The following is a 115,343-nucleotide window of genomic DNA, read 5'->3' on the forward strand; positions in this document are numbered from 1 at the left end:
TAGAGTCTGTTGATTGATAAATTCATTAGTAGCGAATTTAAAGTTAATGGTATTCCACCATGTATTTTTAAATTTTTTATAAAATATAAAAATACAGAATTTATCAGCAATTGTTAGATTTTCTTCATTTATACCATTAGATATTAAATTATTATCTATATGTTCTATTAGAAATAGTGAAGAGTATTGACTATCTTCACTATGCAAAGCAACTAATCTTCTAAAAAATGTCTTACTAATTTTTCTGAAATAAAATAATCCCATATAAGGAATAAAGTTTTTAACTACTGAGTCTAATTTATTATCATTGACTGAATGAACCATCATAAATTCCATAATACTCCATAATGTCATAAAAGCAGTTCTTTTATCAGTAGATTGATTAAGAATTTGCATCCATTCGTTTAATCTTAGCATTTCGCTATAAATATAATCATTTACGTTTGTAAAATTAGTATTTTTCCAAAGATTTTCAAAATGCTTTATCTTGACAGTTGTATTAGCTCTTTTGGAATTAGTTTGATACAATTTGTTTTCTTTTTTTATCAAAAAATTAAATTGAGTTTTAGAAATTTCTTTATACATCACTATTTTATCAGAAAGATCATTTAAGACTCTATCTACGTATAAACCATCTAGTTTAATTAATTCAAAATAAAACCACTTTTTAGAAGCTGCTTTTCTGTTTTTTCTACTTTTAATTTTATTTTCAAGCTCGTATTGTGTAATTATTTTTTCAATAAAACTGTGTATATTAGACTCCGTACTAATATCAGTTTCAACCATTATAGAGCATTTTGTTGAATTATGCTTGTGAAGGTGAGGCCTTACTAAACCTTTTAAGTGCGAAAAAATTTTAGTAGAAACTATCTCACAACTTAAAAAATCTTGTCTAAACCAGTTATTACATATGGCATACAATTCTGAAATGGTATTTCCTTGTTGTTCTAAATATTCAATTATTAGAGATATAAGCTCGTCTATTAGAGAATATTCTTCTTGTTTTACAGAAGTATTTCTTTTTAATACATGTTGTAAAGTTCTTATAAAACCCAAATAACAGTTTTGATCTGATAGATTATTGTATAGTTGAGGGATATATGTTGTATTTTTAAGTTCTTTTATTAAAGTCATTGAAATGAAAAGGCTCTTAACTTCTTTAATAGGAATTTCAGCTTTAGTTTTATACAATATACTAGAGTCTATTATTTGAGTGATTGAATTTTTTATATATTCTGCGGATAATTCGCGTATCCCTGTTGGCATGGAAACAAACTGTCTAGATAGTTCTAAAAGACCACATATCGGAAAGCTATTGAATTCAATTTCTCCGTTAGATTTTAACATTTGAAGAAATCGTTCTATAAAATATTTTGTTCTTTGAGTTTGATTATCATTATACATAGTAGCTCCTATTATTTTTATAAGTGATCAACGTTTTTTCGGCGTATATTCCAGATCGCGGAATAAGCGATTGAGTTCATCGGTGGTAAGATCACGCCATTTGCCTGTTGGTAAATTGCCAAGACGAATATTCATAATGCGAGTACGACGTAGCGCACGTACTTCATAACCAAGTGCAGAGCACATACGACGAATCTGACGATTCAATCCTTGAGTCAAAATAATTTTGAATACATATTTCGATTGTTGAACGACCTGACAAGGCAGTGTAACCGTATCTAGAATTTCTACACCGGACGCCATTTGTTTGAGAAAAGAAGGCGTAATCGGTTGATCGACAGTGACGATATATTCTTTTTCATGCTTGTTTTCAGCACGCAAAATCTCGTTGACGATATCGCCATCATTGGTCAGCATAATCAATCCGTCTGAATCTTTATCCAATCGTCCGACATGGAAAATACGCAAGGGATGATTAACAAAATCTACGATATTGCCCCGAATATGACGTTCGGTTGTACTGGTAATGCCTACCGGCTTGTTAAGCACAATATACACATTTTCTTGTTCGACTTTGATCGGTTTGCCTTTGACCCGTACATCATCGCCTTCTTCGACCTGACTGCCTAGCTCGGCAACGACACCATTGATCGTGACAATGCCTTCATTGATCCATTTATCGGCACCCCTGCGGGATGTAATTCCAGATTCACTAATATATTTATTAATTCGCACGTCTAAGCACACCTTTAACTCTAATTTTTGAGTCAGCTATTCCGTTATGACTCAAGTCTATCTCTACGATACCCTTTTTTGCTGTATTTTAAAAGTAATGTTCGTCGGTTCTGTATTTGATTATGACTTTGTATGCAAAATATGTTGAAGTGCTTGTTCCAAGCGTCCGTATTTGAACATAAATCCTTCTTTGATCAGACGATTAGGGATCACCCAACGGCTTTTAAGCACTAATTCCGGTTCTGTCCGAATCACTCTAGCTCCGAGATTAAGCATCCACGTAGACGCAGGCAGACCACCTTTACGATGCATCACTTTGCGCATGGTTGCCATCAGTTCTCGATTGGTGACCGGATTCGGAGACGTGCAGTTGAACACGCCTTCAAGGGATTCCCACTCTTGAATAAATAAAATAATCTGGAATAAATCTTCGACATGAATCCAGCTAAACATCTGCTTACCTGATCCTTGATGACCCCCTAATCCAAAGCGAACCAGATTTTTGAAAGGGGTCATCACACCGCCACCCGGTCCTAATACAATAGCGATACGTAGTGCAGCTTGACGGGTATGGGGAAGGCTAAAAGAGAAAAAAGCGTCTTCCCATGCTTTGGCAACGTCTACCGAAAAACCACTACCAATCTCGCCTTTCGTCTCGGTCATCGGGCGATCTTCGGCATGACGATAAATTGTAGCTGTACTGGAATTGATCCAAAGCGCAGGCGGATGTTCACAAGCAAGGATAGCGTTTCCAAGAATCTGTGTGGTTTCGATTCGAGAGTTCATGATTTCACGTTTATTTTGTTCGTTATAACGACAATTGACCGATTTACCTGCTAGATTAATGACCATTTCTGCTCCATCCAGAGCTTGAACAATTGCTTGGTGATCATCCCATGCGATATGTGGAGATTGTCTGGAAATGATCTTCACTTCAATACCCAATGCTGTCAATCTTTTTTCCACATACTGCCCGATAAATCCTGTGCCACCTGCCAGTACTACTTTACGTGTCATCAAGATCAACTCAATTCTATTTAGATATTTAAATCTATTCACTATTCCTTAGTTATACGTATATTTTACACTATTTTATAACCATATAACTGTAAAAAAAGGAAAGATTACTGCGATAATAGCAGTTGACAGTCTGTTCAATCGTGTGTACAGTAAGATGCAAATGAATCGAATGACCACTAGGGGAGCCTTTGTGTAGGCTGAGACGGGAAAATCCCGGACCCTTGGAACCTGATCTAGTTCATACTAGCGTAGGAAAGTGGAGACTGTGCAAGGGTACCTGTACATATACGTACACCTATTCTGCCGCTCCATAACGGAGCGGCTTTTTTGCATCTATTTGTCCATATATTCCAGTAGTGGTCCTTCTTTATTAACCAAGCGTCAGCGTCGCTATCGATGCTTCTATTCTAAGGAGGATACAGTTATGAGTTTTTCACAGGAAATTAGACAGGCCGCAGACCCGATTTTTGAAGCGATTTTTAATCATCCATTTGTACAGGGGATTGCCAAAGGTGATCTGCGTAGTGAGCAGTTGATCCATTATGTAAAGCAAGATTTCGAGTATCTGAATTCTTTTATGCGTATCTATGGAACCGCTATTGCGAAATGTCCAACACGCGAAGATATGGCGATGTTTAACGAGCAGATTTCATTTGTGCTTCATAGCGAAATTCATCCTCATAATAACTTTTGCGAAGTAGCAGGGGTGAAGTATGAAGATTTACAAGGATATGCACTGTCTCCTTCGTCTCATCATTATATTCGGCATATGTTAACCGTTGCTCATGAAGGTGATCTGGGTGATATTTTGGCGGTATTGTTGCCTTGTCCGTGGACGTATTGGGAAATTGGTGTGAAATTATTGGAAAAAGTGAAGCCGGATGCATCCCATCCTTTTTATGATTGGATCAGCTTCTATGGTAATCGTACCGATACAATCACTCATCAATTCTGTGCTCGGTTGGATGAATGGGCAGAGCAGACTACACCTGCACATCGGGCGCGTATGAAAGAGCATTTTCTTCTGAGTTGTCAGTTTGAATATATGTTCTGGGATATGGCGTACACACTGGAAGATTGGCCTGTACCGATGGAGGTTGCGCGCGTATGAGTTCCCCATCGATCTCTATGACATGGAAAATGAAAGAAGTGGTATTAACCGTTATTCTGGCGGTTGCTTGCGGTGTTATTTATCTGGGATGGTCAACGTTATGGATACCGATCTCTGCTTTAGTCGGCCCGGTTGGTGCAGGATTTATGTTCGGCATCTGGATTATTGCAAGCCCGATCGTTGCTTATATTATTCGTAAGCCAGGGGCGGCATTGATCGCTGAAGTAGCGGCTGCGGCTGTAGAACTTTTAACCGGTAGCCATTTCGGATTATCAGCGTTATTGATTGGTGTATTTCAAGGGATTGGAGCAGAGATCGCTTTCGCTCTATTTGGCTACAAACGCTATAACTTGATGACTTTAATGTTATCAGGCGCTCTAGCGGCAGTAGGTGGAGTGTTGTATAACCTGATCGCTAATGGATTCGGCTATTATACACTGCAAGTATTGATGACTACGCTGGTGATTCAGGTGATCAGCGGAATGATTTTAGGTGGATGGTTAGCCAAAATAATTGTAGAAGCTTTGTGCAAAACAGGTGTGCTAGATCAATACGAAATTATGAAAGTACGGCGGAAGAAGGGGAATGCGAATGGAATCGCTTCTAGGGTGTAAAGACCTGTCGGTACGTTTTTATCATCGAGAAGAATATGTATTACATGGCATTCATTTATCGATTGCACGCGGAGAAAAAGTACTGATACTTGGGCCAAGTGGTAGTGGCAAATCGACGCTATTGTCTGCGCTGTCCGGTATTATCCCTGAACATGTAGAAGCCGAAGTGGAAGGCGAGATTCAGTTAGCTCCTCAATGTGGCGTGATGTTTCAAGACCCGGATTCCCAGTTCTGTATGCTTCATGTAGATGAAGAGATTGCGTTTAGCTTAGAAAATCGCTCTATTCCTCATGCTCAGATGGACAAGATGATAGATACGGTAATGAAGCAAGTCGGTCTGAATATAGATCGTCATACCCCTATTGAGACATTATCCGGTGGCATGAAGCAACGGTTAGCATTAGCATGTCTGTTAGCGCTTGAACCAGAAGTGCTTTTTTTCGATGAACCGACAGCTCAACTTGATCCTATTAGTCGCAAAGAAATCTTTCAATTGTTACGTGACTTAGCTTATCAGTACGGTCAGACAATGGTCTTTGTAGAGCATACATTAGATGGTTGTATTGAATGGATGGATAAGGTCATTCTTATGAATGCGCAAGGGCATATTATAGCTCAAGGCAAGCCAGCAGAGATGATCGAGCAGTATCGTACAGAGATGGAAGAAGCCGGAATATGGCAACCGCAATTATTCCCGTATACATGGGAAGAGGTACAAAACCATCCGTCTCATCCATTAGCAAAGCAGTTGCAACAGACATTACAACAACGCCGCACAGCTACATTACATGCAAACGCAATAGACAATCATCCGTCTAATATTATGATCACCGAGCAACTGGACATCGGGTATCGCCAACAATCTGTGATGAGCAATATGAATATCTCTATCCCAACAGGGGAATGGGTAGCGATTGTTGGGGCGAATGGGAGTGGCAAAAGTACATTTCTCAAAAGCTTAATGCGGTTGGAACGTATTCGTAGCGGACAGCTTTACTTTCAAAATATCCTTTTGAAAAAATGGAGTGATCGTGATCTATATGAGCAAGCCGGATTTGTTTTCCAAAATCCAGAACTGCAATTTGTGACTGATACTGTATTTGACGAGATTGCTTTTGGCGGACGGCAACGGAATTGGTCTGAACAAGAAGTAAACACCAAAACCATACAGTTGCTACAAGAATTTGGCTTAGAAGCATATCAAGATCAACATCCATTTACACTTAGTCTGGGGCAAAAAAGACGCTTGAGTGTCGCAACAATGCTACTCTTCGACCAATCGTTACTGCTACTGGATGAACCTACATTCGGGCAGGATGCGCATACATCCGCGGAATTAATCAAGCGACTGCAACAACGGCAAGCACAAGGAACTACAATTGTAATGGTAACACACGATATGGATCTGGTTGATGAATACGCCAATAGAGTTATTTTGTTTGATCAAGGCAAAGTGGTCTACAATGGGGCACCTTATCATCTGTTTGCTCATCCAGAACCAATCGGCCATCATGCGATTATCCCTCCGCTTCATTATCGGTTGCTAGAGCCACAGAAGGAGCGGAGTATTGTATGAAAAGCAATGATTCGTGGTTATCCACCTTGAATCCGACGATCAAGTTGGTAACTCATTTGTTAGTGATGTGTGTATTGATGGCAGTGACTGATCCTCGTATTACGTTATCGATCTGGTTAGTAGCAATAGTGATCGGACTGACTTTGGGCGGTTGGCGGATTCCATATTTGCTCAAACGGTTATTGCCGTATACGATCTTTTTTGTGATGATCTTCTGGATGATGGCGGCTTTTGGTAAAGGGGAGCATACTCTCTGGCAATGGGGATGGTTCCATATAACAGAAGAAAGTCTGAACAATGGTCTCATGATCGCACTGCGGATGCTTGGCTTTGTCACGTATGGATTACTATTTACATCAACCACTGATCTTACTGCTATGATTATGAGTCTGGTGCATCAATGTAGATTATCGCCAAAGTGGGCTTATGGACTGTTAGCTGGATTTCGCTTTATCCCTTTGTTCCAGACAGAACTGGCTCAAATGAAATCAGCGCATAAAATTAGAGGATACAAGCAAAAAAATAGCTGGAAATCCTTTATCCGTTATGCACTACCGCTATTCACTCAAGGTATTCGCAAGTCTGAACGAATAGCGATAGCAATGGAAGCACGCGGATTCACAGGCACACATCAGCGCATGTATTATCTAACTCCGCAATTAACGGGCAGAGATGGTTGGTATATGGGGTTATTGTTAGTAGGGATTCTAGCAATAACTTTTATTTTGAAAAAGTAGATCAACAGAAGGAGCATCTTGTTAACTAAGATGCTCCTTTGCTTGTCTATATGCTGGTTCATTTGCATGATGATGGTCGCTTATGTACACTTGTTATTATTACCAATAAAATCCAACTGTAAACGAGGTGAATGATATGCATATCGTATGGAGCAGTTTGTTAATTACGATGGGAATACTGATCGCTATCGTAGCGGTACTTACATGGATTACGGTTACAGCAGTCAGATCCTATCGCAATAAACATAGAACATAATCTACATAGTTATGATCAATACTTGCTAAAAGCGTTTTGATTTTCCTGTACATTTTCCAAAAATACAATCTTACCTTCTTCATTGACACGAGCAATATCAATCCCTGTTTTGGCATAGACAGTGCCTTCGCTCGACATACCACATACTGCCCAGCGGGATTCATACGTTCCGTTGGTTTGCAGTTCCCAGGGTTCGTGCATATGTTTGATATCGATATTGTATTGATAAAATGTATCCATAAAGGTTTTGAACCCGTTACGTGTAGCTCCGTTAAGAACAATCTCTACATCGGGAATAAATAAATCCAACAATTGTTCCATCGCTTGTGGATCGGTACGTGAAGCATCGAATAAGCGGAAATAGTCATTTAATGTTTGTATCGCTGTTGTCATTGGATAAGGCTCCTTTTTGATAGAAAAACACAATCTTAACATCATTGTATTTAATAGTTTGATGAAATTCGAACTGTTAAAGTGTATCATATATCTAACATAATAAATAGTTCGACCAAAATCGTACTTTTCAATTGATAGTTGCTCCAATAAATGATAAGTTGAAGAGTATGAAAATATTAGAAGCTGCTAGACCGACCCCGATCAAGCTGGTAGATGTATTCAGTGCACTCAGTGATCCGGTGCGATTGAAAATACTGCTCTGTCTTGCACATCATGGAGAAAAAAGTTGTGCAGGTTTTCAGATGAGTCATATTTCCAAATCTACCTTGTCTCATCATGTTAAAATATTACGCGAAACGGGATTAATCCAATTACGCATCGATGGCAGACAACATTTTTATCGTATTTGCCAAAGTGAACTAGACACTCAATTTCCTGGATTGTTAGCATCTATTCTTCAAGCGGAAGAACAAGATCTATTCTAATCTGTATTTCCTCAAATTTAATAGCTTTGAAAGAAGGTATACCATGAATAAACCATCCATTTACGGATTAACATTAGATCAATTATCGTCATGGCTTGGTGAGCGTGGACACAAGAAATTCCGCGCAGGTCAGGTCTGGGATTATTTGTATCGTCAGCGTGTGACAGAATTTAATGAAATGACTGAAGTCAATCCAGCTTGTATTTCTTTGCTTGCGGAGCATTTTGCGATTCAGACATTAACTGAACATGTAAAGCAAGAATCAGCCGATGGTACAGTGAAATTTTTGTTCCGTTTGGAAGATGGGAATTTGATCGAAACGGTATTGATGCGTCAAAAGTATGGTCAATCGGTATGTGTGACCACACAAGTAGGCTGTAATATCGGTTGTAGCTTTTGTGCCAGTGGTCTGATTAAGAAAAGTCGTGATCTAACCGCAGGTGAGATTGTAGAACAGATTATGAAAGTACAATTTCATCTGGATGCCGCCGCGCAAGACCAATTGGTGACGCATATTGTAGTGATGGGAATCGGTGAACCATTTGATAACTTTGAAAATATGGTCGATTTCTTAAATATTGTGAAAGACCGCAAAGGTCTGGTGATTGCTCCAAAACGGATCACTGTCTCTACAAGTGGTCTGCCTGACAAAATCAGAGAATTTGCAGATAGCGATCTACAGGTGAATCTCGCGCTCTCGTTACATGCACCGAATAATGAATTGCGTACACGCATTATGAAAATTAATCGTGCTTATCCATTAGAGCAATTGATGTCTGCTGTAGAGTATTATCTGACCAAAACAAATCGCCGTATCATGCTAGAATACATTTTGCTACGTGACGTAAATGACCATCAAGAACATGCACAGCAATTGGCTGATCTGATTGCTCATATGAACAAGTCAGCCAGTGTGAATCTTATTCCATACAATCCGGTCGATGAGCATAGCCAGTATCAACGTAGTTCGCAAGAATCGATTATTACATTCTACGATACGTTGAAAAAGAATGGTGTGAATTGTACAGTTCGTTTAGAGCATGGAACAGATATTGATGCTGCTTGCGGACAATTACGCAGTAAACAGATTAAAAAAGCAGCACAAGCTGAAAAGCAAGACAATCCAGTCATTGTCGGTTCATAATATACTGGAATGAATCTCATATACAGATACAATAAAGGAGGCTGTCGGCGTATGTCGGCAGTCTTTTTTGTGACATATGCTATTGATGTGATCTTGCAAGCGTTCTGATTTCTGCTATTATAGTATGAAAAATGACGCAAGAAGGTGTTCTGCTATGCCCTCTACTGCCAAATTGAAATGGTTCAAAAAATCCTCATTTTTACTTCGCCATCTTTCGATCAAACATCGTCTACTTATCGCCTTTCTTATTACGTCTCTTTTACCTGTTGTCATTGTTGCCTTTTATTCTAATCAAATCTATGAGACATCGACTACGACTAAGATCAGTGAGACGTCTACACAGACACTGGATGAATTAGCCCGCAATATTTCTAGAGAATTGGAGCAATACGAGACGCTTAGTGAAAATATTATTATCAATCCTTCGATTCAGACAGGGTTAGCCCGTTATAGTCAATTGACCGATTTAGACAAAAATGTTCTTCAAACACTGATTCGCAAACAACTGGATCAGCAGATTTTTAGCTTTAGTAACCTTTCCAATGTTGTAATTATGACCAATACAGGCGCCGCTTTTTTTGATTTGGGATATCAATGGTATCCAGGTGATCAATTGAGTCAGGTGATTACTCAAACAGACGATGTTCCTCGTAATGCGTACTGGTCTTATCTTCGTTCTAATCGTGGTACGCCAACCTTAGCACTTACCCGCAAAATCTATTCCGAAAATGATCTAAATGTACCTCTAGGATATGTTGTTCTTTGCTTTGATGAAAAAGGATTCGCTCGTAATCTGTATCAATCTGTCAATTTAGGCAAAGGTAGTAGCATCTATATTACAGATGATAACGGACTGGTGATTTCTTCATTGAATTCAGCTATTGTGCAAGGGACGATTTTTCGCAAAGATATGATATCCAAAATGATTAGTTCGCAACATCAAGAAAAATCAGAAGCATTTGAATCAACGATTTTGAATACCAAAATGTTAGTAACCCATTCAGCAATTCAGATGGCAAATTGGCATATTATAGGTTTGATTCCCCATTCTTTTATCGTGTCTGAACTTAACGGATTACGAAATCATATTATTGTATTATGTTTATTAACGTTACTATTGTCGGCTATTTTATCGATGTGGATCTATTTTAGTATCAGTTCGCCGATGCGCTCGCTTTTATTATTTGCCAAACGGGTAGATCGCGGAAAGTTAGATGGGATGCCTCAGCAAGGCCCTTATCCAGATGAAATGCAGCAATTAACATCAACGATCTATATCATGGTAGACCGACTCAAACATTTGATTGTACAGATTCAGACCGAACAGCAAGCTAAGCGGGAAGCCGAACTAAAAATGCTCCAAGCGCAGATTAATCCCCACTTTTTATTCAATACATTAAATTCGCTAAAATGGAGTGCAATGCTTAGTGGAAATGCTTCGTTAACACAGGGGATTGGCTCATTATCTGAACTGCTTCACAATACGATTCTGGTCAAAGAAGAAATGATCTCACTCGCCAAAGAAGTCGAAAATGTACAACATTACGCCAATATTCAGCGTATTCGTTATGGAGATTCATTTAGCCTGGAAGTGCAATTGCCTGAAGATACAGCAACATGGATTGTACCCAAATTTATTCTACAGCCAATTGTCGAAAATTCGATTTTACATGCAGGATCAGATGAGCATGATAAAGTAAATATCCGAGTAGAAGCTTATCTGTGTGATCAGGGAATACAAATCATAATCAGCGATAACGGTAAAGGATTTGATCAGACTACAAATGTTCAACAGACAGAGCTACATAGTCCATTATCTGGAATAGGCATCACAAATGTACATGAACGAATTAGACTTCATTATGGAGAACCTTATGGTCTAATTACGCATAGTCAGATTAATTATGGAACAACTACTAAAATTATATTACCTAAGCTTGATCGTACAAAGGAGGACAAAAGCGATGTATAAAGTGTTAATAATCGATGATGAATTGATTGTTCGTCACGCTGTAAAAACGCTTATTCATTGGGAAGGCAGTCGATTTGAATATGCAGGTTCATGTGCCAATGGACGTACCGCGCTTGAAGTGATCAATCAGACTGATATCGATATTGTGATCACCGATATCAAAATGCCTGATATGGATGGAATTGCGTTAATTAAGCAATTACAAGCTGATCGGTATCAAGGAGAAATATTAGTATTGAGCAATTACAATGATTTTGACTTGGTACGGGAAGCGCTCAAGTATAATGCACATGATTATATGCTCAAATTAACGTTGCAGACAGATCACTTTATGCAAGTGCTTGAAGAAATGGCTGACAAAATAGCGCTAAAAAAGCCGCTACCCTCCCCAAATACATTTTCCGCGATAAAGGATTCAATTCCAGTAGAATATATCGATTTTCAGCAACAAGTAGTAGACATATGCGGTATAGATCGATCAGCTATCCAATTACTTCAGCGTGCAGAAAGTCATCTAGCATCATCCATATATACAGATCCATCTCGTAATCTAGTGGATACAGAGCATCAACGTATCTTTTTGTTTTTAGTGCATATCGAACAAGCTACCGATAACAATATGCTACCCGATACAGCTCAGCGCTTAAAATCAGCTTTATCTGGATTATCAGATGAACTTTTTTCTAATAGTCATACAGTGATGTTAGCTGAACTGACAACTCATCAATTTATGATAGGTGTCACTGGTGAAAATGATTTTTTATCGATGGCGATTGATCCATCATCATGGAGTGACAAAATAGCAAAGCGACTTATTAGTCTATCTCAAATGTATTACAATATTGCTTTACAGGTCAGGTATACTACTGGAGCATATGATAGTGATGAACTTAGAGAGCATATCCAGTATTGTCTAAATATCAAAGAATCTTCGCCAGCTTTGCAACAAAAGTCAACACCACATCCCTCACTCTCAACACATTCTCGTCGTGCAGACTCTTCGGCGATAATCCGACCAGAAGTACAAAAAGTTATCGATTATTTGCAGACGCATTATGCAGATCGTATTCATCTATCTGAAATTGCTGCTTATGTTAATCTGTCTGAACCGTACCTGTGTCAGATATTCAAAATCGAAACAAGGCAAAGTATCTTAACGTACTTGAACGATATTCGAATGAGTCATGCGTATCAACTGTTATCGTCAGGACAATGGTTGGTTAAACAGGTAGCACTGGAAGTAGGTATTCATGATCCTTTTTATTTCAATCGTTTGTTTAAAAAGCGTTATGGAATATCACCTAAACAAATCAAACCTGTCTTATCATGATAGATAAAATCTAAAAAACCAGACAATTTTATGTACAATCATAAAATTGTCTGGTTTTTTGTTAACTGTATATTAAAAAACTAAAAATCGTCCATAAGGTTTACCTGTATTGTGCATTTTACTATCATAAGCATCCTTCTATACTAAACATATGCAGAGTTGCTTCTATCGTGGAGAAGCTCATTATACAAATGGGGTGAATGTATGAAGGGGATCAAAACATTACATGTATTAGGCGCAGTCGTATTGTCATTTTCGTTGTTGGTTGGATGTGGTGGTAATGCAGGTAGTACCAATGTCACCAATCAAGCAGGAGGAAGCCAATTTGCTGATCCAGACCTTAATATCGCTGTTTTTCAAGGAGGCTATGGACGCGAATACTGGGATACGATCGCAGAAGACTTTATGAAAGACTATCCAGGAACCAAGATTAATATTACCGCCAGTCCCAAAATTGCTGAATTGATTCGCCCCAAAATTGTAGCCGGTAATCCGCCAGATTTGATGTATATTGCAGGCAGTGATAATACGCCTTTGTTAGATGGTCTGGTCAAAGACCATGCCTTGCTAGACTTGACCGATGTGTTTGCTAGCACCCCTAAAGGAGAAACAAAGCCGCTCAAAGATAAGATTATACTCGGTGCTTTGGAATCTAGAGCCATGGCTCCTTACGGAGATGGCAACGTTTATGCTGCCCCGTTTAATTTTGGGGTGATGGGATTGTGGTACAACAAAACCTTATTTGAACAAAAAGGAATTAAAGTTCCAAAAACATGGGATGAATTGTTAGCTCTCAATACAACAGCACAGCAAAATAATAGAGCACTATTTACGTATCAAGGACTATATCCAGGGTATCTGGAAGAAATGATTGTGCCTTCTATCTATAGCGTGAGTAAGCAGAAAGGATTAACTGATTTTTTTGATTACAATCTGACATTCTGGACAAGTGATACATTCCGTCAGGTATGGGGTGTGTTAGAACAGATTGCGACCGAAGATAACGGATTGATGAAAGGCACAGTCGCTTTGAATCATACGCAAGCACAGACTGAATTTATGCAAGGACATGCGATGTTTATTCCGAACGGTACATGGTTTGAAGATGAAATGAAAGACGCTCCACGTGAAGAAGGATTTGAATTTGGATTTCTAGGTGTGCCAGCGTTCAAAGAAGGTGATCCTGTTACAGCGATGACCAGTGTAGAGCAGATCGTTATTCCAGCCAAAGCCAAAAATCCAGAATTAGCTAAAGCCTTTTTAACATATCTGTATTCGGATAAAAGTGTAAAACTCAATGCAGAGAAATCGAAAGGAATTATTGCTGTTAAAGGAGCACCGGAGCTTGTTAAAAATTATATTTCTGATACGACGTATAATGTCTACAAAACAGTGGATAGCGGGATTGTAGCGATTAACGGTTCATTCAAATCGGTAGCTAAAGGTAGCAAATACAATCCAAGTGAAGAGGTATATAATCCTATTTCTTCATTGATGAATAAACAGATGACACTGGATGAATACAGTGCGCAAATGACCAAATTATACACTGAACTCAATCAAGAGTTAATGAATAATACACCATAAGTAAAAGCTAAAGAGGGCGATAGCATCGTCCTCTTTGATCGAAAGGAGTCTTCGCATCCTATGAAAATGAAGACAAGACGGCGTTGGTTTTTATTATTCTGTTTGTTACCGGGACTGTTGTTGCTTACATTATTTAAGCTGTATCCTACGATCGAAGTATTCCAGAAATCTTTTTACTTATGGACAGGGATCGGAGATGAACCGAAATGGGTAGGGCTCCAAAACTTTATCGATTTATTCCATGATGATGTTTTTTTGTTATCGTTACGGAATACTGGATTTTTGATGTTAATCGTACCTGTATTGACGTTATTTATCGCACTGATTAATGCTTCGATTCTGACACGTTCCAAATTGAAAGAGCGTGGACTGTATCGCACTTTATTTTTCTTTCCAAGCATTTTATCTTTTGTCGTGATTGCTATTCTATGGTCGTTTATTTATCACCCGACTATTGGATTTCTGAATTCCGGGCTTGATGTGATCGGGTTAGGTAGCCTGGCGCTTCCGTGGTTAGGCGATGAGCGGACAGTCTTGTGGGCGTTAGCAATCACAATGATCTGGCAAGCTGTTGGTTATTACATGGTGATGTATATGGCAGGAATCGATAGTATATCTCCTGATTTGTATGAAGCATCCGGTATTGATGGAGCTACAGCGATTCAGCAATTTATCCATATTACGATTCCGATGTTATGGGAAATTATTCGGATAACAATTATTTTCAGTATTAACGGTGTGCTTACGATTAGCTTTATTATCGTATCGATTATGACAGGCGGAGGGCCTAACCGTCATTCTGAAGTGATTATGACGTATCTATACAGTCAGGCTTTTTCCAATTCTAATTTTGGGTATGCGATGGCGATTGGGGTATTTGTGTTTGTCGTGTCGTTTGTATTAGCTATGTTAAGCAACCGTTTAACTCGAAGGGAGGCATCTTGAGATGTCGATGACAGCCAAGTTAGAAAGCGGAGGCAACACCAAGCCAAATGTCAGTGTATCCAAACAACCGCTACGATGGTTAGGGCATATTGTACTCCGTATTTTTTTGATCATACAGGCGTTAATCGTAGTCTACCCTTTGATCTGGAATGTATTAGCTTCGTTTAAAACCAATACAGAAGTGATGGAAAGTCCGTGGAGTTTGCCCAAGACATTGAATTGGGAAAATTATGTGAGTGCTTTTACTACTGCTCGTATCGGTGAATATATGCTAAATTCGGTATTGGTCGTTGCGATGTCGATGATAATTCTGTTAGCGGTGGCTTTACCGACTGCATATGCGTTAGGTAGAATGCAATTTAGAGGCAGAGGATTGATTACGAATCTGTATATGGCAGGGTTATTTATTGGAGGCGCGTATATTATTGTGCCGTTATTTATTCTGATGAATAATCTACATATGCTGGATAATCGCTTCTGGTTAAGTGCAGTGTATGCGACAGGTAGTCTTTCTTTTTCCGTCTATCTGATGATTGGATTTATGAAGTCGATTCCGCAAGATTTTGAAGAAGCGGCGTTGATTGATGGAGCCGGGTATATGAATATTTTGTTTCGCATTATTTTACCGATTACACGTCCTGCAATTGTGACTCTGGTTGTATTTGGTTTTTTTGACTTCTGGAATGAATATGTACTGGCATTAACACTGGTGACAAGTGATGAGAAAAAAACGATTCCGATCGGGTTGGCTAATCTGATGCAGATTCAACAATATGCGACAGACTGGGGTTCTCTTTTTGCAGGTTTAGTGATTGTATTGATCCCTACCGTAATCGTATATGCATTATTGCAGAAAAGATTAACCGAAGGCATGATGATGGGCGGGGTTAAAGGCTGATCACAGCCAATCATATCATTAGGGAGGAAGCGCTGTTGAACACGTTTGAAGTTGTTGGCAATGCCTTTGTCTATAACGGTCAGCCGATTCGTCTGCTGTCTGGGGCAGTACATTATTTTCGTATTGTACCTGAATACTGGGAAGATCGGTTGCTCAAGTTAAAAGCGTTTGGCTTGAATACAATTGAGACGTATATTCCGTGGAATCTGCATGAACCACAAGAAGGTGTTTTTGAGTTTGCAGGTATTGCAGATGTTGTGTCCTTTATTCAGTTAGCAGGATCATTGGGATTGCATGTGATTGTTAGACCCAGCCCTTATATTTGTGCAGAATGGGAATTTGGAGGATTGCCTGCATGGTTGCTTGCCGATCAGAATATGCGACTGCGTAGTTATGATACAGCATATCTGGATAAAGTAGATGCTTATTATGATGTGTTACTACCATTTCTTCAACCTTTGCTATGTACACAAGGTGGGCCGATTATAGCGATGCAGATCGAAAATGAATATGGAAGTTATGGCAATGATACAGCCTATCTTCAATATATTCAGGAAGCAATGGTTATACGAGGAATGGATGTATTGTTGTTCACATCAGACGGGCCTGAAGACTTTATGTTGCAAGGGGGAATGGTTCCAGGTGTACTGGCAACCGTTAATTTTGGATCGAATGCGACCTCTGCTTTTGACAAACTCAAGCAATATCAACCGGATGCTCCACTGATGGTGATGGAGTTCTGGGATGGTTGGTTTGATCATTGGATGGAACCTCATCAGACGCGCTCGGCACAAGATACAGCAGATGCTGTGGCTGAGATTATGCGTTATGAGCAAGCTTCAATCAACTTTTATATGTTTCATGGAGGAACGAACTTTGGGTTTTACAATGGAGCGAATCATATTAAGCAGTATGAGCCAACCGTAGGAAGTTATGATTACGGTGCTTTATTAAACGAGCAAGGACAGCCGACAGATAAATTTTTTGCGATTCGAGAAGTGCTTGGTCAATATATCGATTTACCAGAATTGGAATTGCCTGCACCGATCCCGACTGCTAATTATGGAACAGTCACTTTACATGAATACAGTCCTTTATTTCAAAATGTAGATGTGCTAACAACAGCGATTACTTCTTCTTCCCCTGAACCGATGGAAAAGCTAGGGCAAGCGTATGGTTTTATTTTATATTCCACTATCGTCAAAGGCCCACGCGCCGAAATGGAACTTGTTCTTCAACAGGTAAGTGATCGGGCTATCATCTATATAGATGAACAATATCAAGGTGTTGTTGAGCGCTGGTCGCCGTCTACTATTCCTTTAGCTATACCGGAACAAGGAATACGTTTAGATATTCTGGTAGAAAATATGGGACGTATTAATTACGGACCTTACCTGCGCGATCCTAAAGGAATTACCGAAGGGGTACGGCATGGCAATGCGTTTCTATATGATTGGACAATCTATCCATTACCGCTTGATTCACTCCACGATCTTGTCTATACAGAGGCAGATACCCTATCAGCGCCACTTCATCAACCTGCTTTTTACCGTGGAATCTTTCATATACAATCTGTAGCGGATACATTTCTGAGAGTAGATGGTTGGGTCAAAGGGGTTGTATTTCTGAATGGATTTAATCTAGGTCGATACTGGGAAAGAGGGCCACAGCAAACATTATATATTCCTGCGCCGTTGTTGAAGCAAGGTGATAATGAGTTAATCCTTTTTGAATTACATGGATACCAGCAATTGCAAGTACAGTTGGTTGATACGGCTGATCTAGGCTAGTAGAAAGAAAACATAATCGCTAGAGCATACTGACGATACGAAAGGAAGAACCACTTATGGTGATTTCGATTCAACAAGCAGCTCATATTCATCCATCAGCCCGACAATTACACTGGCAAAAGTTAGAGTTTTATAGCTTTATCCATTTTTCGATCAATACGTTTACTGATCGGGAATGGGGAATGGGCGATGAGTCACCTACTTTATTTGCTCCAGAGCAATTGGATGCAGAACAATGGGTACGTGCTTGTCAGGCAGCAGGGATGAGAGGACTTATACTGACATGTAAGCATCATGATGGATTTTGCCTGTGGCCCAGTCAATATACAGATCATTCTGTACAAAATAGTCCGTGGCGCAATGGACAAGGAGACCTGGTCAAAGAAGTATCCGATGCTTGTCGCAAAGCAGGTTTGAAATTTGGTATTTACCTTTCGCCATGGGATCGACATGAACCTACATATGGCGATTCTGAAGCCTACAATGATTATTTTGTTCATCAGCTTGAAGAATTGTTAACCGGGTATGGTGAATTATTTAGTGTATGGTTTGACGGGGCTTGTGGAGAAGGTAAGCAAGGGAAAAAGCAGGTCTACGACTGGGATAGATATTATGCTGTTATTCGCAGACTTCAACCGCAAGCTGTTATTTCGGTATGTGGCCCTGATGTACGCTGGTGTGGCAATGAAGCAGGTCATACCCGTTCTTCCGAATGGAGTGTTGTACCGGAAAGTATGCAAGATAATGAAAAGATACAAGCCAACTCTCAAACTGAAGATAATGGAGAATTTGCTACATTGGTGCGTTCTGCTGAAGACGATCTAGGCAGTCGTCATGTGATTGCAGAAGCGCAAAATCTGATCTGGTATCCTGCTGAAGTCAATACGTCGATTCGTCCAGGTTGGTTTTATCATCCGGCTGAAGATCATCAAGTCAAAACATCGACAGAACTGATGGAGTTGTATGAACGAATTGTAGGGGGGAACGCTTGCTTTTTGTTAAATATACCGCCTGATCGTAGAGGATTAATTCATGAACAAGATGTAGAGCAATTACAGCTATTGGGGCAAAAGATAAAGCAGTATTATCAGCATAATATCGCTGAAAATGCATTAATTCAGGCTTCTTTATCCGATCAACAGCATCCTGCTGATCATGCTATCGATCAATCTGAAGATACATTTTGGTGCACTCCTTATGGAGTCGAGCAAGCTGAAATTGAATTGGATTTAGGCAGTGTTCAAAATATGAATCGAGTTGTATTGATGGAGCATATTCAATCAGGTCAGCGTATTGAAGCTTTTGCTATTTCATATCAGAATAAACATCAACAGTGGGTACCTTGTTATCAAGGTTCGATTGTAGGATATAAGCATATTTGTCGTTTTTCAGCGATTACTGCACAGCATATTCGAATTTCTATTATCGAATCACGATATTGTCCAACATTACAATCGATAGAAGTGTATGAAGTATCTATACAACAATCCAACTAGATTATATGATAAAACCAGAGATTTCGCAGAATGTACTTGTGGAATATCTGGTTTTTTGCTTTGTTCTACATTTAAGACATGCAAATTGTCGAATTTTGTGAAAAAAAGTAATTATCCTGAAAAGAATAGCCGATAAATAAAGTAGAACACGTATATTTCCAAAACAGAAGTGTACGCCATAGGAGAAAGATATGAAAAGAGAGAAACCTCATTTTCTAAAGAAATGGATGTTTATAATGTTAGCATGTATGATCGTGATCGGAATCGTATGGGGAATTTATACATATCGCTCTCAACCTCAGATTTCCCCTACAGCAACATTTATTACGTCACATATGGTTAACGAAAATGGAACGTTAGCCAGTCGCCTTTTGCCCGCCCCTTCAACCAATCCTGATATTGTAGCAGGGAAAGAAGCATTGTCTGAATCGTTAGGATTATGGATGCAATATGCGTTAATGACTGATGATGCCCAAAGCTTTGAACACAGTTATACGTTGTTAAATCAGTATTTTTTGAATCCAGACAAGCATTATATTTATTGGAAATTAGAACCGGATGGGCAATCAAAAGTGAATACGAATGCACTCGGGGATGATTTTCGAATTGTAGGAGCGTTACTTCAAGCTTCTACTAAGTGGAAACAGCAGAATTATTATACCACTGCCAAGCAAATTGTAGATACACTGCTTGCTTCGGGTCAGCAAAACGGTTATCTGGTGGACTATCATGATTTCAAACATGGCTATTCTGCGGATGTACTCAGCTTAACGTATATTGATGTGCCTGCTTTGGAGCAGATGAAGCAGACCAGTATGATCACCGCTCAAGAGTATACAAAGTACACTGATCTACTTCGTAACACCCCGAACGATGGAGTTTTTTACCCTAGAACCTATAGTGTCGCTACCGGTAAATACAATTATGACGATACGATTAATCTGATTGATCAATTGATTCTAGCTCTGCATCGTAGTGAGTTAGGACAGCCTTCTACAGAATTGATTACATTTATGAAAAAAGAATTTGCACAGCATCATCAATTAGCCGGTCGGTACAAGCGTGCAGATCAGACAGCAGATGTGGCCTACGAATCGCCAGCCGTTTATGGACTTGCCATTTTGTTAGCACTTCAAGACAAAGATCAAGCATGGGCAGAACAATTATATGCTCAAATGATCACGATGCGAGGGTGGGATCAAGCTTATCCTGGAGGCTATGTATTTGATGGAGATACGCATATTTTTGATGATTTATTTCCTCTTTTAGCGGAGACACTTTTGCAGAAGGGCAGTGAACCGAAGTAAATGAGAACGAGTCGGAAACGTAAAGAATTAAGCACCAATACCAGTTTGATTAGCCAGATGACATGGGGCTATATTATTTTGATTTTGCTTGCAATGGCGCAAGAAATCCTTGTTTTTTTCAATATTTATGCCAGTCATACGTATAGTTTATTAGAAATATCGCTCAATATAGTAGCTATGTTCGCTTTATTATTTGGCTTTATTGTTTCGATAGGGATAGCTGTTGTTGTTATTTTTATATTTTTAGTAACGTATTTTGTATGGATGGTTACGTATGCGCCTGTAAATACATTAGTCTTTTTTGAATTATTTCTGATCCCTGCCAATATTTTAATTGCTGCTTTTATCAAATCAACATTGATCCGTAATAAAAGGGTAAGTGAGCGCTTGGAAGCATTGCGCAAGCGTGATCCTGAAGTGGACTTGTATACATCATTAGGTAACAAAAAAGCGTTAGGCGATACTGTAGTCAAACAATCGAATTTAGCTAGACGTTATTCTGAAAGGTACACTTTTTCGATGGCGATGTTCAAAATTGAATTTCTAGCATTGGTACAGGAATCGCTGGGAAGTCAATTGTATTCACAGCTATTGCTAGAGTTGTCAGAGACGATTCAGAAGCAGATTCGATATGAAGATTACAAATTTTCGATTGAAGATGGACGTTTTATTATTTTGTGTCCTATGACCGATCAGCAGTATTTACAATTGCTCACCGATCGGATTAAAAATGCGATGATGGATATGAAGTTTTTAGATAAAAAAGGCAATGACTTGAAGCTGGTGATTCGCGCCGGAGCTTTCGTATTTCAGAAAGAGCAGTTTAGCACATATGAACATATTGATGAGATTATTGCTGCTTTGGAGCGCAACACTGAGACCGATTTGATTGCAGAATATATTTAAGACAATGTCTATTGAAAAGGAGGTAATGACACATGGAATATACGAGCTGGTTTATCCCGCTTTGTATTGTGATCAGCAGTTTATTTGGTATTGCTATTATTATATTAACGATCATGACACTGGTTTTTCGTGCTAATGTAAATAGAAAGTATGACCGGGGGAAAAATCATGTCTGATGCTATTTTGCTCATTTCGATTATGAGTATTTGGATCGCTGTGTTTGAATCGATAGTGATTATGTGGGGCGCGATTCGCTTTATGTTTAAGCAGAATAAAATTCCGATGGTGATCCCTGAAAATATGGATCATTTCCCTAAAGTGACTGTGATTGTTCCTGCTCATAACGAAGAAATCGTTATTATGTCTACAGTCGAACATATTCTCAAGCTGAATTATCCGCAAGATAAAGTGCAGATTATTATTGTTGCTGATAATTGTAGCGATAATACAGCCAGTCGTCTGCGTACGTTAAAAGAACAACCGGCTTATCGAGATCGTGACTTTACCATTATGGAACGGACAGGTAGCGGGGGGAAATCAGGAGCATTAAATGATGCCATGATCATCTCCAAAGGCGAATGGTTATGTGTCTATGATGCAGATGCCGCACCCGAGAAAAATGCACTTCTTTTTCTAACGCAAAAAGCGATGGAACAACCGGAGAAATACGGCGCAGTATTCGGTCGCAACAAAGCGCGTAATCGCAGTCAGAACTTTCTGTCCGGTTGTATCAATCTAGAATTGGTAACCATTCAGCGTGTGCATCATACAGGCATGTGGGAATTATTTGGACTGGGTACGATTCCGGGAACGAACTTTATCGTACGTAAAGACTTGATGGAAGAAATCGGTGGATGGGACCCACAAGCGATTACCGAAGATACGGCGATTTCGTTTGAAATTTTGACGCGTGGGAAGCTGATTGCACTGGCTCCTCAAGCCGAAGCGTATCAACAGGAACCTGAACTGCTCAGTGTCTATATGAAGCAACGAGAACGCTGGTCGAAAGGCAATTACAGCGTAGTCATGGATAATATTCATCATCTATTTGATAAAACAAGCTGGCGGATCAAGCTTCATGTGATGTATTATGCGGCTAGTTATTTCTGGTTTATGATTGCGATTATTGTCTCGGACATTATTTTCCTTGCTAATATTGTGTATCAGATTATCGAATTATTTAACCCGGCAGTAATTTCGCCATTCCAATTTGTCGGCGATGTTTATGTCTATCTGGTGATCGGTTGGGCGCTGATGTATTACATCTATGTATTGCAGATTAATATGGCACTGGCAACAGATATCGGACAAAGCAATACCCGTAACTTTATTTTATCGTGCGTCTCGTACTTTACGTATTCGCAACTGTTCTTGATTATCTCGGTCAAAGCATTCTTCTCGATTACGTATGATCGGATTACTGGTAGAGAAAGCAAATGGTATAAAACGAAGCGCTTTGGATAAAGATTGCTTCGTTATCGTAGCGAAATCAAAAGAAAGCCAGTCTCTTTTTACAGAGGCTGGCTTTTTTAGTGAGATGTACGTATCTAATTTATAGTACACCTTTCATAAAGCTTTGAATTTTCGGTCCCATTACGAACAGAATTACACCTAGCGCAATCGAAACACCGCCGATGACTCCGAAATAGATCATTTCGGTTTCCGGGCTATAAAATTGAACAATAATTGCATTAATCGCTTGTGCGGCTGCATTGGATAAAAACCACAGACTCATTGTTTGCGCAGAGAAAGCCGCAGGAGCAAGCTTAGTGGTCGCAGACAGACCGACAGGAGACAGGAACAATTCCCCAACAACAATAATAAAATAGCTTAGTACAAGCCACAGTGGGCTTACAAGCGAATTTTCACCACCGAAATACGAAGGAATCAGAATAACAAGGAATGACAACCCGGCAAATAACAATCCTAACGAGAATTTGCGTGGAATAATAGGTTGACGATTGCCAAGCTTGAGCCAGATCGCTGCAAATACAGGTGATAAAGCAATAATAAATAACGGATTAAGCGATTGGAACCAAGCAGGAGCAATATGAATCCCCATAAAGTCTAATTGAGTACGTTTATCTGCATACGTTGCCAGAACAGTCGAAGTCTGTTCTTGAATCGACCAGAACATTACCGCTGCGATAAATAGCGGAATATAAGCAAGTAGACGAGAACGCTCTACATCTGTTGTTTTTTGGCTACGATACATTGTTACAAAATAACAGATTGGAATCAAAACGCCCAGTATAGCGACAACAGTAACAAATGATTTCAACGTTAACCAACCCATCATAATTGCTATAGCTACAATAATGGCAATAATGACAGCACCGATGGCAAAAATAATGATCGTTTTTTTCTTTTCTTCAGCAGATAATGGATTACCTACCACTGTACCTGCTAGACCCAAATTTTTCTTTTTCGTTAAAACAAAAACGACCAACCCTATAAACATTCCAATCGCTGCCATTGCAAATCCCCAATGGAAGCCGTAACTTGTCTGTAATCCACCTACAATTAATGGCGAGATAAATCCACCCAAATTAATACTCATATAGAAAATACTAAAACCAGAATCACGACGATTGTCGCTCTCCGCATACATTTCGCCGACCACATTCGAAACATTCGGTTTGAGTAATCCTGTACCGAGTACAATCAAGCCCATAGATACAAATAATAGCGGTACACTATTTGGAATCGCAAGCACAATATGACCGATCATAATCAAGACCCCGCCATAGAAGATCGCCTGTGATGAGCCAAACACGCGGTCAGCTAACCATCCTCCAATAATACCGGACATATAGACAAGTGATCCGTAAATCGACATAATGGCAAGTGCAGTCGCTTCATCAAATCCAAGTCCGCCTTTAGACACTTCATAGTACATGTAGAAAACAAGAATCGCTCTCATTCCATAATAAGAGAACCGCTCCCAGAATTCAGTGAAAAACAAAGTGAACAATCCTTTAGGATGACCGAAGAATCCTTTTTGCGGTACGCTGTCTACAACTTGTTGCTTATTCACTTCTGACACAAATGAACCTCCTGCTCTAACTATCTTTTATTTGAATAGATTCATTACAGAATTACACGTCTAAATAATTACATATCAACATATAGGGCTATCGAAAATATTTACACGTCACTTCAGCAATCGAACCATCAGAATACAACATATTCTACATATCATCAATGAGAAATTGCAGAGACAATTCAATCGAGTGCATATATACAACGCCAAAGGTGAAATGTCATAATATAAATAAGCTTAATATATTGAAAGGATAGGTGAACAAAGATGAAATATGATATTTTGTATGAAGGCGCGTTTGCCATGTTGAAGGTACATATAGAACAAGGAGAAGCGATCAAAGCCGAATCTGGCGCTATGGTCTCGATGTCTCCTAATGTAGAAATTAAAGGAACGATGGACGGCGGACTGATAGGTGGCCTGGGTCGTATGTTATCAGGAGAAAAATTCTTTTTTCAAGAGTTGCGTTCTACACGTGGGCCTGCTGAAGTATTGTTATCACCTTCCAGTATTGGAGATGTTACTGCTGTAGAATTAGATGGCTCGTATAGTTTGTATGTTCAAAAAGATGGTTTTCTTGCAGGTACCGAAGGTATAGAAGTGGGTACACAAATGCAGAATCTGAAAAAGGGATTATTTTCAGGAGAAGGATTCTTTATTATCGAAATACGTGGTAGAGGTACTGTATTCTTATCTTCTTATGGTTCGATTCATGCGATCAATCTAGCGCATGGGGAAGAAGTTATTGTCGATAATGCTCACCTTGTCGCATGGCCAGGATATATGAATTATCAGATCGAAAAAGCGTCTAAAGGTTGGTTATCCAGTGTGACCAGTGGAGAAGGCATTGTGTGTCGCTTCCGGGGCGAAGGGGTTGTTCTGATTCAATCTCGTAATCCGGCTGGCTTCGGTAATTGGATCAGACAGTTTATTCCAAGTAAGTAAACCGATAATTAGTAAAAGCTAAATTCGTTTCTCGCTTGGGGAGATGGATTTGGCTTTTTTTGTAGATCTTTTCTATCCATGAGAATTAGGATAAGGATGAAAGTTGATGTTCAACCAATGTATGCGTTTTATTATTGAATTATGATCCTTATCCTAAATTTAATCATTTTATTTTACAATTAAAGTAACGAAAATGTGCCATTATAGCGTATACTGATAAGTGAGGGAGTTGAGCGCATATGGCTAAGGAACACGAAGAAATTATTTTGACCCGCGAAGGTATCAAAAAGCTGGAAGATGAGCTTGAAGAACTGAAAGGGCCACGCCGTAAAGAGTTATCGCAACGTTTGAAGCTTGCTATCAGTTACGGGGATTTGAAAGAGAACAGTGAATACCATTCGGCAAAGGACGATCAAGCTTTTATGGAGACACGCGTTCTTATTCTCGAAAAAATGCTACGTAATGCACAAGTAGTTAATGAAGATAACTTGGATCTTTCCAAAGTCAGTATCGGTTCCACGATACTCCTACATGATTTGGAGTTCGGTGAAGATATCGAATACCAGATTGTCGGACCTGCTGAAGCAGACGTTATCAACAACAAATTATCGTATGAAAGCCCATTAGGTAAAGCTTTGATCGGACAAAAAGTTGGTAACACGATTACTTTTGAAGCGCCTATGGGAACATTCAAGTATAAACTGTTGGAAATTAGAATCGCATAATTGTAGTTCAAAAGGCAAAGCCAAAGATTTTCTGAGGGCTTTGTTTTTTTATATCAGAGTAGGAGGAAATCAGATGGATATTAGGCTGTTAACAAGTGAAGATGCAGTACAATATCGTGCACTTCGATTAAAGTCGTTACAAGAAAATCCTGAAGCATTTTTAGTTACATACGATAGTGAAGTCTCCAAACCAATAGAAGATACACAACATAAGCTTCAACTTTCTAGTAGTCGATTTACATTAGGTTGTTTTGATCAGCAGGAGCTTGTAGGAATGGTGACTTTTATTAGAGAGCAACATCTCAAAACTATGCATAAAGGAAATATCTATGCGATGTATGTATCACCCGCTTGTAGAGGTCAAAAGATAGGTAAAGCATTGATTAAAGAATTAGTGCAAAAAGCCAGTGCACTGGAAGGGCTAGAGCAGATCGGCTTGACAGTGATCTCTGGAAATAGGGCAGCCAAGCAATTATATACAAGTCTAGGCTTTACAGTGTGTGGATTCGAAAAGAATGCGCTAAAGTATGAGGGTCAGTATTGGGATGAAGAACGAATGATATTGGAAATCGTCTAACTATAAAAAAGGCAAAGCCATGTATATACTGAGGGCTTTGCCTTTTTTTATACTATTTAATTAAATACTTAATTCCCCTCGGATCGTGATCGTTGCCGCACCAGCGACTTTGATAATCGGAGTATCTACACCGTTAGGAATAGCTTGCACATACAGTAGACCCGGTCTGCCAATCGCATGCCCTTGAGCGATCTTTAGGGTTGTAGTCTGATCTTGTGGGATAATCCCATTTACATATAAAAAGCCTGTTAAAGCTCCATTTGCCGCGCCTGTCACCGGATCTTCAGCAATGCCAATCGCAGGTGCAAAATCGCGGGTATACAGATCATATTCTTGATCTGGCGTAAAGGTGTAAAGGTGCGTTGTCGCAATCTGGTGTTGTCGATTGTGTTGACTAAGAGCGATAAGATCTGGATTAGCTTGATCGATTGCTTGCTGTGTATGTACAGGAATAAGTAGATGCCAGTTCCCTGTATATGCGAGTTGAATCGGATAAGCAGGATCGATTGCATCGACAGGTACGCCTATCATTTGGCTAAGTGCTTGTAAGTCTACAGGTAAAGCTTTGATTTGTGGAGTGATCTGAGTCATTTCCACCCGTTGTACATAACCATTTTCTTGATGCCAGACAACTGGAATAGCACCTGCGCCGGTTCCTAACACAACTCCATCTTGTTGTTGAGACAATCCAAGTTCTGTAGCCAGTAACCAGGTTAATCCGATCGTAGCATGTCCGCAAAAAGGAATTTCTTCAGTCGGTGTAAAATATCTTACTTTATAATCAATATCTGCTTGATCAGAAGGAAGTAAAAAAATAGATTCAGATAAATTAAGTTCTCTTGCAATCTTTTGCATTTCTTCTCCTGTTAGTTGTTCTGCATCCAATACCACGCCTGCGGTATTCCCTGTAAACGGTTGATCGGTAAAAGCATCAACATGATACACTCTTATATTTCTCACAGAAAGTCACTCCTTTTATGTATGATAGATATATCGAACTATCTCGATATATCTATCATACATATTTTTTAACGATTTGTAAAATGATTTGTTATTGTCGATACGCTACATTTTATTTTTCTTTTATAGTGAAATGGGTAAGGGATTGTAGGTTACCTCTAATTTGCTTGATAGAAGGAGATGTGTTGACTATGGATCAACCGCCCAGTCGTATACATTTAGGCAAAGCGATACGGCAAGTTGCTCGAACGATTATTCGTTTGCCTCAAACGGAATCACTATCTGTCTCTTCTCCATCGTCTGTAGTATTTTCCAAGAGTGAATGGGATTCCGTACATGCAGAACTGTATTGGTTCCGTCTGACTGCGTTGCAAATAGCCGTTCTACTACATATCCAGCAACAACACTATGATCTGAATATGTATGAAGCAAGATATATGATGACGACAGCTATTGAACTTGCTTTTCAGGATGCAGATTTATCTCGAACAGATACAACCAAGATACGCAGTAAATTATCTGAAGAAATGGATTATTATTTTAACCGCTTAGAAATGTCTGATGTATCAGATCATCTATTTGCAGTGGATGAGTTGTTGCGCTCTTTTGCAACTAGAACCTTAATACTGTGCATCTCACTCCCAGTAGAGCATGATCAGGATCAACGCAGAGAGATATTGATTCAAGAAGCGACGCTGATCTGGGAGAACGTAACACAGGAACTAGAAGAATTTCTACAACATATAAAAATTATTGAATTTGAGCAGTAAGTCACGTCTTTTTTTGCTATTTTCTCAAATGTTATCTACCAATATAGCGTATACTGAATAGAGTGAGTAAAAAGTGTATATGATCAGGGCAAGCGATCGATTGGTGTTATGGTTGAAGTCATTTTATGTTCATTATTCAGCATGCTTAATGAAATGAAAGAGCATGTTAATTTATAAAAAGAAGAGGTATTTCATGAGTCAGTCTAATTTTCAAGAGTATGAATTAAGTGAAGATATTTTAAAAGCATTACAACAACTGGGCTATACACAGCCTACTGAAGTACAGCAAAAGGTCATTCCTGTCGCACTAGAGCGCCAAGATTTGGTCGTGAAATCACAGACAGGTAGTGGTAAAACGGCTGCATTTGGTATTCCGTTGTGCGAATTAGTCGATTGGAACGAAAATAAACCACAAGCGTTAGTTCTCACCCCTACACGCGAACTGGCTGCACAGGTCAAAGAAGACATTACCAATATCGGACGCTTTAAGCGGATCAAAGCAACGGCAGTCTACGGCAAGCAACCTTACGCCAAGCAGACACTTGAGTTAAAACAGAAAAGCCATGTCGTTGTCGGTACACCGGGACGCGTGTTGGATCATATTCAGCGTGGTACGTTAGCTTTGGAAAAAATAGAATTTCTTATTATCGATGAAGCGGATGAAATGTTAAATATGGGTTTTATAGAACAGGTTGAAAATATTATCAAAGCATTACCGAAAGAGCGCACTACTTTACTTTTCTCGGCGACATTACCACAAGATATCGAACGTCTATGCCATCGTCATATGCGTCAGCCTGAGCATATAGAGATTCAAGCGACAGGGCTAACAACAGCAACGATTGAGCATGCGCTGTATGAAGTCAAAGATGCAGACAAATTTAATTTATTGCAAGATATTACGGTTGTTGAGAATCCAGATAGCTGTATTATTTTCTGCCGTACTCAAGATAATGTAAATATGGTTAGTGAACGGTTAACAGCTAACGATTACACCTGTGCGAAAATTCATGGTGGCATGTTACAAGAAGATCGCTTTGCAGTGATGGAAGATTTCAAACGCGGGCAATTCCGTTATCTGGTCGCAACCGATGTCGCTGCTCGTGGAATCGATATCGACAATATTACGCATGTAATCAATTACGACCTACCGCTGGAAAAAGAAAGCTATGTGCATCGTACGGGACGAACAGGACGTGCAGGCAAAAGCGGTCTAGCCATCACATTTGTGACTCCTTTTGAAGATAAATTTTTGCGTGAAATTCAAGATTATATCGGGTTTGCAATTCCGCACAAAGAAGCACCTGAAGCTGTAGAAGTGGATCGTGCGCGTGAAGCATTTGAAGGTAAAATGGGAATTCGTGCTGAACGCAAACCTGCTAAAAGTGAGCAACTGAACAAAGAAATCATGAAGTTGTATTTTAACGGTGGCAAAAAGAAAAAATTACGTGCAGTAGACTTTGTAGGCACGATTGCTCGTATCGAAGGCGTAACGGCCGAAGATATTGGAATTATTACGATTCAAGACAATGTGACCTATGTAGAGATTCTAAATGGCAAAGGCCCTCATGTATTGAAAGTGATGAAAGATACGACGGTTAAGGGCAAATTACTCAAAGTGCATAAAGCGTTGAAATAAAGGTAAGCCCTAGCGTAATCGTAATGCGTATGAGCGATCATCAATACCATAATGTCTTGTCGTTGCAAAGATGATCTAAATATAAAAAAAGAGCCTATCTTGCTGATAGGCTCTTACTTGTATTACGAATCTGAAGCAACATCATAGAGAACAATACGGATTTGAATTCTAGACTCAGGATAGGGAACGAATATCTTCTGGAGATAAACCGGTTGCTTTGGCAATAATCTCAATATCTAATCCAAGAGAAAGCATATTACGTGCCGTTTCTAACAGTGTTTGATGTTTCCCTTGTTCGATTCCTTTTTGAAAACCAGCTTCAACGCCACGACGCTCGCCTTCTGCCATTGCAGAATCGACAAGTGAAGCTTCGTCATGCAGAAATTTCTGACGGGCTTCATAACGCATACGTGCTTCGCGATCCTGACTCAAGAATTCAAGAGTAGTCATTGCTTTTTTTAATTCAGGTTCATTCATAGCTAGCACCTCCCAATGCGATGGATCAGTACCTTTAAGAAATAATAACCAATTCACTAATGGACTGCCTTCTAGTGGAGTAGGCATCTGCTCTAACTTGGGCAGTTTAAGAAAGTGAATTTCAATATCGTCTAGTAATGAAATATGTAATTACATTTATTATAACGTAATTACATATTTTTTATAAAGCGTTTTTACTGTATATAACTCGTATTTACGTATCTCAAAAGCAAAAAAATAAATTATACGTATCTGATTTGGTTCATGATTGTATATCGTATATACTTATATAGAGATAGTTACAAGCAAAAAGTAATCATTATACAACAGAGATAGGAGTCAACCTACTTGTTAATGGGAATCATTATTTTTATTGTTTATAATCTCATTTTGCTGTATATGGGATGGAATGGTTGGGTATGGTTTGGACAGATTTTGCCAGACCATCATTTTGTGAGATACATTTTTGTAGGGGTATTGATTGTATTGGCGTATTCGTTCTTTTTGAATTTCTGGGTACGTGAAAGTGTTTCGATTAAAATTATTAGTGCTGTGTGGTTTATGGTGTTATATATTTTGATATTGTGGTTACCAGTCATGAATTTGGGTGTTCTCATTACTCGCTTTACGTCACTATCTCAACATCTGGTGATTGTATGGGCGGGATGGACTACACTGCTTGTATTTGTCATTGTAGCGACTATAGGAATGTTCAATGCGTATAGTCCGGTGGTACGCAATTATGATATTACGATCGATAAGCCAGTCACAGGCAAGTCTGATATGAAAGTAGTCATGGTATCCGATACCCATTTTGGCGTATTATCCAATGAATCGCATGCTAGACGAATGGTGAAAATGATCAATGAATTAAAACCCGATCTGGTACTTTTTCCAGGGGATGTGATCGATGATAATCTGCCGTACTTTGTGAAAACGAATATTCCGCAGATTCTCAAAGGGATCGAAGCCCCTGTGTACACATCTCTTGGGAATCATGATCGTTTTGAAAAAGGAATTAATCTGATTCAGGTGTTAGATGATAGCGATCTGAATATTCTTTATGATGAATCGACAGTGCTCGATAACGGCATTACACTGGTCGGTCGTCAAGATTACAGCGATCGCCCACGCGCAGAATTAGCGAAATTATTAGAATCGGTCGATCACTCCAAGCCGATTATTGTGATGGATCATCAACCGTACGAATTAGATGTCGAGCAGAAATTAGGAACCGATCTTGTCGTCTCCGGTCATACGCATCGAGGGCAGGTTGCTCCGGCACATTTGATCACCAAACGTATTTATGAGAATGATTGGGGCTATTTGCAAAAAGGGCAACTGCATTCGATCGTATCGTCAGGCTACGGATTCTGGGGAACACCGATGCGAATAGGTACACGTTCAGAGATCGTGGAGATCAATATTTCATTTCAACCACAAAGCGAATCATAACTTGTAAGCCATTATAAGCTGTGGTATTTGAAGGTAGCTCTATTCAAAAAGAAGCACACACTCTGTCTACATAAGAGTGTGTGCTTCTTTTATTTTTGTTCGGTTTCTTACTATCACTAAAATGTAAACGTTAACATTAAAGGATCGATACTAAATTTATATTTCATTATTATCATATTCTTTATTTTTATATGGTAATTATTTACAAATAAAATTATGCTGATGCCAGGTTGTTATCTTACATTTGAAAGGTGGAATATCGTTTATGAAAGTATGGAACAAGAAATCAATGATGGCACTTTGTCTTGGCGTGGTTACTTCTTTGGCTTTAATGGCTCCTGCTTCAGCAGCACCTGATTTTGCTATCAAAGGATATGCAACAGTAAGCGGATCAACGACAGGTGGTACAGGAGGAACAACAGTTACAGTAAGTGATCTAGCTTCGCTAAAAAATTATGGTACCGCATCAGGTAAATATATTATCAAAGTAAATGGCGTGATTAATCTGAGCGGACAAGTCGATATTACGTCCAACAAAACAGTCGTCGGTGTAGGCAAAAATTCAGGCTTAACCGGTGGCGGCTTACGTGTGAAGAACTCTAGCAATGTCATTATCCAAAACTTAAATATTTCCAAAGCTACCGGAACCGATGCTATTACGGTACAAGCTTCTAATCATGTATGGGTAGATCATAATGATCTATCGAGCGATCTGTCTCATGACAAAGATTATTATGATGGATTATTAGATATTTCTCATGGATCAGATTATGTAACAGCTTCCTGGAACAAATTCCATGATCATTTCAAAACATCGCTTGTTGGACATAGTGATAACAATGCCAGCGAAGACACAGGTAAATTCCATGTAACGTATCATCATAATTCGTTTGTAAATACCAATTCTCGCTTACCTTCTTTACGTTTTGGAACAGGGCATATCTACAACAACTATTATGAAAATGCAGAAACAGGTGTCAATTCACGTATCGGTGCTCAAGTACTGGTAGAAGGCAATTACTTTAACAATGTCAAAACTCCGATTATGACGACCAAAACAAAAGGAATCGACGGATATGTAGTAGAGCGCAACAATGTATATGTCAGCAGTGGCGCGAATACGATTGGACAAGTCGGAAGCTTAACAAGTGTACCTTACACATATAATCTCGACAGTGCTAATACATTACAATCGACGATTGCTCAATATGGCGGTACAGGTGTAGTAAACCCGTAATCATGATGTATATCATCTGAAATGAAAAGATATCACAAAGCCAAAAGCTTCCTGTTCACACTACAAAGAATTGTAGATAAACAGGAAGCTTTTTTATTGCTTATTAACGCAAAGCTGATTTTACTTGTCCGATATAAAAGTGACGTACAATAAAGAAATAAATCATCTGGATTAGTAAAAATATACCTAATACAATGCTGGATTCTTTAAATAATAAAAATCGGAACATATTAGACAGGGTAGTCAAAGCTATAGCTCCATGAATTAGAGCCACAACAATAGGAGCGAAGAATAGCAATGCGATCTGCCAATTTAATACTTTATTTAGTTCTTTGGTAGTTAACCCTAATTTAGAGATCGCTTTGAACTTCTGCTTATCTTCTTCCAGATCACTGTATAGGCGGAAGTACAAGAAGCTTCCGGCAGAGACAAAAAATACAATGCCGATAAATAAACCCATAAAGAGCGGTAATCCAAATTCTTGTTTTTGGCTATATAGTTCATAATCTTTAGCAAAAAAGATGTAATTCTCTTGATGAGGTTTGACCGATTGTTGAATGTCTTTAGCTAATTGAATAGAAATAGAAGAATCTATCGTTCCATTCCACACATCTATTTGGTCGGTTGTTTTGGGGTGTTGCAGTTTTCCATAAAATAGATCAGGTACAACGATATATTCACTTAACGTTGGAATCACTTGCGAGAACGTAGCTTGAGAAGAAGTTTGAATCGACAGCCCTTTTTCTAAAGTGATCTTTTGGTTGATTAGCTTATCTTCAGAACGTTCTCTAGTTGTCGATGTTTTTCGAACAGCCGCTTGTTGATCCGGTAACGTTATAATAGGCTCGCCTGCTAGAGTAGCGAACCGATTATAATCGGATAAACGAACCACACTAACTCTATTGTTAGACTCAGGAATGTTATAACGTAATACTTGTACATCAGCAGGTGTAAGGTCGATAGCGTATTTTTTCAACGTATCGTTAATATACTGAATATTTTGTGCTCGTTTAGTGTCTTTGGCCATAGACAAATAAGTGATCGGATAAGCACTATACGATGTTGTGTTAGCGATGATTACAGATTGTAAGCCATATAATGTACCAATAGCACAGAATGAGACGGTCGACACAATCGCGACAAGGAAAAAAGTACGAGCATTGTCTTTCATTCGATAAGCGAGATCAGACAGTAATAACATATTGGTTTTGTACCAGAAAAAAGATTTGCGTGCTTTGAGGCGATGAATAATATATACACTCAATTGTGTAAATAACAGATATGTTCCGATACTTACCATAATAATAATCGGCACTAATAAATAAATCGCCTGATCCCCCGAGACACTTAACGAGATGATGTAACTGCTCCCAATCAGAAGGATTACAATGAGTGATAACCAGATCGATGCTTTAGGTTCTTTTTTAGCTGTCCGATTGCTTTTGATTAATGTAATTAATTTGCGCTGACGTAGAATAGCTGTGATAAATAAAGAGATCAAAACAAACAGAATCATAAATGAAATAAAAGTGATGATTATGGCTTGCAGAGGGAAATAAAAAGATAATTTTTCATCTAATACGATTATTCGTTCACCTATCAGTAAAATTAATTTGGCAAACACAAGCCCTAGTCCAATTCCACCCAAAGTTGAAGCAAATCCAATAATCATATTTTCTAAAAAAACCATCTGGCGTAATTGTCCTGTAGACATTCCTTGCATCAACAATAATCCAAATTCTTTTTGCCTTGATCGCAAAAACGAACTCATCGAATACAGTACAAAAAAGAATGAAAATACATAGATTATCCATTTGGCAGTAGATAATGCAGTCGCTGCATTTTGATTAATTTCATTACTATGTAATGCAGGATGATAAGCAAAGATTGAAAAGGTGAAAAAGACCATAACAGTAAACATACTGCTCAAAAAATAAGCGGCATACAAGCGCTTATTACGGGCGACATTGTTATACGCGAATTGACGAAATGTCATTAGCGTGACCCCCTAGCAGTGACAAGGTATCAATAATCTTTTGGAAAAAAGTCTGGCGATGTTCGCCACGATGAATCTCAGTATACAATTTGCCATCTCGTATAAAAATAACACGCTGACAGTAACTAGCTGCCAAAGCATCATGAGTAACCAGCATCATCGTTGTCTGTTGCTCTTGATTGATCTTTTCCAGTAGTTCCATCACATCACGAGCAGACTTGGAATCTAGGTTCCCCGTAGGTTCGTCAGCCAGTAAAAGATGCGGATTATGAATCATTGCGCGTGCAACAGCAGCACGTTGAGCTTGTCCACCTGAGATTTCATACGTGCGTTTGTTCATAATAGCGGAGATACCTAATTTTTCGGCGATCGCTGCTGCTTTGTTTTTCATTTCCCTAACTTTAGCACCGTCGAGTGTAAGTGGTAGAACAATATTTTCTTCGATAGTTAATGTATGCAATAGATTGAAGTCTTGAAATACAAATCCCAGTTCACGTCTTCGAAACTTGGCTAGTTCATTTTTGTTCAATCGATTAACATTACGGTTATGGATCAAAATTTCTCCATTTGTTGGTTCATCGATGGTAGCAATCATATTCAGTAAAGTAGTTTTACCACTTCCTGAAGGCCCCATAATTCCGACAAATTCACCATCTTCTATCGTAAATTGAATATTAGAGAGCGCTTGATACGCTATTTTGCCTTCGTATATTTTGCTGACTTGATTGACTTCTAGCATGTTAATCTTCCTCCTCGGTGATTGATTATATACGTTTAGTATAGATAGAACATGGAAGAGGAACTATCGATTTCTCTTTCAATCACCTTACAGCGATGTAAGCTAGTCTTTACGTTGATAAGATGGGAAGATAATACGTACGGTCGTCCCTATCCCTACAGTCGATTCTAGCTCTAACTGATGATCCAGACGTTGAGCCGCTTCACGAGTCAAATATAACCCCATTCCTGTTGATTCACGAAACCGTCGTCCATTTTCGCCAGTAAAAAAAGGTTCGAATACGCGTTTGATATCAGAAGCAGGGATACCGACACCTTGATCTTGTACTTCTACAACAGCTTGATGATGTTGAGTATAGGAAGAAATGATTACTTTATGATGAGTATGGGCAGAATATTTGACAGCATTAATAACCAGTTGAGACAACATAAAAAATAGCCATTTTGGATCGGACTCTGTCCATAGATTGCCATCTTTGATCTGCACATCAGGATAGACTTGATTATGAATAAATAAACGCCTATGCTCTTGTACTACTTCGTGAATCACTTCGGATAAAGAGATCATTCGAATATGGAAATCCTGTTCAAATGTTCGTAATCTCGCCATATACAAAATCGTATTTAACCCTGAACTCATTCGTTCTAATTCTTCGCGAATACTGGCAAATTCAGGTTCATCGATATCCTGTACTGTCAGTTCGATGACTGATAAAGGTGTTTTCATCTGATGTACCCACTGATTCATAAATGTTAAATGTTCTTGCTGTTGCTGTTGGATTGCAGCAAGCTGTTGCTGGTAATGACGATACTGCTGACGCAACAATCGCTCTAACGCTTCTGCAACAGGTGCTTGATCCAATCGTTGTATCGATTCATCTAACGATCGTAAAGGTTCTTGTAGTCGGCGGTAATATTGACGACGACTGTAATACTGGTATCCCAAATACCCGCTTAACAAAAACAAACCTAACATAATCGAATATAACGCAGGCCCTGTATGTCGATATCCATCTAACCAGTAAATGCACATCACAGCACTAAATTGAACAATTTGAATCACGATCAACAACAGATGTTCTTTGAGAAAAAGCTTCATAATGCAGTATCCTCACTCCATGAGACATGTAGACGATACCCGATACCTCGTACCGTTTCTAAAGCGTCTATTAATCCGAGGTCTAGAAATTTTTTGCGTACACGGGTGATATTGACATTCAGTGTATTTTCATCGACATAGGTCTGGTCATCCCATAGCTTTTCAAGTAATGCTTCCCGGCTAGCGACACGTGGATATCGTTCGATCAGACTTTCAATAATATCGGCTTCTTTTTTCGTTAATAATACGCTCTGATTGTTGTAATGTAGTTCAAGCCGTTCCGGGTATAAGGACAGCCCTTCTTTGTGCCAAATCAATTCTTCATGCTTAGACGCATATTCACCATACGCACGCCTTAAATGGCTGCGAATCTTCGCCATGACGATGCCATAGTCAAATGGCTTGGTAATATAGTCGTCGGCTCCATTTTCAAGTGCCATGATCTGATCCATTTCACCTGCACGCGCCGAAATAAAGATCACCGGACAGATCGAATGTGCACGAATCTGTCTGCACCAGTAATATCCATCATAGCTAGGAAGATTCACATCCAGCAGAACCAGATCAGGTTGCTCTTGTTGAAATTGTTGTAGCACATGTTCGAAGTCTGTGGTTACAATAACATGGTAGCCATATTTCACAATATACGATTGTAGTAACTCAGCAATCTTACGATCATCTTCCACAATCAAAATGGTCTGCATATTTATTTGCTCCTTACATTAATGTTCTAATTTGTTTTTCATATCACAAAGAACTCTATTCTGTTCCATGTTATCGCAAATAGAAGCAGAAAGAGAGTCCTTTTTTTGGTGATATAGAGTATTGAAATCTCAGGTGGTTAAAATATATTTGAAGTATTTATCGGGTAGTTGTTGTATTAAATTTACTATTAACGATGTAGATGTTTCTGTGCCAAAGCTGGAATCTGTGGATAGGAGATTTCCTGATAAGATAGCACTTCTTTATTTTTGAGGATCAATTGTAGATAAGCACCTTCACGTAATGGATGTAAACCGAAAAATGTAATCGTTTGAGCGTTTCCTTTGTCATCCCATGCGGGTAATGTGTATTCGGTAGTGCTCTCTGATGAAGAATCGTTGGTAGAATATGAGTGATGAATCTGTACATAATAATGTTGCTTAGGTATCAACGGGTTGAGCTTGGCAAGATCACGTTCAGTTAATTGACTGGCTAATGTGATCACAAGCAATATAAAGATTGTAAGTACAAATAGTAAAAGCTTGGTTCCGTTACGCATCATCATGGTTCCTTTCATAAAGCGATCTTACGATCTACTTTACTAACCAACTAGCTATGGAGACTATCGATTTGGCTTACGTCTACCTTACAGCATTGTAAGTTGATTTATCGTACACAATCGATATGCTAAAAAAGAAGTTTGAATGATAGAAATGGAACATAGACAACAGGAGGAAGATACGTGATTTATATATACAGTTTGACTGTTTTTTTTCTTATCTTGTTCGTTATCAATTACGCAATCGATCAGCGGCGGGTACGAAATGGAGTCTTTCTGACGATTGGAATTGTATTCCTCTTATTCAGTTCGATTGTGTATGCAATTAGTAATCTGGATGGAGTTATTCCATACATCGGGCTATTATTGGTACTTATTTTATTATTACTTGCTCCTGTCATGTTATTAGTGATCGGGATTGCACTGATTTACAATGGACGTACGTTATTATCCAAAGAAGGCTGGAAAATCCCTAACTTGCTATCTTTACTTGCAGGTATAGGGATAGCCACGTTACCTGTGATTACGTTTCTTATGCCTTCAGTCGGTATTTTGCAACCTGTTATTATTTTTATCCAGTTATGCTTTGTGTATTATGGATTTTTATTTATTTGTTATCTGGTATCCTCGACGTTGTACAACCTCAACCGAGTCAAGCTCAATCAAGATTTTATTATTATTTTGGGCAGTGGATTGATAAAAGATCGTGTTCCCCCACTATTAGCAAGTCGTATCGATCGCGCAATTACGTTTTATTATCGGCAACAAAAATTACAAACACCACCTCGATTTGTCGCTTCTGGTGGACAGGGTAGTGATGAGACTGTTGCTGAAGCTGAAGCGATACGCAATTATCTACGATCCAAAGGAATCCCTAATGATCAGATCATTGTCGAAAATCAATCGGTGAATACACTACAAAATATGCAATTTTCCAAACAAAAAATGGATGCGCTGATGGCAGGTAAGCCATATTCCTGTATATTTGTAACAAACAATTTCCATTTATTCCGCGCGGGAATTTATGCACGAGAAGCAGGAATAACAGGTGATGGGGTCGGTTCGCGTACAGCATTTTACTATTTACCAAATGCTTTTATCCGCGAATATATAGCTATTTTAGTAATGTACAGAAAAGTACATGTGATGATGACCGCACTGATTTTACTAACAGTAGTCGGGCTGAGTCTGCTGAATATTAATTTAGTACGGTAAAATAGGTGGATGAAATTTGTATAGCTGCACTAAGGAGGAAAGCAAATTGATATACTTTTATTACATTTGGATGATGGCATCTGCTATTCTTTCTTCCTACGCAGTAATCGTTTATTGGCCAAGTAGTTCTTGGCAAGATGAATTTTTACTGTTTAACAGTCTCGCGACAGTGATTATATTTATGCCTGCATTCTATATCTTATTTTTTTCTATACTATTACAAGTAATCTTATATTTTAATTCGTATCAAAAAAGAGTGAAAATGTATATTGGTATTGCATATATTTTTAACTTTATAGTAATGATGATTATCGCAGGATATAAAGAATACGTTGTTTCTGGTATATTTATTGTTTTTATAGCTTCTACTATTGGGTTAGCTCATTTGTTTATCTCTGTTCTATTGAATCCTATATTAAAGCAGAGAATAATTTGAAAAAATAATTTGTAGAAGTAAAATACGTTATAAAAGAATGTCTTCTTATGAAAATGTGAAAATTATTCTTGAAACGTTACATGAATACGTGTAGTATACATATATAATTTTATACAGATTGTGCGGGAAATCGACAATCGACCTCATATAATATTGGGAATATGGCCCAAAAGTTTCTACCGGATCACCACTGTAATGATCTGACTATGAGTGAAGCATGTATTTGAGCATAGCAATAGTATTCGCTTTGGATCAATACATCCATTGTTATGCAGATCGTATTTTTATAATTGGACATGATGATTATAGATGATCGATACAGACAGACTTCACTTGAGCGTAATTACTCAAGGAGGTCTGTCTTTTTTTATTTCCCAAATCGCATCGTTATTTTAAAGGAGAGAAATTATATGAAGGCATTGCAAGAACGTATTCGTCAGGAAGGGCAGATTTTGTCCGAAAAAGTATTGAAAGTGGATTCATTTCTGAATCATCAGGTGGATACTGGGCTGGCCGTCGAGATTGGCAAAGAATTTGCCCGACTTTTCGCCCATGAGAAGATCACCAAAGTATTAACAATTGAAGCAAGCGGAATCCAATTTGCGATGGCAACCGGAATCGCTTTGGGTGTACCTTTTGTATATGCGAAAAAGAAAAAAGCAATTACGCAAGGTGATGTGGTCTACGCGGCATCTGTACATTCTTTTACCAAGCAAGAAACGTATCAAGTCACGATTGTCCAAAGTTATCTGAATAAAGAAGACCGTATCTTAATCGTCGATGATTTTTTAGCGACAGGAGCGGCGCTGGTGGGTCTAGCAGATATTGTAGAAGCTTCAGGAGCAACACTGGTTGGCGTAGGATGTGTGATCGAGAAGACCTTTCAGGAGGGACGCGGATTACTGGAAGAACGCCAGATTCCGATTCAATCATTAGCACGTATTTCATCGATGTCTCCAGGGCATGTTGATTTTATTGAAGAGACACCATTGATTCCTTCTCTGGTGACAGTAGCCTCTGGAAATGAGGATTCTCTATGTTAAGCAGACGCAAAATATTTACATTAGGGCTTCAGCATGTCATGGCAATGTACGCAGGAGCGATTGCTGTACCGCTGATTGTGGGTGGAGCACTTCATCTGACTGCTGAACAAATGGCTTATCTGATTGCCGCTGATTTGTTTACCTGCGGGATTGCTACATTATTGCAAGTGCTGGGAACACGTTATTTCGGTAGTGGGTTGCCGGTTGTACTGGGATGTACGTTTACTGCTGTAGGGCCGATTATTGCGATTGCTTCAACTTCTAATCTCGCCACCGCCTATGGAGCAATTATTTTATCTGGACTATTTGTTGTTCTGATCGCTCCTCTGTATGGACGATTGCTTCGCTTTTTCCCGAAAATCGTAACCGGTTCAGTCGTAACGATTATTGGATTGTCTTTGATTCCAGTAGCGATGAACAATGTAGCAGGCGGACAAGGAAGTAGCGATTTTGGCGCACCTCGTAATCTCATGCTGGCACTGATAACATTATTAGTGATTTTATTGGTCAATCGTTTGGCGAAAGGATTTTTGCGGTCGATCTCGGTACTGGTCGGATTAGTTGTAGGGACTGTCGTTGCCTATGGGATGGGATTAGTGCATTTCGGATCAGTAGCAGATGCTTCCTGGGTACGTGTAGCACAGCCTTTTTACTTCGGTATACCGGAATTTAGCTTAACCGCGATTGTTACGATGGTGATTGTTAATATTGTAAGTATGGTCGAATCGACAGGGGTCTATATTGCTGTTGGTAAAGCGATAGAACAGAAAGTGGAGCAAAAGCAGATCGTCAATGGACTTCGCTCTGAAGGTCTGGCAATTATGTTAGGTGGATTTTTCAATGCTTTTCCTTATACCGCTTTCTCTCAAAATGTAGGGCTAATCTCGCTGACAAAAGTCAAAACACGTAATGTGATTTTTGCGGCATCTGGTATTATGATTGTACTTGGTTTATTGCCGAAGTTAGCAGCTCTTACCACTGTGATTCCAAATGCAGTCTTAGGTGGAGCCATGATCGTGATGTTCGGATCGGTAGCCGCCTCTGGTATCTCAATTCTATCTGAAGTGAATCTGCGTAATGATCGTAATCTGATGATTGTAGCATGTAGTATTGCTGTTGGATTAGGTTCAGCGGTATTACCAGATATGTTCGGACAATTGCCAAGCTTTGCCCAGACTTTGTTGCAAAACGGAATTGTGACTGGTTCGATTACAGCCGTCTTGTTAAATATTATTTTATCGCGCAAAGGTGAAATGTTCGACAATCCTGAAGAGGATGAAACGTCAAGTGGTATGGCATCTGATGCTGGAGATAGCACACAAGTGAAAACAGGTATTTCTTCGCCAACAACGTAATTATTGTACACATTCATATCTGCTAAGCCGTTACTGTGAATCATGCAGGAGCGGCTTTTTTTGTGGTATCTAATTCAAGTAAAGGTACAGAAATTAGGAACAGTGAAAAGTTGGTCAAAAAAAGTAAATCACAGTATAGTATCTTTAATAATGATTGTAGAAGCGGATGAGGTGAATCAATGAACAAAACAGAGCGCATGTTAGCGATTGTACTGGAACTTCAGCGCAAATCATGGGTACGTGCCGAAGATTTGGCGACTACGTTTGAAATTAGCGTACGGACGATCTATCGCGATATGCAAGCACTGAGTGAAGCAGGTGTGCCATTACTGGGTTCTCCCGGGCAAGGGTATTCGTTAATGGAAGGGTACTTTTTGCCACCGGTTCATTTTACAGCATCTGAAGCAGTAACATTGTTAATCGGTACCGATTTTGTAGAACAGCAATTCGGACAGCATTATCGCCATAATGCCGAAGTTGCCCGGCGTAAAATCGAATCTATTTTGCCAGATATCGTACGTGAACAATCTGATCCGATGCGTGAAGGTATTCGCTTACTGTCTCAACGAAGAACTCCAGCGACGATAGACGACCGACAATATATTGAACCGATCGGGCAAGCAATTGTCCAAAAACGTAAATTACAATTTGGATATAGTAAACCACATCAATCTGCTATTACACGAACAGTCTGTCCATATGGTCTAGCATTTAATACGAATCACTGGGTACTGGTAGCTTATTGTGAATTACGGCAAGATATTCGCCATTTTCGGCTGTCACGCATCTCTGATCTAGTGGAGTTAGAGCAGAGTTTTGTGTTACCAGAGCATTTTACATTGTCTGAGTACCGTCCACCCGATGATCGGAGAATCGTGATACGTTTACAATTTGAACCTCACATGACAGAACGTATTCAGGAAGTAGGCAACTTTTATATCGAAAAAATAGAAGAAGAACTATCTGCTACGATCGTTACGCTACGTGTACGTCAGGTAGAAGATGTGCTTTTCTGGATACTGAGTTGGGGAGATCAGGTGACTGTGTTAGAACCAGCATCGTTACGATTACAAATGGTCGAAAAAATAAATAATATGTTAAAACGCTACTGACATAATGTTGTCAGTAGCGTTTTTGTATAGTAAATATAAATCAACCGCTCAGATCATAAAGACAGATCGTGAAGCGCCCAAGGAGAAGATATCGATGGATACGAAAAAGATACTGCACCAATTTGAACAGGAAGTGCATCAGTATATTCAGGCGTTGGAACCATATCGTATCGAACAATTAACGTTACAACCAGATGCAGAACAATGGTCACTCGGTCAAATGTACAATCATTTGATTCAATCGGCGCAACAGATGCATCTTGCCAATATCGATACCTGTATTCAGCGTCAGCAAGCAGAAGAAGAGATTACCGAAGTGAACTACAAAACCTATGCAGGGGAAGCGATACTGGAATTAGGCGAGTTCCCACCTATTCGTGTGCAAGTGCCAGCTTCTCCATTTTACACACCGACACAACCTGCTACCAAAGCCGAATTGATAGCAGGATTAGAACAAGTACTTGCACATATGCAGAAAATAGAACCTTTATTAGAAACAGTCGATCCGCAATATACCGTAGCTCATCCCAGATTTGGACACTTAAATGCTCAAGAATGGTTCGCTATTATCGATATGCATTATCGTCATCACTGGCTTCAAAAGAATCGGTTAGATCAATTTCTAGGGATGCCCGTATAATAAATAAACAAAATCGAATAAGCAAAAAACACGACTGTTTATTATCGCAGTCGTGTTTTGTTGTATATCGTACTATTGATGATTGAATCTATAGTTTGCTAGCAAGATTTCCTTTATGTAAATACAATCATCTATTTACGTCCGGTTGTCTTCCAACAAAGGTACTACAAAATCACGAAATACATCGAGCGGAGTACGTTTGCGTTTGAATCGGTCTGCTGATACTGTAACGACTAACTCATAAGAAGGGACGACCACAATATACTGTCCACCGAATCCTAGCGCATAATAATACGGAATATCTACTTTAGGCTGACTGTCCAATGTAAAAGAAGAATGCCACCAGTGCCAGCCATAATGTGCTTTTTGCGGGCTATCTACAGCAATAAGCGGACTTGTAGCATGTCGTACAGTGGATGATTGAATCAAGGGTTGCCCGTTCAATTTTCCCTCATGTAAATACAATAATCCAAATTGAAGCATTGCCGCTGGAGGCAATTGCAGTCCAAAACCGCCTGTATGTACACCTTGCGGATCTGTCTCCCACACATACTGAGTAATACCTAATGGTGTAAACAAATGCTTTTCAGCAAAAGAAGCCACAGATTCACCCGAAGTCTGTGCCAGAATCGTCGCCAGCAACTGAGAACAACCGGAGTTGTATTCCATCACTGTACCCGGTTCATGCACAAGCGGTTGAGACAGTACAAAGTCAATCCAATTAGGCGTTTTGCTCATCGTAGGAAACGAATGTTGTCCTCCAAATTCTGTCCAGTTGAATCCAGCAGACATCGTAAGTAATTGCTCGATTGTAATTTGAGCTTTACGTGGATCAGGGTCTTGATGAAGCTGTGGAAAAAAGGTAGAGATCGCTGTATCTGGAGCAGGCATAATACCTTGATCCATCGCTATACTGACCAAGCTAGAAAGAATACTTTTGGTACAAGAGTTGATTTTGAGTGGAATTTCTTTCTGATCCGGCTCACGATAATAATCTAAGATGTGCACGCCCTGTTGGACGATAAGACAGCTATATAATTCTCGCTCAACCAGTTGCTGGACGAGCGGTGCCGTATCGATCATTTTCATAAAAAAGGTACCTCCTTTGAGATCATTGTTCTTCTCATCATAAAACAAAAACAAGCGTTGTGAAGCGATAACAGAATCGTTACCGCTATACAACGCTTGTTCTATCGTACTATCTTTTATAAATCGTAGACTCTATCTGATCGGTTGGATATCTGCTACGTCTACTTATTGAGCAGGTTTGTTAAGCAGTTCTACTTCAGCCATCGCTAGAATAAAAGCACCGATTCCTTTGGGATCATTGCAAATAATCGGTTCGCTAATATAGTAAGCATACGTACCGTCACGTTTGTCTTTACCACCAAGACCAGCCACCTGACATGTTTTGTTAAGGTTGATCAGACCTTCTTCAGTGATAGTGATAAATTCTTCGATAATGCCTTTACGAATCTGCTCCATTTTGACACGATAGCGTTCAGGTAGATATCCTTTACGCAATCCTTTTGTAACTGCATATAGAATCATACAAGAAGCTGACGATTCTAGATAATTACCTTTTGCATCTGGCAAATTCAATACTTGATAAAATACACCGCTGTCTGGATCTTGCACCTTCATCAGTGCTTCCATCGTTTCGGTAAGCATTTGAATAATAGCATCCCGATCTTCATGATCTGCTGGCAAAATATCCAGTACATCGACTAATGCCATTACAAACCAACCGATCGAACGTCCCCAGAAATTTTTGGATAGCCCTGTTTCAGGATCACACCAAGGTTGTTCTTTTTTCTCATCCCAGGCGTGGTAAAGTAGCCCTGTCTGTGGATCGCGAGTATGTTGATAGCATAATTTAAATTGTTGCGTGACATCGCTGTAGTCTTTGATATCGGCAAATTCTCGAATATATTCAGCGTAAAAAGGAGCACCCATATACAGTCCATCTAACCAGATTTGGTAAGGATAAATTTGCTTATGCCAGAATGCTCCTTCACTGGTACGCGGATGCTTCATCAATTGCTGGCGTAATAAATCTGCGGCAATACGATACCGTTCTTCACCCGTTGCACGATACAGAGGAAATAATAATTTACCATTGTTCACGTGATCAATATTGTGTTCGTCAACCGTATAACCACGAATACTACCTGCTTCTTCAATAAAAAAGTCCATATTTGTACGAATATAATCTAAGTATTTGTGATCTTGAGTTAACTCATATACTAATTCGATACCTTTGAAAATAACACCGTTGTCGTATTCCCATTTGTGCTTCAATTCAGGAGTACGTTTCATCACAGAATCACTCATCCGTGCTGCCCAATTTTGAATCGTGTCTACATCGTATACTGTACTTGTCATTACACTATTCACCTCAATCATTAATTTGTGTTGCATTATATTTACTTATTATTGGAATATAAGTAAATAGAAGTGCTTACATAATAAAGCGGAAAACATTGAAATAACGACGTATTAAGATGATATTGCTTTACTATCTACCTACTGTCACTATTGTACACTGCATAGAGAACAGATAACAGAAGCACATGTATAATAATACTTTTTATTACGTTTTGACAGGGATACTTTGATCGCGGGAAGTATGTTTGTAGCCTACATTATTGTGTCCCCAACAGCGTTCATACGCAAATCCAGTCAATTGTTCAAAAATAGTACGAGTCTCCGGTGTCGCATCTTCCATAGAACCGCCTGCTTTGAGTCGATCTATCTCGGCAATCATTTTTTTGTGATTATCTATCGTCAATTTCATAACCAGTGTAGCCAAAATGCCGATGATCGCCAGAATAATAGTGCCAAATACCAGCACACCGAAAATAGCATGTTGCGCGCTAACCGGTTGTGTTAGTGCTTTGGAGACGAAGCCAAAGTACTGCAATACCCAGCCGAGAATAAATACGACGACCGCTCGAACCATTTTACCTGCAAATGTCATCATCCCAGCGTAGATTCCTTCTCGTCTGCGTCCGGTGAGTGCTTCATCAACATCGGCTAGAAATGTATATTGATTCCACGGGATATAATACACACCGCCTGTACCCAGACCCATAAATAAAGTGATCACATACAACCAGACCATCATATTAGAAGCGCCGGTCAGGTACAGAATACCGTATCCTGCGACACTGAAGCAGACAATCGTAAGCGCCATAATAAATGGCATTTTAAATCCTTTTCGTACACAGAATTGAATAAAAAAGTAGGTAGAGATTAACTGAATTACCGAGTTAAAGCTATTTAGATTGGATACTTGCTCTGAACTTTGAAATAAAGAAAATACAATAAAATACGTAAATGCAGATGTAAATAACCATTCTGCTGAAAAACCGCCCAAATACATTCCCAAATGATGACGGAACGTTTTGACACGAAACGTGGAAGAAATATCGATAAACAATTTTTTCATCGAGTCTATAAATGACAGTGGAGCTTCATCTGCCAATTCTTTTTGCAATTCTTCGGATGGACGCTCCCATGTGTTTTTATATAGAAAGATCAATGCTACAATCAACAATCCTGCAAACACTAAGCCGGTATAAAAGAAAGGCAACGGTGAATCTTTACCGTATTCAGCTATAAAACGTCCGGGAATAAAAGCAGCGGCAAAGTTCGCCATTTTACCAAACATCGCTTTCCAACCGGTTAACCGTGAACGTGCACCAAAATCGCGGGTCATCTCTGATGCAAGTGCTTCATAAGGAACCATCACTGACGTATAAATTAATTCAAACAGCACATAAGTAGACAAGTAGTACCAGAATCCAAAGCCATCCATCCACATTAACGGATAGATCAGCATCAAAGGAATACCTAGCATAATAAAAAATTTACGTCGTCCAAATCGTTGTCCGAGTCGTGTTCGGTGGAAATTGTCACTAACAAAGCCCATAATTGGGTTACTGACGGCATCAACAATACTCGCAATCGAAAAGATTAATGCCGCTTGAACAGGAGAAAGTCCACAAAAAGTAGTATAAAAGTATAACAACCATGCTCCGCTAACAGCCAGCGCACCACTCCCTAAGATGTTACCGCTTCCATAAGCAAGTGTATGACGTGTCTTGATTGTTCGTTCCATTGTGAATAGCACCTCGCTCTATAATAACTACTATATGTAACTCATCCATACATCCACCTTAATTGTTAACGTTAACATTTTCCTCCTTTCAAGGTTAAATAGATTTTTTAAGATAACCATTTGAACCCATAAAAACCTTAATGCACATAAATAAACCAATTAATAACATTATTCTACATCATTTAGGAAAAGGCTTACAACAATAATTTTTACAGCATCTATATCTAAAATGGTATATGATATTGATTTCCTCTTCCATCGATCTTTTAAAAAGATGTATTTTAGAAGGGAGATGAAGGTTTACAAAGAATGTATAATCATCTAAAATACGTTCAGACTCATTCACATTACCGCATAAAAGGAGTAAAACATGAATCCTATACAATATATTTTGCAACATTTTCCGCTGATGGTGTTAGATGGAGCAATGGCAACCGAATTAGAACGCCAGGGCGCTGATCTGAATGATAGTCTCTGGTCTGCCAAATTATTAATTGAAAATCCTGAATTGATCGCTGATGTGCATCGTCAATATTTTGAAGTAGGTGCAGATTGTGCGATAACAGCTAGCTATCAAGCGACTATCGCAGGCTTTGTTGCCAAAGGATTCAGCGAACAAGAAGCCATCCATTTGATACAAAAATCGGTTCAAATAGCGATTGAAGCGAGAGACCAATTCTGGGCAAGCTATGTGCAAAAATATCGTACAGAGCAACCGATCGAAGGCTCAGATGATACGTTGCAACCAACTGATCAATATGATCGTCCTAAGCCGCTTGTGGCCGCTTCTGTAGGCCCTTATGGTGCTTTTCTAGCTGATGGTTCTGAATATCGAGGAGATTATAATCTAAATGAACAACAATTGATCGATTTTCATCGTCCGCGTATTCAATTATTGATTGAAGCTGGTGCAGATATTCTAGCTTGTGAAACGATTCCTTGTCTGGTTGAAGCACGCGCGATCGTCAAAGTGCTGGAAGAGTTCCCTGGTTCTTATGCATGGATAAGCTTTAGTGCTAAAGACGACCAGCATATTAGTAATGGCGAACAAATAGCAGATTGCGCGAAATGGTTACACGCTCATGAGCAAGTAGCAGCAGTGGGTATTAATTGTACGGCACTTGAATATATTCCATCATTGATCGAACAGATTGTGACCAATACAGATAAGCCTATTGTTGTCTATCCGAACTCAGGTGAACAATACGATCCGACCACCAAAACATGGCATGGTCATTCTTGTGAACAGAATTATGGACAACAAGCACAGCAATGGTATAGCAAAGGTGCACGTCTTATCGGCGGTTGCTGTCGTACGACGCCTAACGATATTGCTCAAATAAAAGAAATCATGAACTGATTCTATATATTCTGTCAAAGGGTTGCTATTTTCGGAGATACGGTAGGAAAGGTCGGGGGATAATGGCATTAGAGCAAGAACAAGTGGAAGTCACAGGTGCAGAAGAAGGTACATTTCAGCGTAAAATGAAAAGTCGACATCTGGTGATGTTGTCTTTGGGTGGGGTTATTGGCACAGGGCTATTTCTAAGTTCCGGTTATACGATCAATCAAGCAGGGCCACTTGGAACGATTCTGGCTTATTTAGTAGGCGCTGTAATTGTGTATTTAGTAATGTTGTGTCTGGGAGAGCTGTCGGTACATATGCCGGTCACAGGAGCTTTTCATGCGTATGCTGCCAAGTTTATCGGGCCGGGCACAGGTTATATGGTGGCATGGATGTACTGGTTAACATGGACAGTAGCACTCGGTTCTGAATTTACCGCCGCAGGATTATTGATGCAGCGCTGGTTCCCGGATACATCGGTCTGGATGTGGAGTGGAGTATTTGCTTTACTGGTATTTCTGTTAAATGCTTTTTCAGTGCGCTTTTTTGCAGAAGCCGAGTTCTGGTTCTCGGGTATCAAAGTCGCAATTATTTTGTTGTTTATTATATTAGGTGGAGCTGCTGTATTTGGTATGATTCCGATGCGAGAAGCAGGAGCAGGTGCACCGTTATTCAGTAATTTCACCAGTGATGGCGGGTTGTTTCCGAACGGGATTTTACCGATCTTTATGGCGATGTTATCGGTGAACTTTGCTTTTTCCGGTACAGAACTGATCGGGATTGCCGCAGGTGAAAGTGTTGATCCTGACAAAACGATTCCACGCGCGATCAAAGCAACTGTCGGAAGATTAATTATCTTTTTTGTAGGAACGATTTTTGTGTTATCTGCGTTGATTCCCTGGCGAGACGCAGGAGTAATTGAAAGTCCATTTGTAGTTGTATTTGATCGAATCGGGATTCCGTATGCCGCAGATATTATGAACTTTGTTATTATTACAGCGCTATTATCTGCTGCTAATTCAGGATTGTATGCTTCTTCACGTATGTTATGGTCTTTATCCAAAGAAAAAATGTTACCTTCTGTATTTTCACGTCTAACTTCATCAGGTATTCCGCTGAACGCGATGATTATTAGCATGGTTGGTGGTGGATTATCGCTGTTATCCAGTGTGGTCGCACCGGATACGATCTATATTTTCTTAGTCTCGGTATCAGGGTTCGCTGTCGTAGTCGTCTGGATGGGAATAGCAGCTTCTCAATTTATGTTCCGTCGTCAATTTGTGCGTGATGGTCATCATATTAGTGAGTTAAAGTACCGGACACCACTGTATCCAATAGTGCCGATTGCTGCTTTTGTACTGTGTTTGGCTTCTTGTATCGGGATTGCTTTTGACCCGAATCAAAGTCTTGCTTTTTATTGCGGAATTGCCTTTATGGTTCTGTGCTATCTGGCGTATTATCTCCAGAATAGAAGAGGAAAAAAGGCAGTTTGAGTGATATACTAAAATGAGCAAGCAAGGCTAATGGAGCGGTAAAAGAACAGCGAAGGGACTTACAATCATGAAAAACATTTTGTTTATCAATACAGGCGGTACTATTTCTTCTTCTGGTGAGCAAGGTGGAGGGCTTACCCCTACTCAATCCGCAGAACATATTGTTGCCGCTGTGCCGGAACTCAAAGATATTTGTAATATAGAAGCGATGACTTTGATGAGTGTAGACAGCACGAATATTCAGCCGGAAGAATGGGTGACTATTGCAAAAACTGTCCATGAACATTTGCCACATTACGATGGAATCGTGATTGCGCATGGAACCGATACAATGGCATATACAGCAAGTGCACTTAGCTTTATGTTAGGCGCACTGGATAAGCCTGTAGTGATTACAGGTTCGCAGGTGTCGGTACTAGCAGAGCATAGTGATTCACGGATTAATATCAAAGATGCTTTCCGTACAGCAGCGACCGAATTATCCGGTGTGTTTGTTGTGTTTAATGGCAAAATCATCAATGGAGCGCGTGCTTCCAAAGTCAGAACCAAAAGTTACAATGCGTTTGAAAGTATCAACCATCCGTATATCGGATATCTGGAAGAAGATACGATTGTATATAATGAGATTCCTGAACGTATTCGTCCGAATGGACATGTATATAATGATCATTATTCACCGAATGTCTTTTTGCTCAAATTAATTCCGGGGATGCAACCTGATATTTTCGATGCGGTTAAAGCTTTAGGCTATAAAGGGATTATTGTTGAAGGATTCGGTATGGGTGGTGTGCCGTTTAAAGAAATCAATCTGATCGATAAGATCGAAGAATTGGTCAAAAGCGGGATCAGTATTGTAGTCACGACTCAATGTCTGTATGAAGGTGGCGACCTGACAATCTATGAAGTCGGGCAGAAAGTACTCGAAAAAGGTGTAATTCCTTGCTACGATATGACTACAGAAGCACTCACCACCAAAATGATGTGGGTACTCGGTCAGACGGATAACCCATCTGAAGTAGAGCGGATGATGGCTACCAATTATGTCGATGAAATTACGATGCCGATTCGTTAACAACAATAATATTGTATCTATACAGAACCTATTGGATAATCTACCTATATTGAAGTTATTAGCAATATACTAGAATACTATTGAAAATAGGCGAAATCAAAACCTGCTCCTTGATCTAAAGGAAGCAGGTTTTTTTGACTTTGCAGATATATCCTGTTTATCAGAGCTGTATAGCACAACCATTTATAATTTGGGCGGGAACCAGATATGACGAAGATCGACCCAACCCTGACTGTTAAAGGTCACTCCGCGTACAGAAGGAAGATATGTTGTCTGAAAAGGCTTTTCATATAAAATATGCAATTGATATTCTGCCAGTAACCGATCTTCAATCTGCTGAAAATATTGAGTACGTATTAATGGATCCGGTTGACGCTGAATCTGTTCTAATAGAGTTTCAATATCAATCACAGTATGATGTTCTACATGACCGGCTAGTGTACGATAAAGATCAAATAATCGTAATTGCTCGTCTTGATCGCGTGTCAGTGAAAAGACAATCAGATCCGATTCCATCCGTACACTGCCTTTGAATTGCTCTACAGGCGTAGATACCACGTTGCACTGATACCCTGCTTGCTGTAATGTATTCGCAATCCAGCGAGCATCTTTGCGATATTGTGGAATCGTGAGGATTCGAAGCGGTGTCTCGGCGATCTGGGATATCGTTGCTTGATCCAGTTCAGGATGAAGCTTTTTAGGATAACTGTAGTTAGAACGGCTATTCATATCCAAAGAATCATGAGGTGCAGAAGAAGTATTGTTATTGGTAGTAGAATTGTTTTCTGTATCATTTTCGATGTGATCGGAACTATTTTCGAAGACAGTGCTGGTTATCACTAAAGACTCTACTTCCCGTGCATATTGCAGGCATCGACTAATATGAGCACGAATATGTGGATCACGTAGTAATCCTTCTTTGCGTGTATTATAAGTGACGAATTTGCGTACCGTTACAGGCGAATGCATCTGGCTCCATGCTCCTTGTTCTGATGCTGAACCGGATGTATGTTGATGCATCATATGAAAAGGAGATTGACGATCAGTCTGCTCTAGCTGATCTGGTGCAACATTCCAGGGAATATGAATAATCTCCACCTGATCCAGATGCGCCCGACCTAGAAAATGAGGCTTAAACACTTCCAGTACACAGTTATCTTTACTCATTTCGACCATCCGAAAAGGCCCTGTACCGCTAGGCTTCACCCCGAATAACTCTTCTCCTCTTCGATTCAATCCGTTAGGCACAATCGCCGCTCGACTGGTGCACAAAAAAGGTAAAAACAATTCACTCGGTTGCTTCAAAATGATCTGCACCGTATTGTTGTTGAGCGCGCGTACAGATTGTATTTGCTTGGCGATAAAGCGATATAACATCGGTTGCGCTGTCTCCATCAATCGCTGAAATGTATACACAATATCGTCTGCTGTCATCATTTGCCCATGATGAAACATCACTTCTTTTCGTAGAAAAAATGTCCATTCGGTACGTTGTTCATTCACTTCCCAATCATGTGCCAGATGCGGAATAATCTGCTGTGAATGAGAAGCCTGTCGTACCAATCCATCAAAAATATGACTGGATACAAAAGACTCTGCTAGCAAATTCATATATAGCGGATCTACTGTATGAATCTGCTGACGAATCGGTAATCGTAGTGTATCGACTTGTCGATTGCGTTGTATTTCAGAATGAGGGCCGAAGTAACCAAACAACCAATCTTGTACTCGATTTTCTAAGGTGGAAGATTGAGCATATTGCCGAATTTCAGTCAACGTCTGCTGAATATCTTTGCGCTGAATAGTATGCATCATAGACTCGATAGCGATTTCTTCAGGCTGAATCACAAAAGTAAGGGTCGAACGTCGTCCTCTGCCACGCTGTGAACTCCACTTGATCCAACCTTGTTCTGTCATTCGCGTGATTAAATTCAGTGCATTCCGATGGGTACATTCAAAGGTAGTGGCTAATTCGTCTAATGTAATCTGTACTTCGCTATGCTGACCATACTGTGAATGTAATAACAAAAACTGATGATGTAATTTCATAGGGATTATACTCCTTGGGTTACATGTTGGGACCGCTCCGGGAAAGGATCGTCCTATCGATCGCTGTTGTAGCCGGATTTTTTGAACAACCGCTGTAGCGGTCAAAATCCGGCTACAAAGGCGAACGCTTCGCTTCTTACGGACGATTCCTTTCCCTCCGCTCCGAGCATGGAGACACCACAATGATTGTAATGTGGGGCGGGCAGGGTAGGGCGGAACAGGCGTAAGAGTGAGGTGTGGTGATTTTAGTGTTTGGGGATTTAGAATTAGGGTTTTTACGATTTAGAAATTTTACGATTTAGGTTTTTAAGATTTAGAGATTTTAAGATTAGAGATTTTGAGAATTGGGATTTTAGAGATTAAGAGATTATTAATTAGCTTTTTAAATAATAGAAAATGTATGGGTTAGGTGTTGGCAAGTTTTATAAAGATGTAGGGACATTAGAAATAAAAGGATTGAGTGTAGTACATCTTTGTTAAAATAGGAAATTTAATAAAATAATTCTTCTCTTTATCTTCTTATTTTATCATCTACAATAAAAATAACAACAAACTACCACATTGCACACAAAGTAAAAGCAGTCGACTGGCTATATTAGCCGTTCAAAAACATATGATGCAACATGAGGTGACTACAAAGGTATAGCCTCAAAAAAAGGAGATCTCAAAATGTACGAGAAATTGATTGTGGCTAAGCATCGTACGTGGATTGCTTTGCTTGGCGCGTTCGGGCTGGCGACCGTTCATCAGTATTTATTTTACGGGCATAGTCTGGGGATTTCGTATCCGGTATTTATTCTTTTGTTTTACTTGTATATGTATACTTATGCAGGCGACAAATTACGCGAAGGATCGTGGTTTAGTCGTTTTGCGATGACCGTTATTATTTTATTGTCATTAACGTATGGGTTGTTCACCAATCTTATTTTTATGGCGCTTAATGCTTTGTTTGTGCCTTGTTTGATCTTTTTGCATCTTGCTTACATGCTTAGTTATCGCAGATTATCATGGCATCGTCCCCTGTTATTGATCGACGCATTGGATCATATGATTCCACAAGCAGTAAGGCATTGGGTGACTCCTTTTCGTATACTCAAAAATGCCGCTACAGGCAAAATGGAACATGAAAAAAAGAAAATCGTAACTAAAGTATTGATCGGTCTGGTGATTGCTTTTCCGCTACTATTAATTATTATTAGTCTGCTAACATCCGCTGATCGCATATTTGGAAATTTATTATCTGCATTGCCGAACTGGATCGACGGGTTGTCATTTGGAGAAGGTAGTGTTCGTGTGCTCTGGATTGTGATTGGAGGCATACTCTTTTTCGGCTATTTGTGGGGATTTGTACAACCGTATATCTATCCATCGGTAGCTGATAATAGACAACAACCACTACACAGTTCGGCTTCTTCTGTCTCTGACGTAGAGCTATCTTCACCTGTTCCGACTGTATATGGGCCACCACCGTTACCCACTTATCCGGTTGCTACGCGTCAGCCGATCCGAATCGATCCGATTATTATGGCGACGATACTGATCTTGATTAATATCGTGTATGTACTATTTGTAGTGATCCAGTTTTCTTACTTATTTGGCGCAGGACAAGGACAGATTCCTGATGGTCATTCGTATGCCGAGTATGCTCGTAGTGGATTTCTTGAACTGGTGATGGTTACTTCATTGAACTTTATCATTATGGTATGTGTACTATTGTATATGGCAGACAGCTCTACTATTTTGCGCCGTATCAACAACAGCATGTTGTATATTTTATTGATTTGCTCTGGTGTGATGTTATATTCAGCATTCGCCCGTCTTATCTTATATGAACAAGCTTATGGATATACGTATACCCGTTTTCTAGTCCACGCATTTATGATCTTTCTGGCTGTGTTGTTACTGGTTGCAGGTTTACGGATATATTGGAAAAGGTTGCCGCTTGCCAAATGTTATATCGTACTTGCTCTTACTGCTTATGTAGTAGTGAACTATGTAGGTATCGATCGAATCATAGCTATTCAGAATCTGGATCGATATGAGCAGACAGGGCAGATTGATTTCGATTATTTGAATGGATTGTCCAGTGATGCGATTCCTGTGTTGTTACAGCGAAGTGCTACACTATTGCCTGCTTCCCAACACTATTTCCGTCAGGACAAAGCTTATTTATTTGAAAAAGAACAATCCTGGCAGTCGATTAACTGGGCAGATTACCGGGCGATACGCGCGCTTCGTAGTGATACACCTTCCTAATGTTGATATAAAGCTTGTTATTTTACAGCACCAAAGGAGCGAAATATGATGGTAACTCAAGCATTGATCGAATGGAATATAGATCCCACTTCGTTGCCACAGCAGAAATGGTTAACTGATCAACAACTCAATCTGGATCTATCTTATCCCAACATGAATTCTACAGATGAAGGATGGAATATCCAGATTCGGATTACAGAATCATTGCCTAATTCGTGGAATACGTATGCAGAAGTACAATTTCTGACTGATCCAGATGATCCCTTAGAAGAAGGATTTACATTTTTATTATGGGCAGGCTCTTATGTAGCCGATGTAACGATTGTAGGGGAAACACATTAATGTATAACGCAAAAAGCTCTCCATGCTCATCAGGAGGGCTTTTTGTATATCCAATATGATATTTTTCTACACTAGAATCGTGATGTAGTTTGCTTATCTGTTATTGTAGTAAATCAACTTTGCTGTTGAGTAGGAGCTAAAGCAATCTCACGAATATTGATACTTTGAGGCTGATTGAATGCAAAGTAAATTGTATCTGCAATCGTTTGTGGCATTAAGTTGAGTTTGGCTTTTTCGCCAGTGGTCTGATCGTTCCATTCAGTCTCTATTAATCCAGGAGAGATTGTAACTACCCGGACATTGTGTGGAGCTACTTCTTCGCGTACATTTTCACTAATCGAATGAACAGCAAATTTGGTACCACCGTAAGCGACATGATCGGTAAACGTTTTTTTACCTGCAATCGAGCTGATATTGATAATCGTGCCTGACTTTTGTTCAATCATGGATGGCAGTACAGCTTGCATTCCATTGAGAAGCCCGATCACATTAGTATTATACATCTCTTGCCATTCTGCTGGATCTTGAGTCGTAATATCGCCAAGCAACATTCGACCTGCATTATTCACAATTCCTTTAACTGGCCCGAAATGTTCTTCTGCTTCTGCTATAGCTTGATCCAGAGCAGGTCGATCGGTAATATCAATAATCGCTTTCATCACCTGCCGACCGGCAAACGCTTTTAAGCGATCTTCACGACGAGAAAGTAACAACACATTATGTCCTTTGGCAATAAAAAGTTGGGCGGTAGCTTCTCCTATACTTGACGATGCGCCTGTAATCACAACAAATCCTGTTTTCATAATTCAATAAACTCCTTTATTGATATGAGATAGTGGAAAGGAACAACTTCACCTTATCATGTCTATAGAAGAAGCACAGTGAGAAACATTATAGTGCATCACATTTTTGATTATAAATTTTGGATAATCAAAATATAGTCCAATCTAGATATCCGGTACCATCACTCATAACCTGCAACCGCTTGATAAAACGAAGGGCTACAGGTTATAAGTGATGGTACGTCTAATCTACAACCTATTACATCGAATGAGATTCCAATACCAGTTCATCGATCAACTTGCCTTTGAATACTTTCAGATATTGATATTGTCCGTCGATACATAATTTGAGTAATCCATTATCGAAGTCAGTATGCATATCTTTGAAAAAGATACCTTCTGTAATGATCGATTGACCATGAGTCTCATAGGCAATCTCATATCCGCGCGAGGTCTGAATCACATCTACATCTACGCCTTGTTCGTGGGTTTCTTCTAAATGAGCTTGCATACGCTGTACCGCTACGATATGTAGATCGATAGCTCCCAACTTTTCCAGTAGATCATTTACAATCGAGCCTTTGATGATTTCTTGCCAGCGAGTCTGAGCCGATTGTCCAATAATAAGTTGAGTAATATCATGCTGTTGAGCGGTGGAAGCGATAATATCAGCCGCTTCTTGTCCGTTGCTTTCTAAGAGTACAAAATGACCTCCTGCTTCTTCTGTTAATTTACGCCATAATGCTACATAGTTCTCTTGTTGTTGATCCATTTCATCAAGCGGATGATCGATGACACTCATTACACACAGTGGAGATTGAATAAGTTGAGATAAATGAATACCACGCCTGATCAATCGTTCTCCATTGGGGCCATAATATACACAGACCATAATCTTTTCAGAATTCAAGCTAAATACACTCCTTTATTGAGGTAGTTATGATCCATTAACCATAATTATTTAAAAGGAATAATAAGCGATTGTATAATCTAACAAAAAAGCATGATTCACCAGTATATCAGAAGATGCCCATACATCTGGAGGATCTTGTAGACGACTAGATAGGTCGGTCAGAGCATCTAACATCACCTGACTGCGTACATCTCCCCATAGATCATGATGTTGGTCGATATAAGATTGCGCCTGCGGTAACGAGCATTTTTTGAGAGCAGTGAACACCCGACACCATTTCACCAAATCTAAATGTTGAACCTGATCGGTAAACGAATATTCTGCCCACCCTGTAATCCCGTGACTTGCTATTTTTAACAACCCGCAATGCAAATACCCATCCATATCAGGTAAGGCAAGCAGATGATTATCATATTGGAATACTTCAATAGAATGAATAGTATGGGTAGACACATCCACCTTAGACACAGTATTAGCAACAGGCGCGATCGGCGAAATTAAACTCATCTCAAATCTACACTCCTTCAAATAAAATCGCTATCTCTATACACAGTAAAAGCAGAACAATAAGTAGCTGTTACATTTTTGTGATGTCAGATATTGTTAGCAATCATAGTCCCGTTGAAGGTAGAAGTAAAATCAAATGTAAGCTTTTAATAGACGTTATACGCTTGAAAATAACGATGTAATCGGATTCATTTGGCTTAATCACGTTCTAATGTCTCTTATACTCGCTTATACAACCGTTTATATAAATCGTGTGCAAATAGTAGAAAAAGAAGGATGAGATCATGCAAATAAGAGCATAATGTGGAAAAGGTAATAGAATTGATTCAAATTCGCTCCTTACACGTAGCTAGACTACTTTACAAACGAAAAAGGCGGGCGTATGATTTCATTCAAGTTCATTACAGCTTAATGACTGAAAGGCTATATCCAGACCTTTCAGAAAGCGGGGGAACCATACGAATAGACAAGATGGTACAGATCTATTCAGGGGTGAATCAGATAGAAAGGCTTCGACCGAACTATCTGTAGGGAGACTCTTACTTCCGAATCCGTCAGCTAACCTCGTAAGCTGCAATAAGAGAGACGACAACAGTCATCTATGCCATATCAGGGGCTTTTTTTGCGCCTGTTTTAGAAGCTGATGAAGAGGTCCTCTTCTAACGGCTTTTTTTGTTGTCTACAATGAGTGGAGGAGAGCGAACACGCATGGAGTACGAACAGGAATTTGTACTGGTATCGCCTGCTACAGTAGCAGGAGAACAATTTATTCAATTACTCAAAGTTAAAAAAATACCGTTTGCTATTATAGTGAATAGTCAGGCAGATCAGCTTCGCTTTGAAAAGATAGGTATTGAGCATATTCTGGTGATCGATACGCAGCGCCAGGACTTATGGCGTATCCCGCAATTGAATATTGGCAAAATCTATTTATTTGAACGTAGTCTACCTTTATGTTGTCGGTATATTCAGATCTGTCGTGCATGGACATCAGAGAAGCTATATGTGATTACCGAAGGCAATCAATCACGCTTAATTTATCGTGGTCTTGGTGCAGATTATATTATTCATACCAATGGAAGTAGCGCTTCGTTTTTATTATAAAAAAAGACTGCTGATCGAACGATCATTTTATTTTGCAATTTGGTGCTGATATCTTGATAATAAAGAAGATAGAGAACCAAGTTGATGCGCAGAATGGAGATGATCGTTGTGATCGGTAAAACAGCCCTTGTCGCTGGAGCAACAGGTCTTGTTGGCAAAAAATTAGTGCGTCAGTTATTAGACAGCACAGAATATACACGAGTGATTGCTCTTGTCCGCGAACCTGTGCAGCAACTACAACATCTGAAGTTGCAACAGATCGTAGTGGATTATCGTAGACTAGAAGATTATCGTGCAGAGATGCAAGCAGACGATGTCTTTTGCTGTCTCGGTACAACGATTAAGCAAGCAGGTACTCAAGCACAGATGATCGAAATTGATGTATTGTACCCGGTATCTGTAGCTATGGTGGCTTACAAACAAGGAGCCAAGCAGTTTATCGTGATCAGTTCGATGGGTGCTGATCCCAAATCAAGTATTTTCTATACACGTACCAAAGGTGATATGGAGCAACGATTGCAACAAGTAGGTTATTCTTCGTTATCGATTGTTCGCCCGTCTTTATTGTTAGGCAAACGTAAAAATAGCCGCGCAGGGGAGCAATTTGGCGCTGTGGTCTCTCAAGCATTATCATTTCTAATGATAGGGCCTCTTCGTAAATATCGCGGTATCGAAGCAGGTGACGTTGCACGAGCGATGTATCGAATCGCTCAGATCTCCAAGTCAGGTACTCAAGTATATATGTCAGATCAATTGCAACGCATCGCAGACGAGTCGCAGAGTCGCTCTGTTGCGATGAACAAATCCGCCAAATCATAGTCAGATATATTTCAATTTTTAATTATAGAAATGGAGAATTACAATATGCCTCAATTAGAACCCAAACAAGCCGCTTCAATTATTGAAAAGTGGATTGCGTTTTACGATATGGATAATGCCAAAGCATGGGATAAAGATGATTATCCTTTTATCCAATCTTCTTGCAAAGTGATGCGTAGTGCGATCCAAGCATTACGAGGAAAAGCACCTGCACAACCTAATGAACGTCGCAAAATAGTAGCTGGACTGGAAGATTGGTTAGACGATTCATTTATGGATGATCCGAATGAATGGGAAAAAGAAAATAAAGCATTTGTACAAGAAGCTTTAGAAGCGATTCAATATACGATTCAATTTCTACAAAAATAATCAATAACAAGTAGGAGTGCTGTATGCCAGAGAGGTATATTCAACTGTGCAGTCGTGCGATCGGTGATTTTTATATCGCATTTGAACCGCACTCTCATAGTCTCAATATCTATTTGCGAACACTAGAATCGGCGATAGCAGGATCTAACGATATATCTACAGATCAGTCGAATAGTAAATGTATCGATCAGCCTGCTTCGATGTTGCTGATCGGGTATCTCAAGGTAACGTATTCGCAAGCTTCTAAGCCTACCGAGTCAGAAGATGATCCTCATGAGATTATGCCAGGGCTGGATGCTGTTTATATTAGTGATTTTCAAATCTATTTCAATTATCAAGATCTGAAATTAGCTGTACCTGTGATTACGTTATTACGAGACACTTTATCGGCGGAAGGATATCGGTTACTCTCTGCACATATTTTCAAAAATGAGCGCTCCTATGCCAAATTACGCCATACGTATATCCAGCGTTGCAGAGCAACGATACGGCGTGAATATAGCGATTATGTCATGATAGAATGGAAATTGAATTCGGCAGAAGATGCAGACAGGAGCGTAAAATGAATAACGATACAAACGATCATATTCAGATAACTCTGTGCCGGGAAGAAGAAGCACATATGATATGCAATATGTATCCGTATTACTTGTACGACCTGTCAGAGATATGGGAACGTCAGCCCAATTCACAGGGAATATTTGATGAAGAAGAATATGCTACACTTCACCAGCAAAGCGATGTGTTTCTGATCTGGTGGCGACATCCAGGGGTTCTATATCCGTGGATTATTCGTGTGAACGGAGTACCTGCTGGATTTGCTTTGATTGCGACGGCTCCTTATTTGCCTGCTGGTTCTCATGCTCAATATTACTTGAATGAGTTTTTTGTAATGCGTCCATTTCGTGGACAAGGAGTCGCTCAGCAAGCCGCTATTCACGTTTTCGACCAATATCAAGGTGATTGGGAACTACAGACCAATGCTTCCTCACGGAATCATCATACCCAATCGTTCTGGAACAAAATATTGTCACAATATACAGAGAATCAGTACAGCAAGCACGAAATCATAGATGAAGATCAGCAACAACTTCTTTCTTATTGCTTTAACAATCAGCAAAATAACAAATAATCATGATTTTTTTCAATTTGTTACTTTCTTTTCATGGACAATATATAACGTTTTGTGTAACATAGGCATAATTCACTTTATCAATAAGGAGTATACCTATGGCACAAAAAGAAAGTTTAGGTAAAGCAGGTAACAAAGTAGAACGGTTTTCAACAAGCGGGTTTATTTTAGCAGCGATTGGTAGTTCGGTAGGTCTGGGGAATATGTGGAAGTTCCCGTATATCACAGGTAAATATGGTGGCGCTGCCTTTTTCCTGATGTTTATTATTTGTCTGATTGTAGTCGGGCTACCGATTTTATTGGCAGAAATGGCTATTGGACGAAGTGGACGGGGTAATGCTGCGGCCTCGCTTTTCAACATTACAGGGAAAAAGCATTGGAAATGGATCGGTACTGTTCCGGTAGTGACTTCTTTCTTAATTATGTGTTACTACGGTGTTGTTGCAGGATGGACACTACACTATACCGTATTATCGTTTAGCGGTAGTCTATCGGATGTGAATACTGATTTTACAGCAGCATTTACAAATTTTGCAGGTGGATATGCACCGTTGTTCTGGCAAGCAGTGGTAATGCTGATTACAGGGATCGTTATTGCTAAAGGGGTATCGGGCGGAATTGAAAAGTACAACAAGATTCTGATTCCCGGCTTTCTGGTGATTTTGCTTATCTTGATGTTCCGTTCATTGACGTTGCCTGGAGCAGCGGCAGGGGTAGAATTTTTCTTAGCACCTGATTTTTCTAAATTAAGTCGAGCTTCGATCTTAACAGCATTAGGACATGCATTTTTCTCTTTATCTCTAGGGATGGGTTGTATGTTAACGTATGGTTCTTATGTACGCAAAGAGCAGTCCTTAGGTAAAGCAGCGCTTGCGATTGGAGCAGGTGACTTGTTCTATGCGCTTTTAGCAGGGTTGATTATTTTCCCAACCGTATTCTCTTATGGACTCAAACCAGATCAAGGGGTAGGGCTTGCATTTATGGCGTTACCTGCGGCTTTTGCGCAAATGCCTTTAGGTGCTTTTTTTGGTGGTCTATTCTTCTTATTGCTAGCGATTGCGGCGATTACTTCATGTTTCTCTATTCTTGAAGTGCCTGTAGCTTATGCGATGGGACAATGGAATTGGACTCGTAAAAAAGCTGCTAGCATCGTCTGTATTTTTTCGTTCATACTGGGTGTTCCGGCTGCGTTATCTGTAGGCGGTGTACTTAGCTTTATTACATTGGATGGCAAAAGTATTTTTGATCTATTCGACTTTGTCACTTCTTATATTTTGATGCCTGTAGGCGGATTTATTGTCACGATCTTTACCGGATATGCATGGAAACGTGCAGGTGAAGAAGCAGGATTATCTGGATTCTGGTACGATACGTGGATGTTTATTTTACGTTATATTGCACCGATTTTAATTATTCTCATTTTCTTATTTTCTATAGGTATTATTCAACCACCTCAACCGGAATAAACACGAAAAAGGAGCATTTATATGACCATTTCTTCTCAAGAAGCTTTTTCCAAAGCGTTAATACAGTCTTTGATCGGAGAAAGAGGGCATTTGCCGATTGCGCGTGCATTGTCAGATATCGATCTAGAATTATCGGGTCGTTCTTTGGAACACTCGCCGTATACGATTTATCAGTTAATCAGTCATATGAGTTACTGGCAAGACTTTATGTTAACTCATTTACGAGGAGAAAAGCCTCAACTGCCAGCGAATGTAAGCGAAAGTTGGCCTACAGAAGTACAAGCTGTCGATGAAGCGACATGGCAAGATGTATTAGATCGCTTTTTACAAGGGATCGATTATGCTTGTGAGTTAGCACGCACGATGAATCTCGAGCAACCATTAGTTCATTTCCCGGGCGAAACGGCTGCTGGATTACTACGTAATATTGCTTCTCATAATACGTATCATTTGGGCGAAATCGTGTTGTTACGTCGTCTGTTTGGCGCATGGCCACCACCGGGTGGAGGATACCCTGCTTAACGTATGGTTTAACGTATAAAGTAAGATTATGTTGTTCGTTATGTTTCTTCTATAAGTGTGAGTCATGATGCGCTGTACACTGTCGATATCTTTTCTTTCTTTGTGATCATGGTAGTATTTCCAGTGATTGGTGTAATAATACATGGGAAATACATTTACAGTAGGAAAAGGATGTGTAATCATGGCAACACCACCGAAGAAGAAATCAATTCGTTATGATTGGCCGTATCATTTTGTGGCTTTGCCTCTTTTATTAGTAACGTTTGTGTTAACTGTGATCTACTGGGTTGAAGCGATTCGTTATGATGAGCATGTATTGTTATCATGGTTATTGTTAATATTGATGGTTTGTTTATTTTTTGCGATTCCGCGGATTCGGGTCTATGCGACCAAAACGCAAGATCGTATTGTGCGTATTGAAGAGCAGTTCCGTTATTTCCGTTTGACCGGTAAAGAGTTGGACCCTCGTCTATCCAAAGCTCAAATTATTGCACTTCGCTATGCAAGTGATGAAGAATTTCCTGCTTTATGCGAACGTGCAGCGAATCAAAATCTATCCGGTTCCGATATCGAAAATGCGATTACGAACTGGCGTGTGGATCATATGCGTATCTAATCGATAACGAAATCGAAATAAACTAAAAGCCGAGCACCTACAGATAATGTAGGCACTCGGCTTTTTTTGTAATTTAGCTAAAAATAGTATCGATCTGAGCAATTTCTTGTGGTGTTAATTGTACGCTTAACGTTTTGAGATTATCTTTCACCTGATCTGCACGTTTCGCACCTGGAATAACAGCATCAATAGAGTCGCGTGTAAGATACCATGCCAGTACGATATGAGCGATATCGACACCTTTGGCTTGCGCAATCGGACGAAGTTTTTCAACTTTTTCTAAATTGTGTACAAAAGCATCGCCTGCAAATAGCGGATCATTGGCACGAAGATCGTCGAACTTGGTGTCTTTGGTATATTTACCACCTAATAGACCAGAAGCCAGCGGGAAATAAGGAATAAACGTAATTCCATGTTCAGCGGTATAAGGCAATAAATCTTTTTCCGCATCCCGGTGGAAAAGATTGTAATGAGATTGAAGTACATCTACATCACCATGTTTGTTAGCTTCTTTTAACTGTTCTAACGAGAAGTTAGATACGCCAATCGCTCGAATTTTACCTTCGTTTTTCAATTTTTTCAGCTCGGCGACAGCTTGATCTTTCGGTGTATGTTCGTCTGGAAAATGAATATAAAATAAATCGATATAATCGGTTTGTAGACGTTGTAGACTGCCTTCTACACTTGCACGTAGAAATTCCGGTGAATTATCAATCACGACTTCACCGCTATCTGTAAATTTATGAGCACCTTTGGTAGCAATAATAACCTCTTTGCGCTTACCTGTTTCTTGAAGCACTTCACCAATCAATTCTTCCGAGCGCTTAGGTCCATAAATGAATGCAGTATCTAGAAAATCAATTCCTTCTGCTAATGCAGTACGGATCATTTCTTTACCGACTTCTTCATCCAAATTAGGATAAATATTATGTCCACCAACTGCATTGGTGCCCAGTCCGATAGGATTTACCCGTAGATCGCTTTTCCCTAATTGTTGTTTTTCAGTCATGATTCATTCAGCTCCTTTGATCTCTTTGCTTGATTACTCTTTCTATTTTAACAGAATATCATGTGGAGTTAAAATATCGGAATAATTGGTTTAGGGTTTTGGGACAGCGCTCCAGAAAATAATTTGTTCTTGCTGTCACTGGTGAAGTCTAATCCCTTGAATGACTGGCAAGCAGTCGGGATTAGACTTCAAAGGCGACTTTCAGAATAAATTATTTTCTTCCGCTCTGTGCTAGGAGGGATGGAGGTGGGTAATTTAAAACAAGTGTGAATGATTCCTCTCCTTGAAGGGGGAGGGTTAGTATAAAGTTCAATGATCTATATATGGAATGAAAATGTCGTGAGAGAAGGGGATGAGCAATCTATGAAAACGGCTAAGGTGTTGAGTTTGGTTTTGTTTATTGTGATGATTTGTAGCAATGTGTATGGGGCTGTATTTGGTGATGTACTGGTAGAGGGGAAAGCATTGTTATCGCTATTATGGGGTCGGTTGGTTTTGGTTGATTTCTATGTGGGCATGATTTTGTTTATTTCGTGGATGATTTTTCGCAAAGAATCAGGTTGGAAATTGCTTCTTTGGATCGTATTATGTATCTGTCTGGGTAACTTTTCGACGTCGCTATATATTTATCTGGCTTTACGTCATAGTGATGGAGATTGGAATACATTCTTTTATGGTAAAAGAGTGGTAGGGCATTAATATATACGTTCTATCTACTAAGACGTACTGATGAATACCCCATATATAAATATAATTAATACTCATAAACAAATACAATATGATCAGCAGATATCATGCAATGTTCTATTACAGACACAAATAAAAAGGCAACTTCCTACGAATAGGAGGTTGCCTTTTGGGTTGTACTATACTTCCTTGTTCTTCTTAACGGTTACTTATTTCAATGTGTAAGAGTTAGAAGCTTCCATGATGTCTGCATATGCCCAGTGGCTAGTAGGAACATCTTTCCATGCTTTGTTGCTAGCTGTTAAGTTTGCTGTTTTTTCTAAAATTTTGTTCAAAATCGTTACCGCTTGAGCACGAGTTAACGGTTGATTCGGTTGGAAGCTAGAAGGAGATACACCTTGCATCAATCCAGCCGTTGTTACACGTTTGATATCGTTTGCTGCCCAGTGTCCGTTGATATCATTCGCAAAGGAGCTTCCTGTACCGCTAAGACCTTGCCAGCGGCTTACAATAGCAGCCATCTCTGCACGAGTGATCGGTTGAGCTGGAGCGAACTTACCATTCGTTAGACCTTTCATCAATCCAGTCGATTGCATCGAAGCAATCGCTTGGTGTGCCCAGAATGTAGCAGATACGTCGGAATAGCTTCCGTTACCACTAGCAGATGCTGTTGGTGCACTAGCTTGCAAACGGTACAATAGTGAAGCCATTTCCGCACGAGTAATACTGTTGTTCGGACGGAAGGTTTGATCTGGATATCCTTGAATATATGCAGGTTTGACTACACCCGCTGTTGTATCTGTATTGACATTATTGTTATCAGATGTTGAATTATTTGTTGTAGAAGAAGATAGCTTTTGCATATCTACAATTGTAAATGTACTGAATTTAGTCACTGTAAATTGTAGACCTGTCTGACCATTACCATAATCTACTACACTTGGTTGTACCAATTCACGATCGCCATCACTATGCTCGATAAAGATACGCAATTGATTTAACCATTGTTGTTTGGCTGTTGCATCTTGTGGAATAACACTGTTGTCGATCGGCATTACCAATTGAACCGGTTGATTTTGCAAATTCGTTTCGATCGTCATTGGACGACCCACTACAGAGATATTACCATCGCCTAGAGCTTGCTTCACGATTTCTTCTTGTTTTGCACGATTCGCTACTGCATTTTGTTGTGCTACAGTTTTGAGCGGTACAAAGTGGAAATAAAGATCATTCGTGATATTGTTCAATGAAGTAGAAGCCACAGACAATTTCGCATCGTTCGTGCTGATTTCCAAGTTCATTGCTGCATTTTTCAAATCTTTTGCTGCTGTTAACGGTAATGTAATATCGGTTTGAGATACTTCATCGCTAGCATCTGGAACTACTAGACGAACCGTTTGTTGAGCAGCTTCTTTTAATTTGGAGATTGCTTCGATCACTTTATCCGTTGAGAACGTAATTTGATCTTGTTTTTGACCACTTGCTTGAGTTGTACGGTTGACCACTGCTGTAGCAGGAATCGTTGTTTTACCTTTACCATCGTCTACATCAAGTGTGATCTTTTGTGAACCACCTGAAGAAGATGTTTTATCATCGGAATCTTTTACTGTTACAGTTGCACTTGCAAAAATTTCTTTTTGAGTTACAGAGTAAGCGCTAATGATCGCTGTACCTTTACCGATTGGACTAACAACACCATCGGCTACAGTCGCTACACTTGGGTTGCTACTAATCCATAATACAGTGGAATCTGTAGCATTATCAGGAGTAACGGTTGCTTTTAACGTTTGAGCAGCGCCTTTTTTCTTGAACTCTAATGTTGCTTTGTCTAAAGTAACTTTGGTTACAGGAACTGTTTCACCTTTATCTAAAAATCCTAGTTTAGTCAATGTATTGGATTCAACCGAACTTGTATAACCTGTAAGATCCGGTAAGAATGCAACACCGTAAGCAAAATTTGTTTTGCCCATCATTTCAAAATTTTCTGTTGCAACTGGAAGATTTTGAAGTAAGGAAGCTTTAGCTTTATACAAGTAAGAGTATCCAACATTTACATACAAATTACCAAGCGGACTAATTGTAATACCACGAATGACTGTTGGATAAGATGCTACCACTTCTGGATTTAAGTTGTAACCCGATATACGAATGATTTGAGAAGTAGCACTACTATAACCATCTTCTACAGTTGCTATATACAGACGTTGTTGTTGATCTAAAGCCAGTCCAGTAATCTGTGTAATATTTTGGAAACCTTCAATCTGGATATTTTCGTTAGATCCAATTGGTGGGTTCAATGTTTGAATAGGTAGAGTATAAACAACAGTACTATAATCTTCTAACTCTGATGAGCTATAAGGCAACGACTCGCTATCTTGAAGGTACTTACTTTTCAGTAGCCATACGTTAGAGTCACCCGATTTAGCGTAGTATATATCGCCTGCTTGATTCATCGTTACAGCGACAATGTTTTTGCTTTTAGCAATACGAGTAGTTTTAAAAGTTGTTGTAGATACTTTGTAAATACCACGATCATAATCAGCATAGTACATATCGCCGTTGAAATATGCCAATTCAAATGGACGATTAAGATCAACTTGAGAAAGCTCAGTAGGTGCAGCTTTAACAATAACAGTACGAATGACTTCATTTGCAGAGAGCTTTGCAGGATTAGTAACATTGTAATAAATGGTGTACGTACCAGCAATATTGGTGTCTATACTAGAAACAGGAGTACCGTTTAACGTATAGCTCACTTTTGCGACCAGATCAGTATAGGTGCTATCTGTAATAATTACACCAGGTTCTACAAAAGTATCACCTACACTTAACGTGATTGTAGAACTCCCAATAAGATCAATAATTGGAGCGGTAGGTTGTAAAGGTGATTTTTGCATTGACCCACTACTACCAATATAAGAATCACCATTAGGAAGAAAAACTATTCCGTAAGCACTGATATAAGAATTGGGGTTTAAATTAACTAAACTGCTTGACTGTAAAGGAATACTGTTCAAATCTTGCGAAGAAATTCGATATACTTTTTCATTATCTCCAGCTGTATAAAGATTTCCAGATAGGTCAAAAGAAAAGCTTGTAAAGTAGGTATTAAAGTTCTCAATCACAACTTTAGCACTGTTTGTACCTGCTGGAATTTTTAAAATAGCTTTTGTGAAATAATCAGAGAAATATACATTATCTTTAGCATCGATAGCTAAACCATAAATATAATTATATTTGTCAGAAAAGAATACAGTACTGCTCTCACTGAAGGCTGTATTACTCAATGGTAATTCAAGCATATCTTTGTGAGATACTTTGTAAATATTCGGATCACTATCAATAGTATAAAACAAGTCACCAGAAGAATTTAAAGCAACTCCCATAAAAGAACGAGGAGTTTTTACAACAGAAGTTACTTTACCTGTGTAAAGATCTACACGAGATATTCCTTGATCGCGTTGAGCGACATAAACATAATCACCATAGTATGCCATACCATAAGCGTTAGAAAGATTAACGCTTGATAAATCGATATATTGTTTGGAACTTGTAACAAGAACTGTGCGGATAACCTCATCAGCGGCTACATTATCACCATTAGTTACATTGTAGTGAATCTTGAATATACCTTCTAAACTCGTATCAACTTTAGTTACAGGAGAACCGTTGTACTCGTAAGTGATATTAGCTGTTTTGAGATCAGGATATACATCGTCTTGTACGGTTACGCCTGGATCTGTAAAAGTTGCCCCTACTTTGATTTGAATCTGTGCATCGCCAATCAACGTAATCACAGGTTTACTGTTTGTTTGATTAGAAGAAACACCAGTATTTGTACTTTCGACATGAGTGACAGGAGTGCCAGAAGAGTAAGTGTCATTGGTAACCGAGCTTGATTCGTTGCTAGTTGTTGTATTGGTTGTATTGTCCTCAGCAAAAACATTTGTCGTTGCTGTCCCCGGCAATGCAATCAATGCAGCTAAGCATAAAATCATCCATTTTTTCATGCTATGAATTTCCCCTTTGTTTTTTGAATCGTGAATCTTGTTTTTACTATATCGAATCAGACTGAACAATTTCTGAACAATTTTTTTTAATCCGTATATTCGTTTTTATGCATTACATATCTATTAATAATTAATGGAGATATATGACAAAGATAAGGGTAAATTTAAATTATTTTCATCGATGAAAATAACTCTTGCTTCTGATTCAATCATGTCCTAAAATGAGATTGCAGATGAATGCAAGCGTTTGCAAAGATTGTTGTGAGTACATTCATAGATGTAATCCTTCTCTTTTGTGACTGCTATTTTTCTACTGTAGAACAGGAGTTTGAATATTTTTTGATAGCGTTATCAAATTCCTATTTACTTTTTACTCATTACATAAGAAAATGGGTAAGAAGTAAAAAATATCTAATTTTGCTATTTATGTTCTTTTTATTGTTTTTTGGTACAGGTGTAATCAAAAAAAAGGGGCTGAGTACATGAAGCGTAAGTTGAAAAAAAGCAGCACAATGTCACTGATGATGGTTTTGCTATTTTCAGTCGTCATGAGTGCATGTGGAGGAACAACAAGTAATACAGCTACAACAGAACCCGCTGCAACAGGAACAGACACAACAGCTACAGCAACAACAGGCGCAGATATGATTAAAACAGCGAAAGTTCCAGCCGGATCTGAATTGGAAAAAGCCTTAAAAGGTGAATATAAAGGAACTAAAGTTACAATGTACGGTCCATTCGTAGACGCGGATGAGCAGAAATTCAATGCAAGTATCAAAGCATTTGAAGATCAAACCGGTATTGATATTGCTTATGAAGGTTCCAAAGAATTTGAAGCGACAATCAACGTACGTGTCAACGGTGGTAATGCACCGGATATCGCTGACTTCCCGCAACCAGGATTGTTAGAAGGATTCGCTAACTCTGGTAAAGTGGTCGATGTATCTAGCTTTATGGATGCTAACTATCTTAAAGAGCAATACAAAGATAGCTGGCTAGATATGGCGAAAATGAAAGGTGATGGCGGTAAAGAAATTACTGCGGGCGTATGGGCACGTAGTAGTGTGAAAAGCTTAGTATGGTACAACAAAAAAGCATTCGCAGATGCTGGTTATGAAGTACCTAAGACTTGGGATGAAATGATGGCATTAACAGAGCAAATCGCTAAAGATGGCGATCCTGCTTGGAGTATCGGTATTGAAAGTGGTACAGCAACAGGCTGGCCTGCAACAGACTGGATCGAAGATATTATGCTTCGTACAACTACTCCTGAAAACTATGACAAATGGGTAAAAGGCGATTTGCCATTTACAGATCCAATTGTCAAAAATGCTGTGAAAAAAATGTCTGATATCTGGTTTAACAAAGATTATGTATACGGTGGACGTAGTTCAATCGTAACTACGAACTTCGGTGATTCCATTCAACCGTTGTTTACAGACCCTCCAAAAGCATGGTTGAATCGTCAAGCTGGATTTATCGTATCGTTTATCCCTGAAGGTGTAACAGCAGACGAGTATGACTGGTTCCCGTTCCCTTCTATTGATCCACAGTACGGTACACCAGCTATGATCTCTGGTGATATCTATGCGATGTTCAATGATCGTCCAGAAGTACGTGCAGTGATGGAATTCTTTACAACAGCAGAATCTCTACAAAGCTGGATTCAATCCGGCGGTGTAACACCTCCAATGAACGGTACTCCTGATGATTGGTTCGCTAATGATCAAGAACGTCGTATGTCCCAGTTTGTACAAGAAGCCAAAACAATCCGCTTTGACGGTTCTGACTTGATGCCAAGTGCTGTAGGCGCAGGAACGTTCTGGAAAGGTATGACGGATTATGTGAGTGGTACAGCTAATCTAGATGAAGCGATGGCTGAGATTCAATCCGGCTTCAAAAAACAATAGTATCGCAGTATACGCACCATAGATACTATACATGTAGATAGCAGGTATACATGACATGAGTCAGAACGGGCCGATGCTATCGGTCCGCTTTGGCTTGATTAAGGGGGAAAGCCGATGGACGTGCGAGCCAATCAAGGGTCTATGTTGAAGTTGATTTTATTATCGATACTTGTTCCTGCTTTAAACGTAGGCTTGCATTTCTCGATCTTTTTATTTTTTAGAAGCTCGGATCTTCCACCAGTTTTAAATGCTGTACTTGCTGTGATCTGGGGAATATTTGGGATCTATTCGATTTACTGGTCTCTGAACTGGGTGGTTGAACAATACTCGGATAAATGGAAAGAACGCGTCATTCCTTATGTATTTGTAGGACCTGCTGTATTATTGCTAGGTTGGTTGCTATTTTTACCAACACTACGCACGTTATATCTTAGCTTTTTTAATGCCGATTCGACCCGATTTGTAGGGTTGGCTAACTTTGGGGCTGTTTTTACCGACAGACTATTGTTAACAGCACTACGAAATAACTTGCTATGGGTAGTATTCGGAACGTTAGCATGCGTTATTTTAGGAATGTTAGTCGCTGTACTGGCTGACCGTAGTAGCTTTGAACGTCTTGCCAAAGCTATTGTTTTTATGCCGATGGCAATTTCATTCGTAGCCGCAGGCGTGATCTGGAAGTTCATCTATTACTACCAACCAGGCGATGACCAGATTGGTCTACTTAACGCAATTATGGTGCAGTTAGGACTCCAGCCGCAGGGCTGGCTCAGTATGGTGCAACCCTGGAATAACCTCTTCTTGATTGTCATATTGGTCTGGATGCAGACCGGGTTTGCAATGGTTATCTTTTCGGCTTCGATCAAAGGGATACCGGAAGATATGTTGGAAGCTGCGCGGATGGATGGCGCGGGAGAAGTACGTATCTTTTTCAAAATTATGTTACCTGTTATCTCTAGTACAGTGCTTGCAGTTACCACAACGATTATCGTATTTACTCTGAAAATATTCGATGTCGTTATGATTATGACCGGTGGACAGTATGGAACAGAAGTAGTCGCCACTGAATTCTACCGTCAATTATTTATGTATCAAAATGCAGGCTATGGTTCGACGCTTGCGATTGTGTTGCTGATTGCAGTTATTCCGGTGATTATCCTGAATCTGCGCCAGCTTCAGAAGGAGGGAAGCTTCTGATGGCTAAACGAAAAAATAAAGCACCCAAACGCAAAGCGAGTTGGTTGGTTAATACGATTTTAGCGATTATCTGTATTATCTGGTTTATTCCTACACTTGGACTATTGATCTCATCTGTACGTCCGGCAGCAGATATTTTACAAACCGGTTGGTGGACAGTATTCCCTCATCGCCAGTGGGCGACCGAAGAACAGGTGAAACTTCCCAAAGACACTGATCTTCGTCAGCCGATCACCGTCAATGGACAGACATTCAGCGATGATCAACTTAAATCAGGTGTCATGCAAGGGGATAAACGTCTTGTCTGGGAAAATCGCCGTGCACGTACGGTGGATGTTCAGGACAAAAAGTGGAGCGGATTTACACTTGATTTCACTACACAGAACTATGAAACGGTTCTAGGTGGTAAACAGTACAAAATCACGCAACCTGATGGCACTGTCAAAACCGAGCAAGGTAGCGGGATGGGAAGATCGTTCTGGAATACGATCGCTGTTGTTATTCCATCAACAGTCATTCCAATCTTTATTGCTTCTTTTGCCGCGTATGCTTTTGCATGGCTCAAATTTAAAGGACGACGCGTCTTTTTTGTAGTCGTTATCGCTTTACTGGTTGTGCCTTTGCAAGTAGCACTGATTCCAATTTTGCGCGATTATACAGCACTCGGACTAAACGGAACGTACTTCGGGATATGGTTAGCGCATACGGCGTTTGGTCTGCCGCTAATTACGTACTTTATGTACAATTCAATTAGTCAGCTTCCTCGTGATCTGTTTGAATCGGCATACATGGATGGAGCAACCAACTTTACGATTTTCTCCAAATTGATTCTTCCATTATCTGTACCTGCACTGGCTTCGATTAGTATCTTCCAGTTCTTATGGGTATGGAATGATTATCTGGTGTCACTTATCTTCCTCGGTTCTCAACCGGAAGTACAAGTACTATCGATGAATATTGCGAATATGGTTGGTTCGCGTGGTAGTGACTGGCATCTGTTAACCGCAGCGGCATTTGTCTCTATGCTAACACCACTTGCTGTATTCTTTGCATTACAGAAGTACTTTGTACGTGGTCTATTAGGTGGATCGATCAAAGGGTAACACAAGGTCTCAACCAACAGATCATCTATATAAAAACCGCTTTCCGATACTAGGGAGAGCGGTTTTTATATTATTAATATTCTTATCATACAAACTGGAATTTATTGGATTAGAATTGTATCATAAATAGACTACATATAACCAAAAAGGTGGGAAATGTATGAATACCGGTTCGTTGATCATTTCGACTGTATTGTTGGTTATTACGCTACTTGCTGTGTTGTCTATTGTGTATTATAGCTGGCGTAATGGGATCTCACCATTGCCAGCATCGTTGTTGTTACGCAGTAAAGTAGCAGAAGAAGTGTTACGTTTATCTAAAGTACAAGAATTGGATCATCCTCTTTTCAAATTAGAAACAGATGATCCTGCGCAACAATATTCTATAGTTCAACAACATATGGAATACCAAGCACGTCCCAAAACCATTGTAGAAACTGGCTCTGGCTGGGGAACATTAGCGATATTTTTAGCCAGGCATTGCCCGGGTTATCATGTGATAGGTATCGAAAATTCTATTATTCCTTTTTGGATTTCTAAATGGTGGTCTACTTTCGAGAAAGTATCGCTTACATTGATTCGTGGAGATATGTATCGATATCCTTATGAAGAAGCGAATATTATTGTCTGTTATCTGTTTCCAGGAGCGATGAAGCAATTGAGTACTATTTTTCGTGAACGTGCTGTAGCACATACATATATTATTAGTGTTTATTTTGCGTTGCCCGATTGGACACCTGAAAAGATTGTACAATGTGTCGATATTCATCGTACCAAAATTTATATTTACAAAGTAGGCGCATAGCTATTCGATCTTTGCGCAGATATCTCCTCCCAAAATGTATATAAAAAAACACATGCTATCAAATGATCGCATGTGTTGAAGGGTGTAGTTATTATGAAGATAAATTAGTTATGGTCTTTGAAAATACCGAAAGGCTTACCAATGGGTAAAAATGTTTTGCCAAAATGAGTATTCAATACCAGTGCACCTGTGCCATATAAAGACATAATACCAATACCCATCTCTGCATAAGCCGCAAGCGTATGGAAAATATGAGGAGCTACGCCAAACGCATCAAAAGTGAGTCCGAGGAATAACAGATCGATCAAACAGAAAATAATAAATAATACTTTATGTGTTTCCATAGCTCCGATTGTCATAAACAGTACAAATACAAGATAACCTGCAAAAGCAAAGCCTAGTTGCTTACCATCTACATCATTTGCCAGAGCAGTACCGAACACGCCCATTTTGATCATCCAGTTACCTGCCATAGCGAACCAGAAGAAAGCAAATGCTCCAAATGCAGTCGTACCAAATGTATTGTTTCGCTTGGAATCTTGAATACAAGCGAATAATTGAGCGCACGCGCCCAGAAAGATCGCCCAGGGAATTGCATAACTAAGTCCTGTTGTTAGGCCTAGCTTTTGAGAAGAAGCTACCAGAGTAACGATAGCCAGACCGAATAGGCCCAGTGCGCTAGGATCAGCATTGATGATCTTAACATGAGTTTGCGAAGAAGTTTGCATAAGGAATTTAGCCTCCAATAATTGTTAGGTATCTCTAACTTTCATCAGACATACCTCAAGCATTGTACCCGAAAAGACGCAGATAGAAAAGAAATATTATTATTTACATATAAATTATAGAAATACCTGAAATACTACTGTTTATTTATTTCAATTTGGGGAATTATTTGACTATTTCCGGCGCTCAAAACTTGCTATACTGATAGATAAAGTATATTTTATTGATTAAGGTGTGTGAATAAAACAGATGGATTTCAATCTGGATATGAAAACAGTGTTCATTTCACTTGTATTTGGACACATTTTTACTGTCATCTTGATCCGTGCATATCGTCAGAATTATATGAAAGATCGCGCTGTTAATATGTTTTACCTTTCCAAATGGGTACAGGCTATTGCATGGTTTATGTTGATTTTTCGTCATACCGCTCCTGATTTTTTTTCGATCACGGTAGCTAATTCTTTTTTATTTATCGGGGCTGCTTTGGAGACTGCTTCGTTTCTGGTGTTACAAAAAGCATTTTCTAAACAAATTCGCAATCTGTATATTGGCTATACCACGATAACGATTATCGGTTTTGTATCGATATACTTCTCAGGTGTAACAGAAACTACTCGTATTATTTATGCTTCTATCGCTACCTCTCTATTTATCCTTTATCCTGCCTACCGTATGATCTCAGACCGACAAGCATCTTCACTTCAACATTTGATGGGTTATCTGTATAGTATCGTTGTGATTAGTCTATGGTTTAGAGCTGTATTTGCTATGTATTTCGGTGATATTGTTGGCTTATTTACAATCGGGATGTATCAAACGTTTACGTTTCTGTCGCTTTATTTGATTATGATTTTGGGAAATACAGGCTTTGTACTGTTATCTAAAGAGCAGGCGGATGTTGATCTTATACGTATTGCCAGCTATGACGATCTGACAGGTATATTGAATCGGCGTACCTTTATGATCCAAAGTAAAAATTGTATCTATGGATTAGCCAAAAAGCAGCAATTCGTATCGTATCTTTTATTTGATATTGATCATTACAAAGCTATTAACGATACGTATGGTCATCATATTGGCGATCGTGTGTTACGGGATATGGCGATACTGGTCACAGAGCAACTAGAAGAACAAGCGATATTCGGAAGATATGGTGGAGACGAATTTGCTATTTTACTACCTGATACAGATGAACAGCGATCTACTCAAATTGCCGAACAACTTCGTTCTACGATTGAGCATCATCGTTTTCATGCTTTGCCTTTGTCGTATACGATTAGTGTCGGGATGGTCACAGTATTAGCTACCAAAGATACTCAACTGGGTACGTTATATCAACATAGTGATCGCGCATTATATGAAGCCAAATACGCTGGTCGTAATCGCGTAGCACGAAGTTTATTAGCTGTGCAAGAAGAGAGCGGATAACAATGATATGGTTACATATCGAAAAAAAGCCCTACAATCACTTGATGTGGTTGTAGAGCTTTTTTTGACATAGAAGTACATATTTTATGATTTGTTTTGTTGACTGTTATAGTAATAGATATTTTTAGTAATATCTTTCATTGCTTCGCCTGTAGCTTGCAGACGATCAATAACTTCTGTAAATGAACCTACAAGTGTAGCTTGTTCTTGAGAAGAAGTTGTGATCTGTGTGATTTCATTTTCCATTTGACGGATAGACTCTTGTACATCACGAAGCGCTGTTTCAATATCGCCTGTAGCTTTTTTAGAGTTAACAGACAATTTACGAACTTCAGTCGCAACAACACCGAATCCGGCACCAAGTTCTCCTACACGAGCAGCTTCAATTGCAGCATTCAAACCAAGCAAATTGGTTTGTTCGGAGATATCTTTGATTAAGATCGCAACTTCATTGATTTTACTTGATTTTTCAACAGTTGTTTTCGTGTTTTGCAAAATTTGCTCACTGGTTGCTTGTAGTTGCTGTGCATGAGCGGCGATATGTTGCACCATATCAACAAGATTTTCCGATACTGATACGTTTTCAGTCATAACGCCTTGTAGATCTTCTTGAGTTCTTTGATCATAGCTGATCGTCATAACGCCAACGATTTGACCATTTTCATGGATAGGCACGTTGATACCTTCAAGAGAAACACCGAACATTTCTTTAGGAAAAGGAGTGATCGATGGATTTACTTTATCGGTAATGCCAGCAAAATTTTCAAAGCCAGGAGCTAAAGGACCATCAGATACAAATCCTAGATCAATACCTCCGAATTGTTCGTAATAGAGGATTTTTTCATGATCATACAAACAGATTGTAGCGCGCTCACGTAAAAGTTTTCCGATGTATGGCAAAGAGGTTAATAGTGCTTTCATTACTGGCATAGTTCTAATCATCCTTTTCGTACTCAATTTTTGATAGTATCTATATGTATTACTATCGGACAGATGAGTCTTATAATAAAGACTTATCTTTTTGAGGTAGTCTGGTAGCAAATAATAAAAATAAAAAACTCTAATACCAATTAGAGCTTTTTATTCCAAAGAAACTCTAGTGAGATAAGGGAAGTAGATAGGCTGAGATTATTTTTTATGAGGGACGCTATAGCGGTATAGATTATCGGTGATTGATTTCATTTCTGTACCTGCTGCTTGCAAGCGTTCAATAACGTCTGTAAATGAACCAACGAGAGAAGATTGTTCTTGAGAAGATGTTGTGATTTGAGCAATTTCATTTTCCATATGGCGAATAGATTCTTGTACATCACGAAGAGCAGTTTCGATATCACCGGTAGCTTGTTTGGCATTAACTGACAATTTTCGCACTTCAGTCGCAACAACACCAAATCCTGCGCCAAGTTCCCCTACACGAGCGGCTTCGATCGCTGCATTTAGACCAAGCAAATTGGTTTGTTCAGAAATGTCTTTGATCAATGTAGCGACTTCATTAATTTTACTCGATTTTTCAACAGTAATCTTACTGTTTTGCAAAATTTGTTCGCTGGTTGCTTGTAATTGTTGAGCATGAGCAGCAACATGTTGCACCATATCTACAAGACCATTAGCAGCGGATACATTTTCTTTTAAAACAGAATCCAGATTTTCTTGAGTGGTTTTATCATAACTAACAGAAAGAACAGCGATAAGTGTACTGCCATCATAGATAGGCACGTTGATTCCTTCTAAAGGCACTCCAAACATTTCTTGAGGATAATGAACGATTGAAGGATTTACTTTATCGGTTAAACCAGAAAAATGATCAAATCCGACTGGAAGAGCATCACCTGTTTTGAAACCAAGATCGATTCCGTCTAGCTGTTCATAATAAAGCATATGCGTTTGATCATACAAGCAGACTGTTGCTCGTTCTCTCAAAATTTTTCCAATGTAAGGCACAAACATTAACAAAGAATTGGTCATACTCATGTGTCAATCACCCTTTAATCTCAAATTTATAGTATTCATATTCCTATACTATCGGAATGTTAAACGTTGGACTTAAGGGTAATCGCGCATAAAACAAGTAAAATCAGAAGAAATCTACAATTTAAATTTTAAATTTTAACTTTTATATACAGGGAAAGAAATTTATTTACAAAACTAGAAGCAATGTTATGGTTTGGACAAGGCAAAGAATTACATATGGTAGTAGAACTGATTTATTTAGAAGCGTCTGGCAAATACCTTTTCTGTTTTTTCTAAGTGAGCTTGCCGTTGTTCCAATGTTCGTTTTTCCATACCGGAATAGTTATACCATTTTAGAGAGTGAATTCCCATTTTGCGAAAAGTTCCGCGAAATACCATTTTTGTAATCGGATTGCCGAATAGCCAGCGATAAATATAAGTAGGAGTAGCCATAACAGTGAGTAAAGAGACACCTTTTAAATGGGGAAGTAAGCACTTGAACGGACGTCCAGGGGTGGGTTCACTATATACGATTTCTTTGGCAAACACTTTATCGAGAAATCCTTTCATTAGAGCAGGCATACCTTCCCACCAGATAGGAAAAATAAAGATCAGATGATCTGCAACCATCAGACGTTGTTGATAATCAGCAATTAGAGGATCAATACTCTCTTTTTTGCGCCACGAAGTTAGATCAGTAGCAGACATTACAGGATTGAATCCATCCTGATGCAGATCCACCAAATCGACGGTATGTCCTCCTGCATGTAGACCTCGTGTAACAGCAGCAAGTAAAGCAGCCGAGTAGCTTCGTTGATGAGGAATATTTGCTGAAGCACCACTTCCATAGGGGTGATCGAACACAATCATAATATTCATAGGTAAAACACCTTTCTTTTTGTTTCTTAGAAACTAAATTGTTTATTAGATACAATATATATTTATTGTTTCTGATTGTCAATAATGTTTCTTGGAATATATCAATTTCAAAAAGTGATTGGTATACTAACAACAGCAACATAATCAGAAGAAATAAATACTAAAAAATACAAACATTTTGAATTAAATAAAGGGGAACTGACTATTATGAATCATGAGATAGAACAAAAATTACTGATTACTGAAATCATAGATCATATCGATGCGATCCAGAAACGATTTCAAGCAGAAGGAGAAGATGAAGAAAAAAGATGGATGATGATGCAGACTTCTGATACTGGTGTGATTGAATTTCTGCAAGTGGCGACAGTACAGATGCTTCATGTACTGGATGCGATAGGAGAATTAGAACCTACCAATGGGATAAGCATCTCCAAGCAATACAATATTCCTAGAGGAACCGTCTCCAAAATCACCAGACGATTAGCAGAAATGGATATGATTCTTGTAGAACCTTTGCCTCATAATAAAAAAGAAGTTCTGTTTCGCTTAACCTCTCAGGGGAAAAAAATATTTACGTTACATCAACAACTGCATCAACATATCAATCAAAATGTACGCCATTTTCTTAATCAATATCAAATAGAACAGATGCGCTTTCTGTTGACATTGATGCAAGAAGTAATGAAAACATCGTGGGTGGACATAAACGAGGGGCAGGACAAGCCGCTTCAAAATAAATCGACTCATTTCCCTACAAATGAAGTGGAATATTCACGAGAGTTAGAAGAAAAAAATGAAATTTTTGCGATGTTACAACAACTAGATGCCAACAAGTTGAATCGAGCCAAACAGCTTATCCAGCTCGCCTTTTTTGAAGAGTAAGCCAAATAATAGAGAACGAAAAAATCCCTTTCATATTAGTAAGAGCACATTCATCTGCGAAAGATGTTTTTGTACTCTGAATAAATGAAAGGGATTATATTCAATCTTGCTGTATACATTTATCGTTGTTAGTGAGACTACTTTGTAGGAGCAGTAGCTTGCTCCAGCGCTTCTAAATAGGCAAAAGCTTCTTCATTGGTAGTGCCACACATTTCCAATGAAGCAGGCAATCCACCACAGACATCTGGACGTTCGGGTCGACCGAACAATCCGCAACGACGTTCTGCGGTCAATTGCGGACAAGGGACTCCAGCAGGCTTACCTTCTGGCATACCCGGAATCGGTGAAGAGATAGAGATTGCGATACAACAGGCGGCACAGCCAACCCGACATTCCATAATAATTCACTCCAATATTTAATACACGATCACTCTATTTATTTCCATACATCCTGAGCAATATGGATAACATGACGTAGTTTATCCCATTGCTGTTCTTCTGTCAGTAAATTACCTTCTTCTGTAGAAGCAAATCCACATTGTGGACTCAAGCACAGTTGATCTAAATTAACGAATTTGGACGCAGCATCAATCCGGCGCTTGATATCGTCAGGATTCTCCAATTCACCGTATTTAGAAGTAATCAGACCAAGCACAATTTGCAAGTTTGGACGCTTCACAAAGCGTAACGCATCGAATGATCCTGAACGCTCATCGTCATATTCCATAAATAATCCATCCAGATCCAGTCCATCCAAAATCGTTTCGGCTGCACCATCATAACCGCCAGATGCTGCCCATGTCGAGCGGAAGTTCCCGCGGCAAATATGCATGGTAATCGTCATATCAGCCGGACGATTGGCGACAGATTGATTGATCAATTTAGCAGCATCAGCCAGCATTTGATCAGGGTCTTTGCCATCGCTGCGTAATTTGGCTTTGGCTTCTTCTGAAAAGAAAGCTGCCCACGATGTATCATCCAATTGCAGATAGCGACAACCTGCATCGTAAAAAGCACGAATCGCTTTTTGGTACGCTTCGGCTAGATCATGTAACAACACATCATGATCACGATACAGATCAGTCTGAATTTGACCGCGGAATAATAACATATTTGGACTTGGAATCGTCATTTTGGCGGTATGCCCTGTACTAACTACACTGTGAAGAAATTTGTAATCTTCTAAATGAGAGTGTGTAGTAAAGTCGATTTTGCCTGTGACTTTGACGCCATGTGCTTTGGTCGTTGTATTGTGAAATTGAATACCACCTTCGGTATCATATCCTTCTACACCATCCAAACGTTCGAGAAAGTCAAAGTGCCACCATGCCCGGCGAAATTCACCATCGGTAATCGATAATAGACCAATTTCTTCTTGTTTGGCAACGATGCGGCGAATTTCTTCATTTTCTATCGCGCGTAATTGTTCTGCATCCAGTGTACCGTTAGTCAATTCTAGACGGGCTTGTTTGATCTTATCTGTGCGTAAAAGACTGCCTACTTGATCTGCGCGAAAAGGCGCTACTGTGCGTTGAAGAGAAGTAGAAAATGTCATCGTATCATTACCTGCTTTCTATAGAATATAAAAATGTTATCGTATATTACGCTTGATTTGTTTTTGCAAATAATTGTGTGATTTCTACAATGACTTCTGTAGCTTTGACCATATTATTGACAGATACATACTCGTATTTGCCATGATAATTTTCGCCACCTGTAAAAATATTCGGTGTAGGCAGACCCATATACGATAATTGAGCACCATCTGTACCGCCACGAACCGGTGTAATATGAGGTTCCACACCTACATTTTTCATCGCTTGTCCTGCAATATCAACAATATGTTTTACAGGTTCGATTTTTTCACGCATATTATAGTACTGATCTTTCATATCGATCAAGATATTGTTTTCACCGTATGTTTGTCTAAATTCTTCTACAATACTATTCAGAAGATTTTTTTTGTGATCGAAATCTTCCCGTTTGAAATCACGAATAATATAAGACAATTGCGTTTCTTCTACATCACCATTGATTGAAGACAGGTGGAAGAATCCTTCATAGCCTTCTGTAAATTCAGGTGCTTCTCCTGCGGGTAGACGACGATGCAACTCCATTGCAATCTTGGCTGCATTGACCATTTTATTTTTGGCTGTACCTGGATGTACATTACTTCCTTTGCACGTGATTTTCGCTGCTGCCGCATTAAATGTCTCGTACTCTAGTTCTCCAAGAGGGCCACCATCAACCGTATACGCATACTCTGCACCAAATTTAGCGACATCGAACAGATGAGGGCCACGACCAATCTCTTCATCCGGTGTAAAAGCGACTCTGATTTTGCCATGCTTGATCTCTGGATGATCAATTAGATAGTGCATCGCTGTCATAATCTCAGCAATCCCTGCTTTGTTATCTGCACCAAGTAGTGTTGTTCCATCGGTAGTGATCAATGTATGACCTTTGTATTGCTCCAATTCAGGGAAATCTTTGGGAGATAATACAATGCCTTCATTTGCGTTAAGTAAAATATCGCCACCGTTATAATTTTCAAGCAGTTGGGGCTTTACATTTTTACCTGTAAAATCTGTTGCTGTATCCACATGAGCTAAAAAGCCGATAACAGGCGCAGGTTGATCTGTATTTGAAGGTAAAGTTGCCATCACATAACCGTTACCATCTAATGTGACATCTTCCATACCGATCTGTTCTAATTCTTCTACCAATTGATGAAGCAGTGTCCATTGTCCAGGTGTAGAAGGGCATGTCTCACTGTCCTCATTGGATTGTGTATCGATTTGCACATAAGAAGTTAAGCGATCAATCAGTTCGTTTTTCACAGTATAAAAAGCTCCCTTCGGCTGGTGGTATAAATAGTATGTATTTATTTTATCATGAATTGGCGGATCATCCCAAAAGGAGATTGAGATCAGAACAATCTAGATAGAGAATAAGCCTATACATAAAAAGGTCTGAAGCTATCCATCACGAAGATGAAGAACGTTCAGACCTTCTATATCAAGTGCTATAGTCAGCAGTCAAAATAATAATCTAATTACGGCGTACTGTGCGAATTACTCATCACATGAGAAGCAGGATGTTGAGAATCTTGAGATTGATGACCTTCTGGAAATTCATGTTGCTTACCATTTTTGATCATCCGTTTTAAGTGACGGCGGAAAGCATACATCACCCATAGATGAACTTTGGCTTGTGTAAATTTGTAAATAAACCAGGGTAACGATGGAAGATAATCATGAATAGCAATAACACAATCCTGTGTGCCTGGAACCTGTAGAAATTCCAATCGTCCTTCATGATTTTCTTTTGTTTTGGTAAATGCTCCGCCGGTAATATGGTATACCGCACTATCTTCACTGCTCAATTCAGGAGAATACGTTAACTCCAAAATAGGTTGACGGGAAGGGCGAATATACACGCGATAAATACTGCTACCGTCGTATTCGGTGCGGATCAACCATTTGGCGATACCGCCTAGCCATTTCATATAGTATTTACCAGCCCAATCGGCATTTTTGCCATCCGGTAAAACAACACGCTGAATCGAACGCACATCAGATACAGATTCTGTTTTATGCTCAGAAGAAGAGCTAGAGTGCTCTTTTTTCTCTTGCGCTTTTTCTTTTTCCTTCTCTTCTTCTTCCAGTGCAGATTTGGCAGACTCTTCAAATGTAATCTGCCCATCGCTAATACCTTCTACTTTGCGTTCAGGATTAGCGACCATTGGATGCGCTAGACTTTCTACTAAAGGATAGACCATTTCTTTAGGCATACCAGTAACCAATGTGACCCACAGACGAGACAGATGAATCGTCAAAAAAGGAACATCATGGAACGAACGCTTCTTGTCCATCACTTCTGCGGTTTTCATCATCATTTGTTTGTACGTCATAATATCAGGGCCACCCACATCTATCGCACGATCATACAATTCATTACTGCCGATGCTCTTTTTCAATGCTTGCAGTACATCAGACAATGCAATCGGATGTGTTTCTGTACGTGTCCATGTTGGCAGTGTCATAATCGGTAATCGTTGAACTAACTTCGCCAGAATAGGGAACGAGGAGCCCTGTGGCCCAACAATCAATCCTGCACGAATTGTTGTCACCGGTACTCCATACGAACCTAGAATCTGTTCTACTTCTAGACGACTGCGTAAATGGCGGGATAAGTGTTCGCGTGGTACTCCTTCAGGAATAATGCCGCTTAAATACACAATTTGTTTGATGCCATTTTTTTTGGCTGCTCTAGCAAAATGGTCTGCTAAAATCACGTCCATATCTTCAAAATGAGCCTGGGTCAACTTGGCAGTCGGCATCATAGAATGTACAAGATAAATAGCATAATCTGCACCTTTGAGCGCCTTCTCTGCATCGGATATTGAGAATAGCTCACAAGAACGCCATTCAACATGCTCACTGTTTTCTTTGTCATCGCCATGTCTGGATAAAGCAATTACATCATACTCATCGGTTAGCCGCTTCAGCAAATTATGCCCAATATAACCGCTTGCTCCTGTTAAGGCAATTTTAGGACGCTGTTGTGTGTTCGCTGATAGGCTTTCTATTTTCTCCATATCCATTATCTCCACCCCTGTTCATTTAAAAGTCTGTAGCTTTTACATACCCGATTTTTGAATTCTTCAACCTTAGGTTTATAGATTGACATAGCGACTAAAGACCTATTTGATTGACAAAAGAACACGTTAAAAAGTATACTCTAAATCGTTAAGTATAAGCGCTTATACTTTTGAAAAGCTATAATTTATTATGTTATTATTTGAATAGAGATAAAAAGTAGAACTGGAATGCACTACAATAACGCAAGTGTTATTACTTGCCATACCTTATCGATCAGGAGGAAATGAACATGAATACTCAGAAATCGATCAAACAAGTTATATTTACAGCGACATTAACCGGTGTATTAGCTGTTGGCACACTGGGAGTAAGCAGTGGCGTATCTTCTGTACAGACAGCATCTGCTGCTACAACGAGTAAAGTGACTGCTAGCGATAGCCAAATGGCTTTGAAAACATTAAATAGCTTTTACAAGCCAGCTTTGAAAGGTCAATTCCCGGGCAATGCAAGTGCATTTACTGTCGGTAAAACAACAAGAGATCAAGTAGTCAAAGCTTTTGGCAAGCCTGATCAAGCGATGAAAGACTCAGACGGATTTGATGTATACCATGCAGAGATGGGTAACCCTGGCTATGCATTCAATTACAAATTAACAAAGATTCGTGAAATGCGTTATATGGGAACCAGTGTAGAACGCCAGACGAATATTGGCGGTATTACGATGAAAATGTTACTCAAAAACTGGTATACACCAACATCTACCACTACGATCAAAAATGGAAAAGCAAAACAAACCAAAGTGACGTATGTTCGTGGAGCATATCAGTTAGAATTTATTTTTAACAGCAGTACAGAGCTAGATCATATCAACCTACGTGAAAAAGGTGTATAACCTAAAACTCAAGCTGAATTGAATATATGCTGGATATACGCTTATTATCGAACAGAAAAAGCACTGAACATATGTTCAGTGCTTCTTTTTTTGCTTTCTGCAAGCATCGTCTTTTATTGCTGACAGATTATTAAATTGTCATTGGTTTGAATTATTTACAATGAAGTAAATGAAGATCAATGTATACCGAGTCTCATTCGATAGCTGAACATTACGTTGGTGACTCCACCGCGAAAATAATCATCAGCCATCGCTTGAAAAATTTGAATTTCAGACTTTAGATAATCGGAATTTAATTTTAGCGCTGCTTGAATTCCGCCCTGACTTAGCAAAATACCTACATACCGCTCTGCACTACAAGGTTCGATATGATGGAATACAATTTCTTTCGTAAATCGGAAATGTCCACTTTGCTCAATCTGTTGCAAGTGATTATCTTTGTCTCGCTTGCGCGCGACTTGCTCGGGGTTGGCTTGCTCTGCAATAATCCGTTCAGAGATCGCTAATAAATTGATATATTCACGCTCTAATTGCCAGTTCACTGTTGGTGGCCAATCACAATCATAAGCGGCAAAAATGCCACCGGGTACCAGTACACGAGCAATTTCTTTTAGTGTACTTTTCGGTTCCATCCAGTGAAACGACTGCGAACAAGTGACGATATCTGTACTGTTGGAGTCCAATGAGAGCTGATTGGAGTATCCTTGTTCAAATGAAATGTGATCTGCTTGTGTAGTGAGACTCAGCTTATAACGTGCTTTATTTAACATATCTTGATTGGGTTCGACCCCAATAATACGATTCGCTCGATCCCGCCAAATAAACGAAGATAACCCTGTACCACAGCCTACATCAACAACTAATCTAGGTTTCTTTTGCAAATAGTTAGAAAGAATATCTACCACAAGACTAGGCGCCGTCGGACGATACTGATCATACACATCTTCAAAACCGGAAAATCGTTCGATATTGTTGATCGAATTATTTTCAGGGATAGTCATAACAGATACTGCCTCCTTGTCTGAATGTACTTTGTTCTATTATAAAGGAGAAAGAAACAGCTCTACAGGAAAAATAGAAATAATATGCAAAAATAATTTTTTGCACTTATAAAAGTCATATAATATATTAAAGAATAAGATGTATATATTATTTATATTGAAAGGAGGATTGAACATTATTGGGATCAAGAAAAAGCTTGATTTTTCAGAGTTAATAGTTCATATGAAGGATAAAGGAATCCAGTTTAATCTTCCTTCTTTAGAAACACCAGAGCATATTCTGGAACACTCAAATTACTATTATAAGTTGTCTGCTTATCGAAGTAATTTTCCTAAGGATAATAAAGGAAAATATATTCATTTAGATTTTCAGCACCTTGTTGATTTAGCAAGTATTGATATGCAACTTAGATACACTCTTCTTCAAATGACGCTTGATATTGAACATTTTTTAAAAACAAAAATATTAGCTGATATTACTAAAAGTCAAGAAGATGGATATACCATTGTAGATAGGTTTTCGCAAAAAATAGGTAAAAGTTCAGAATCTTTTTTTGATCATATTAGATACGCAAGTAGACATTATAATTATGATCTTTACCTAAAAAGAAAAAACGATTTATCGATATGGGTATTATTTGAAATTATAACCTTTGGAGAATTTGTTAGATTTGTGGAGTTTTATTACGAACATGAGCATCAAAATGAATATATAGAAATTGCTTCTATTATAAGATACGTAAAGAATATTAGAAATATATGTGCTCACAGCAGCCCTATTTTAATAAAATTAAATGAGCAAACTTTAACACATGATAGACAATCAAAGTATATTAAATTATTTGTTGGGAAAGTCCCAACTATTAGCAAACATACAAGAAAGAAAAGATTAGAAAATCAAAGAATACATGATCTATCAGCTTTATTATATTGTCACTCAACCTATATGCTCAGTAGCGGAGTTAGGAAAAAGCGAAATGATGAATTACAATTAATTATGCAAAGAATTAAGAAAAATATTCACTATTATAATAAAAATCAATTACTGCAAAGTATTTTTGATTACATTCATAAACTGGTTGATTTTATTGTAGACTAAGCTTAAAATAAGTCTAAGGAAAAAATCACTTTTGTGATTTGTACGAGCGGTCGCTGTCAGCGACCGCTCTTAGTTTTTTATAGAGTTTTTTTTACATTATATAGGGTACATAAATTAAACTATAGTATGTCTATTGACATATTACCTATCAACTTATTGTTTTTAAGTATTTTCGATTTGGGATAAGAAGTGATATGATTTAGGGAATAATTGTTTAAGGAGACATAAACCATGACTATAGAGATCAAGATCGAGCAGACAACGAATAAAAAAGAGAAACCGTCCTCTATGGATGGAGTAGTATTTGGTACACAATTTACAGATCATATGTTTATTTTGGACTATGATGCTGGACAAGGTTGGCATGATGCACGTATTGTTCCGTATCAACCGATTATGATGGATCCGGCAGCGAAAGTATTCCATTATGGACAAACGATTTTTGAAGGGCTCAAAGCGTATGCAACAGAAGATGGACGTGTCCTCATGTTCCGTCCTACGAAAAATATAGAGCGTCTAAACATTTCTAATGAACGTATGAGTATTCCAGAAGTTGATCCTGAATTAGCACTTGAAGCTTTGCGTCAGTTGATTCTGATCGATCGTGAATGGATTCCAGAAGGTGAAGGCAATTCGCTATATGTGCGTCCATTTGTAATCGCAACAGAACCAACACTAGGCGTATCTCCTTCACGTCAGTATAAATTTATGATTATCCTTTCACCTGTAGGTGCTTATTATGCAGAAGGCATCAATCCGGTTAAAATTTTTGTTGAGTCCAAATATGTACGTGCTGTTCCCGGCGGTGTAGGTATGGCAAAAACAGCAGGTAACTATGCAGCAGGTCTTAAAGCGCAAGAAGGCGCTACAGAGCTGGGCTATTCTCAAGTGCTGTGGTTAGATGGTGTACATCGTAAATATATTGAAGAAGTCGGTAGTATGAACGTCTTTTTCAAAATTAACGGTATCGTAGTCACCCCTGCACTGAATGGTAGTATTTTAAGCGGAATTACGCGTGATTCGATTATCCAATTGCTCAAGCACTGGGATATTCCTGTGGAAGAGCGTATTCTTTCGATCGATGAATTGGAAGAAGCACACAAAGAAGGCAAGCTAGAAGAAGCATTTGGTACAGGTACCGCAGCCGTTATTTCTCCGATGGGCGAACTAAACTGGCAAGGTGAAAAAATGGTCATCAACGAAGGCAAAACAGGCGAATTGTCTGCCAAGTTGTATGAGACATTAACCGGTATCCAAAAAGGTGTAGCCGAAGATCCATTTGGTTGGACGATAGAAGTTAAAGCGTAAACTGAATAATATAGTTATCTATGAGCGTATCCTCTAAACAGGATGCGCTTTTATTTTTTCACATGTTTCCGATAAGTAATTTGCTAGAATTCGTAGACAAAGCCCGGTGCTATCGCTATGATAAATACGACAAATCTATATATTTTATTGTCCAAGGTGCAGATACGAATATGATTTTGTATCCGCTTAAAAGGGAAGTCCGGTGTATTCCGGCGCGGTCCCGCCACTGTAAATGCTGAACAGCTCCCGAATCGAGCCACTGTTGCATGAAGCGATGGGAAGGTTAGGAGGATGTGATGAAGCATAGCCAGGAGACCTGCCTTGCGAGCAATCGTTTCTACCGTCTTCGGAGCAAAGAGGAGAAACAGTCTATCATTCTAAGCCTATATCGTTATAGGCGGTGAACTGTTGTGCTGTTATGCCTTTGAAGTCACTTCCGTTGAAGTGGCTTTTTTATGTTGCATTGTCGTTATGTCCATTTTACTAAAATAAGAAAGAAGGTCTGACATGAAATCATCCCTATCCCGTCAGTGGGTCGCTATGATCTTAACACTGGTGCTTACGATCGCTACATTAGTACCATCCGGTGTATTTTCTACTTCTGCGTATGCAGCAGATGAATCGAATCCTACGACAACGACTGTATCTCAAGCGGTCTACACTTCTAATGATTCTTCTAGTAACAATTCAACTTCCAATACGAACGTCACCCAATCTGTATATGGTCAAGCTATTGCGCAAGCGATGCAATATATCGATGCTAATGGTGGAGTCGATGGTGATTGGATTGCAGTCAGCTATGCACGCACAGGGAAAGCCATTCCTGCTAGCTATTACAGCAGTCTAAGAACGGAAGTAAAAAATCTATGTGCTCAAGCGAAGCCTTCGGTAACCGAATTAGCACGAATGGCGATTGCAGGTACATCTGTAGGTTTGAACGCAACGAATATTTCCGATTGTAATTTGATCGAAAAATTATACAATCATGCGAATATCAATCAACAAGGTGTTAATGGGCCGATGTTTGCCCTGATTGCGCTAGATTCTGGTACATATCAAGTGCCTAATGATGCCAAGCAAGGACGCGATACACTCATCGATAGTGTAGTGGCAGCGATCAACGGGCCGCAAATGTCGGTAGATTATTATGGGATGGCACTTAGTGCTTTAGCTCCGTACAAAGATCGTGCGGATGTACAGACAGCAGGGCAAAAAGCTGTCGATTGGTTGATACAGAAATCAGACGATTCCAGCAGTGAATCGATAGCCCAGGAAATTATTGGTCTAGCTTCATTTGGAATCAATCCAACCGATGTGAAATTTGAGAAAAATGGAAAATCGTTAATCGATCGTTTACTTGCTTTTCAAAATAGTGATGGTGGGTTCCGTCATGAACTGACTGCAAGTGCATCAGACAAAGCTTTTTCAACCGATCAAGCTTTACGAGCATTAGTAGCTTATGATCTATATACCAGCAATGCAGGAGTACTGTATACGAATCCGAATCCTCCTGTAGCACCACAACCTGAGCCAGAACCAACGCCTACGCCTGAACCAGAGCAAGGCACCAAAGTACAAGCGAGCGTTACTGTAGAAGGGCCTTCTGCTCCTGTAACCACAGGGGTAACTAAAGCCGTCTATGCACTGGATGCTCTTCAAAATGTAGCTTCACAAAATGGAATTAAATTAACAATTGCGAGTGCTTCTTTTGGTAAATATGTAACAGGCATCGCCGATATTAATAGTGGCGATCTTGATCCATCGAGTGGTTGGTTATTCGCTGTCAAACGTGATGGTCAATGGATATCACCAGATGTAGGTATGGATGCATTTGTATTAGAACCTTCGGATCAAATATATGTGTATTTTGGAGCTTACGGCATCTCATTAGTAGAGTCTGTCAGTACATCACCTGCTGTACCCAAAGCAAGCAGTGGCTTCAATATCACGGTACAAAAAGCAGATTGGATATGGAATAACGATACATTTACCAGTGACAAAGTAGTAAGCCCTGCGGCAAATGTACAAGTACAAGTCGGTAACCAAACCGTTACAACCAATGCACAGGGTGTGGCTTCATTTAACAAAATGAATGCAGGATCATATACGGTAGCTGTCACAGGATACCAGAATAATAATGTACCTTTCATTGTTCGCAACACATCTACCTTAATTGTTGCAAGTGATAACAGTACAGGTGGAAATACAACAACACCTACAGCCAATACGATTACGATGTCAGTTACAGGTGACAGTACTATTTTGCCTACGACTTCGATTACATTGCAAAATAGAGATACTGCTTTTAGCGTATTATTACGTCAGTTAGGTGCAAGTCGTGTAAGTTATAGAGGTAGCGGTGCTACTGCATATGTAACAGCTATCGATGGATTAAGCGAATTTGATAAAGGCCCATTAAGCGGTTGGGTGTATACAGTCAATGGACAACAACCGAACACAGGCGCAGGAGCGTATACGTTAAAAGCTGGAGATAATCTAGCATGGCGTTATAGCGATGGTACAGCTACTGTTTCTGGTGGCGGTGGCGGAAGTGTCAATAACAGTCTGGGTGTCGCTTTCCCGGCAACGATTCCTTCGCAAGTAGAAAGTGAATTGTCTCAACTGAAAATCAAATCTAACAATCAATTAACTGTCAAAGAAGCAGGGCAGTCAAGCACCGTACTGAACTCGGGTTCTCCAATGAGTGCAACTACAGCCAATTCGATAGCCAAAGCGTTAGCATCTGCGGCAAAAGTGACAGTTAGTAAAGAAGTCACTGCGGATCAGAAAGCGACACTGGCCGATTCAGCAGGTAAAGTACAATTTATCGTGCCAGCCAATAGTGTGAAGAGTAATACTACAATTGGCATAGAAGAAGAAATGGCTAGTCGTCCAGAGCTTGTATCCAGTCTGTATGAATTTACACCAAAAGGACAACAGTTTGAAAAACCGGTATATCTTTCATTCAAAATTCCTGTCTATGCCAATACAATGTCCAGCCTAACGATTGCATGGCTTAATGAACAGACCAATCAATGGATTCCTGTTCCAACAGCATTAGATGCCAAAACAGGTATTATCACAGGAGCAGTCTCTCACTTTACCAAATATGCGGTTATCAACAAAAATGTATTAGCAAGTTCAGCAGACTTGCAACAATTAACAACAGATATCAATGCCACAGTCAAAAATGTACTATCTCACAACCCGCTAACCGAATGGGAAGCTGTAGGAATTGTGCGTGCAGGTGGAACATTACCAGCTAGTTATCTAGCTAATGCAACTGCTCAAGTCAAAGAATCAGCAGGTACATTCCGCAAAGTGACCGATCTGGAACGATTGATTCTAGGAATCAAAGCAGCAGGTGGCAATCCAACATCTGTGAGTGGTGTGAACTTAATCGACAAAATGGTCAATCATGACAAAATGACAGCTCAAGGAACCAATGGGGCAATCTTTGCACTGATTGCGCTAAATAGTGACAATTATACAGTGCCTTCAACAGCTACATGGAACAAAGAAAAGCTAGTGACATGGTTGTTAAACGCACAAAATAGCGATGGTGGATTCCCACTGGCAACAGGTGAAGCGAGCAGTGTAGATATGACAGCAATGGCAATTGCTGCTCTTGCACCTGAACGCACACAGAGCAAAGTTCAAACAGCGATCGACCAAGCGGTTCAATATCTGTCTGCACAACAGCAAGCCAACGGAGGATATTCTGCTTATAATGATGATAGTAGCGAAAGTGTATCTCAAGTGATCGTTGCTTTAACATCAGCAGGTATCAATCCGAAAGACGCACGCTTCACCAAGTCCAATAGTGACCTGATCACACGTCTAAGTCAGTTCCGTCAAGTCAATGGCACTTATAGCCATACTGTGGGTGGTGCAAGCGATAATATCGCTACTGAACAAGCATTACTTGCTCTAGTTGCATATCAACAGTATATGAATAGCGGAAATACGATTTATAATTTAGCAAATACTTCTACCCAACCTGTAGATACAGGAACAAGTACAACTGTTCCATTTACAGATGAAAATACGATTTCAGCATGGGCTTCTGATGCTGTACATCGTGCTTATGATACAGGGTTGATGTTAGGCGTTAGTGATCAGCAGCTTGTATTTGCTCCTAAACAGCAACTAACACGTGCTCAATTTGCCGCATTAGTGGTTCGTTTGACCGGAGCTACAGAGTCAGCGAATACCTCTTCAAATGGAGCGACATTTAAAGACGTATCGGCTAATCAGTGGTATTATCATGCAATCATGACTGCCAAAAATAAAGGTATTATTACAGGCGTTAGTGCAACATCATTCCAACCGAATCAGCCGGTATCCCGTCAAGATATGGCTGTGATGTTAACTCGTGCGTTGGGGCTTCAAGGAACATCGACAGCTTCTTTTGCAGATCAAGCGAAGATCGGTAGTTATGCACGTAACGCAGTTAGCGCTGTAGTGAGTAATGGAATTATGGTGGGTGCCAATAACAAATTCGATCCTCAAGCCAAAGTAACACGTGAAATGGCAGCCGTTGTTGCGATCAATGTACAGAAGATGGCGCAAGCGAACTAATTTTACGGTAAAATAAAAGAAACACTGTATTACACAAATAGCGGAACGGGGATCATAGTGTCCAGCGTTCCGTTTTGTGTATGTAAGGAGGATATTTATCGCGATGAGCAATCAACATACTCGTAAAGAGCATAAGCAACAGAATAATCATACTTTGCCCACGTCAACTTCTGTTCAGCGCTCAGGCAAATTTTTAAGCATGCCAGTAGCTTTTGTAGCGGTGTTGTTGACGTTGTTATTGATCAGCGGTTGTTCTTCTACTGCACCGACCAATCAATCATCTGCTACCGATTCTCAAACGGCTACAATTACAGAGTCACCAACAACATCGGATGAAGTAGCTTCTCAAGATAAGAATATAACTAAAGACCAATCCGATTCTGCGACAGCACCAACAGATAAAGACACAGATACTACTTCTGCTACCGATCCTCAAGCTTCTACCGGGGCAAAGGAAACAGAAAAGAATACAACGAAAGACACACCAAAGACTGCTGATCCCAAAAAGAACACGACCGATGATGCTTCAACCAATACAGATAGTAAAAAGGAATCATCATCGACTTCAACTAGCACACCATCCACCAGTAACGCAAAAGAGAAATCTAGTTCGACAGCTAGTGATTCGGATACGCAATCATCTCAAAAATCAACACCTACTTCTCAACATCAGTCTACAAGCAATACCAAAGATACATCTACAACAAGCACCAAAGATAACAGCAAAACACCGACCAAAGATTCCAAACCATCAACCAGTACATCCAAGCCAGCTAACCCTACAACCAAAGGCTCAGATACAACGACAACACCCAAAACACCAACAGCTCCTAAGCCACAACCTCAAGCGTCTACAGCTACGTTATCGATCACAGGCGACAGTAGCATACTGGGAGCAACTTCTGTGCCGGTAGAAGCAGGAGAAAGCGCACTGGATTTACTCAAACGTATCACCCGTAGTAAAGGGATTCCGATGGAGTATCAAGGTTCTAGTGGATTTGCTTATGTAGAAGGAATCGATAATCTGTATGAATTTGATGAAGGGCCTACCAGCGGATGGATGTTCAAAGTTAATGGCAATTTTCCGAATATGAGCGCAGGTGCATACAAAGTTCAAGCTGGCGATCAGATTGATTGGTTGTATACGACCGATCTTGGAAAAGATGTAGGAGCCAAAAATTGACTAGCGGATTTCGTGCACTGCATCCAATCACGTTGTTTTTGTTTTATGGAGGATTGTTATTGAGTGGCATGTTGCTTTTTCATCCTGTCTTTTTGCTGACAGGTATTGTGTTGCTGATTGTGTTAATTAGTATACAAAAGCACGCGGGTACTATAGTACGTATGCTTCCTTTGTATTTGCTAATCGGTATAGCGATTGTCGTAATTAATCCACTGATTTCACATCGAGGTCGCCATATTTTATTTTACTTTATGGATCAGCCGATCACGTTAGAATCGGTATTGTATGGAGTCACTATGTTGTTATCGCTCACGCTGATCCTGCTGACCAGCCTATCGTATAACTACAATGTAACGACTGATAAATTTATGTATTTGTTTGCAAGACTTGTACCTCAAAGTGCACTGGTAGTGATGATGGCATTACGGTTTGTACCTTTATTACGCCGCCGACTCACTCAGATTACACTGGTACAACGTACACGCGGGATCAGCGTTCATGAAGGATCGCTTACCAAGCGGTTGAAAGATGGAATGACGCTTGTTAAAGTACTGTTAGTGTGGTCACTGGAAGAAGCGCTACAAAGCGCAGACTCGATGAAAGCACGCGGGTATGGTACAACCAAGCGTACCACATATGTAGTCCATCGGATGGATCGTAGAGATCGCTGGCTAACCGGATGTCTATCGGTGCTGATTATTGGTATAGCGATAGGAAGTGCGCTTGGTTGGGGGCGGGCTGTGATCTATCCGCGTATGCAGTCTATGGTATTTGGTGTGCAGGATTGGATACTATACATATGCTTTTGCCTGTATCTGCTGATTCCAGTGATTGTAGAAGGAAAGGAATGGCTATCATGGAAATACTCCAAGTAAATCAACTTTCTTTTGCTTATCCTGACGAACATCATCAGGTATTAAGTGATATTACATTTACAGTCAATGAAGGTGATTTTGTCGTATTATGCGGAGCTTCAGGCTGTGGCAAAACGACATTGTTACGCCAGCTTAAGCCTGAATTGACACCTGTCGGTCAGATCGGCGGAACGATTTATTATAACGGCAATATATTAAATAAATTGCCAGCACAGCAGTCAGCGCAAGAGATCGGGATGGTTTTTCAAAATCCAGATAATAGTATTGTGATGGATGTGGTCTGGCATGAACTATCATTTGGGATGGAAAATCTGGGTTATTCTCTTCCAGTGATGCGCAGTCGATTAGCAGAAATTACGCAGTTTTTTGGATTAGAGCCTTTATTATACAAGCCGATTCACGAGTTATCCGGCGGGCAAAAGCAACTGCTTAATCTAGCTTCTGTCCTGCTATTACAACCGAAGTTACTCCTGCTCGATGAACCGACTTCACAGCTTGATCCAGTCGCCGCGCGTGAATTTATTTCGATGGTCTATCGGTTAAATCGAGAATTTTCAACGACAGTAATAATCAGTGAGCACCGCTTAGAAGAAGTGATTCCACTAGCAGATCAGATGATTCTTTTGGAAAAAGGGAAGTTGAAATATAGTGGTTCTCCTCGTGCAGTGAGTGAGCAGATACACCAGAACGATCCAGATGATTTTAAATATTTACCTTCAGTGACACAGTTGTTCTGGAATATGCATAATCAGCAAATGGTAGAAAACGCACCTGCTTTACCTGCTGTTCCTTTGACAGTACGTGAAGGAAAGCAGTGGTTACAGACATTGGATTGGGATATTTCATTGCGTGAAGCTAAAGAACCGTTATCTGCTTCAGCGCCGCTGATAAATCCATTCTCTAAAGAACAGATATTGTTGGAATGTCGTGAAGTCACTTTTCAATATGAGAAGAAAAGTGTTGAAGTGTTAAAAAAGTTGGACTTGCAGATATATCAAGGAGAAATGTTAGCGATTCTCGGAGGCAATGGAGCAGGCAAATCAACATTGCTTCAACTGTTAGCAGGGCTACTCCAACCACGAAGAGGAACTATCAAAAAAGCCAATCAGTTACATATCGGCTATCTCGCACAAAATCCATTGCTGTATTTCAGTCATGATACGGTTGCGGAAGAATTATCGACAGCGGCTCAACATGCAGGTATTGCAGAACCTGAGGTTGCGATAGCAAAGCTGATGCAACTATTGCAATTAGAAGGGTTAGAACAGAAGCATCCGCATGATATCAGTGGTGGGCAACAGCAGAAAACAGCGTTAGCGATTGTATTACTGCTCAATCCCGATATCTTACTATTAGACGAGCCGACTAAAGGGCTTGATCCACTGGCTAAAATCGCTTTGGCACAGCAGTTGCTAGAGTTACGTCAAGCCGGGCATACGATTGTGATCGTAACTCATGATGTAGAGTTTGCAGCAAGTTATAGCAGTCGGTGTGCGATGTTATTTGATGGCATGATCACTACGACAGATGTACCTTCGACTTTTTTTAGCGAAAATGTATTTTATACAACAGCCGTTAATCGGGTTGTTCGTGATTGGTTACCAGGTGTATTAACCGCAGAGGAGGTGCTGACGTTATGGCGCGTTCCCGCCTCTGGCTGATGATTGCGGTAGGGCTGAGTATTCTGGTATTGGCATTGTCTAATGCAGTGCTGAGCGATCATTATATGTTGTTAAGCTTTGTATTGTTACTGGCGGTGATGTTGCCGTTATTTGTCCGTTTTGAACGGCGCAAGCTGGAAGCACGCGAGTTGGTACTGCTGGCGATGTTAGCGGCGATTGCAGCAGTCAGCCGGATTCCTTTTGCGGCTTTACCCAGTGTAAAGCCTGTCTCGGCAATCGTGATTTTATCTGCGCTTGTGTTTGGCTCGGAAGCAGGCTTTATTGTGGGCGCAATGGCGGCGCTTGTATCGAATATTTATTTTGGACAAGGCCCCTGGACACCCTGGCAGATGTTCGCCTGGGGGATGATGGGAGTCAGTGCAGGATTGCTTCGCCATACGTGGTGGATGAAGAAGCGGCTTGGCTTATTAACATTTGGTCTTATCTGGGGTTTCCTGTTTGGCTGGATTATGAATCTATGGGTCGTGATCGATCTTGCCGTTGCTTTAGAATGGAAAGCAGTGCTGGCGGTATATGTACAAAGCTTTTATTTTGATCTGGCGCATGCGTTATCGAATGTCTTTTTCCTTGCGATTCTGGCAGGGGGATGGATCAAAGTATTAGAACGTTTTCGCAAAAAATATGGGTTGCTGGATAGTGGTTAAAAAGGTGAGAAGAGTGTATTTGTACTTCTTCTCTATTTTTTTGTATCTTTTGCGGATTAGGGGGAACTTCTAGAGTGCATATGGTATAGTTATTCCATACGTAGTGAACATTTGGAAGTGTTGTGTCCATTGCGACTGCACCTTTAATTATGCTATAAAGGATGTAGCTCAGACTTTTTTTCGTCTGATGACCTATTTGAAAATACATGCAGTTATATAAAAGGAGCCTTTATACATGTCTACGGAAATGAATACACACGAAATTATTAACTTGATCAAAACAAGCAAAAAGAAAACTCCAGTCAAAGTCTACCTTAAAGGTGAATTAGACAGCATCACATTCCCTGAAGATGTACAGACATTTATCACTGGCAACACAGGTGTTATTTTCGGAGATTGGGCAGATATTCAAGGCGTATTGACTGAAAATGCAAGCAAAATTGCAGACCAAGTGATCGAAAGCGACCGTCGTAACTCTGCGATTCCTTTGTTAGACATGAAAAACATCAATGCACGTATCGAGCCAGGCGCATTTATTCGTGAAATGGTATCGATTGGCGACAACGCTGTTATTATGATGGGTGCTGTTATCAATATCGGTGTTGTGATCGGTGAAGGTACTATGATCGATATGGGCGCTGTTCTAGGTGGACGTGTACAAGTCGGTAAAATGTGTCATATTGGAGCAGGTTCTGTGCTTGCAGGTGTAATCGAGCCTCCTTCTGCTCAACCTGTAACGGTTGAAGATGATGTATTGATCGGTGCTAACGTTGTTGTACTTGAAGGTGTACGTATCGGCGAAGGTGCTGTTGTAGCGGCTGGTGCTGTGGTTACTCAAGACGTTCCTCCTTTCTCTGTTGTAGCAGGTACTCCTGCACGTGTGATCAAGCAAGTAGACGACAAAACGAAGTCTAAAACCGAAATTTTGCAAGACCTACGTACTCTGTAATTTATAATTAGGTATCACTATATATTTCGATCTGGAGACCCCGCACATGCTGGGTCTTTCTTTCATCCTTTGAGCTTGGTGTTGAATGTGTTTGTGGTGCTATTTTTGACGCTAGGCTAACGATGTTCGGCATAAATTTGTATAGAATGAGAAAGAAAAGGAGATTGTGATGACTACTTTTACTCAGATTCGGCGTGATCTTCACCGTATTCCTGAACCGGGATTTCAAGAGTTTAAAACACAGCAGTATTTGCTGGATTATATCGCGACTCTTCCGCAAAACCATTTGGAGATTCGCACATGGCGTACAGGTATTCTAGTCTATATTCATGGCAGTGCGCCAAAGCGTAGATTTGGTTATCGTGCCGATATGGATGGATTGCCGATTGTCGAGCAGACGTCTTATGATTTTCAAAGTGAACATGAAGGCTATATGCACGCTTGCGGACACGATCTACATATGACGATCGGACTTGGAGTCGTCACTCATTTTGCGACTCATCAAATGACAGACGATCTTGTGGTGATTTTCCAACCAGCCGAAGAAGGCCCCGGTGGAGCCAAGCCAATGTTAGCAAGTGCCGAATTAGCCGATTGGATGCCGGATCAGATGATCGGACTGCATGTGGCTCCTGAATATCCTGTCGGTACAATCGCGACACGTGCAGGGATTTTATTTGCCAATACGTCTGAATTGTTTATCGATCTGATCGGTACCGGTGGGCATGCCGCTTATCCGCATAAAGCCAATGATATGGTGGTTGCAGGCTGTCAGTTGGTGGGACAGTTGCAGACGATTATTGCTCGTAATATCAATCCGTTAGACTCCGCTGTCGTGACCATCGGTAAAGTCGAAGGCGGAACCAAGCAAAATATTATCGCAGAACGTGCCCGTCTGGAAGGCACGATTCGTACACTGTCAGCGGATACGATGATTGCTGTCAAATCACGTATCGAAGCATTGGTTAAAGGGATCGAAGCTGGATTTGAATGTCAGGCAGAGATCGATTGGGGCTCCAATTATTTGCAGGTGTTTAACGAAGCGAATTTGACGCATGAATTTATGGAGTGGTTAGAGAAACGTTCAGATGTGAATCTAGTAGAATGTACCGAAGCGATGACAGGCGAAGATTTTGGATACTTCCTTAATGCGATTCCTGGGTTTATGTTCTGGTTAGGTGTGGATACGCCTTATGGATTGCATCATGCGAAGCTCGAACCAAGCGAAGATGCGATTGACGTAGCGATCACGACGATTACTGAGTATTTGAGCTGGAAATCAGAGCAGTGAGTGGGCTAAGGTTAGCTTATGGTGTAGATTGAAAGATAGAGGATGTGAAATATAGTGGCACGTACCAAAGCTTTTGATACGACTGTGGTGTTGCATCGTGCGATGAAAACGTTTGGTAGTCGGGGATATGAAGGAACGACGTTACCAGATTTGTTGCAAGAGTTAGGGATTGCCCGTCAGAGTCTTTATGATACGTATGGAACGAAGCGTGATCTATTTATTCTAGCAGTTAAGCATTATATGGATCACAAAAAAGAAGACTTACTGGCTGTACTGGAGCAACCCGGTGCAACGATTCCGTTGATCGAACAGCTTTTTCAAAAAATGATAGATGTGCTTGTCGATCCCGAATTGGCACAAGAGTGTTTTATTATTGCGAGTGCGCTTGAATATGCTCCACACGATCATGAATTGAATGTGTATTTGCAAGATAATAATGCACAGATTGAAGCAGGATTTTACCGTTTGTTGGAGCGTGCAGTGGAGCAAGAAGAAATCCAGAATGATCTGAATCTGACTACAATGTCGCAGTATCTAGTGCATGAACGAACAGGATTGATTTTCACAACCAAACTCGGTGCTAATCGGGAAAAATTACAGGCGATTATCGAGATTTCGTTATCGGTATTGAATACAAAAAGGCAGCGTTAAACGCTGCCTTTTGCTGTATTTACAAATAGATGTCGATGATTTTGGATATGCTGTCTGAGTGATTGGGGAGAATTTTCTGTCACTTTTTCTATACAGTCGCTCACTCTATCTTCTGTACCTTCTACAGCGATTTGGGTATCTAGATGTGCTAAAAATCTAGCATATTCTGAATCTAGACCTGCGTTAAGCAAATGTTGCTCTAACTGAGATTCACTGATAGGGTGATACGTAACAGGCAATCCAGTGACTTCTGTAATCAGAGTAGCGACTTCTTGATAGGTGAGCGATTGAGGACCTGTCAGGATATGTTCGGTATTATGAGGTACTATATCGGTCAATGCATGTACTGCTACTGAAGCAATATCATCAGCATCTACGAATCCAATCTTACCATCACCTGTAGCACTACTTACGATGCCTTGCTCAAGAATAAATTGTGCTTGCTGTGCTTCGGTAAAATTTTGCATAAAATAAGAAGGACGTAACACAGCCCACTGCGGTACATGTTCACTGATCCAGCGGTGTAGATATCCAAAAACAGGTTGGTCGATTGAGATCGAAGCACTGGATAGTAACACGATACGTTGTATGCCTTGTGTCAATGCTTGCTCGATAAAAGGAATAACCAGAATTTCAGGATTCATCATGACAGGAACAACGATATAAACCGCATCCATATTGTGCAAAGCTTGAGCATACGTAGCTGTATTATTCCAATCGAAAAAGACAGATTCCGCTTGAGGATGTTGTAGAGAAATAGAACTTCTTCCTGCCATACGGACGTGATAACCTTCTGTCAGCAGAACTTTAGCGATTCGAGATGACGTTTTACCTTGTCCGCCGGTGAGTAAAATATGTTGAATAGTTTTCATAAATAGCTCCTTTATCTATAGATAGAATAATCTTATCTAATCTAAGATGATTAACCTAACACCAGTGGATTCCAATAATCTTGATAACGAGTAATTTTGCCATCACAGGTGGTGACTACAGAAATATAATCTTGCTCATAAGGAAGTCCTGTAGCAACGAAAGTACCTACTCCTTCAAATTGAGCAATAAATGTATGGGAGTCAGTAGCGAGATGGATCATAGGCGTGCTGAAATGAGTGAACGCAATAATTCCTTGCAGCGATTCCAAATGTTGTCGTAGAGCACTGATACCTTCTAGCTGTTTGGCATATCCTTCAGGAGCATAAGGAAATTCAAAAATTACTTGTTCTGCAAAAAGACTAAGAAACAGTTCTATATCTTCAACCAACATCGCTTTGCTAAATGTGTTCATCATCTGTGTAGCTTGAGCATCATGAGTCTGAATATCGATAGTAGATAAACCAGTGGGAATATTATTTTGCATACGAAAAACCTGCCTTTTACATAAGAAATTTGAAGTTGCTTTATTGGACAAATGATAAGGTCTGTTTTCACTATAACCATTCCAGACTAAATAGTCAATTATATTTAGACTTATTAGTCTGGAATAATAAAATAAAAGCATGTACTGTATTTCGACTGGAGTGATATACAATCGATATACAAGATTTATTTAAAAAATAAACAAAAATCTATCCTTTCTAGCATAAATATACACCGCCTATCCAAAAGGGAAGATTTTTCGCCTAACAACGCGCTTTTTAACGGTGATAGACTACCGAAATAGCAGAGGACAGTAACTTAAAAAAGCTTTGACTTGTCAAGGTTTTATCGCTTACAATACTCATTTGTTAGGGTTGATAAAAGGGGAGTATAAATAGATGAAAAAAAGGATTATTGATATCGCTTTTATAGCACTTGGTGCGTTTATTTTTGCGTTAGCAATTAATTTATTTGTAATACCGAATGAACTGGGTGAAGGTGGCGTAACCGGGGTTACGATTATCTTATTTTATGTATGGCAATTATCTCCCGGTCTGATGAACTTAATTATTAATGCTTTTTTATTGATTATCGGTTACAAATTTCTGGATAAAACAACGACGATCTATACGATTCTGGCGGTAGCGTTTAACTCGTTTTTCTTGCATTTGACCGCAGACTGGCGAATTGATTCCAGTGAAATTATGATTAATACGATCTTTGGTGGATTGTTTACCGGAGTAGGGATCGGGCTGATTATTCGAGCAGGTGGAACTACCGCCGGAACTGTTATTCTCGCGCGGATTGCTAATAAATATCTGGACTGGAATATTAGCTACGGATTGCTCTTTTTCGATCTGATTGTAGCGTTCTCGTCTTACTTTATTATCGGGGCACAAAGCCTGATGTTAACGATTGTGATGTTGTATATTGGTACCAAAACGATGGACTTTATTATTGAAGGATTGAATCCGAAAAAAGCCGTCATGATCATATCTGCACAACAAGATAAAATTGCGGAAAAAGTGATTACAGTGATGGATCGCGGCGTAACGGTATTATCCGGTCATGGATACTATACCAAAACACCAAAAGAAGTATTGTATATCGTGATTAGCAAGCAAGAAGTCTCGGTACTGAAAAAGATAGTCAAAGCGGCTGATCCGAATGCGTTTATCACGATCCATGATGTACGAGATGTATTTGGCGAAGGATTCCTTGAATTATCTAAATAATGCTATAGATACTCTACAGCGATCAAAAGTATACGTACAAACCAGTAATCTATTATACCAACTCCAATCAGCGGATATCCAATAAAAAAAGCTTTACCGTCTATGCAATCATAGCAACGGTAAAGCTTTTTTTGGTACTGATTGTATTCAAATTAGATCATGATAGCCATTATTCTACAGTACCGTTCTCATCGTTCACTGTAGAGGGTGTAGCTGATGGACTTGCTACCGAGTCTGTTGTTTTGAAGCGGTGAATTTCTTGTTGTAAATTTTCTGCTAATGAAGCCAGAGCATGAGCAGATGCAGTGATTTCTTCCATCGCTGCTAATTGCTCTTCTGCCGAAGCCGCAATTTCATGGGTAGAAGCTGTATTAATATTGGAAATTTCACTGATTTCTTGTACCGATTGAGAGACTTCTACAGCATTACCATTCACTTCTTGCACTAACGTATTCATCGCAGTCAGGCTGGAAGAAATCTGATGTGATGATGTACGTAGCTGTTGGAATTGATCTGCTGCTTGTTGCACTGTCATCATGCCTTCTGCGACAGAACCATGAATATCTGTAAAGGTAGACAATGAACGTCCAATCTCATCAGTAATTTCTTTGAGCAAATTCTCGATATGTTGAGAAGAAGAACGCGATTGCTCGGCTAACTTCTGCACTTCACCAGCAACGACATTGAACCCTTTGCCATGTTCGCCTGCGCGTGCAGCTTCGATTGCCGCATTAAGAGACAATAGGTTGGTTTGCTTGGCAATATCGTTGATTGTTTGGAGAATCACCGAGATTTCTTCGGATTTGCGAGATAGATTAGTCACGACTTCATTTGCTTGATGAACCGATTGATCGATATGTTGAATCTGACCTACTGTTTGTTGCATTAAGCGATCTCCACTATCTGCTAAATAATTTGACGACTCAGACAATGAAAGCAATGAGTTGGAATTGGTTTTTACAGTTTGCAACCAATCGGCTACTTGAGTTAATTGTTCTGCACTTTGATTGACGTTTTTATTTTGACGTTCATTACCGACCGAGAATTGTTCGATCGCTGTAGTAATCTGTACGGTTGCATGGCTAGTTTGTTCTGAACTTGCATTCAATTGCTCTGAAGAAGAGACAACGTCACTGACTGAATCGTTAATCGAGTGGATTAATGAACTTAGCGATGCGTTCATATTGTTAAACGTATGCGACAATCTGCCAATCTCGTCTTTGCTACGGTCTACGATATGGTGTGTTAGGTCGCCATCACTAATTGCTTCAGCTACAACGACAATGTTACTTAGACGCTTGGTAATAGAGCGAGTAACCAGTGCAACCACAATACCACCTACAATAAGAGAAAGTAATAGAACAATTACCATTTTGTATAAGATCGGTTGTGTTGCTTCATTGATCTCATTTTGATAAAAGCTACCTGCAATCCGCCATCCAGTAAGATCACTTGTCGTATAGACTAATTCTTTTTGTTTATCTTGATAAAGATAGGTATAGCTACCTTTGGCATCTGGACGAGCCATCAATTCTTCGGAAGAAGCATTTTTCTCGCCAATTGCTGTAGGATGGGAAATAAAGTTGCTGTCTTTTCCTACGATAAAGGCATATCCTTCTTTACCGATTTTGACCGTTGCTGTTGTTGCTTGTAATGCTTCTAGATTAATATCTAGTCCGATAACTCCGCTTTGATCTGCGGTTTGTTTGGCAATCGTCACTGTTAGCTTTTGCGTAGACGCCGAAATATACGGATTCGTTATAATCGCTTTTTCGGGCGAAGTCAAAGCTTGCTTGTACCAGTCACGTTCACGAGGATCGTATCCGGCAGGATTAGGTTTATCCGATGAAGTGAAAAATTCACCTGCGGTATTTCCTACATAAAGAGATTCGATCTTTTTCAGAGAAGTAGAATAGCTTCTAAATCCGTTAACAAGAGCATCTCTATTGGCATAATTAGCTTGAGATACCTGACCGGCAAAATAATCAACAATATCTATGTTTTGCTGCATTTCTGTATTGACGGTTGAATTCAACGTTTCGACGCTTGAAGAAGCGCTATTGATCATTTCATCACTTAACGTTTTTTGAGCTAACCAATACGAAGTGAAGCTAGAAGTACCCAAAGCTAAAATCATTACGATAAAGAAAGAAATGATTAATTTACTGCCAATCGTTTGACAGGTAAGAAATTGTTTAATATTTTTCATAACTCCACTCCTATAATATCTGCATATTTATTCTTATACTAACATCGGCAGATATCGCACAAAGAAATAGAGCAGAGTATGAAAATATTAAAGATTTTTCATGAAAATCAAATTTCCCTTTCATGTTTAGCCTATAAAAGCTACTTTGATCACTAAAAAAGTCATTTCAAATCTATTTCTCTATAACTGTAATCGCACAAACAGGTATCTCTGTCAGCTACTATCGCTACAGACATACCTGTTTTTATTTATACTGTTTAGTGCATATTATAATTGCTGTATAAACTGTTCCAATCGATCTAATCCTCTACTCAAAACGTCTTGCGAGTACGCATACGAAATCCGAATATATCCTTCTCCGTATTCGGAAAAAGCGTCTCCAGGAACAACAGCTACCCCTGCTTCATCCAATAAACGTAATGCAAATTCCATCGATCCGATATTCAAATGAGCAATCGAAGGGAACAAATAAAAAGCGCCTTCTGGCTTGGTTAACGTTAATCCCATAGCGATTAAGCGATCATACACATAATCGCGTCGTTGCTGATATTCCTGTTTCATCGGAAGCGCATCGTCGATACCTTGTGTAAGTGCTTCTAACGCAGCATATTGACTTACTGAACTGGCACAGGTGACATTGTATTGATGTACTTTGAGCATATGTCCGGTAATGACCGCAGGTGCAAATGTAAATCCGATCCGCCAGCCTGTCATCGAATGAGATTTGGATAATCCGTTAATCACAATCGTTTTATCACGCATACCCTCTAATAATGCAATCGACTGATGAGGAGTATCATAGATCAATTCACTATATATTTCATCTGAAATCACAAATATGTCGCATTGTTGCAATAATGTAGCGATATCTTGTAATTCTGCACGACTCATTACCCGTCCGGTAGGGTTAGAAGGATAGCCTAAAATAATCGCTTTAGTACGTGAAGACAAATGCTTTTCGATCAAATCTGCTGTTAATTTGAAATCAGTAGAGCGAGTATCGACATAGACAGGAACCCCTCCAGATAAGCGAATAAGCGGTTCATATCCAGGATAGATCGGCCCCGGCAAAATCACTTCATCTCCCGGTGTGATGATTGTACGTAAAGTGATATCTAGTGCTTCACTGGCTCCATTGGTTACGATCACTTCATCATTAGGGTTATAATCTTGTCCGTATTTCTGTCTGACAAAATCGGCTGCTGCACGACGTAAAGCAGGTAGACCTGCATTAGGCGTGTAGACGGTTTTACCATTGTTCATCGCGATTTGAGCTGCATCAATAATATGTTGAGGTGTAGGAAAGTCAGGTTGTCCAATCGTAAGTGAGATCGCATTTGGATATTGAGCTGCGGCATTAGCGATTTTGCGAATACCGCTAATTTGAATATCTTTGACTGAAGCATTTACTAAATGTTCCATCATTCAGTTCCTTTCTTAAACCATAATATGTATATCATACTCTATCTAAATCATAGACGAAAAGGTAACCCGCGAACAGCAAAAAGCACCTAATAGAATACTCTATTAGATGCTTTGCTTTATCGTTTAATTCAGCGTGTATGTGTAATGAGCTGAATCGTATTGAGGGCCTGATTTTTCATACGTAAACCAGTATTCGATTTTGGTACCTGTGCTTAGTCCGGTCACACTTTGTTTCCATGTTCCCGAGTTGTTGGTCATACGATAATTAAGCTGGGTTCCGCCATTGATTTTGTAATGAACATCTACATATTTAGCAGTTGTAACAGGCTTGATGTTGATACTGATCGCTGTAGCAGACGATTTGGTTACACCTGCTGTATAATCTGCGGTTGTATGGTCACCTGTACCTGGATCAGGAGTAGGTGTTGTTGGATCAGTAGGCGTTGTCGGGTTTGTTGGATTCCCGCCTGTAAGATATTGCCCTGTAAACGGATTGAAATGAGCAATTGATAAGATTAACCAACCGGTACTGGATACACAGTTCTGTTGCGCCATGACCCAATAGCTATTGCTTGTGCCTTTAAGAGAATACGGAATACCGCCTAGTGAAGCGCCGCTTGTTCCTTGTTTTTTGATAATTTCAGTGTTGATTGCATTGGCTTTGGAGACATCGCCTCTCATATAATAAGCCAGTGACATAAAGGCTGATCCTTCAAACCAGACGTCTGCCCCTGTATTGCCGATCTGATTACCATTATCGTCATAAGCAGGCTTCACTTCATCCGTCCAATCAAAATCATAACCGGTTAATGTATTGCCAGCATCATTGTACGTCAACGTCTGTTTGTAACGTGGATTCGCCAGTGTGCCTGGAACACCGTTGGCATTTTCAACATAATCCAGACTTGCTCCATAATTGTGAGTACCTGTAGTTCCAAGTGCTAACACACCCCACGGATTCACATCTAGTGGAAGCTTAGGATCAATCAGATTAGTGTCGTTTTTCCAACCACCGGTAAAGCGTTTGTTGGCATCATCCCATACTTTAGTATCAAGGAAGCTTTTGACTTTAGTTGCGGCTGCATTATATTTGGCTGCTTTGGTTGAATCGACAGATGCATAATATTTCAATACCTGATAGATATCGATATTGTGCTCGGTAGAACTCCACGGTTCATTAGAGTTACTCCAAGCGCTCCAACCGCCAGCTACACCGCCATTCGCTTGTTGGTACTGTAATGACCAATCCAGTGCTTTGAGCGCCATAGGACGGTAACGAGTATCGTTATATTGTTTCTCATAAGCCATCGCTGCCATTGCCATCCATACAACAGGGCCTACATGTTCACGAATCTCTTCGCCAGCGCCATTGTTGTACCAGTAAGAATTAAGCCAGTATCCTGTAGGATCTTGAATATCTCGCATTTTGTTAAGTACTTTTTCAGCACGACCACGCTCGCCTTTAACGATAAATGCTATCGCGGCTACCGCTTGATCATAAGTATAGACGATCTGTTTCGGATTATTAGGGCCCCAGAAATCCTCGAAACTATCTACTAATCCGTCAAAAGCCAGACCTGCTGTAGCATCTTGTTGCGTTTCTAACCAGATTAATGCCCGATTAGAAGCATCACTTGCCGCGTCTGCTCTAGCAATGCCTGCTGATGGTAAAGTCGCACCTACAACCAGTACTGCTGTGAGCAACAAGTGAGTGAATTTCTTTTTCATCCATATTCCTCCTCAAGGATAGTCGATAAATGAAGCACAAATACGAAAAAATAAGATTTCAGACTTCGATTAACCAAGTTCCAAAACCAACACTTTTTTCCATTATGTAGCATTTATCTCACTCATTTTTACTTATGGAAGCGCTTACGTCAATATGGATAATCAAGGAATTGTAAGCACCATTCTTGAAAAAGCAAAACTCCTACCGGGCTTACTTAAAAGTAGGAGTTGCTTGAAAAGGATAAGTAATATGAGCTAAATAAAGTCGCTATTAATAGTAGAAACTTTTAAGGTAAACGAATAATATCTGTCATTACTGTTGTGCCTACGAGTTTGTTTTTGTAGATCGTATTTTTGCCAAGTGTCGGTGAAAAGCGAATCCCAAAATCACTTTTTCCATTAGACGTGATTGTATTGTATGTTATTTTGGTAGCGGTAACGGTGTTTTCCAAATCGATTCCACCACTATCACCTGTCCAATTATGAATATTGCCGCGAATACGATAATACGCATTGTTGGATAACTGATTGTTATGAATCCGTAGATCCGAAGAACGAAGAACGATAATTCCTGAAAAGTCTGTCTGACGAATCGTATTGCGCTGAATTCGTGTACGACCGCCTACCTGATCAAGTTCTATACCGAAAGAACGAGTATCTTTGATGATATTATGCTCAATCAGCAATCCTTCATATAAAGCCGTCGTCGGTACAGGATGTTCTAGATTGGCAGAAGCGCGTATCCCTGAACCGAGTGAACGATTGATCTCATTATCTTGAATAATATTGTCATAGGCAGGCATTGAATAATGAATACCGACACCGGGCGAATCATTGATCACATTATTAGACACTTCGCTATTACGACACATATAAAAAGCGAGCACAGCGTTGTGAAGATTATTATGCTGTACTAACCCATTTTTTTGTAAGGAAAAAGACAATCCGTCGCCTGCATAATGAGAATACACTTCGTTATGTACAAATTGATTATGATCATCAAGTGCTCCTGATTCGACCGCTGCGAGTGTAGCATCACCTGCGGCAACTGAAGGCCCTGCAAAATAAACAGCAAAAATACGTTCAGAACCTTTAAAAAGAGAGTCTTGTACAATCACTTGATTAGCATCGGCAACGACCAGAGTAGCTCCTGCATTATAGGTATACGTATCCAGTGTAACATTAGAAATATGTACACGATCTGCACGAATCACCAACAGATCATTAGGCGCTTGTGTCTGACGAATAATGACACCATCCCGCGATTGTCCACGTATAGTTGTGTCGTCCAGATCAAGATGAAGTGTCGTATTTACATCATAAAGCCCATTACGTATATAAATATGAGTCGCTTGTGCTTGAATCGCTTGTTGAAGAGACAGATAATCACCATTTCCAGAAGCATCTACAATACGTTCATCAGGTTCATTAGCGAGCGATCCAGAAGAATCGGCATTAGATAGTGGAGCAAGTACGAAAAATAAAGCAACCAAAGAGATTGATAGGATGAACCATCGCTTCGTAGAAAAGGTATACAGGTTAATTCCTCCTTGTTCAAAGAACATTAATGTGGGATTTGAATAGGTTCAATCATCGTAAAAAAGTACATATCGATTAAGCTTTTGATCCAATAACGTATAAGGAGGGTATAATGATGTCTTTAGGAATACGTCATTATAGTATAGTAACTGTACTAACTTGCTTGATAGTAACGATAGGTCTTTTAGCGATAGATGATGATAGTGGAGCTCTGCTTTGGGATAAAAGCGATATATTGTGGATAGGTTTGATCTTTTTTGCGATTAGCCTCTCTTTTGTATATGTGGGTGGAGCTGTTATTTCTTTTATTGTAAGGCTTTTGACTGATAATGTAATTGCAATTCTGGCTGTTTTCTTTATAATTGCATTGAACCTTTATTTTATAGGTATATGGATAGAGTCTATGGATTTGCAGATCGCATCGGTGTATACGATCGTTTTTGGTCTGTTCGATGGATGGTTAGGAAGAACACGTCAATTATAAAGTATATCGTAATCCAATCTTGAGAGTTGCGGATTGGATTTTATTTATGTTTAGCAGATCGCTATTTAACATAGGGGATACAATACTTTAATCGTTACTACATCTATTGGTTATAATAAAGAATAGAGGTTATTAAAGGAGGCTGTTATGGGGGACAATACAATTATTCGATTTGACGGAGTCTCCAAGCGCTATGAAGATGGAACAGTAGTGCTTGAGAATATAGAGTTTGAAGTAGAACGGGGTAAGTTTTATACTTTACTCGGTCCTTCGGGTTGCGGGAAAACAACAATTTTGCGTATGATCGCTGGCTTTACAGAACCTACAGGTGGTTCGATTTATTTTAACGGTCAGGTGATCAACAAAGTACCTGCAAATAAACGTCAAGTGAATACAGTATTTCAAGATTACGCCCTTTTTCCACATTTGAATGTATTTGAAAATGTCGCATTTGGACTACGGATCAAAAAAATGAAAAAAGACGAAGTAACAACCAAAGTGAAAGAAGCGCTACAATTCGTCAATCTAGAAGGATATGAGCAACGTTCCATTAGCGAAATGTCAGGCGGACAAAAGCAACGGGTAGCGATTGCGCGTGCACTGGTGAATGAACCGGAAGTATTGCTACTGGACGAACCATTATCTGCACTTGATCTCAAATTACGTACAGAAATGCAGTATGAATTGCGCGAAATTCAGCAACGTCTAGGGATTACATTCATATTTGTTACCCATGATCAAGAAGAAGCACTTGCGATGTCTGATGAGATTTTCGTAATGAACAAAGGGAAAATCGAACAAAGTGGTACGCCGAATGATATCTACGATGAGCCAATTAACCGCTTTGTCGCTGATTTTATCGGAGAATCAAATATTGTTCCCGGACGTATGATCGAAGATTTCTTGGTAGAGTTCAACGGCAAACGATTCCACTGTGTCGATCAGGGTCTACGTGATAATGAAAGTATTGAAGTGGTGATTCGACCGGAAGATCTGGAATTGACTACGGTAGAAAAAGGGAAGCTAAAAGTGCGTGTAGATACCCAATTATTCCGTGGCGTTCACTATGAGATTAGCTGTTATGATGATTCCGGTCATGAATGGTTAGTACATTCCACTCGCAAAGCTGATCCGGGCAGTGAAATCGGACTTGATTTTGAAGCAGAAGCGATTCATGTGATGCGTTTTGGAGAAAGTGAAGAAGACTTTGATCGTCGCCTTGAAGGTTATGAAGAAGGTGGGGTCTATGCAGGCTAATACACGCAGCATCTATATGCTGCCTTATTATATCTGGATCGTGTTATTTGTTATCGCGCCTGTGGTGCTTGTAGGGTATTATTCTTTTTTTGATGTCGATGGGAATTTGACGCTTCAGAATTATCGAACGTTTTTTACCCCGACCTATCTACAAATGACGATCAGCTCATTCTGGTATGCATTTCTAGTGACGTTATTTTCACTATTAGTTGCTTATCCTGCGGCATATCTGCTTACTCGTACCAAGCATCGGCAGTTATGGATTCTGCTGATTATTTTGCCGACATGGATTAATCTGTTGCTCAAAACATATGCGTTTATCGGTATTTTTGGAACATATGGGCCGATTAATGCACTACTGGGTACACTTGGATTCGGAGAACAACAGTTGTTATTTAATGCGTCTAGTTTTGTGTTTGTATCGGTGTATATTTTTATTCCGTTTATGATTTTGCCGATCTATAATGCGCTGGAAGAAATGAATCCTACACTGGTATCTGCGGCGCGTGATCTGGGCGCATCCGGTTGGGTAACATTTCGACGGGTGATTTTGCCGTTAACGATGGCTGGGGTAAAATCGGGCTGTATGGCGGTCTTTATCCCTTCCCTATCGCTATTTATGATTACAAGGCTGATCGCAGGGAACAAAGTGATTACACTCGGTACAGCGATTGAACAGCATTTCCTTGTTACACAGGACTGGGGTATGGGTTCGACAGTAGCGGTGGTCTTAATTATTGCGATGGCTGTGATCATGATTCTAAGTGGCGGCTTCGGCAAGGAGGTACGTCATGACTAACAAAAATGGTTGGGGTAATCTTTATCTGGTATTTGTGTTTGCTCTATTATATGCGCCGATTCTGTATCTGATGTATTATTCGTTCAACAGTGCAGGTAATATGCACGAATTTGAAGGATTTACATGGGAATGGTATGGCGAAGTTTTCCAAGATACACGATTGATTATTATCGTAATTAACACACTGGTGATCGCGTTATTATCTTCAACGATAGCAACGATGATCGGGATTATTGGTGCACTAGCGATTGATCGGATTCGTCGTCGCCGGTTGAAAGATACTGTATTGTCGCTTAATAATGTCTTGATCGTTAGCCCTGACGTGATTATCGGTGCTTCGTTTTTGATTTTATTTACGATGATCGGGATTAAGTTGGGATTTGCTTCAGTATTGATCTCGCATATTGCTTTTAGTATTCCGATTACTGTACTGATGATTCTGCCAAGATTGCAAGAAATGAGCCCTTCTTTGATTGATGCGGCTCGTGATCTAGGGGCAAGTCGTCGTGATGTATTAAGTAAAGTGATTTTGCCATTTATCAAGCCCGGTATTTTTGCAGGATTTTTTATGGCATTTACGTATTCGTTAGATGATTTTGCAGTGACCTTTTTTGTAA

At 39.7% G+C, this 115,343-nt stretch carries 101 protein-coding genes, 1 pseudogene and 4 riboswitches (2 of these 106 only partly in view); of the genes and pseudogenes, 66 read left to right on the forward strand and 36 right to left on the reverse strand.

Annotated features, from left to right (window positions below; translation table 11 throughout):
• From ACFSGI_RS19520 to ACFSGI_RS19530, 3 genes are all read right to left on the reverse strand, one after another.
• On the reverse strand, positions 1-1,404 hold the 5' portion of the coding sequence (locus tag ACFSGI_RS19520; protein WP_204825880.1) for a hypothetical protein. The gene continues 420 nt to the left of window position 1, outside the view; 1,404 of the gene's 1,824 nt are visible here — the first part of the coding sequence; its start codon is at positions 1,402-1,404; its stop codon lies beyond the left edge, outside the window.
• A gap of 27 nt (positions 1,405-1,431) precedes the next feature.
• Entirely contained in the window at positions 1,432-2,139 is a 708-nt protein-coding gene (gene rluF, locus ACFSGI_RS19525) for a 23S rRNA pseudouridine(2604) synthase RluF (protein ID WP_204825881.1), read from the reverse strand.
• A 120-nt stretch (positions 2,140-2,259) separates the two neighbouring features.
• Positions 2,260-3,156, reverse strand: a complete 897-nt coding sequence (locus tag ACFSGI_RS19530; protein ID WP_204825882.1) for a TIGR01777 family oxidoreductase — start codon at positions 3,154-3,156, stop codon at positions 2,260-2,262.
• Positions 3,157-3,327: 171 nt separating this feature from the next.
• Positions 3,328-3,431, forward strand: a riboswitch (TPP riboswitch).
• A 152-nt stretch (positions 3,432-3,583) separates the two neighbouring features.
• Here ACFSGI_RS19530 and tenA point away from each other — a divergent pair.
• From tenA to ACFSGI_RS19550, 4 genes are read left to right on the forward strand one after another with little or no spacing between them, the layout of a single operon-like run.
• Complete coding sequence (gene tenA, locus ACFSGI_RS19535) at positions 3,584-4,270, forward strand: thiaminase II (protein ID WP_204825883.1); 687 nt, start codon at positions 3,584-3,586, stop codon at positions 4,268-4,270.
• 17 nt (positions 4,271-4,287) lie between these two features.
• Positions 4,288-4,884 (forward strand): ECF transporter S component, encoded by a 597-nt coding sequence (locus ACFSGI_RS19540; protein ID WP_204826303.1) that lies wholly within the window; start codon positions 4,288-4,290, stop codon positions 4,882-4,884.
• The gene (locus ACFSGI_RS19545) at positions 4,862-6,460 is read left to right on the forward strand and encodes an ABC transporter ATP-binding protein (RefSeq protein WP_204825884.1); all 1,599 of its coding nucleotides are present in this window, start codon (positions 4,862-4,864) and stop codon (positions 6,458-6,460) included. The genes ACFSGI_RS19540 and ACFSGI_RS19545 overlap by 23 nt, the downstream gene beginning before the upstream one ends.
• A complete protein-coding gene (locus tag ACFSGI_RS19550; protein ID WP_204825885.1) occupies positions 6,457-7,197 on the forward strand; it encodes an energy-coupling factor transporter transmembrane component T family protein in 741 nt (246 codons plus the stop codon). The genes ACFSGI_RS19545 and ACFSGI_RS19550 overlap by 4 nt, the downstream gene beginning before the upstream one ends.
• Positions 7,198-7,468: 271 nt before the next feature.
• Here ACFSGI_RS19550 and ACFSGI_RS19555 read toward each other — a convergent pair whose 3' ends face one another.
• Positions 7,469-7,846, reverse strand: a complete 378-nt coding sequence (locus ACFSGI_RS19555) for a nuclear transport factor 2 family protein (RefSeq protein WP_204825886.1) — start codon at positions 7,844-7,846, stop codon at positions 7,469-7,471.
• 170 nt (positions 7,847-8,016) lie between these two features.
• Between ACFSGI_RS19555 and ACFSGI_RS19560 the strand changes: the two genes are divergently transcribed.
• The 13 genes from ACFSGI_RS19560 to ACFSGI_RS19620 all read left to right on the forward strand — a co-directional run bounded on the left by ACFSGI_RS19560 (position 8,017) and on the right by ACFSGI_RS19620 (position 23,173).
• Positions 8,017-8,334, forward strand: coding sequence for an ArsR/SmtB family transcription factor (locus ACFSGI_RS19560; RefSeq protein ID WP_204825887.1), 318 nt, complete (start codon positions 8,017-8,019; stop codon positions 8,332-8,334).
• Positions 8,335-8,377: 43 nt separating this feature from the next.
• Positions 8,378-9,478: a dual-specificity RNA methyltransferase RlmN gene (rlmN, locus tag ACFSGI_RS19565; protein WP_204825888.1), complete on the forward strand. Its 1,101-nt coding sequence runs from the start codon at positions 8,378-8,380 to the stop codon at positions 9,476-9,478.
• Positions 9,479-9,632: 154 nt separating this feature from the next.
• Positions 9,633-11,450 carry a sensor histidine kinase gene (locus tag ACFSGI_RS19570; protein ID WP_204825889.1) on the forward strand — a complete coding sequence of 606 codons (1,818 nt, stop codon included), beginning with the start codon at positions 9,633-9,635 and terminating at the stop codon, positions 11,448-11,450.
• On the forward strand, positions 11,443-12,780 hold the full coding sequence (locus tag ACFSGI_RS19575; protein WP_204825890.1) for a response regulator transcription factor: 1,338 nt from the start codon (positions 11,443-11,445) through the stop codon (positions 12,778-12,780). Before ACFSGI_RS19570 ends, ACFSGI_RS19575 begins: the two co-directional genes overlap by 8 nt.
• 204 nt (positions 12,781-12,984) lie before the next feature.
• Entirely contained in the window at positions 12,985-14,367 is a 1,383-nt protein-coding gene (locus ACFSGI_RS19580) for a carbohydrate ABC transporter substrate-binding protein (protein ID WP_204825891.1), read from the forward strand.
• 60 nt (positions 14,368-14,427) lie between these two features.
• Positions 14,428-15,312, forward strand: a complete 885-nt coding sequence (locus tag ACFSGI_RS19585) for a carbohydrate ABC transporter permease (protein ID WP_204825892.1) — start codon at positions 14,428-14,430, stop codon at positions 15,310-15,312.
• Between the two features lies 1 nt (position 15,313).
• Positions 15,314-16,210: a carbohydrate ABC transporter permease gene (locus ACFSGI_RS19590; protein ID WP_379284135.1), complete on the forward strand. Its 897-nt coding sequence runs from the start codon at positions 15,314-15,316 to the stop codon at positions 16,208-16,210.
• 35 nt (positions 16,211-16,245) lie between these two features.
• Complete coding sequence (locus ACFSGI_RS19595; protein ID WP_204825893.1) at positions 16,246-18,000, forward strand: glycoside hydrolase family 35 protein; 1,755 nt, start codon at positions 16,246-16,248, stop codon at positions 17,998-18,000.
• 56 nt (positions 18,001-18,056) lie between these two features.
• A complete protein-coding gene (locus ACFSGI_RS19600; RefSeq protein ID WP_204825894.1) occupies positions 18,057-19,496 on the forward strand; it encodes an alpha-L-fucosidase in 1,440 nt (479 codons plus the stop codon).
• Positions 19,497-19,687: 191 nt separating this feature from the next.
• Positions 19,688-20,803, forward strand: a complete 1,116-nt coding sequence (locus tag ACFSGI_RS19605) for a glycosyl hydrolase family 8 (protein ID WP_204825895.1) — start codon at positions 19,688-19,690, stop codon at positions 20,801-20,803.
• On the forward strand, positions 20,804-21,709 hold the full coding sequence (locus ACFSGI_RS19610) for a GGDEF domain-containing protein (protein ID WP_204825896.1): 906 nt from the start codon (positions 20,804-20,806) through the stop codon (positions 21,707-21,709).
• Between the two features lie 32 nt (positions 21,710-21,741).
• Complete coding sequence (locus ACFSGI_RS19615; RefSeq protein ID WP_204825897.1) at positions 21,742-21,885, forward strand: hypothetical protein; 144 nt, start codon at positions 21,742-21,744, stop codon at positions 21,883-21,885.
• A complete protein-coding gene (locus ACFSGI_RS19620) occupies positions 21,878-23,173 on the forward strand; it encodes a glycosyltransferase family 2 protein (RefSeq protein ID WP_204825898.1) in 1,296 nt (431 codons plus the stop codon). The genes ACFSGI_RS19615 and ACFSGI_RS19620 overlap by 8 nt, the downstream gene beginning before the upstream one ends.
• A gap of 88 nt (positions 23,174-23,261) precedes the next feature.
• On the opposite strand, the gene ACFSGI_RS19625 is transcribed toward ACFSGI_RS19620, so the two are convergent.
• Positions 23,262-24,755, reverse strand: coding sequence for a peptide MFS transporter (locus ACFSGI_RS19625; RefSeq protein WP_204825899.1), 1,494 nt, complete (start codon positions 24,753-24,755; stop codon positions 23,262-23,264).
• 264 nt (positions 24,756-25,019) lie between these two features.
• On the opposite strand from ACFSGI_RS19625, the gene ACFSGI_RS19630 reads away from it, so the two are divergent.
• From ACFSGI_RS19630 to ACFSGI_RS19640, 3 genes are all read left to right on the forward strand, one after another.
• The gene (locus tag ACFSGI_RS19630) at positions 25,020-25,697 is read left to right on the forward strand and encodes a TIGR00266 family protein (protein WP_204825900.1); all 678 of its coding nucleotides are present in this window, start codon (positions 25,020-25,022) and stop codon (positions 25,695-25,697) included.
• Positions 25,698-25,936: 239 nt separating this feature from the next.
• Positions 25,937-26,422, forward strand: coding sequence for a transcription elongation factor GreA (gene greA / locus ACFSGI_RS19635; protein WP_204825901.1), 486 nt, complete (start codon positions 25,937-25,939; stop codon positions 26,420-26,422).
• 73 nt (positions 26,423-26,495) lie between these two features.
• The gene (locus tag ACFSGI_RS19640; RefSeq protein ID WP_204825902.1) at positions 26,496-26,999 is read left to right on the forward strand and encodes a GNAT family N-acetyltransferase; all 504 of its coding nucleotides are present in this window, start codon (positions 26,496-26,498) and stop codon (positions 26,997-26,999) included.
• Positions 27,000-27,059: 60 nt separating this feature from the next.
• On the opposite strand, the gene ACFSGI_RS19645 is transcribed toward ACFSGI_RS19640, so the two are convergent.
• Positions 27,060-27,959 carry a PhzF family phenazine biosynthesis protein gene (locus ACFSGI_RS19645; RefSeq protein ID WP_204825903.1) on the reverse strand — a complete coding sequence of 300 codons (900 nt, stop codon included), beginning with the start codon at positions 27,957-27,959 and terminating at the stop codon, positions 27,060-27,062.
• A gap of 191 nt (positions 27,960-28,150) precedes the next feature.
• Here ACFSGI_RS19645 and ACFSGI_RS19650 point away from each other — a divergent pair, with 191 nt between their 5' ends.
• Positions 28,151-28,729, forward strand: coding sequence for a hypothetical protein (locus tag ACFSGI_RS19650; RefSeq protein ID WP_204825904.1), 579 nt, complete (start codon positions 28,151-28,153; stop codon positions 28,727-28,729).
• A gap of 193 nt (positions 28,730-28,922) precedes the next feature.
• A complete protein-coding gene (locus tag ACFSGI_RS19655) occupies positions 28,923-30,368 on the forward strand; it encodes a DEAD/DEAH box helicase (protein ID WP_204825905.1) in 1,446 nt (481 codons plus the stop codon).
• A gap of 174 nt (positions 30,369-30,542) precedes the next feature.
• Here ACFSGI_RS19655 and ACFSGI_RS19660 read toward each other — a convergent pair.
• Positions 30,543-30,989, reverse strand: a pseudogene (locus tag ACFSGI_RS19660) (Rpn family recombination-promoting nuclease/putative transposase); the annotation flags it as partial.
• 210 nt (positions 30,990-31,199) lie between these two features.
• Here ACFSGI_RS19660 and ACFSGI_RS19665 point away from each other — a divergent pair.
• Positions 31,200-32,300, forward strand: coding sequence for a metallophosphoesterase (locus ACFSGI_RS19665; RefSeq protein ID WP_379284432.1), 1,101 nt, complete (start codon positions 31,200-31,202; stop codon positions 32,298-32,300).
• Between the two features lie 265 nt (positions 32,301-32,565).
• Entirely contained in the window at positions 32,566-33,537 is a 972-nt protein-coding gene (locus ACFSGI_RS19670; RefSeq protein WP_204825907.1) for a pectate lyase family protein, read from the forward strand.
• Positions 33,538-33,640: 103 nt separating this feature from the next.
• On the opposite strand, the gene ACFSGI_RS19675 is transcribed toward ACFSGI_RS19670, so the two are convergent.
• The 5 genes from ACFSGI_RS19675 to ACFSGI_RS19695 form a co-directional block, all read right to left on the reverse strand.
• Positions 33,641-35,533, reverse strand: a complete 1,893-nt coding sequence (locus ACFSGI_RS19675) for an ABC transporter permease (protein ID WP_204825908.1) — start codon at positions 35,531-35,533, stop codon at positions 33,641-33,643.
• Positions 35,508-36,272 (reverse strand): ABC transporter ATP-binding protein, encoded by a 765-nt coding sequence (locus ACFSGI_RS19680; protein ID WP_204825909.1) that lies wholly within the window; start codon positions 36,270-36,272, stop codon positions 35,508-35,510. The genes ACFSGI_RS19675 and ACFSGI_RS19680 overlap by 26 nt, the downstream gene beginning before the upstream one ends.
• A 102-nt stretch (positions 36,273-36,374) precedes the next feature.
• Positions 36,375-37,370 (reverse strand): sensor histidine kinase, encoded by a 996-nt coding sequence (locus ACFSGI_RS19685; RefSeq protein ID WP_204825910.1) that lies wholly within the window; start codon positions 37,368-37,370, stop codon positions 36,375-36,377.
• A complete protein-coding gene (locus tag ACFSGI_RS19690; RefSeq protein ID WP_204825911.1) occupies positions 37,367-38,074 on the reverse strand; it encodes a response regulator transcription factor in 708 nt (235 codons plus the stop codon). Before ACFSGI_RS19690 ends, ACFSGI_RS19685 begins: the two co-directional genes overlap by 4 nt.
• 188 nt (positions 38,075-38,262) lie before the next feature.
• Positions 38,263-38,649 (reverse strand): YxeA family protein, encoded by a 387-nt coding sequence (locus ACFSGI_RS19695; protein ID WP_204825912.1) that lies wholly within the window; start codon positions 38,647-38,649, stop codon positions 38,263-38,265.
• Between the two features lie 165 nt (positions 38,650-38,814).
• Between ACFSGI_RS19695 and ACFSGI_RS19700 the strand changes: the two genes are divergently transcribed.
• The 6 genes from ACFSGI_RS19700 (at position 38,815) to ACFSGI_RS19725 (ending at position 44,432) form a co-directional block, all read left to right on the forward strand.
• Positions 38,815-39,846 carry a YdcF family protein gene (locus tag ACFSGI_RS19700; protein WP_379284146.1) on the forward strand — a complete coding sequence of 344 codons (1,032 nt, stop codon included), beginning with the start codon at positions 38,815-38,817 and terminating at the stop codon, positions 39,844-39,846.
• Between the two features lie 73 nt (positions 39,847-39,919).
• Entirely contained in the window at positions 39,920-40,282 is a 363-nt protein-coding gene (locus ACFSGI_RS19705; RefSeq protein WP_379284148.1) for a hypothetical protein, read from the forward strand.
• A 123-nt stretch (positions 40,283-40,405) separates the two neighbouring features.
• Positions 40,406-40,509, forward strand: a riboswitch (purine riboswitch).
• Between the two features lie 183 nt (positions 40,510-40,692).
• Complete coding sequence (locus tag ACFSGI_RS19710) at positions 40,693-41,325, forward strand: xanthine phosphoribosyltransferase (RefSeq protein ID WP_204825913.1); 633 nt, start codon at positions 40,693-40,695, stop codon at positions 41,323-41,325.
• Positions 41,319-42,680: a nucleobase:cation symporter-2 family protein gene (locus tag ACFSGI_RS19715; protein ID WP_204825914.1), complete on the forward strand. Its 1,362-nt coding sequence runs from the start codon at positions 41,319-41,321 to the stop codon at positions 42,678-42,680. The genes ACFSGI_RS19710 and ACFSGI_RS19715 overlap by 7 nt, the downstream gene beginning before the upstream one ends.
• Positions 42,681-42,859: 179 nt before the next feature.
• On the forward strand, positions 42,860-43,792 hold the full coding sequence (locus tag ACFSGI_RS19720; protein ID WP_204825915.1) for a helix-turn-helix transcriptional regulator: 933 nt from the start codon (positions 42,860-42,862) through the stop codon (positions 43,790-43,792).
• A 94-nt stretch (positions 43,793-43,886) separates the two neighbouring features.
• A complete protein-coding gene (locus tag ACFSGI_RS19725) occupies positions 43,887-44,432 on the forward strand; it encodes a DinB family protein (protein WP_204825916.1) in 546 nt (181 codons plus the stop codon).
• A 135-nt stretch (positions 44,433-44,567) separates the two neighbouring features.
• On the opposite strand, the gene ACFSGI_RS19730 is transcribed toward ACFSGI_RS19725, so the two are convergent.
• From ACFSGI_RS19730 to ACFSGI_RS19740, 3 genes are all read right to left on the reverse strand, one after another.
• Entirely contained in the window at positions 44,568-45,521 is a 954-nt protein-coding gene (locus tag ACFSGI_RS19730; RefSeq protein ID WP_204825917.1) for a serine hydrolase domain-containing protein, read from the reverse strand.
• 165 nt (positions 45,522-45,686) lie between these two features.
• Positions 45,687-46,817 carry a glycoside hydrolase family 88/105 protein gene (locus ACFSGI_RS19735; RefSeq protein WP_204825918.1) on the reverse strand — a complete coding sequence of 377 codons (1,131 nt, stop codon included), beginning with the start codon at positions 46,815-46,817 and terminating at the stop codon, positions 45,687-45,689.
• A 208-nt stretch (positions 46,818-47,025) separates the two neighbouring features.
• A complete protein-coding gene (locus tag ACFSGI_RS19740; RefSeq protein WP_204825919.1) occupies positions 47,026-48,555 on the reverse strand; it encodes an MFS transporter in 1,530 nt (509 codons plus the stop codon).
• A 370-nt stretch (positions 48,556-48,925) separates the two neighbouring features.
• Here ACFSGI_RS19740 and mmuM point away from each other — a divergent pair, with 370 nt between their 5' ends.
• The 3 genes from mmuM to ACFSGI_RS19755 all read left to right on the forward strand — a co-directional run bounded on the left by mmuM (position 48,926) and on the right by ACFSGI_RS19755 (position 52,465).
• Positions 48,926-49,915, forward strand: a complete 990-nt coding sequence (gene mmuM, locus ACFSGI_RS19745; RefSeq protein ID WP_204825920.1) for a homocysteine S-methyltransferase — start codon at positions 48,926-48,928, stop codon at positions 49,913-49,915.
• A 62-nt stretch (positions 49,916-49,977) separates the two neighbouring features.
• A complete protein-coding gene (locus ACFSGI_RS19750; RefSeq protein WP_204825921.1) occupies positions 49,978-51,393 on the forward strand; it encodes an amino acid permease in 1,416 nt (471 codons plus the stop codon).
• A 67-nt stretch (positions 51,394-51,460) separates the two neighbouring features.
• The gene (locus ACFSGI_RS19755) at positions 51,461-52,465 is read left to right on the forward strand and encodes an asparaginase (protein WP_204825922.1); all 1,005 of its coding nucleotides are present in this window, start codon (positions 51,461-51,463) and stop codon (positions 52,463-52,465) included.
• Between the two features lie 183 nt (positions 52,466-52,648).
• Here the strand turns inward: ACFSGI_RS19755 and ACFSGI_RS19760 are convergent, their stop codons facing one another.
• Entirely contained in the window at positions 52,649-54,514 is a 1,866-nt protein-coding gene (locus ACFSGI_RS19760) for an ABC transporter substrate-binding protein (protein WP_379284155.1), read from the reverse strand.
• A 669-nt stretch (positions 54,515-55,183) separates the two neighbouring features.
• Here ACFSGI_RS19760 and ACFSGI_RS19765 point away from each other — a divergent pair.
• Together ACFSGI_RS19765 and ACFSGI_RS19770 are read left to right on the forward strand one after the other, a co-directional pair.
• Positions 55,184-56,770, forward strand: a complete 1,587-nt coding sequence (locus ACFSGI_RS19765; protein WP_204825923.1) for a DUF4153 domain-containing protein — start codon at positions 55,184-55,186, stop codon at positions 56,768-56,770.
• Positions 56,771-56,815: 45 nt separating this feature from the next.
• Complete coding sequence (locus tag ACFSGI_RS19770) at positions 56,816-57,112, forward strand: hypothetical protein (RefSeq protein WP_204825924.1); 297 nt, start codon at positions 56,816-56,818, stop codon at positions 57,110-57,112.
• Between the two features lie 113 nt (positions 57,113-57,225).
• Here the strand turns inward: ACFSGI_RS19770 and ACFSGI_RS19775 are convergent, their stop codons facing one another.
• The 3 genes from ACFSGI_RS19775 to ACFSGI_RS19785 form a co-directional block, all read right to left on the reverse strand.
• The gene (locus ACFSGI_RS19775) at positions 57,226-57,915 is read right to left on the reverse strand and encodes an SDR family oxidoreductase (RefSeq protein ID WP_204825925.1); all 690 of its coding nucleotides are present in this window, start codon (positions 57,913-57,915) and stop codon (positions 57,226-57,228) included.
• Between the two features lie 238 nt (positions 57,916-58,153).
• Positions 58,154-58,804: a universal stress protein gene (locus tag ACFSGI_RS19780; protein ID WP_204825926.1), complete on the reverse strand. Its 651-nt coding sequence runs from the start codon at positions 58,802-58,804 to the stop codon at positions 58,154-58,156.
• 51 nt (positions 58,805-58,855) lie between these two features.
• Positions 58,856-59,314, reverse strand: a complete 459-nt coding sequence (locus ACFSGI_RS19785) for a hypothetical protein (protein WP_204825927.1) — start codon at positions 59,312-59,314, stop codon at positions 58,856-58,858.
• Positions 59,315-59,725: 411 nt separating this feature from the next.
• Positions 59,726-59,902: riboswitch (cyclic di-AMP (ydaO/yuaA leader) on the forward strand.
• A 120-nt stretch (positions 59,903-60,022) separates the two neighbouring features.
• Between ACFSGI_RS19785 and ACFSGI_RS19790 the strand changes: the two genes are divergently transcribed.
• From ACFSGI_RS19790 to ACFSGI_RS19825, 8 genes are all read left to right on the forward strand, one after another.
• The gene (locus ACFSGI_RS19790) at positions 60,023-60,418 is read left to right on the forward strand and encodes a hypothetical protein (protein WP_204825928.1); all 396 of its coding nucleotides are present in this window, start codon (positions 60,023-60,025) and stop codon (positions 60,416-60,418) included.
• A gap of 93 nt (positions 60,419-60,511) precedes the next feature.
• Complete coding sequence (locus ACFSGI_RS19795; RefSeq protein WP_379284159.1) at positions 60,512-61,237, forward strand: NAD(P)H-binding protein; 726 nt, start codon at positions 60,512-60,514, stop codon at positions 61,235-61,237.
• A gap of 45 nt (positions 61,238-61,282) precedes the next feature.
• On the forward strand, positions 61,283-61,606 hold the full coding sequence (locus tag ACFSGI_RS19800; RefSeq protein ID WP_204825929.1) for a hypothetical protein: 324 nt from the start codon (positions 61,283-61,285) through the stop codon (positions 61,604-61,606).
• A 23-nt stretch (positions 61,607-61,629) separates the two neighbouring features.
• Entirely contained in the window at positions 61,630-62,172 is a 543-nt protein-coding gene (locus ACFSGI_RS19805; RefSeq protein ID WP_204825930.1) for a hypothetical protein, read from the forward strand.
• A complete protein-coding gene (locus tag ACFSGI_RS19810; protein WP_204825931.1) occupies positions 62,169-62,738 on the forward strand; it encodes a GNAT family N-acetyltransferase in 570 nt (189 codons plus the stop codon). The genes ACFSGI_RS19805 and ACFSGI_RS19810 overlap by 4 nt, the downstream gene beginning before the upstream one ends.
• 98 nt (positions 62,739-62,836) lie before the next feature.
• Entirely contained in the window at positions 62,837-64,204 is a 1,368-nt protein-coding gene (locus ACFSGI_RS19815; RefSeq protein WP_204825932.1) for a sodium-dependent transporter, read from the forward strand.
• Between the two features lie 21 nt (positions 64,205-64,225).
• Positions 64,226-64,726 carry a DinB family protein gene (locus ACFSGI_RS19820; protein ID WP_204825933.1) on the forward strand — a complete coding sequence of 167 codons (501 nt, stop codon included), beginning with the start codon at positions 64,226-64,228 and terminating at the stop codon, positions 64,724-64,726.
• A gap of 181 nt (positions 64,727-64,907) precedes the next feature.
• Positions 64,908-65,342: a DUF6526 family protein gene (locus tag ACFSGI_RS19825; protein WP_204825934.1), complete on the forward strand. Its 435-nt coding sequence runs from the start codon at positions 64,908-64,910 to the stop codon at positions 65,340-65,342.
• Positions 65,343-65,415: 73 nt separating this feature from the next.
• On the opposite strand, the gene ACFSGI_RS19830 is transcribed toward ACFSGI_RS19825, so the two are convergent.
• The gene (locus ACFSGI_RS19830; protein ID WP_204825935.1) at positions 65,416-66,351 is read right to left on the reverse strand and encodes an aldo/keto reductase; all 936 of its coding nucleotides are present in this window, start codon (positions 66,349-66,351) and stop codon (positions 65,416-65,418) included.
• A gap of 363 nt (positions 66,352-66,714) precedes the next feature.
• Here ACFSGI_RS19830 and ACFSGI_RS19835 point away from each other — a divergent pair, with 363 nt between their 5' ends.
• Positions 66,715-67,050 (forward strand): DUF1475 family protein, encoded by a 336-nt coding sequence (locus ACFSGI_RS19835; protein ID WP_204825936.1) that lies wholly within the window; start codon positions 66,715-66,717, stop codon positions 67,048-67,050.
• A gap of 197 nt (positions 67,051-67,247) precedes the next feature.
• Here ACFSGI_RS19835 and ACFSGI_RS19840 read toward each other — a convergent pair whose 3' ends face one another.
• Entirely contained in the window at positions 67,248-71,048 is a 3,801-nt protein-coding gene (locus ACFSGI_RS19840) for an S-layer homology domain-containing protein (RefSeq protein WP_204825937.1), read from the reverse strand.
• Between the two features lie 482 nt (positions 71,049-71,530).
• Between ACFSGI_RS19840 and ACFSGI_RS19845 the strand changes: the two genes are divergently transcribed.
• The 4 genes from ACFSGI_RS19845 to ACFSGI_RS19860 all read left to right on the forward strand — a co-directional run bounded on the left by ACFSGI_RS19845 (position 71,531) and on the right by ACFSGI_RS19860 (position 76,063).
• Positions 71,531-72,958 carry an ABC transporter substrate-binding protein gene (locus ACFSGI_RS19845; RefSeq protein ID WP_204825938.1) on the forward strand — a complete coding sequence of 476 codons (1,428 nt, stop codon included), beginning with the start codon at positions 71,531-71,533 and terminating at the stop codon, positions 72,956-72,958.
• Between the two features lie 114 nt (positions 72,959-73,072).
• A complete protein-coding gene (locus ACFSGI_RS19850) occupies positions 73,073-74,155 on the forward strand; it encodes a carbohydrate ABC transporter permease (RefSeq protein WP_204825939.1) in 1,083 nt (360 codons plus the stop codon).
• Positions 74,155-75,258: a carbohydrate ABC transporter permease gene (locus ACFSGI_RS19855; RefSeq protein WP_204825940.1), complete on the forward strand. Its 1,104-nt coding sequence runs from the start codon at positions 74,155-74,157 to the stop codon at positions 75,256-75,258. Before ACFSGI_RS19850 ends, ACFSGI_RS19855 begins: the two co-directional genes overlap by 1 nt.
• A 160-nt stretch (positions 75,259-75,418) precedes the next feature.
• The gene (locus ACFSGI_RS19860) at positions 75,419-76,063 is read left to right on the forward strand and encodes a class I SAM-dependent methyltransferase (RefSeq protein WP_204825941.1); all 645 of its coding nucleotides are present in this window, start codon (positions 75,419-75,421) and stop codon (positions 76,061-76,063) included.
• Positions 76,064-76,167: 104 nt separating this feature from the next.
• Here ACFSGI_RS19860 and ACFSGI_RS19865 read toward each other — a convergent pair whose 3' ends face one another.
• Complete coding sequence (locus ACFSGI_RS19865) at positions 76,168-76,791, reverse strand: acetate uptake transporter (protein WP_204825942.1); 624 nt, start codon at positions 76,789-76,791, stop codon at positions 76,168-76,170.
• A 265-nt stretch (positions 76,792-77,056) separates the two neighbouring features.
• On the opposite strand from ACFSGI_RS19865, the gene ACFSGI_RS19870 reads away from it, so the two are divergent.
• On the forward strand, positions 77,057-78,220 hold the full coding sequence (locus tag ACFSGI_RS19870) for a GGDEF domain-containing protein (RefSeq protein WP_379284166.1): 1,164 nt from the start codon (positions 77,057-77,059) through the stop codon (positions 78,218-78,220).
• Between the two features lie 84 nt (positions 78,221-78,304).
• Here ACFSGI_RS19870 and ACFSGI_RS19875 read toward each other — a convergent pair whose 3' ends face one another.
• The 3 genes from ACFSGI_RS19875 to ACFSGI_RS19885 form a co-directional block, all read right to left on the reverse strand.
• Positions 78,305-79,150 carry a methyl-accepting chemotaxis protein gene (locus ACFSGI_RS19875; RefSeq protein WP_204825946.1) on the reverse strand — a complete coding sequence of 282 codons (846 nt, stop codon included), beginning with the start codon at positions 79,148-79,150 and terminating at the stop codon, positions 78,305-78,307.
• A gap of 198 nt (positions 79,151-79,348) precedes the next feature.
• The gene (locus ACFSGI_RS19880; RefSeq protein WP_204825948.1) at positions 79,349-80,191 is read right to left on the reverse strand and encodes a methyl-accepting chemotaxis protein; all 843 of its coding nucleotides are present in this window, start codon (positions 80,189-80,191) and stop codon (positions 79,349-79,351) included.
• A 237-nt stretch (positions 80,192-80,428) separates the two neighbouring features.
• Positions 80,429-81,049 carry an NAD(P)H-dependent oxidoreductase gene (locus tag ACFSGI_RS19885; protein WP_204825949.1) on the reverse strand — a complete coding sequence of 207 codons (621 nt, stop codon included), beginning with the start codon at positions 81,047-81,049 and terminating at the stop codon, positions 80,429-80,431.
• A gap of 207 nt (positions 81,050-81,256) precedes the next feature.
• Between ACFSGI_RS19885 and ACFSGI_RS19890 the strand changes: the two genes are divergently transcribed.
• Positions 81,257-81,934, forward strand: a complete 678-nt coding sequence (locus ACFSGI_RS19890) for a winged helix DNA-binding protein (RefSeq protein ID WP_204825951.1) — start codon at positions 81,257-81,259, stop codon at positions 81,932-81,934.
• Between the two features lie 137 nt (positions 81,935-82,071).
• Here the strand turns inward: ACFSGI_RS19890 and ACFSGI_RS19895 are convergent, their stop codons facing one another.
• From ACFSGI_RS19895 to ACFSGI_RS19910, 4 genes are all read right to left on the reverse strand, one after another.
• A complete protein-coding gene (locus ACFSGI_RS19895; RefSeq protein WP_204825952.1) occupies positions 82,072-82,332 on the reverse strand; it encodes a YkgJ family cysteine cluster protein in 261 nt (86 codons plus the stop codon).
• 38 nt (positions 82,333-82,370) lie between these two features.
• Positions 82,371-83,489, reverse strand: a complete 1,119-nt coding sequence (locus tag ACFSGI_RS19900) for a 5-methyltetrahydropteroyltriglutamate--homocysteine S-methyltransferase (RefSeq protein WP_204825953.1) — start codon at positions 83,487-83,489, stop codon at positions 82,371-82,373.
• Positions 83,490-83,535: 46 nt separating this feature from the next.
• Positions 83,536-84,774, reverse strand: coding sequence for a peptidase T (gene pepT / locus ACFSGI_RS19905; protein ID WP_204825955.1), 1,239 nt, complete (start codon positions 84,772-84,774; stop codon positions 83,536-83,538).
• Between the two features lie 215 nt (positions 84,775-84,989).
• Positions 84,990-86,534, reverse strand: a complete 1,545-nt coding sequence (locus ACFSGI_RS19910; RefSeq protein WP_204825956.1) for an NAD(P)H-binding protein — start codon at positions 86,532-86,534, stop codon at positions 84,990-84,992.
• Between the two features lie 293 nt (positions 86,535-86,827).
• Here ACFSGI_RS19910 and ACFSGI_RS19915 point away from each other — a divergent pair, with 293 nt between their 5' ends.
• Positions 86,828-87,430, forward strand: a complete 603-nt coding sequence (locus ACFSGI_RS19915) for a YjgB family protein (RefSeq protein WP_204825957.1) — start codon at positions 86,828-86,830, stop codon at positions 87,428-87,430.
• A gap of 176 nt (positions 87,431-87,606) precedes the next feature.
• On the opposite strand, the gene ACFSGI_RS19920 is transcribed toward ACFSGI_RS19915, so the two are convergent.
• Complete coding sequence (locus ACFSGI_RS19920; RefSeq protein ID WP_204825958.1) at positions 87,607-88,431, reverse strand: class I SAM-dependent methyltransferase; 825 nt, start codon at positions 88,429-88,431, stop codon at positions 87,607-87,609.
• Positions 88,432-88,600: 169 nt separating this feature from the next.
• On the opposite strand from ACFSGI_RS19920, the gene ACFSGI_RS19925 reads away from it, so the two are divergent.
• The 10 genes from ACFSGI_RS19925 (at position 88,601) to ACFSGI_RS19970 (ending at position 102,694) form a co-directional block, all read left to right on the forward strand.
• Positions 88,601-89,530 (forward strand): Abi family protein, encoded by a 930-nt coding sequence (locus ACFSGI_RS19925; RefSeq protein WP_204825959.1) that lies wholly within the window; start codon positions 88,601-88,603, stop codon positions 89,528-89,530.
• A 231-nt stretch (positions 89,531-89,761) separates the two neighbouring features.
• Positions 89,762-90,838: a branched-chain amino acid aminotransferase gene (locus ACFSGI_RS19930; protein WP_204825960.1), complete on the forward strand. Its 1,077-nt coding sequence runs from the start codon at positions 89,762-89,764 to the stop codon at positions 90,836-90,838.
• A 137-nt stretch (positions 90,839-90,975) separates the two neighbouring features.
• A riboswitch (cobalamin riboswitch) is annotated at positions 90,976-91,176 on the forward strand.
• Between the two features lie 169 nt (positions 91,177-91,345).
• Entirely contained in the window at positions 91,346-95,419 is a 4,074-nt protein-coding gene (locus tag ACFSGI_RS19935) for an S-layer homology domain-containing protein (RefSeq protein WP_204825961.1), read from the forward strand.
• A gap of 103 nt (positions 95,420-95,522) precedes the next feature.
• Positions 95,523-96,602, forward strand: coding sequence for a DUF4430 domain-containing protein (locus ACFSGI_RS19940; RefSeq protein WP_204825962.1), 1,080 nt, complete (start codon positions 95,523-95,525; stop codon positions 96,600-96,602).
• Positions 96,599-97,477: an energy-coupling factor transporter transmembrane component T gene (locus ACFSGI_RS19945; RefSeq protein WP_204825963.1), complete on the forward strand. Its 879-nt coding sequence runs from the start codon at positions 96,599-96,601 to the stop codon at positions 97,475-97,477. Before ACFSGI_RS19940 ends, ACFSGI_RS19945 begins: the two co-directional genes overlap by 4 nt.
• On the forward strand, positions 97,459-99,138 hold the full coding sequence (locus tag ACFSGI_RS19950) for an ABC transporter ATP-binding protein (protein WP_204825964.1): 1,680 nt from the start codon (positions 97,459-97,461) through the stop codon (positions 99,136-99,138). Before ACFSGI_RS19945 ends, ACFSGI_RS19950 begins: the two co-directional genes overlap by 19 nt.
• Positions 99,114-99,803, forward strand: a complete 690-nt coding sequence (locus tag ACFSGI_RS19955) for an ECF transporter S component (RefSeq protein WP_204825965.1) — start codon at positions 99,114-99,116, stop codon at positions 99,801-99,803. The genes ACFSGI_RS19950 and ACFSGI_RS19955 overlap by 25 nt, the downstream gene beginning before the upstream one ends.
• A 235-nt stretch (positions 99,804-100,038) precedes the next feature.
• A complete protein-coding gene (gene dapD, locus ACFSGI_RS19960; RefSeq protein WP_204825966.1) occupies positions 100,039-100,752 on the forward strand; it encodes a 2,3,4,5-tetrahydropyridine-2,6-dicarboxylate N-acetyltransferase in 714 nt (237 codons plus the stop codon).
• A gap of 169 nt (positions 100,753-100,921) precedes the next feature.
• The gene (locus ACFSGI_RS19965; RefSeq protein ID WP_204825967.1) at positions 100,922-102,043 is read left to right on the forward strand and encodes an N-acetyldiaminopimelate deacetylase; all 1,122 of its coding nucleotides are present in this window, start codon (positions 100,922-100,924) and stop codon (positions 102,041-102,043) included.
• Positions 102,044-102,097: 54 nt separating this feature from the next.
• Positions 102,098-102,694: a TetR/AcrR family transcriptional regulator gene (locus ACFSGI_RS19970; RefSeq protein ID WP_204825968.1), complete on the forward strand. Its 597-nt coding sequence runs from the start codon at positions 102,098-102,100 to the stop codon at positions 102,692-102,694.
• Here ACFSGI_RS19970 and ACFSGI_RS19975 read toward each other — a convergent pair.
• Both ACFSGI_RS19975 and ACFSGI_RS19980 read right to left on the reverse strand, forming a co-directional pair.
• Positions 102,691-103,566, reverse strand: a complete 876-nt coding sequence (locus tag ACFSGI_RS19975) for an NmrA family NAD(P)-binding protein (protein WP_204825969.1) — start codon at positions 103,564-103,566, stop codon at positions 102,691-102,693. The two genes, ACFSGI_RS19970 and ACFSGI_RS19975, sit on opposite strands and share 4 nt — an antisense overlap.
• 50 nt (positions 103,567-103,616) lie before the next feature.
• Positions 103,617-104,051, reverse strand: coding sequence for a nuclear transport factor 2 family protein (locus tag ACFSGI_RS19980; protein WP_204825970.1), 435 nt, complete (start codon positions 104,049-104,051; stop codon positions 103,617-103,619).
• A gap of 397 nt (positions 104,052-104,448) precedes the next feature.
• Here ACFSGI_RS19980 and ACFSGI_RS19985 point away from each other — a divergent pair, with 397 nt between their 5' ends.
• Entirely contained in the window at positions 104,449-105,285 is an 837-nt protein-coding gene (locus tag ACFSGI_RS19985) for a YitT family protein (RefSeq protein ID WP_204825971.1), read from the forward strand.
• Between the two features lie 169 nt (positions 105,286-105,454).
• Here the strand turns inward: ACFSGI_RS19985 and ACFSGI_RS19990 are convergent, their stop codons facing one another.
• The 4 genes from ACFSGI_RS19990 to ACFSGI_RS20005 all read right to left on the reverse strand — a co-directional run bounded on the left by ACFSGI_RS19990 (position 105,455) and on the right by ACFSGI_RS20005 (position 112,140).
• Positions 105,455-107,494 (reverse strand): methyl-accepting chemotaxis protein, encoded by a 2,040-nt coding sequence (locus ACFSGI_RS19990; protein ID WP_204825972.1) that lies wholly within the window; start codon positions 107,492-107,494, stop codon positions 105,455-105,457.
• A gap of 267 nt (positions 107,495-107,761) precedes the next feature.
• A complete protein-coding gene (locus tag ACFSGI_RS19995; protein ID WP_204825973.1) occupies positions 107,762-108,916 on the reverse strand; it encodes an aminotransferase A in 1,155 nt (384 codons plus the stop codon).
• Between the two features lie 126 nt (positions 108,917-109,042).
• Entirely contained in the window at positions 109,043-110,647 is a 1,605-nt protein-coding gene (locus tag ACFSGI_RS20000; protein ID WP_204825974.1) for a prenyltransferase/squalene oxidase repeat-containing protein, read from the reverse strand.
• Positions 110,648-110,934: 287 nt separating this feature from the next.
• Entirely contained in the window at positions 110,935-112,140 is a 1,206-nt protein-coding gene (locus ACFSGI_RS20005) for a right-handed parallel beta-helix repeat-containing protein (protein WP_379284177.1), read from the reverse strand.
• Between the two features lie 161 nt (positions 112,141-112,301).
• Between ACFSGI_RS20005 and ACFSGI_RS20010 the strand changes: the two genes are divergently transcribed.
• The 4 genes from ACFSGI_RS20010 to ACFSGI_RS20025 all read left to right on the forward strand — a co-directional run.
• A complete protein-coding gene (locus ACFSGI_RS20010) occupies positions 112,302-112,670 on the forward strand; it encodes a hypothetical protein (RefSeq protein ID WP_204825976.1) in 369 nt (122 codons plus the stop codon).
• 147 nt (positions 112,671-112,817) lie between these two features.
• Positions 112,818-113,927, forward strand: coding sequence for an ABC transporter ATP-binding protein (locus ACFSGI_RS20015; RefSeq protein WP_204825977.1), 1,110 nt, complete (start codon positions 112,818-112,820; stop codon positions 113,925-113,927).
• Positions 113,917-114,726 (forward strand): ABC transporter permease, encoded by an 810-nt coding sequence (locus ACFSGI_RS20020; protein ID WP_204825978.1) that lies wholly within the window; start codon positions 113,917-113,919, stop codon positions 114,724-114,726. The genes ACFSGI_RS20015 and ACFSGI_RS20020 overlap by 11 nt, the downstream gene beginning before the upstream one ends.
• Positions 114,719-115,343, forward strand: partial view of an ABC transporter permease gene (locus tag ACFSGI_RS20025; RefSeq protein WP_204825979.1) — the 5' portion only. Its footprint extends 197 nt past the window's final position; only the first 625 of its 822 coding nucleotides appear in the window; the start codon lies at positions 114,719-114,721; its stop codon lies off the right edge, out of view. Before ACFSGI_RS20020 ends, ACFSGI_RS20025 begins: the two co-directional genes overlap by 8 nt.

It is taken from the genome of Paenibacillus nicotianae (assembly GCF_042681745.1).
Classification (GTDB): domain Bacteria; phylum Bacillota; class Bacilli; order Paenibacillales; family Paenibacillaceae; genus Saccharibacillus; species Saccharibacillus nicotianae.

What these genes read in the sequence shown, in the direction of transcription:
- ACFSGI_RS19530 (WP_204825882.1), bottom strand. Translation starts at nt 3,156, where the DNA reads ATGACACGTAAAGTAGTACTGGCAGGTGGCACAGGATTTATCGGGCAG.
- tenA (WP_204825883.1), top strand. Translation starts at nt 3,584, where the DNA reads ATGAGTTTTTCACAGGAAATTAGACAGGCCGCAGACCCGATTTTTGAA.
- ACFSGI_RS19540 (WP_204826303.1), top strand. Translation starts at nt 4,288, where the DNA reads ATGACATGGAAAATGAAAGAAGTGGTATTAACCGTTATTCTGGCGGTT.
- ACFSGI_RS19545 (WP_204825884.1), top strand. Translation starts at nt 4,862, where the DNA reads ATGGAATCGCTTCTAGGGTGTAAAGACCTGTCGGTACGTTTTTATCAT.
- ACFSGI_RS19550 (WP_204825885.1), top strand. Translation starts at nt 6,457, where the DNA reads ATGAAAAGCAATGATTCGTGGTTATCCACCTTGAATCCGACGATCAAG.
- ACFSGI_RS19555 (WP_204825886.1), bottom strand. Translation starts at nt 7,846, where the DNA reads ATGACAACAGCGATACAAACATTAAATGACTATTTCCGCTTATTCGAT.
- ACFSGI_RS19560 (WP_204825887.1), top strand. Translation starts at nt 8,017, where the DNA reads ATGAAAATATTAGAAGCTGCTAGACCGACCCCGATCAAGCTGGTAGAT.
- rlmN (WP_204825888.1), top strand. Translation starts at nt 8,378, where the DNA reads ATGAATAAACCATCCATTTACGGATTAACATTAGATCAATTATCGTCA.
- ACFSGI_RS19570 (WP_204825889.1), top strand. Translation starts at nt 9,633, where the DNA reads ATGCCCTCTACTGCCAAATTGAAATGGTTCAAAAAATCCTCATTTTTA.
- ACFSGI_RS19575 (WP_204825890.1), top strand. Translation starts at nt 11,443, where the DNA reads ATGTATAAAGTGTTAATAATCGATGATGAATTGATTGTTCGTCACGCT.
- ACFSGI_RS19580 (WP_204825891.1), top strand. Translation starts at nt 12,985, where the DNA reads ATGAAGGGGATCAAAACATTACATGTATTAGGCGCAGTCGTATTGTCA.
- ACFSGI_RS19585 (WP_204825892.1), top strand. Translation starts at nt 14,428, where the DNA reads ATGAAAATGAAGACAAGACGGCGTTGGTTTTTATTATTCTGTTTGTTA.
- ACFSGI_RS19590 (WP_379284135.1), top strand. Translation starts at nt 15,314, where the DNA reads ATGTCGATGACAGCCAAGTTAGAAAGCGGAGGCAACACCAAGCCAAAT.
- ACFSGI_RS19600 (WP_204825894.1), top strand. Translation starts at nt 18,057, where the DNA reads ATGGTGATTTCGATTCAACAAGCAGCTCATATTCATCCATCAGCCCGA.
- ACFSGI_RS19605 (WP_204825895.1), top strand. Translation starts at nt 19,688, where the DNA reads ATGAAAAGAGAGAAACCTCATTTTCTAAAGAAATGGATGTTTATAATG.
- ACFSGI_RS19610 (WP_204825896.1), top strand. Translation starts at nt 20,804, where the DNA reads ATGAGAACGAGTCGGAAACGTAAAGAATTAAGCACCAATACCAGTTTG.
- ACFSGI_RS19615 (WP_204825897.1), top strand. Translation starts at nt 21,742, where the DNA reads ATGGAATATACGAGCTGGTTTATCCCGCTTTGTATTGTGATCAGCAGT.
- ACFSGI_RS19620 (WP_204825898.1), top strand. Translation starts at nt 21,878, where the DNA reads ATGTCTGATGCTATTTTGCTCATTTCGATTATGAGTATTTGGATCGCT.
- ACFSGI_RS19630 (WP_204825900.1), top strand. Translation starts at nt 25,020, where the DNA reads ATGAAATATGATATTTTGTATGAAGGCGCGTTTGCCATGTTGAAGGTA.
- greA (WP_204825901.1), top strand. Translation starts at nt 25,937, where the DNA reads ATGGCTAAGGAACACGAAGAAATTATTTTGACCCGCGAAGGTATCAAA.
- ACFSGI_RS19640 (WP_204825902.1), top strand. Translation starts at nt 26,496, where the DNA reads ATGGATATTAGGCTGTTAACAAGTGAAGATGCAGTACAATATCGTGCA.
- ACFSGI_RS19650 (WP_204825904.1), top strand. Translation starts at nt 28,151, where the DNA reads ATGGATCAACCGCCCAGTCGTATACATTTAGGCAAAGCGATACGGCAA.
- ACFSGI_RS19655 (WP_204825905.1), top strand. Translation starts at nt 28,923, where the DNA reads ATGAGTCAGTCTAATTTTCAAGAGTATGAATTAAGTGAAGATATTTTA.
- ACFSGI_RS19665 (WP_379284432.1), top strand. Translation starts at nt 31,200, where the DNA reads ATGGGAATCATTATTTTTATTGTTTATAATCTCATTTTGCTGTATATG.
- ACFSGI_RS19670 (WP_204825907.1), top strand. Translation starts at nt 32,566, where the DNA reads ATGAAAGTATGGAACAAGAAATCAATGATGGCACTTTGTCTTGGCGTG.
- ACFSGI_RS19675 (WP_204825908.1), bottom strand. Translation starts at nt 35,533, where the DNA reads ATGACATTTCGTCAATTCGCGTATAACAATGTCGCCCGTAATAAGCGC.
- ACFSGI_RS19680 (WP_204825909.1), bottom strand. Translation starts at nt 36,272, where the DNA reads ATGCTAGAAGTCAATCAAGTCAGCAAAATATACGAAGGCAAAATAGCG.
- ACFSGI_RS19685 (WP_204825910.1), bottom strand. Translation starts at nt 37,370, where the DNA reads ATGAAGCTTTTTCTCAAAGAACATCTGTTGTTGATCGTGATTCAAATT.
- ACFSGI_RS19690 (WP_204825911.1), bottom strand. Translation starts at nt 38,074, where the DNA reads ATGCAGACCATTTTGATTGTGGAAGATGATCGTAAGATTGCTGAGTTA.
- ACFSGI_RS19695 (WP_204825912.1), bottom strand. Translation starts at nt 38,649, where the DNA reads ATGAAAGGAACCATGATGATGCGTAACGGAACCAAGCTTTTACTATTT.
- ACFSGI_RS19705 (WP_379284148.1), top strand. Translation starts at nt 39,920, where the DNA reads ATGGCATCTGCTATTCTTTCTTCCTACGCAGTAATCGTTTATTGGCCA.
- ACFSGI_RS19710 (WP_204825913.1), top strand. Translation starts at nt 40,693, where the DNA reads ATGAAGGCATTGCAAGAACGTATTCGTCAGGAAGGGCAGATTTTGTCC.
- ACFSGI_RS19715 (WP_204825914.1), top strand. Translation starts at nt 41,319, where the DNA reads ATGTTAAGCAGACGCAAAATATTTACATTAGGGCTTCAGCATGTCATG.
- ACFSGI_RS19720 (WP_204825915.1), top strand. Translation starts at nt 42,860, where the DNA reads ATGAACAAAACAGAGCGCATGTTAGCGATTGTACTGGAACTTCAGCGC.
- ACFSGI_RS19725 (WP_204825916.1), top strand. Translation starts at nt 43,887, where the DNA reads ATGGATACGAAAAAGATACTGCACCAATTTGAACAGGAAGTGCATCAG.
- ACFSGI_RS19730 (WP_204825917.1), bottom strand. Translation starts at nt 45,521, where the DNA reads ATGAAAATGATCGATACGGCACCGCTCGTCCAGCAACTGGTTGAGCGA.
- ACFSGI_RS19735 (WP_204825918.1), bottom strand. Translation starts at nt 46,817, where the DNA reads ATGACAAGTACAGTATACGATGTAGACACGATTCAAAATTGGGCAGCA.
- ACFSGI_RS19740 (WP_204825919.1), bottom strand. Translation starts at nt 48,555, where the DNA reads ATGGAACGAACAATCAAGACACGTCATACACTTGCTTATGGAAGCGGT.
- mmuM (WP_204825920.1), top strand. Translation starts at nt 48,926, where the DNA reads ATGAATCCTATACAATATATTTTGCAACATTTTCCGCTGATGGTGTTA.
- ACFSGI_RS19750 (WP_204825921.1), top strand. Translation starts at nt 49,978, where the DNA reads ATGGCATTAGAGCAAGAACAAGTGGAAGTCACAGGTGCAGAAGAAGGT.
- ACFSGI_RS19755 (WP_204825922.1), top strand. Translation starts at nt 51,461, where the DNA reads ATGAAAAACATTTTGTTTATCAATACAGGCGGTACTATTTCTTCTTCT.
- ACFSGI_RS19760 (WP_379284155.1), bottom strand. Translation starts at nt 54,514, where the DNA reads ATGAAATTACATCATCAGTTTTTGTTATTACATTCACAGTATGGTCAG.
- ACFSGI_RS19765 (WP_204825923.1), top strand. Translation starts at nt 55,184, where the DNA reads ATGTACGAGAAATTGATTGTGGCTAAGCATCGTACGTGGATTGCTTTG.
- ACFSGI_RS19770 (WP_204825924.1), top strand. Translation starts at nt 56,816, where the DNA reads ATGATGGTAACTCAAGCATTGATCGAATGGAATATAGATCCCACTTCG.
- ACFSGI_RS19775 (WP_204825925.1), bottom strand. Translation starts at nt 57,915, where the DNA reads ATGAAAACAGGATTTGTTGTGATTACAGGCGCATCGTCAAGTATAGGA.
- ACFSGI_RS19785 (WP_204825927.1), bottom strand. Translation starts at nt 59,314, where the DNA reads ATGAGTTTAATTTCGCCGATCGCGCCTGTTGCTAATACTGTGTCTAAG.
- ACFSGI_RS19790 (WP_204825928.1), top strand. Translation starts at nt 60,023, where the DNA reads ATGGAGTACGAACAGGAATTTGTACTGGTATCGCCTGCTACAGTAGCA.
- ACFSGI_RS19795 (WP_379284159.1), top strand. Translation starts at nt 60,512, where the DNA reads ATGGAGATGATCGTTGTGATCGGTAAAACAGCCCTTGTCGCTGGAGCA.
- ACFSGI_RS19800 (WP_204825929.1), top strand. Translation starts at nt 61,283, where the DNA reads ATGCCTCAATTAGAACCCAAACAAGCCGCTTCAATTATTGAAAAGTGG.
- ACFSGI_RS19805 (WP_204825930.1), top strand. Translation starts at nt 61,630, where the DNA reads ATGCCAGAGAGGTATATTCAACTGTGCAGTCGTGCGATCGGTGATTTT.
- ACFSGI_RS19810 (WP_204825931.1), top strand. Translation starts at nt 62,169, where the DNA reads ATGAATAACGATACAAACGATCATATTCAGATAACTCTGTGCCGGGAA.
- ACFSGI_RS19815 (WP_204825932.1), top strand. Translation starts at nt 62,837, where the DNA reads ATGGCACAAAAAGAAAGTTTAGGTAAAGCAGGTAACAAAGTAGAACGG.
- ACFSGI_RS19820 (WP_204825933.1), top strand. Translation starts at nt 64,226, where the DNA reads ATGACCATTTCTTCTCAAGAAGCTTTTTCCAAAGCGTTAATACAGTCT.
- ACFSGI_RS19825 (WP_204825934.1), top strand. Translation starts at nt 64,908, where the DNA reads ATGGCAACACCACCGAAGAAGAAATCAATTCGTTATGATTGGCCGTAT.
- ACFSGI_RS19830 (WP_204825935.1), bottom strand. Translation starts at nt 66,351, where the DNA reads ATGACTGAAAAACAACAATTAGGGAAAAGCGATCTACGGGTAAATCCT.
- ACFSGI_RS19835 (WP_204825936.1), top strand. Translation starts at nt 66,715, where the DNA reads ATGAAAACGGCTAAGGTGTTGAGTTTGGTTTTGTTTATTGTGATGATT.
- ACFSGI_RS19840 (WP_204825937.1), bottom strand. Translation starts at nt 71,048, where the DNA reads ATGAAAAAATGGATGATTTTATGCTTAGCTGCATTGATTGCATTGCCG.
- ACFSGI_RS19845 (WP_204825938.1), top strand. Translation starts at nt 71,531, where the DNA reads ATGAAGCGTAAGTTGAAAAAAAGCAGCACAATGTCACTGATGATGGTT.
- ACFSGI_RS19850 (WP_204825939.1), top strand. Translation starts at nt 73,073, where the DNA reads ATGGACGTGCGAGCCAATCAAGGGTCTATGTTGAAGTTGATTTTATTA.
- ACFSGI_RS19855 (WP_204825940.1), top strand. Translation starts at nt 74,155, where the DNA reads ATGGCTAAACGAAAAAATAAAGCACCCAAACGCAAAGCGAGTTGGTTG.
- ACFSGI_RS19860 (WP_204825941.1), top strand. Translation starts at nt 75,419, where the DNA reads ATGAATACCGGTTCGTTGATCATTTCGACTGTATTGTTGGTTATTACG.
- ACFSGI_RS19865 (WP_204825942.1), bottom strand. Translation starts at nt 76,791, where the DNA reads ATGCAAACTTCTTCGCAAACTCATGTTAAGATCATCAATGCTGATCCT.
- ACFSGI_RS19870 (WP_379284166.1), top strand. Translation starts at nt 77,057, where the DNA reads ATGAAAACAGTGTTCATTTCACTTGTATTTGGACACATTTTTACTGTC.
- ACFSGI_RS19875 (WP_204825946.1), bottom strand. Translation starts at nt 79,150, where the DNA reads ATGCCAGTAATGAAAGCACTATTAACCTCTTTGCCATACATCGGAAAA.
- ACFSGI_RS19880 (WP_204825948.1), bottom strand. Translation starts at nt 80,191, where the DNA reads ATGAGTATGACCAATTCTTTGTTAATGTTTGTGCCTTACATTGGAAAA.
- ACFSGI_RS19885 (WP_204825949.1), bottom strand. Translation starts at nt 81,049, where the DNA reads ATGAATATTATGATTGTGTTCGATCACCCCTATGGAAGTGGTGCTTCA.
- ACFSGI_RS19890 (WP_204825951.1), top strand. Translation starts at nt 81,257, where the DNA reads ATGAATCATGAGATAGAACAAAAATTACTGATTACTGAAATCATAGAT.
- ACFSGI_RS19895 (WP_204825952.1), bottom strand. Translation starts at nt 82,332, where the DNA reads ATGGAATGTCGGGTTGGCTGTGCCGCCTGTTGTATCGCAATCTCTATC.
- ACFSGI_RS19900 (WP_204825953.1), bottom strand. Translation starts at nt 83,489, where the DNA reads ATGACATTTTCTACTTCTCTTCAACGCACAGTAGCGCCTTTTCGCGCA.
- ACFSGI_RS19910 (WP_204825956.1), bottom strand. Translation starts at nt 86,534, where the DNA reads ATGGAGAAAATAGAAAGCCTATCAGCGAACACACAACAGCGTCCTAAA.
- ACFSGI_RS19915 (WP_204825957.1), top strand. Translation starts at nt 86,828, where the DNA reads ATGAATACTCAGAAATCGATCAAACAAGTTATATTTACAGCGACATTA.
- ACFSGI_RS19920 (WP_204825958.1), bottom strand. Translation starts at nt 88,431, where the DNA reads ATGACTATCCCTGAAAATAATTCGATCAACAATATCGAACGATTTTCC.
- ACFSGI_RS19930 (WP_204825960.1), top strand. Translation starts at nt 89,762, where the DNA reads ATGACTATAGAGATCAAGATCGAGCAGACAACGAATAAAAAAGAGAAA.
- ACFSGI_RS19935 (WP_204825961.1), top strand. Translation starts at nt 91,346, where the DNA reads ATGAAATCATCCCTATCCCGTCAGTGGGTCGCTATGATCTTAACACTG.
- ACFSGI_RS19940 (WP_204825962.1), top strand. Translation starts at nt 95,523, where the DNA reads ATGAGCAATCAACATACTCGTAAAGAGCATAAGCAACAGAATAATCAT.
- ACFSGI_RS19950 (WP_204825964.1), top strand. Translation starts at nt 97,459, where the DNA reads ATGGAAATACTCCAAGTAAATCAACTTTCTTTTGCTTATCCTGACGAA.
- ACFSGI_RS19955 (WP_204825965.1), top strand. Translation starts at nt 99,114, where the DNA reads ATGGCGCGTTCCCGCCTCTGGCTGATGATTGCGGTAGGGCTGAGTATT.
- dapD (WP_204825966.1), top strand. Translation starts at nt 100,039, where the DNA reads ATGTCTACGGAAATGAATACACACGAAATTATTAACTTGATCAAAACA.
- ACFSGI_RS19965 (WP_204825967.1), top strand. Translation starts at nt 100,922, where the DNA reads ATGACTACTTTTACTCAGATTCGGCGTGATCTTCACCGTATTCCTGAA.
- ACFSGI_RS19975 (WP_204825969.1), bottom strand. Translation starts at nt 103,566, where the DNA reads ATGAAAACTATTCAACATATTTTACTCACCGGCGGACAAGGTAAAACG.
- ACFSGI_RS19980 (WP_204825970.1), bottom strand. Translation starts at nt 104,051, where the DNA reads ATGCAAAATAATATTCCCACTGGTTTATCTACTATCGATATTCAGACT.
- ACFSGI_RS19985 (WP_204825971.1), top strand. Translation starts at nt 104,449, where the DNA reads ATGAAAAAAAGGATTATTGATATCGCTTTTATAGCACTTGGTGCGTTT.
- ACFSGI_RS19990 (WP_204825972.1), bottom strand. Translation starts at nt 107,494, where the DNA reads ATGAAAAATATTAAACAATTTCTTACCTGTCAAACGATTGGCAGTAAA.
- ACFSGI_RS19995 (WP_204825973.1), bottom strand. Translation starts at nt 108,916, where the DNA reads ATGGAACATTTAGTAAATGCTTCAGTCAAAGATATTCAAATTAGCGGT.
- ACFSGI_RS20000 (WP_204825974.1), bottom strand. Translation starts at nt 110,647, where the DNA reads ATGAAAAAGAAATTCACTCACTTGTTGCTCACAGCAGTACTGGTTGTA.
- ACFSGI_RS20010 (WP_204825976.1), top strand. Translation starts at nt 112,302, where the DNA reads ATGTCTTTAGGAATACGTCATTATAGTATAGTAACTGTACTAACTTGC.
- ACFSGI_RS20015 (WP_204825977.1), top strand. Translation starts at nt 112,818, where the DNA reads ATGGGGGACAATACAATTATTCGATTTGACGGAGTCTCCAAGCGCTAT.
- ACFSGI_RS20020 (WP_204825978.1), top strand. Translation starts at nt 113,917, where the DNA reads ATGCAGGCTAATACACGCAGCATCTATATGCTGCCTTATTATATCTGG.